General features: G+C 37.4%; 93 protein-coding genes, 1 tRNA gene and 2 pseudogenes. 44 read left to right on the forward strand and 52 right to left on the reverse strand.

All coding sequences use genetic code 11. The features are described from left to right. The 6 genes from B4G94_RS04550 to B4G94_RS04575 form a co-directional block, all read left to right on the forward strand. On the forward strand, nt 1-2,195 hold a 2,195-nt coding region (locus B4G94_RS04550; protein WP_286857397.1), incomplete at its 5' end, for a RelA/SpoT family protein. Nucleotides 2,196-2,272: 77 nt separating this feature from the next. Next, nucleotides 2,273-2,764, forward strand: a complete 492-nt coding sequence (locus B4G94_RS04555) for a Fur family transcriptional regulator (RefSeq protein ID WP_104381932.1) — start codon at nt 2,273-2,275, stop codon at nt 2,762-2,764. Nucleotides 2,765-2,894: 130 nt separating this feature from the next. Beyond that, complete coding sequence (locus B4G94_RS04560) at nt 2,895-4,172, forward strand: adenylosuccinate synthase (protein ID WP_104381933.1); 1,278 nt, start codon at nt 2,895-2,897, stop codon at nt 4,170-4,172. Between the two features lie 3 nt (nt 4,173-4,175). Continuing rightward, entirely contained in the window at nt 4,176-5,465 is a 1,290-nt protein-coding gene (locus B4G94_RS04565) for an anthranilate synthase component I family protein (RefSeq protein WP_286857398.1), read from the forward strand. A 108-nt stretch (nt 5,466-5,573) separates the two neighbouring features. Continuing rightward, on the forward strand, nt 5,574-6,191 hold the full coding sequence (locus B4G94_RS04570; protein ID WP_286857401.1) for a TatD family hydrolase: 618 nt from the start codon (nt 5,574-5,576) through the stop codon (nt 6,189-6,191). After that, complete coding sequence (locus B4G94_RS04575; protein ID WP_108634298.1) at nt 6,188-6,913, forward strand: tRNA threonylcarbamoyladenosine dehydratase; 726 nt, start codon at nt 6,188-6,190, stop codon at nt 6,911-6,913. The genes B4G94_RS04570 and B4G94_RS04575 overlap by 4 nt, the downstream gene beginning before the upstream one ends. Before the next feature lie 86 nt (nt 6,914-6,999). Here B4G94_RS04575 and B4G94_RS04580 read toward each other — a convergent pair whose 3' ends face one another. Both B4G94_RS04580 and B4G94_RS04585 read right to left on the reverse strand, forming a co-directional pair. Then, nucleotides 7,000-7,512 carry a BON domain-containing protein gene (locus tag B4G94_RS04580; RefSeq protein WP_108634299.1) on the reverse strand — a complete coding sequence of 171 codons (513 nt, stop codon included), beginning with the start codon at nt 7,510-7,512 and terminating at the stop codon, nt 7,000-7,002. A gap of 74 nt (nt 7,513-7,586) precedes the next feature. Further along, on the reverse strand, nt 7,587-8,057 hold the full coding sequence (locus B4G94_RS04585; protein WP_108634300.1) for a hypothetical protein: 471 nt from the start codon (nt 8,055-8,057) through the stop codon (nt 7,587-7,589). Nucleotides 8,058-8,201: 144 nt separating this feature from the next. On the opposite strand from B4G94_RS04585, the gene B4G94_RS04590 reads away from it, so the two are divergent. Then, nucleotides 8,202-8,289 (forward strand) — tRNA-Ser (locus B4G94_RS04590). A 231-nt stretch (nt 8,290-8,520) separates the two neighbouring features. On the opposite strand, the gene B4G94_RS04595 is transcribed toward B4G94_RS04590, so the two are convergent. Beyond that, nucleotides 8,521-8,760 (reverse strand): hypothetical protein, encoded by a 240-nt coding sequence (locus B4G94_RS04595; protein ID WP_286857404.1) that lies wholly within the window; start codon nt 8,758-8,760, stop codon nt 8,521-8,523. Between the two features lie 486 nt (nt 8,761-9,246). Between B4G94_RS04595 and B4G94_RS04600 the strand changes: the two genes are divergently transcribed. The 3 genes from B4G94_RS04600 to B4G94_RS04610 are packed head-to-tail and all read left to right on the forward strand — an operon-like array spanning nt 9,247 to nt 12,019. Continuing rightward, on the forward strand, nt 9,247-10,032 hold the full coding sequence (locus tag B4G94_RS04600; protein ID WP_286857405.1) for a DUF4145 domain-containing protein: 786 nt from the start codon (nt 9,247-9,249) through the stop codon (nt 10,030-10,032). Between the two features lie 24 nt (nt 10,033-10,056). Then, on the forward strand, nt 10,057-10,932 hold the full coding sequence (locus tag B4G94_RS04605; RefSeq protein ID WP_286857407.1) for a hypothetical protein: 876 nt from the start codon (nt 10,057-10,059) through the stop codon (nt 10,930-10,932). Between the two features lie 55 nt (nt 10,933-10,987). Beyond that, nucleotides 10,988-12,019, forward strand: a complete 1,032-nt coding sequence (locus tag B4G94_RS04610; RefSeq protein ID WP_286857409.1) for a restriction endonuclease — start codon at nt 10,988-10,990, stop codon at nt 12,017-12,019. A 115-nt stretch (nt 12,020-12,134) separates the two neighbouring features. Here the strand turns inward: B4G94_RS04610 and B4G94_RS04615 are convergent, their stop codons facing one another. From B4G94_RS04615 to B4G94_RS04650, 8 genes are all read right to left on the reverse strand, one after another. Then, nucleotides 12,135-12,725: a hypothetical protein gene (locus B4G94_RS04615; protein ID WP_286857411.1), complete on the reverse strand. Its 591-nt coding sequence runs from the start codon at nt 12,723-12,725 to the stop codon at nt 12,135-12,137. A gap of 9 nt (nt 12,726-12,734) precedes the next feature. Beyond that, nucleotides 12,735-13,205 carry a hypothetical protein gene (locus B4G94_RS04620; RefSeq protein WP_286857412.1) on the reverse strand — a complete coding sequence of 157 codons (471 nt, stop codon included), beginning with the start codon at nt 13,203-13,205 and terminating at the stop codon, nt 12,735-12,737. Nucleotides 13,206-13,582: 377 nt separating this feature from the next. Then, a complete protein-coding gene (locus B4G94_RS04625) occupies nt 13,583-13,783 on the reverse strand; it encodes a hypothetical protein (RefSeq protein WP_286857414.1) in 201 nt (66 codons plus the stop codon). 19 nt (nt 13,784-13,802) lie between these two features. After that, complete coding sequence (locus B4G94_RS04630; RefSeq protein ID WP_286857416.1) at nt 13,803-14,264, reverse strand: JAB domain-containing protein; 462 nt, start codon at nt 14,262-14,264, stop codon at nt 13,803-13,805. Nucleotides 14,265-14,880: 616 nt separating this feature from the next. Next, entirely contained in the window at nt 14,881-16,722 is a 1,842-nt protein-coding gene (locus B4G94_RS04635; protein WP_286857418.1) for a hypothetical protein, read from the reverse strand. Nucleotides 16,723-16,788: 66 nt separating this feature from the next. Next, nucleotides 16,789-17,298, reverse strand: a complete 510-nt coding sequence (locus B4G94_RS04640; RefSeq protein WP_286857420.1) for a hypothetical protein — start codon at nt 17,296-17,298, stop codon at nt 16,789-16,791. A gap of 149 nt (nt 17,299-17,447) precedes the next feature. Next, complete coding sequence (locus tag B4G94_RS04645; RefSeq protein WP_286857429.1) at nt 17,448-18,557, reverse strand: hypothetical protein; 1,110 nt, start codon at nt 18,555-18,557, stop codon at nt 17,448-17,450. Nucleotides 18,558-18,618: 61 nt separating this feature from the next. Beyond that, the gene (locus B4G94_RS04650) at nt 18,619-19,926 is read right to left on the reverse strand and encodes a tyrosine-type recombinase/integrase (RefSeq protein ID WP_286857431.1); all 1,308 of its coding nucleotides are present in this window, start codon (nt 19,924-19,926) and stop codon (nt 18,619-18,621) included. A 406-nt stretch (nt 19,927-20,332) separates the two neighbouring features. Here B4G94_RS04650 and B4G94_RS04655 point away from each other — a divergent pair, with 406 nt between their 5' ends. Then, nucleotides 20,333-20,953, forward strand: coding sequence for an Arm DNA-binding domain-containing protein (locus B4G94_RS04655; RefSeq protein ID WP_286857433.1), 621 nt, complete (start codon nt 20,333-20,335; stop codon nt 20,951-20,953). A 2-nt stretch (nt 20,954-20,955) separates the two neighbouring features. Here B4G94_RS04655 and B4G94_RS04660 read toward each other — a convergent pair whose 3' ends face one another. After that, nucleotides 20,956-21,660, reverse strand: a complete 705-nt coding sequence (locus B4G94_RS04660) for a hypothetical protein (RefSeq protein WP_286857436.1) — start codon at nt 21,658-21,660, stop codon at nt 20,956-20,958. Nucleotides 21,661-21,991: 331 nt separating this feature from the next. After that, complete coding sequence (locus B4G94_RS04665; protein ID WP_286857439.1) at nt 21,992-22,252, reverse strand: hypothetical protein; 261 nt, start codon at nt 22,250-22,252, stop codon at nt 21,992-21,994. A gap of 191 nt (nt 22,253-22,443) precedes the next feature. Between B4G94_RS04665 and B4G94_RS04670 the strand changes: the two are divergent. Beyond that, nucleotides 22,444-23,541 (forward strand): annotated as a pseudogene (locus tag B4G94_RS04670) (YWFCY domain-containing protein); the annotation flags it as partial. On the opposite strand, the gene B4G94_RS04675 reads toward B4G94_RS04670, so the two are convergent. After that, nucleotides 23,489-24,289, reverse strand: coding sequence for a DNA topoisomerase (locus B4G94_RS04675; RefSeq protein WP_286857441.1), 801 nt, complete (start codon nt 24,287-24,289; stop codon nt 23,489-23,491). The pseudogene B4G94_RS04670 and the gene B4G94_RS04675 overlap by 53 nt on opposite strands. Further along, complete coding sequence (locus B4G94_RS04680; protein WP_286857443.1) at nt 24,252-24,950, reverse strand: RteC domain-containing protein; 699 nt, start codon at nt 24,948-24,950, stop codon at nt 24,252-24,254. Before B4G94_RS04680 ends, B4G94_RS04675 begins: the two co-directional genes overlap by 38 nt. A 723-nt stretch (nt 24,951-25,673) precedes the next feature. On the opposite strand from B4G94_RS04680, the gene B4G94_RS04685 reads away from it, so the two are divergent. The 8 genes from B4G94_RS04685 (at nt 25,674) to B4G94_RS04720 (ending at nt 31,733) form a co-directional block, all read left to right on the forward strand. Beyond that, a complete protein-coding gene (locus B4G94_RS04685; RefSeq protein ID WP_286857446.1) occupies nt 25,674-25,802 on the forward strand; it encodes a hypothetical protein in 129 nt (42 codons plus the stop codon). 29 nt (nt 25,803-25,831) lie between these two features. Then, on the forward strand, nt 25,832-27,631 hold the full coding sequence (locus B4G94_RS04690) for a hypothetical protein (protein ID WP_286857447.1): 1,800 nt from the start codon (nt 25,832-25,834) through the stop codon (nt 27,629-27,631). A 414-nt stretch (nt 27,632-28,045) separates the two neighbouring features. After that, nucleotides 28,046-28,249, forward strand: coding sequence for a hypothetical protein (locus B4G94_RS04695; protein ID WP_286857450.1), 204 nt, complete (start codon nt 28,046-28,048; stop codon nt 28,247-28,249). 257 nt (nt 28,250-28,506) lie between these two features. Further along, nucleotides 28,507-29,016: an SMI1/KNR4 family protein gene (locus B4G94_RS04700; RefSeq protein WP_108634471.1), complete on the forward strand. Its 510-nt coding sequence runs from the start codon at nt 28,507-28,509 to the stop codon at nt 29,014-29,016. 204 nt (nt 29,017-29,220) lie between these two features. Continuing rightward, nucleotides 29,221-29,850 (forward strand): hypothetical protein, encoded by a 630-nt coding sequence (locus B4G94_RS04705; protein ID WP_286857451.1) that lies wholly within the window; start codon nt 29,221-29,223, stop codon nt 29,848-29,850. Nucleotides 29,851-30,065: 215 nt separating this feature from the next. After that, nucleotides 30,066-30,701 (forward strand): hypothetical protein, encoded by a 636-nt coding sequence (locus B4G94_RS04710; RefSeq protein WP_286857453.1) that lies wholly within the window; start codon nt 30,066-30,068, stop codon nt 30,699-30,701. 106 nt (nt 30,702-30,807) lie between these two features. Then, nucleotides 30,808-30,984, forward strand: coding sequence for a hypothetical protein (locus tag B4G94_RS04715; RefSeq protein ID WP_286857455.1), 177 nt, complete (start codon nt 30,808-30,810; stop codon nt 30,982-30,984). 116 nt (nt 30,985-31,100) lie between these two features. Then, nucleotides 31,101-31,733 carry a hypothetical protein gene (locus B4G94_RS04720; protein ID WP_286857456.1) on the forward strand — a complete coding sequence of 211 codons (633 nt, stop codon included), beginning with the start codon at nt 31,101-31,103 and terminating at the stop codon, nt 31,731-31,733. Nucleotides 31,734-31,850: 117 nt separating this feature from the next. Here B4G94_RS04720 and B4G94_RS04725 read toward each other — a convergent pair whose 3' ends face one another. Further along, nucleotides 31,851-32,141 carry a hypothetical protein gene (locus B4G94_RS04725; RefSeq protein WP_286857457.1) on the reverse strand — a complete coding sequence of 97 codons (291 nt, stop codon included), beginning with the start codon at nt 32,139-32,141 and terminating at the stop codon, nt 31,851-31,853. A gap of 129 nt (nt 32,142-32,270) precedes the next feature. Next, nucleotides 32,271-33,143, reverse strand: a complete 873-nt coding sequence (locus B4G94_RS04730; protein WP_286857459.1) for an MFS transporter — start codon at nt 33,141-33,143, stop codon at nt 32,271-32,273. A gap of 361 nt (nt 33,144-33,504) precedes the next feature. On the opposite strand from B4G94_RS04730, the gene B4G94_RS04735 reads away from it, so the two are divergent. Then, nucleotides 33,505-34,170 carry a CPBP family intramembrane glutamic endopeptidase gene (locus B4G94_RS04735; RefSeq protein WP_286857460.1) on the forward strand — a complete coding sequence of 222 codons (666 nt, stop codon included), beginning with the start codon at nt 33,505-33,507 and terminating at the stop codon, nt 34,168-34,170. An 84-nt stretch (nt 34,171-34,254) separates the two neighbouring features. Here the strand turns inward: B4G94_RS04735 and B4G94_RS04740 are convergent, their stop codons facing one another. From B4G94_RS04740 to B4G94_RS04750, 3 genes are all read right to left on the reverse strand, one after another. Continuing rightward, nucleotides 34,255-35,058 carry a helix-turn-helix domain-containing protein gene (locus B4G94_RS04740; RefSeq protein WP_286857462.1) on the reverse strand — a complete coding sequence of 268 codons (804 nt, stop codon included), beginning with the start codon at nt 35,056-35,058 and terminating at the stop codon, nt 34,255-34,257. Between the two features lie 19 nt (nt 35,059-35,077). Then, complete coding sequence (locus B4G94_RS04745) at nt 35,078-35,479, reverse strand: GlcG/HbpS family heme-binding protein (protein WP_286857463.1); 402 nt, start codon at nt 35,477-35,479, stop codon at nt 35,078-35,080. A 139-nt stretch (nt 35,480-35,618) separates the two neighbouring features. Then, on the reverse strand, nt 35,619-36,410 hold the full coding sequence (locus B4G94_RS04750) for an SDR family oxidoreductase (RefSeq protein ID WP_286857464.1): 792 nt from the start codon (nt 36,408-36,410) through the stop codon (nt 35,619-35,621). Nucleotides 36,411-37,245: 835 nt separating this feature from the next. Between B4G94_RS04750 and B4G94_RS04755 the strand changes: the two genes are divergently transcribed. Continuing rightward, the gene (locus B4G94_RS04755; protein WP_286857466.1) at nt 37,246-37,809 is read left to right on the forward strand and encodes an efflux RND transporter periplasmic adaptor subunit; all 564 of its coding nucleotides are present in this window, start codon (nt 37,246-37,248) and stop codon (nt 37,807-37,809) included. A 201-nt stretch (nt 37,810-38,010) separates the two neighbouring features. Here B4G94_RS04755 and B4G94_RS04760 read toward each other — a convergent pair whose 3' ends face one another. The 3 genes from B4G94_RS04760 to B4G94_RS04770 form a co-directional block, all read right to left on the reverse strand. Further along, a complete protein-coding gene (locus B4G94_RS04760; protein ID WP_286857467.1) occupies nt 38,011-39,003 on the reverse strand; it encodes a zinc-binding dehydrogenase in 993 nt (330 codons plus the stop codon). 272 nt (nt 39,004-39,275) lie between these two features. After that, nucleotides 39,276-40,058 carry an NADPH-dependent F420 reductase gene (locus tag B4G94_RS04765; protein WP_286857468.1) on the reverse strand — a complete coding sequence of 261 codons (783 nt, stop codon included), beginning with the start codon at nt 40,056-40,058 and terminating at the stop codon, nt 39,276-39,278. A gap of 75 nt (nt 40,059-40,133) precedes the next feature. Then, complete coding sequence (locus tag B4G94_RS04770; protein WP_286857469.1) at nt 40,134-41,114, reverse strand: NAD(P)H-dependent flavin oxidoreductase; 981 nt, start codon at nt 41,112-41,114, stop codon at nt 40,134-40,136. 214 nt (nt 41,115-41,328) lie between these two features. Here B4G94_RS04770 and B4G94_RS04775 point away from each other — a divergent pair, with 214 nt between their 5' ends. From B4G94_RS04775 to B4G94_RS04790, 4 genes are read left to right on the forward strand one after another with little or no spacing between them, the layout of a single operon-like run. Continuing rightward, nucleotides 41,329-42,333, forward strand: a complete 1,005-nt coding sequence (locus tag B4G94_RS04775) for an LLM class flavin-dependent oxidoreductase (RefSeq protein ID WP_286857470.1) — start codon at nt 41,329-41,331, stop codon at nt 42,331-42,333. Nucleotides 42,334-42,368: 35 nt separating this feature from the next. Next, complete coding sequence (locus B4G94_RS04780) at nt 42,369-42,716, forward strand: winged helix-turn-helix transcriptional regulator (RefSeq protein WP_286857471.1); 348 nt, start codon at nt 42,369-42,371, stop codon at nt 42,714-42,716. 20 nt (nt 42,717-42,736) lie between these two features. After that, a complete protein-coding gene (locus B4G94_RS04785; protein WP_286857473.1) occupies nt 42,737-42,961 on the forward strand; it encodes a T6SS immunity protein Tdi1 domain-containing protein in 225 nt (74 codons plus the stop codon). Between the two features lie 20 nt (nt 42,962-42,981). After that, a complete protein-coding gene (locus B4G94_RS04790; protein WP_286857475.1) occupies nt 42,982-43,320 on the forward strand; it encodes a T6SS immunity protein Tdi1 domain-containing protein in 339 nt (112 codons plus the stop codon). A gap of 10 nt (nt 43,321-43,330) precedes the next feature. Here the strand turns inward: B4G94_RS04790 and B4G94_RS04795 are convergent, their stop codons facing one another. The 16 genes from B4G94_RS04795 to B4G94_RS04870 all read right to left on the reverse strand — a co-directional run bounded on the left by B4G94_RS04795 (nt 43,331) and on the right by B4G94_RS04870 (nt 55,772). Next, the gene (locus B4G94_RS04795; RefSeq protein WP_286857477.1) at nt 43,331-44,242 is read right to left on the reverse strand and encodes a helix-turn-helix domain-containing protein; all 912 of its coding nucleotides are present in this window, start codon (nt 44,240-44,242) and stop codon (nt 43,331-43,333) included. A 51-nt stretch (nt 44,243-44,293) separates the two neighbouring features. Further along, nucleotides 44,294-45,217 (reverse strand): NAD-dependent epimerase/dehydratase family protein, encoded by a 924-nt coding sequence (locus B4G94_RS04800; RefSeq protein WP_286857478.1) that lies wholly within the window; start codon nt 45,215-45,217, stop codon nt 44,294-44,296. Nucleotides 45,218-45,527: 310 nt separating this feature from the next. Next, nucleotides 45,528-45,833, reverse strand: a complete 306-nt coding sequence (locus B4G94_RS04805; protein WP_286857479.1) for a hypothetical protein — start codon at nt 45,831-45,833, stop codon at nt 45,528-45,530. Between the two features lie 217 nt (nt 45,834-46,050). After that, the gene (locus B4G94_RS04810) at nt 46,051-46,638 is read right to left on the reverse strand and encodes a hypothetical protein (protein ID WP_286857480.1); all 588 of its coding nucleotides are present in this window, start codon (nt 46,636-46,638) and stop codon (nt 46,051-46,053) included. A 31-nt stretch (nt 46,639-46,669) separates the two neighbouring features. After that, nucleotides 46,670-47,230 carry an imm11 family protein gene (locus B4G94_RS04815; protein WP_286857481.1) on the reverse strand — a complete coding sequence of 187 codons (561 nt, stop codon included), beginning with the start codon at nt 47,228-47,230 and terminating at the stop codon, nt 46,670-46,672. A 17-nt stretch (nt 47,231-47,247) separates the two neighbouring features. Next, nucleotides 47,248-47,802 carry a hypothetical protein gene (locus B4G94_RS04820; RefSeq protein ID WP_286857482.1) on the reverse strand — a complete coding sequence of 185 codons (555 nt, stop codon included), beginning with the start codon at nt 47,800-47,802 and terminating at the stop codon, nt 47,248-47,250. A gap of 111 nt (nt 47,803-47,913) precedes the next feature. Then, nucleotides 47,914-48,933, reverse strand: coding sequence for a hypothetical protein (locus B4G94_RS04825; protein ID WP_286857484.1), 1,020 nt, complete (start codon nt 48,931-48,933; stop codon nt 47,914-47,916). A 115-nt stretch (nt 48,934-49,048) separates the two neighbouring features. After that, nucleotides 49,049-50,110 (reverse strand): ankyrin repeat domain-containing protein, encoded by a 1,062-nt coding sequence (locus B4G94_RS04830; RefSeq protein WP_286857486.1) that lies wholly within the window; start codon nt 50,108-50,110, stop codon nt 49,049-49,051. 187 nt (nt 50,111-50,297) lie between these two features. Then, complete coding sequence (locus B4G94_RS04835; protein ID WP_108634487.1) at nt 50,298-51,020, reverse strand: leucine-rich repeat domain-containing protein; 723 nt, start codon at nt 51,018-51,020, stop codon at nt 50,298-50,300. A gap of 505 nt (nt 51,021-51,525) precedes the next feature. Continuing rightward, on the reverse strand, nt 51,526-51,696 hold the full coding sequence (locus B4G94_RS04840; RefSeq protein ID WP_286857487.1) for a hypothetical protein: 171 nt from the start codon (nt 51,694-51,696) through the stop codon (nt 51,526-51,528). Then, on the reverse strand, nt 51,683-51,901 hold the full coding sequence (locus B4G94_RS04845) for a hypothetical protein (RefSeq protein ID WP_286857488.1): 219 nt from the start codon (nt 51,899-51,901) through the stop codon (nt 51,683-51,685). The genes B4G94_RS04840 and B4G94_RS04845 overlap by 14 nt, the downstream gene beginning before the upstream one ends. An 80-nt stretch (nt 51,902-51,981) precedes the next feature. Further along, on the reverse strand, nt 51,982-52,392 hold the full coding sequence (locus tag B4G94_RS04850) for a DUF5675 family protein (protein ID WP_286857490.1): 411 nt from the start codon (nt 52,390-52,392) through the stop codon (nt 51,982-51,984). Between the two features lie 13 nt (nt 52,393-52,405). After that, nucleotides 52,406-52,960, reverse strand: a complete 555-nt coding sequence (locus tag B4G94_RS04855; RefSeq protein WP_286857491.1) for a DUF6266 family protein — start codon at nt 52,958-52,960, stop codon at nt 52,406-52,408. Nucleotides 52,961-53,031: 71 nt separating this feature from the next. Continuing rightward, on the reverse strand, nt 53,032-53,676 hold the full coding sequence (locus B4G94_RS04860) for a DUF6266 family protein (RefSeq protein ID WP_286857492.1): 645 nt from the start codon (nt 53,674-53,676) through the stop codon (nt 53,032-53,034). A gap of 454 nt (nt 53,677-54,130) precedes the next feature. Next, on the reverse strand, nt 54,131-54,409 hold the full coding sequence (locus tag B4G94_RS04865) for a helix-turn-helix domain-containing protein (protein ID WP_286857493.1): 279 nt from the start codon (nt 54,407-54,409) through the stop codon (nt 54,131-54,133). Between the two features lie 217 nt (nt 54,410-54,626). After that, nucleotides 54,627-55,772, reverse strand: coding sequence for a hypothetical protein (locus B4G94_RS04870; RefSeq protein WP_286857494.1), 1,146 nt, complete (start codon nt 55,770-55,772; stop codon nt 54,627-54,629). Between the two features lie 289 nt (nt 55,773-56,061). On the opposite strand from B4G94_RS04870, the gene B4G94_RS04875 reads away from it, so the two are divergent. From B4G94_RS04875 to B4G94_RS04895, 5 genes are all read left to right on the forward strand, one after another. Then, a complete protein-coding gene (locus B4G94_RS04875; RefSeq protein WP_286857495.1) occupies nt 56,062-56,451 on the forward strand; it encodes a hypothetical protein in 390 nt (129 codons plus the stop codon). A 91-nt stretch (nt 56,452-56,542) separates the two neighbouring features. After that, nucleotides 56,543-57,538 (forward strand): helix-turn-helix domain-containing protein, encoded by a 996-nt coding sequence (locus B4G94_RS04880; protein WP_286857497.1) that lies wholly within the window; start codon nt 56,543-56,545, stop codon nt 57,536-57,538. A 95-nt stretch (nt 57,539-57,633) separates the two neighbouring features. Beyond that, nucleotides 57,634-58,272: a hypothetical protein gene (locus B4G94_RS04885; RefSeq protein WP_286857498.1), complete on the forward strand. Its 639-nt coding sequence runs from the start codon at nt 57,634-57,636 to the stop codon at nt 58,270-58,272. 195 nt (nt 58,273-58,467) lie between these two features. After that, complete coding sequence (locus tag B4G94_RS04890; protein WP_286857500.1) at nt 58,468-58,656, forward strand: hypothetical protein; 189 nt, start codon at nt 58,468-58,470, stop codon at nt 58,654-58,656. A 280-nt stretch (nt 58,657-58,936) separates the two neighbouring features. Then, the gene (locus B4G94_RS04895) at nt 58,937-59,272 is read left to right on the forward strand and encodes a hypothetical protein (RefSeq protein ID WP_286857502.1); all 336 of its coding nucleotides are present in this window, start codon (nt 58,937-58,939) and stop codon (nt 59,270-59,272) included. A 48-nt stretch (nt 59,273-59,320) separates the two neighbouring features. On the opposite strand, the gene B4G94_RS04900 is transcribed toward B4G94_RS04895, so the two are convergent. Genes B4G94_RS04900 through B4G94_RS04910 form a run of 3 tightly spaced genes read right to left on the reverse strand, consistent with a single transcriptional unit; the run spans nt 59,321 to nt 65,234 of the window. Continuing rightward, a complete protein-coding gene (locus B4G94_RS04900) occupies nt 59,321-60,676 on the reverse strand; it encodes a RagB/SusD family nutrient uptake outer membrane protein (protein WP_286857504.1) in 1,356 nt (451 codons plus the stop codon). 5 nt (nt 60,677-60,681) lie between these two features. Then, nucleotides 60,682-63,828, reverse strand: coding sequence for a SusC/RagA family TonB-linked outer membrane protein (locus B4G94_RS04905; RefSeq protein WP_286857506.1), 3,147 nt, complete (start codon nt 63,826-63,828; stop codon nt 60,682-60,684). Continuing rightward, on the reverse strand, nt 63,825-65,234 hold the full coding sequence (locus B4G94_RS04910; protein ID WP_286857508.1) for a peroxiredoxin family protein: 1,410 nt from the start codon (nt 65,232-65,234) through the stop codon (nt 63,825-63,827). The genes B4G94_RS04905 and B4G94_RS04910 overlap by 4 nt, the downstream gene beginning before the upstream one ends. Nucleotides 65,235-65,818: 584 nt before the next feature. On the opposite strand from B4G94_RS04910, the gene B4G94_RS04915 reads away from it, so the two are divergent. Then, nucleotides 65,819-66,337, forward strand: coding sequence for a hypothetical protein (locus tag B4G94_RS04915; protein ID WP_286857510.1), 519 nt, complete (start codon nt 65,819-65,821; stop codon nt 66,335-66,337). 393 nt (nt 66,338-66,730) lie between these two features. On the opposite strand, the gene B4G94_RS04920 is transcribed toward B4G94_RS04915, so the two are convergent. The 4 genes and pseudogenes from B4G94_RS04920 to B4G94_RS04935 form a co-directional block, all read right to left on the reverse strand. Further along, complete coding sequence (locus B4G94_RS04920; protein WP_376786630.1) at nt 66,731-67,219, reverse strand: hypothetical protein; 489 nt, start codon at nt 67,217-67,219, stop codon at nt 66,731-66,733. A 10-nt stretch (nt 67,220-67,229) separates the two neighbouring features. Beyond that, nucleotides 67,230-68,358: pseudogene (locus B4G94_RS04925) on the reverse strand (IS3 family transposase). A gap of 219 nt (nt 68,359-68,577) precedes the next feature. After that, nucleotides 68,578-69,423, reverse strand: a complete 846-nt coding sequence (locus B4G94_RS04930; protein WP_286857512.1) for a DUF3037 domain-containing protein — start codon at nt 69,421-69,423, stop codon at nt 68,578-68,580. Then, complete coding sequence (locus B4G94_RS04935) at nt 69,420-70,289, reverse strand: HipA family kinase (RefSeq protein WP_286857514.1); 870 nt, start codon at nt 70,287-70,289, stop codon at nt 69,420-69,422. Before B4G94_RS04935 ends, B4G94_RS04930 begins: the two co-directional genes overlap by 4 nt. Before the next feature lie 221 nt (nt 70,290-70,510). On the opposite strand from B4G94_RS04935, the gene B4G94_RS04940 reads away from it, so the two are divergent. Continuing rightward, nucleotides 70,511-73,066 carry an AAA domain-containing protein gene (locus tag B4G94_RS04940; protein WP_286857516.1) on the forward strand — a complete coding sequence of 852 codons (2,556 nt, stop codon included), beginning with the start codon at nt 70,511-70,513 and terminating at the stop codon, nt 73,064-73,066. A gap of 164 nt (nt 73,067-73,230) precedes the next feature. Here B4G94_RS04940 and B4G94_RS04945 read toward each other — a convergent pair whose 3' ends face one another. The 4 genes from B4G94_RS04945 to B4G94_RS04960 all read right to left on the reverse strand — a co-directional run bounded on the left by B4G94_RS04945 (nt 73,231) and on the right by B4G94_RS04960 (nt 76,225). Next, nucleotides 73,231-74,010, reverse strand: coding sequence for a DUF4476 domain-containing protein (locus tag B4G94_RS04945; protein WP_286857517.1), 780 nt, complete (start codon nt 74,008-74,010; stop codon nt 73,231-73,233). 124 nt (nt 74,011-74,134) lie between these two features. Beyond that, nucleotides 74,135-74,500, reverse strand: coding sequence for a hypothetical protein (locus tag B4G94_RS04950; RefSeq protein WP_286857518.1), 366 nt, complete (start codon nt 74,498-74,500; stop codon nt 74,135-74,137). Between the two features lie 412 nt (nt 74,501-74,912). Beyond that, nucleotides 74,913-75,059, reverse strand: a complete 147-nt coding sequence (locus B4G94_RS04955; RefSeq protein ID WP_286857520.1) for a hypothetical protein — start codon at nt 75,057-75,059, stop codon at nt 74,913-74,915. Between the two features lie 122 nt (nt 75,060-75,181). Continuing rightward, entirely contained in the window at nt 75,182-76,225 is a 1,044-nt protein-coding gene (locus B4G94_RS04960) for an SMI1/KNR4 family protein (RefSeq protein ID WP_286857522.1), read from the reverse strand. Nucleotides 76,226-76,614: 389 nt separating this feature from the next. On the opposite strand from B4G94_RS04960, the gene B4G94_RS04965 reads away from it, so the two are divergent. The 6 genes from B4G94_RS04965 (at nt 76,615) to B4G94_RS04990 (ending at nt 81,569) form a co-directional block, all read left to right on the forward strand. After that, nucleotides 76,615-77,493 (forward strand): helix-turn-helix domain-containing protein, encoded by an 879-nt coding sequence (locus B4G94_RS04965; RefSeq protein ID WP_286857524.1) that lies wholly within the window; start codon nt 76,615-76,617, stop codon nt 77,491-77,493. 88 nt (nt 77,494-77,581) lie between these two features. Further along, nucleotides 77,582-78,637: an alpha/beta hydrolase gene (locus B4G94_RS04970; protein WP_286857525.1), complete on the forward strand. Its 1,056-nt coding sequence runs from the start codon at nt 77,582-77,584 to the stop codon at nt 78,635-78,637. A 49-nt stretch (nt 78,638-78,686) separates the two neighbouring features. After that, nucleotides 78,687-79,265: a sugar O-acetyltransferase gene (locus B4G94_RS04975; RefSeq protein ID WP_286857526.1), complete on the forward strand. Its 579-nt coding sequence runs from the start codon at nt 78,687-78,689 to the stop codon at nt 79,263-79,265. 43 nt (nt 79,266-79,308) lie between these two features. Continuing rightward, on the forward strand, nt 79,309-79,782 hold the full coding sequence (locus tag B4G94_RS04980) for a (R)-mandelonitrile lyase (RefSeq protein WP_286857528.1): 474 nt from the start codon (nt 79,309-79,311) through the stop codon (nt 79,780-79,782). Nucleotides 79,783-79,950: 168 nt separating this feature from the next. Next, a complete protein-coding gene (locus B4G94_RS04985; RefSeq protein WP_286857529.1) occupies nt 79,951-80,280 on the forward strand; it encodes a YegP family protein in 330 nt (109 codons plus the stop codon). A 227-nt stretch (nt 80,281-80,507) separates the two neighbouring features. Further along, nucleotides 80,508-81,569 (forward strand): fatty acid desaturase family protein, encoded by a 1,062-nt coding sequence (locus B4G94_RS04990; protein ID WP_108631757.1) that lies wholly within the window; start codon nt 80,508-80,510, stop codon nt 81,567-81,569. 2 nt (nt 81,570-81,571) lie between these two features. Here B4G94_RS04990 and B4G94_RS04995 read toward each other — a convergent pair whose 3' ends face one another. After that, complete coding sequence (locus B4G94_RS04995; RefSeq protein ID WP_286857533.1) at nt 81,572-81,838, reverse strand: hypothetical protein; 267 nt, start codon at nt 81,836-81,838, stop codon at nt 81,572-81,574. Nucleotides 81,839-81,996: 158 nt separating this feature from the next. On the opposite strand from B4G94_RS04995, the gene B4G94_RS05000 reads away from it, so the two are divergent. From B4G94_RS05000 to B4G94_RS05010, 3 genes are all read left to right on the forward strand, one after another. After that, nucleotides 81,997-82,188: a cold-shock protein gene (locus B4G94_RS05000; RefSeq protein ID WP_104381945.1), complete on the forward strand. Its 192-nt coding sequence runs from the start codon at nt 81,997-81,999 to the stop codon at nt 82,186-82,188. Between the two features lie 197 nt (nt 82,189-82,385). Continuing rightward, complete coding sequence (locus B4G94_RS05005) at nt 82,386-83,210, forward strand: helix-turn-helix domain-containing protein (protein WP_286857534.1); 825 nt, start codon at nt 82,386-82,388, stop codon at nt 83,208-83,210. A gap of 79 nt (nt 83,211-83,289) precedes the next feature. Continuing rightward, entirely contained in the window at nt 83,290-83,880 is a 591-nt protein-coding gene (locus B4G94_RS05010) for an NAD(P)H-dependent oxidoreductase (protein WP_286857536.1), read from the forward strand. Between the two features lie 76 nt (nt 83,881-83,956). On the opposite strand, the gene B4G94_RS05015 is transcribed toward B4G94_RS05010, so the two are convergent. Beyond that, nucleotides 83,957-84,805 (reverse strand): AraC family transcriptional regulator, encoded by an 849-nt coding sequence (locus tag B4G94_RS05015; protein WP_286857537.1) that lies wholly within the window; start codon nt 84,803-84,805, stop codon nt 83,957-83,959. 88 nt (nt 84,806-84,893) lie between these two features. Here B4G94_RS05015 and B4G94_RS05020 point away from each other — a divergent pair, with 88 nt between their 5' ends. Both B4G94_RS05020 and B4G94_RS05025 read left to right on the forward strand, forming a co-directional pair. Next, nucleotides 84,894-86,081 (forward strand): MFS transporter, encoded by a 1,188-nt coding sequence (locus tag B4G94_RS05020; RefSeq protein WP_286857539.1) that lies wholly within the window; start codon nt 84,894-84,896, stop codon nt 86,079-86,081. A 225-nt stretch (nt 86,082-86,306) separates the two neighbouring features. Continuing rightward, nucleotides 86,307-86,659: hypothetical protein (locus B4G94_RS05025; protein ID WP_286857540.1), on the forward strand; the 353-nt coding region annotated here is incomplete at its 3' end.

The following is an 86,659-nucleotide window of genomic DNA, read 5'->3' on the forward strand; positions in this document are numbered from 1 at the left end:
AAGCAGAAAACAAAGAGATAAGAAAACGTTACCGTGCATTATTGCGTGCCTGTAAGCCTACTTTGCAGCGCGGGGACAAACAAGAGATTCGTAAAGCTTTTGATTTGGCCCTGGATAGCCACAAGGAGATGCGCCGCAAATCAGGAGAACCCTATATTTATCATCCGATTGCGGTAGCGCAGATTGCCGCCGAGGAAATTGGTTTAGGGACGACCTCCATTGTATGCGCTTTGCTCCATGATGTTGTTGAGGACACTAATGTAACCTTGGACGAAATCGAGGAAATGTTTGGAAAAAAAGTTCGTCGTATTATCGACGGATTGACAAAAATTTCCGGAATATTTGACCCCAATAGTTCGATGCAGGCCGAGAACTTTCGTAAAATGTTGCTCACGCTTGCCGATGACGTACGCGTTATCCTTATCAAATTGGCGGATAGGCTGCATAATATGCGGACGATGGAATTTATGGCAAGAGATAAGCAGTTGAAGATTGCCTCAGAGACCAGTTATCTTTATGCCCCCTTGGCGCATCGTTTGGGTTTGTATGCGATCAAATCCGAATTGGAAGACTTGTCCATGAAATTTACTGATCCGGATACCTATAAATTTATTGCGCGAAAACTGAACGAAAAGAAGGCAGAGCGGGAAAAATTCATAGGTGATTTTATCGGTCCTATTAAAGAAATTTTAGAAGAACAAGGAGTTAAAGCCGCCGTATTTGGAAGACCCAAGTCGATTCATTCGATTTGGAACAAAATGCGCAAAAAGTCAATTCCATTTGAAGAAGTATATGACCTATTTGCTATTCGTATCGTTATTGACGCGGTGGATGAAAAGGAAAAAACCGAATGTTGGAAAGTATATTCCATCGTAACGGATCTATATCGTCCCAACCCGGACCGTTTACGCGATTGGATCTCTTCGCCCAAAGGAAATGGCTACGAATCGTTGCATACAACGGTAATGGGCCCCAAGGGGCAATGGGTGGAAGTACAGATTCGGACCAGGCGGATGAATGAAATTGCGGAAAAAGGATTTGCGGCACACTGGAAATACAAAGAATCCAATTCCGATTCAGGATTAGATCAATGGATCAAAAAGGTACGTGATGTACTCAGCAGTCCTGATCAGAATGCCATGGATTTTGTGGATGATTTCAAGATGAATCTGTTCTCGGATGAAATTTTTATTTTCACACCCAAAGGCACCTTAATCCAATTACCCAACAATGCAACTGCATTGGATTTTGCTTTTGAGATCCACTCCGATATCGGCGCAAGTTGTATCGGGGCCAAAGTAAACCATAAATTAGTTCCACTTAGCCACGTTCTACAAAATGGTGATCAAGTCGAGATTATCACCTCCAGCAAACAGTCGCCAAAAGAAGACTGGCTCAATTTTGTGGTTACCGCAAAAGCGAAATCAAAAATCAGATCTTCCCTCAAAGAAGAAAAACGACGGGTCGCAGAGGATGGAAAAGAGATTCTCGAGCGTAAATTGAAGTCTTTGAAAGTCACCTATAATACCGATAATATCAACAAAATTGCTAATTATCTGAAGTATCCAAGTTCCCAGGATCTCTTTTATAACGTGGCCAAAGGCATCGTTGATATCAAGCAATTGCGGGAGTACGTCGCCCATGAAAAAGCGGTTGAAATCAATGCAGGATCTTCTTCGGGCAATCAGTTCAACAGTCATATTGGCGGTTTGGTTGAAAAAATCAATAAAAAGGAGTTTGACACTATCCTTATCGGTGATGATATGCAAAAAGTTGACTATACCCTAGCGCCTTGTTGCAATCCAATTCCCGGTGATGACATTTTCGGTTTTCTGACGGTCAATGATGGCATCAAGATTCATCGCACCAGCTGCCCCAATGCCTCCAAATTGATGGCGAATTACGGGTACCGTATTTTGAAGGCACGCTGGGCATCGACGAAAGACTCCGCGTTCCTGACCGGCCTGCATATTGTGGGTATCGATGACGTCGGATTGGTCAATAAGCTTACTACGGTAATTTCCCAAGAGTTTGCGGTCAATATACGCTCCCTATCCATATCGAGTAACGATGGTATTTTTGACGGGAATATTATGGTATATGTCAATGATACGCAACAATTGGAGAGCTTGATGAAAAACCTTAAACAAGTCCGGGGAATAACAGGAGTAAATCGGTATGAGTCCGAAAATTAATCAAATGAATATCACAATTTAGAAATACTATCAAATGTCAATCTAAATTGGTAAATTTGTACAAGAATATTTTTACTATGAATCAAGCTGAAAATTTTGCAACTGTAAAAAAAATCTTTGAAGCATACTTAGAAAATAAAAATCTAAGAAAAACTCCGGAGCGTTATGCTATCTTGGAAGAGATTTATTCACGTACTGATCACTTTGATGTTGAGTCTTTGTATATCCATATGAAGAACAAAAAATACCGTGTCAGCCGTGCTACAGTTTATAATACCCTCGAACTTTTGGTTTCTTGTGACTTGGTTACCAAACACCAGTTTGGCCGCAATATGGCTCAATTTGAAAAATCCTATGGCTTCAAGCAGCACGACCACGTGATTTGTATTGAATGCAATAAGGTTGTTGAATTTTGCGACCCACGTATCAACCAGATCCAAAGCCTCATGGGGGATTTATTGAAGTTTGACATCAAGCACCATTCTTTAAATTTATACGGTGTATGTCAAGATTGTCAAGAAAAAAATAAAAAAGAAGAAACCGTAGCTCAGGAAGCTATTTCAAATTAATCTTATATTTTTGTTAAATATAATAGTACATTTGTTCAGGAATGTTCAGGAGAAAAATTCCTGAACATTTTTATTTTTTTAATGAGTCTATTTTTATTAATAACATTTTAATTACTATACTTTAAAAGCTATGCAAGTTGATGTGCTTTTGGGCTTACAATGGGGTGACGAGGGTAAAGGTAAAATCGTAGACGTATTTTGTCCAAAATACGATTTAATCGCTCGTTTCCAAGGCGGCCCTAACGCCGGACACACGTTGGAATTTGATAACAAAAAATTCGTGCTCAACACAATTCCATCTGGTATCTTCAATGAAGGTACACTAAATCTTATTGGTAATGGTGTCGTTATCGATCCGATTATCCTAAAAAGAGAATTAGACAACCTTAAGACAGCTGGTTTTGATCCGGTGGGTAAAGGCAATTTGGTATTAGCACGCAAAGCACACCTTATTTTGCCGACACACCAATTATTGGATGCTGCTTCGGAATCGAAAATGGGCGCCGGCAAGATCGGATCTACATTGAAGGGTATCGGTCCGACCTATATGGACAAAACTGGTAGAAATGGTTTACGTGTAGGTGATACGACCCTTCCCGACTTTCAGGAGCGTTACCAAAAGTTGAAAGAAAAGCACTTGAACATTCTTTCTCACTATGGTGAAATTCCTGATTTCAGTGAAAAAGAGCAAGCCTTCTTGGCTGCGATTGAATTCATTAAAACCATTCCGCATGTCGATTCAGAGCATTTGGTCAATCAATATCTGAAAGAAGGCAAACGCGTATTGGCTGAAGGTGCCCAAGGTACTCTTTTGGATGTCGATTTCGGTTCTTATCCTTTTGTGACTTCATCCAACACGACAACTGCTGGAGCTTGTACAGGTCTTGGTATCGCACCGAACAAAATCGGTAAAGTATACGGCATTTTTAAAGCCTATGCAACACGTGTGGGTGGAGGCCCCTTCCCTACTGAACTTCATGATGAGACAGGAGAAAAACTACGTCAATTGGGTCATGAATTCGGTGCTACAACGGGACGTGCACGCCGTACAGGATGGATTGATATTCCTGCACTGAAATATGCGATCATGCTCAATGGTGTAACGGACCTTATCATGATGAAAGCTGATGTATTGGATACTTTTGACAAGATCTACGCATGTACACATTATAACTATAATGGTGAAGTGATTGATTATATGCCGTACGAGATTATCACACATCAGGCAGAGCCAATCTTGGAAGAAATCCAAGGGTGGAAACAAGATTTGACAGGTATCACATCTGAGGCTGAGATTCCTGAGGCATTAAGTAACTATATTTCTTATTTGGAGAAAGCGCTCGAAGTTCCGATCACGATTTTATCGGTAGGTCCGGATCGTAAACAAACATTGGCTTTATCAAAGTAAAATATGCGGATCGAAAGTTTTGATCTTCTCGATTCTAAAGATAAATTTCATCAGAAAGCCCTGCACTGGTCGGGGCAATTTGATGAAATTTCTTTCTTTAATAGCAATGGGTCGCCAGACCAATGGGGAAGATTTGAAAGCATGCTGGCGGTGAAGGCCTTACATTCTTTTTGTGCAGATGAAAATGTACTGGATCAATTACAGCAATTCTTATTGCAACATCCGTGCGATGTTATTCCGGGATTTCTATCCTATGACCTCAAGAATGAGATTGAAGAATTACAGACCAGCACAACGGATAAGCTTGGTTTTCCATCAGCCTATTTTTTTGTCCCGGCGATTACGATAAGCATCAGCGGTATGCAGGTGCGCATCCAAGCCGACGATCCAGTTGCCGTGTATCAATCCATCTGTGAGACGACAGCTCCGCAAGCTAAAGCTGCACTAGATCTGCACGTACGCTCACGGTGGACAAAAGGAGAATACTTTGATGCCTTTGATAAAGTGCAGCAACATATCCAACGTGGTGACATATACGAGGTAAATCTCTGTCAGGAGTTCTTCGCAGAAAATGCAGATATTTCTCCGATTGAGGTCTATCTAAAATTGAATGCAGTTTCACCTACCCCATTCAGTAATTTTTTTAAAGTTGGACCTCATTTTATTATGAGCGCTTCTCCAGAGCGTTTTTTGACCAAGAGAAAAGGCCGTTTAATCTCTCAACCCATCAAAGGCACAGCTAAAAGAGGCATCACTGAGCACGAAGACCGGGATATTATCAATCGTATGCTCCAGTCGCAGAAAGAGATCGCCGAAAATGTAATGATCGTAGATCTTGTTCGTAATGATTTAACACGGAGCGCGCTTCCCGGAACAGTTGAAGCCACACGTCTGTTTGAAATCCAGTCTTTTAAACAAGTACATCAGATGATATCTACAATCAGCTGCATACAGGATCCCAACGTGTCCAATATGTACGTCTTTAGACATACATTTCCTGCTGGCTCAATGACGGGTGCACCCAAAATTGCTGCCATGCGCATTTGTGATCAGATTGAAGGCTCCAAAAGAGGGATTTACGCAGGCTCGGTAGGCTATTTTGATACTATTCGTGATGAATTTGATTTTAACGTCGTCATCCGTTCCCTCCTGTACAATCAACGCGAAAAATACCTGTCCTTTCATACCGGCGGAGCCCTTACCAACCAAGCATTGGCGGAGCAAGAATATCAGGAATGTCTTTTAAAGGCTTCCGCAATCTTGCAGGCACTCAACAGCAAGTTGGAGCAATAAAACTATACTAAATTTATAGAGAATATTTTTTGCTTCAACTATTTTTTCGACCTTTGTCCTTTGACAATGCAGGTTCCCTATATCGACATACATACACATCGGCTTGATATGATACAGGACGGTTTCAACCGATCTGTTATAAATATAGCATTGAACCATAATGAGACTATCGTTGACGGAGACTGCTCTATCGGCTTACATCCATGGTACATCAACAGCAATACGGAAAAAGTGTTAGAATTGATGCAAACAATGATACAAAGAACGAATGTTGTGGCAATAGGCGAATGCGGCCTGGACAAAAATAGCGCTATTCCTTTCGAAAAACAGCAACAGGTTTTTGAGCAACAGATTCTCTTGGCCATTACTTTTCAGAAGCCGCTGATTATTCACTGTGTTCGTGCCTTTCAGGAAGTTTTGGCATCTTTGGTAAAAGCTAAATTTCATTTACCGGTTATCTTCCATGGCTATCGCAAGAATTGGACTTTGGCCAAACAGCTTATGGATAAAGGGTATTACCTTTCGATCGGTGTCCATTGTTTGGATGGCAGCCAGGACGAAGTCGTAAGAAATATCCCCTTTACACATTTATTTTTAGAAACAGATACCTATACAGCAACAGAAGTTGCCACCCTATATCAATATGTCGCCCAAGTCCGATCTATTCCAGTAGAGATGTTAAAGCAGGCATTATATCATAATTATAAGATTGTATTAAAAAAATGAAAGATTTAAGTTGGCTGTCACGCACCGAGGCACTGGTCGGTAGGACAGCTTTGGAAAAATTAGCGAATTCACACGTGATGGTTCTGGGCCTGGGCGGTGTGGGTTCCTTTGCGGCTGAATTTATCTGCCGTGCGGGGGTCGGTAAAATGACCATAATAGATGGTGATACTGTAGACCCCTCCAACAGAAATAGGCAGCTACCGGCTCTTGCAACGAACCATGGTGAAGCGAAAGCTGAAATCATGAGACAGCGCCTTTTAGCCATTAATCCAGAATTGGAATTGACCGTGATCCAAGACTTTATTATCCCTGAAAAAATTCCGGCTTTATTGGAAATGGCGCCCGACTATTGTGTGGAAGCCATCGATAGTATTACACCGAAGTTATTCTTCATCAGGCTGGCACTGGATGCAAAAATGCCATTTGTAAGTTCAATGGGTGCAGGTGGCAAAGTTGACCCGACAAAAATTGAGATCGCAGATATTAGCAAGTCTTATAATTGCAAACTGGCTCAACATATTCGTAAGAAGTTGCGTAAACATGGTATCCGTGAAGGTGTTAAAGTTGCCTTTTCAACTGAGCTTCCGGATAAAAGCTCCTTGCTATATACCGATGGGAGTAATTTTAAAAAGTCAGCCTATGGAACAATGTCCTATCTACCCGCAGCATTTGGAGGTGCCATTGCCTCAGTCGCTATTCGGGATTTGATGGAAAATGTTTAAATTAGGGGTAAATAAACATATGCACAATAGTAAAAGCTACCCATCTGTTGATGCGTAGCTTTTATATTTCCATTGAAATATGAAAACTAACGACTGGTAACTCCCTTCATATCAATACCTTTAGGCTTAATATGTTCCAATCTTTTCTTTAGGGAATCCATTCGTGTTTTTTCAATATTACCTGTTACAATAATAATTCCTTCCTTTACCTGTGCTGTAATAGTCGGAAAATCTTCCAGTACCCGATTGACATCTCTAGTGATCGTGGAATCGACCGCTCCCTCAACTATTTCATGATATTTTTCACGCGCATCTTCAGGTTCAGGAAGATTGACCATGATATTATTGTGGATGGATTTAACATCTTCACCTCCCGCGGCCTTTGTTTTCTCTTCAACCACTTGCTTTAATGAATCCGATCCTAATTGCCCGTTCAATGTAACATTACCCTCTTCTACATCCACTGCTATGCCCTGGTTATCTATTAAAGCTTCTTCAATTTTTGACTTTAGCTTATCATCGGATTCTGGTGACCGGCAAGAGTGAACAAAAGGTAAAACACCGAATGAAAATATCAAAAGTAATCTGTTTAATTTCATCGTATCGTTTTATTTTCGTTCATAGTGAAAACAATTATGAAGGCATATTGTTTAGCTTTCTTCTTTTTCGGCAATTAATAAAGCTCCAATATGGTCTGATTTAATCTGTTAAACAGAAAACTCTCTCCTATTTTTCTACCAAGGAGCAACTGCCCTATAGGTGATGCCGCTGAAATGACAAAAACATTATTATCGCCGATTTTTATTGCACCAATACTTGTGGCGATAAAATAAAGTCCCACATTTGTTTTGACAAGGCTTCCCAATTTAACAAAATCAGTTTTATCACCCACCGCTGACGTAATATTCGTGAGCTGTAATAAATCTTTATTCGCCTCAACAAGCTGCCCTTGATACCGATTGATATCTTGCTGGATCATTTCCCTTGAGGTTTCATACTTATCTCCGGCGCTACTTTTCGTATCATCATTACTCGAATCCCTGGCTGTTTCCAATGCCGATTCGATCATTGCGATCCGGTCATTTGTTCGCTCGAGGGCAACTTCCAAAATATTCTTTTTTATGTTTAAATAAGTATTTGTCATACTGAAAAATAAGAAATATGTTTTATTCAAAAAAATTTAAAAACAATGCGCTTATGATCAATAGCATAGGAAAAATCGTTCTTAAAAAAAGCTGCGTGGTATTGCAATAACGCAAAAAATTACTACATTTGTGCACTGAAACACGGAAAGGTGTCAGAGTGGTCGAATGAGCAGTCCTGGAAAGACTGTATACGGGATGACTGTATCGAGGGTTCGAATCCCTCCCTTTCCGCTGAACGAAGAGCAACTGTAAAAAGTTGCTCTTTTGCGTTTAAAGCCACTTTTCTCTTCTTCATATGATATAAATTTTTATTAAATATACGGTTTTTGGCAGAGTTTTGACAGATTTATTTACCGTATTTAACAGTGTAATAGATTGATAACTAGTCGATTGATTTTTTATTGAAAGTTCCTGTAAATAGAATGTGGCACTGAATGTCTTTTAAAACTATTGAATTGGCATTTATTTCTTTAAATTCTTCATTATAATCTTACCCATTCTGGCTTGTATTCTTTCTTCCCTAACAGTATCTTTCGATTTAATTGGATTATTGAACAAGGATTTATGTATCTCAGCGATCTGTTTGTTTTGAGTGGTAATAATTACCTGCATAACAGACATCATATTTTTCAAATCAGAAATCTCATCCCGCAATGCAGAGAGTTCTGATGATTGATCGATATGTTTGTTGTCCGTTCTCATTGTAATTATGATACAATGATACGGGTGTCAAAAACCGACAGCTATTACTATTAATTTTTTATATCGCTGGGATCGATCTGTATTCGCTCGCCGTCCTGCGAGTTGAGCGAAGGTCGCTGAAGAGAAATGCGCTAGCATGATTCAGCGATATATACGAAGTATACGGAAACTGTTGGCGGTATTTTTGACAGCGGTGGACTTAGCCACAGGCCATTTAAAAAATAGTGACAACATCGGAGCCTGAGCGATCAGCAGGCGAGCCAGACTCTAAAAGCGGTTGGATTTTGAATGTGCATGCAATGCTTATTCAAAAGACAAAGGAGTTTTTATGAAGTGGAGGGATTACTAAGGCATCAAGTATGACAAACTGCAACGCATTAAAAACGAATTTGGATGTAGTCAGATTTCGTTTTTAATTTAGTTTGGCATATCTTTATGCTAGTGATTCCGTAACGGAATGCCATATTACCGATCCTATTTTTATATATGAAATTATTAAATATACAAGAATTTGAAGAATACATAAAGACACATTACGAATGTGTGTATGAATCAAATAATAGCCTTATAAATAATCAATTGCCTGCTGTTTGTGACCATTGTAATAAAGATGTTTTTTTGCAAGTACAATCCGAATCTTATTATTCGCCTTATCCTAATTCCAACGAATTACCAAAGTTCATAGCAATTTATGTCGAGTGTCCGGCTTGCAGAAGAAGGAGTTTTATTAAAACAATTCAATTTCAAGAGCAGATTTCGCATAAATTAGAAACTTCAACAAAGTTCACATACGTTTATAGATTGTATAAGTTGTATAGACTTCCAATAGGTGAAGAAAGCAAAGTAAATAAAGATATACCTCAGTCATATACAGCACTTCACAAAACTTTAAATGAAGCTAATTATTGCCTTAATAACTCTCAGTATATAGCTTCTGCAATCCTATTTAGAAGAGCAATTCAAATCCTTGCAAAAGATGTGTTAGGTGCAAAGGGAAAAACACTGTACAATCAATTAGAATGGCTGAAAGAAAATAAAAATCTTCTGAGTATAGATTTAACAGATGTTTTTCATGATAACTCACGTATTATTAAGGATGTTGGTAATCAAGGAGCTCATCCAGATAATGATCCTGAATTACATGATTTCTCTAAAGAAGATGCAAATGGTCTCCATGATTTGTTTATTTCAATTGTTTATGAAGTATTTGTAAAACCAGAGCGCCTCAAATCCTTGCAAGAGGAATTGAAGAAACAAAGGAAACTGAAATAATAGGAATATTAACACAAGAATATTATGATTAAGGAACTGATTGAGGACTTAACGTTTGAAAAAATTAGTTTGACCTCGGCACTAACTAGGGCTAAAATTATTGCATTTAAGACTAGCAATACAAACTTTAAAGAATGGTTACAACAAGAGATAAATGGTTATACGGATGGACTACTACCTGATTATAGAATAATTAATTGTGAAATTTATTTAGAGGTATACGATTCGTATCGTGGATCTATGACTATTCCATGCGATGTGTCAAAGTTAGAAGAAGGTCTTAACTCAGAAATTTCCTTTTATAAATTGCGAATAAAACAAAGTATTAGCACTTTAGAGGTTAACGCAATGGATGCAGGTAGTAATGCTTTTGGATATGAGCTTGCGCCACAAAGTTTAGTGACAGCACTTGATGACCTTGCTGATATTGATTACCAAATTATAGCTGTTAAAAGACGTTTTCAAATAACTGACATGAAACGAATTCTTGAATTGACTAAACAGAAGCTGTTAGATACCTTATTAGAGTTGAATGATGCATTCCCTGATTTTGAGAACACATTCTCTAGAAACCAAAGAGATAATGAACAGAGAGTGCAGAACATCATTAATCAAAATATATATGGTAACAATGCAAATTCAAATATAGGGATTGGTGATACAATCGAACAAACACTTACTTCGAGTTACTCATTGGATCAGCTTTCAGATGAATTAAAGAGAATTGGTGTTGAAGAGACTGACATAGTCGAACTAAAGGAACTGATTAAGATTGAGCCTAAAGACAGTTTAGGTAAGAAAATATTAGGATGGGTTGGAAAAATAGCAGCAAAGGCAGTAGAAAAGGGTGTCGAGCTACAAGTACCTTTGTTAATAGAAACAGTTAAAAATTATATATAAATACCAACTTGTCAGTTGCTTATAATTAATATGGGTCGTTAAATTTTATATTTAAATGAGTAAAGGAAAGCAATATGAGCTGTTAGTTGAGAGGCTATTTAAACAGCTTGCACCAAATGCTGAAATCAAACAGGATGATTACATTCTTGGTAAAAATTCAAATACTAAGAGGCAGATTGATGTATCTATCAGATTTCAGAATATGGGCATATCATATTTAACAATTATTCAAGCTAAAGATTATTCACGACCAGCGGATATAAAAGTAGTAGATGAATTTAAATCTGTTATTGAAGATACGCTAGCTAATAAAGGAATATTAATTTGCAATAAAGGGTTTACAAAGAAAGCCAAGGAATATGGGAAAAAAGTAGGTATAGAACTACTGTCAATACATGAAGCTTCTGATAAGAATTGGCAGACTTTAGTATATATCAGAATTAAAAAGACCATTTATAAAATAAAACTTGATGCGGAGCTAGGGGTCGGCTGGTACAATAATACAGGTAAGACAGCGACATTACAACCTGATCATCCTCCGATCTTTTCCATTAACATGAAAGATCTATTTAGCACACCAGAATTATTCAGGCAAGAAGTGTTAAATAAGAATTTATGGGCTGAAATAATTAAAGGAGTAGACATCACTATTGATTTAAAGAAAATAAATGCATATGTATTTATGCATGATCGGTTTCTTGATCCAATAGTTGGAAAGCTCACCTATAAGTATCTGAGAACAGAATCTAAAAATCTATTGGTGGAACCAGACAATTACTTATATCAGGTAGACCACATTACAGGAGAAGGCAAGTTACATAATCTGATATTAACACCAACGAAGTTTGATGAAATAGTTAATCCACATTTCAAGTCTGAGGAATACTTTGACCAAACTGAGCCACACTTCGAGTTCATTACCATTGAAATCATTAATAATGGATACTTTAGCTTTTATTTAAGTAATGTTCAATTCGAAATTGATGGGCCAAATTTACCAGACGACAATCCAAATATGCAACGAATCAACAGGTATTCTGAAATAGGAAATATGATTAAACAAGGGGTACTACGGAGCAATACATAATATTTAATAAATACATGATCAATTGTAACTAAATCCCACTCACGAAACCCTCCAAATTTTCAGTGAGTGAGATGTTTAGATAGATGTAGGATGTGATTCTATTCTTGAAGCGAGGTCATTTTAATAGCTGTTGCACTGTTTTTCCTATAGGGTCATAAAGCTCTCCGTCGGTGAACTCGTAGTTTCCAGAGAATTTGTCGAGTGTCAATGATGCTTGATACATTTTATCGCCTGGTACATAAGAGTACCCATTATATACTCTTTTCTTGACACGGAAAACATATTCAACTTTGCACCCTAAATTATCTGATAAATGTCTAGAAATTCGTTCTATTATGTGAAATTGGTTTCTATCCAAGAACTCTATAGCTTTAAGTTCAGCTAGTTCAATATTACAATTGTCATGTTGCTTTTCAATCTGCTCTAGACGCTCTTTTTCTTCTTGCATTTGTATTAATCTTCGCTCATTGTTTGCTTTAGCAATTAATTGATTCCGAGATCGCTGATACCTAAAGTAAAAAAGTATACTAAGGATTACTAATCCCAATATTAGGTGCTGAAATCCATTAGTTTTCTGTTCGAAAATCAACACAACAATACCTCCAAAAGTCCATAGAAAACCAATGCACAAGGCAATTATTCCGATCCAATGTAATTCTTTGAGATCGATGTTTGAAACAATCTCCGAAAAGCCTATATTTTCCATTACTGCTTTTTATTTATAAAAGTTATCTAAAGCTGGCCCCCACACAATCTTAGAATTTGGGGTATAAAATAGTTGACCACTTCTTAATTCATACACGGGTTGACTAACTTCTGTATTTTCGTGATAGGTTTTGCCGTTATAATCGGAGATAGTGAACTTCACTTTAAATTCCTTTCTTTCTTTAGAAGATGTAGACATCGGATTCATATTATTCAAGTAAAAGGTGATAGCTACTGCATTTTTAGGTATGTCAAAATATTTAGATTCCCCTTGACCTAAACTAAGAGAGCTTTCTTTAAAATGATTTTGATTCTCGTCCATAAAGGAAAATTCTCCGAGCACTTTTATGTCAAGGTTTTCGACCTTAACTCTTAGCTGTTTTTTCTCTGGAATTTGTTGCTCCTGTTCCTTTTTACAGGAAACAATCGAAAGGCTAAGTACTATGGTTAACAATGGGGCTAACCAAATAAATCTTTTCATAAAATCTAATAGAGTTTTGGAACCGATCTGTCCCTATTCGGCTGGTTAATAATACAAAAGCGTGGGACGTAACCTAGAGCTGATTGCCGGAAGAGGCACCTGAGAAGGCCTTACACAAACAAACAGATAGGTACGCCCCACGCTAATATATAGCGCAGAACGTTACCCTTTCTGTCCTTGCTGTGTAATTCGAAAATTTCTCAGGTTTTCTTCTTTCACAAGAACTTTAAGCTAACGCTTTATTTCTTCAATATGTCTTTGTGCAAATATATTCAATAAACTGTTATCAATCCAGTAAAACGAAAAGAATCCATCACATCAAGCGGAAACCGTCAGTAGTTTCAAGCGAAGATGTTATGGATTCTCTGATATGTTTGTTACGATCGCCTTAATACTGAGTTTATCGTCAGCACAATAAAGCCAATTGTAAAAACTGCAAGCATCACAATAAAGATAAACGATAGTACTGCACTGACCACTTTTATAACAATTTGCATAGCAACAACAAATACTGTGATCGCTATTACCCATCCAATTATGGACATTAGCGGCGCTCCGAATGATTTTTTAGTTTTCATAATCTTATATTTTAAATGGTTAGAAGTCTCCGTTGTCTTTCATACTTAAGTATGAATGTGGAGTGAGGATAATATGATCACACACCTCGATATCCAAGACTTTGCCCGCTTCCAAAGTCTTATTGGTAACCAGACGGTCAGCCGAGCTTGGAATAAGTTTGCCTGATGGATGATTATGTGCTAAGATAATTTTGCTTGCAGATGCTGTAAGTGCAATTGAAAAAATTACCCGCATATCGACCATAACTGCGTCTTTCCCTCCCATTGCAATATTGACTATACCCAAAACATGGTTAGCGTTGTTCAGGAGTATGATTTTAAACTCTTCCAAAAATTGCATTATTCCTGTGTCCCATTGCGATAGCAACAATTTATAGGCATCTGATGATTTTGTAATAATTGGTCGTTCTGAGAGCTTAAAATCGGGTAAATATTGGATTTTAATCTCTGATACTTTAAAGATTTCAACTGGTTTTTCCATGACATAAAAAGTTTGTTAATAAAATGAATCTGCTCAGGATAGTTGGAGGGGGATCGTTGATGGATAGGCTGTGCGTACCCTAAAGTATAGACCTAGGGGGGTATCAGAAATTCATATTTTAAAAAATTATATAATTTATTAAAATCAAAAATTTTTGGATGGAAAAGTCATTATAATGTCACCGAAGGGTTTGAATTGAACTTATAAGATGTAGTGGCTTTGATAACGGCTTTAGAATTTTACCAATTCAATTAAGTGTCATAAAATTAGGTAGTTGTCGTTTAGGCCGATCTAACAAAATAGTCTTAAAGGGCTTCTGTATGAAGCACGTTGATCATTTATTAAACTTAGATGCGCGTGGTGCGGGAAAATTTGGGGGTTAGAAGGAATTTTCACAAATGTCTGGACTTTTGGGGTACGTCAATGCGTCCTAATATTTTTTAAATTTGCGTCAGGATGTTGCGGGAAATCTACCATTTAAAAGAACGTCTTAAAAGTGCATATGTGGTATTTGGCGTCAACTAATTTTTTAAATGGGTAAAATTTCGCAGATAATTGGGAACAACTTTTGAAGGTATTATATATACCCCCAAAAATTGTTCCTATAAAAAGTCGGTTATAAGATCTTTTCTGATATTTGATAACCTGTTTTCTTTGATTCGCCGACCTTCAGCTTTTTGGTCGTCCTTTTAAGTATATAGAACCGCTTCAAAAATTTTATATATTGAAGAGTCTTAGCTAAATCATACTTATTGATAAGATCTGATACAATACTTCTTAATTTTTCCTCTGGATAGAATTGCCCTACTGTCAATGTTAGCTCCAGTTCATTTAGAAAATCAAAGTTTTCATAGACTCCTCTTTCCTGTCTATGGAGAATGATCTCTTTTAGAATTCTCTTCTCCGACTTCTTGCATTTCAGGAGTCGTTCTTTGCCGAGAATTTTATAGCCTTCGCAAATTACGGGATAATTTTCCTCAAGATCGGAGAGCATTTCCAGCTTTTCGGCATCATTATCCATTTCATCCGCACTTAGTATCTGCTCGATTACTTTTTCTACTGTTGTGGAATGACGGTCTAAATTCAGGCTTCTTGGATAATGACTTAACTTATCCGCATTTGATATAAAGAACGTGACATCAAAAGTTTTTTTCAACTCGGCAGATTGAAACTCCCTGAACCAGTTATTCGATGTCGTATAATAGGATGTCACAAGGTTCTTCAATAGGTAATTGTCTATCATGAAGTAATTTTGTTTGTGTTCGTTTAGCATAAATGTCGCATACGGCGTACGTCTCAGTATATCATCTATCAGCTCTTTGCTTTCTTCAAATATTGAAGTGTTTTTCATGTCTCGTATCTGTTTGAAAGCAAATTTGTTTAGCCGTAAATATTCCCTAGCATCCTCTTCCGATCTGTAAAAATTTCTCTTGGTATGACTAGAAATAAAGGTAAATGATTTGAGGACAAAGTTTCTTATCCTTCCACCTATTTGCGCAACGTCTCTGTATAGATCGACCATAGTATGGGGAAACCAACGAGGATCAGAGAGAATAAATACATGTGGTGAACTGTCTGCAAATATATCGACTGCTGTATAGAATCTAGATGTCAGGAAGTTTATGCGCTTTAGAGATTTCTCATCAATATTATCATACATATTCAGTTGCAGTCCAGTCTTTGACTTTATTCGATCCGCATTAATTTTAGAGCAAAAAACAGCTGAATCGTCGGCAAGATTATTCTTTTCAATGAAAGTCAGGATACCATGTATAGTATTGAAGAACACAAAGATCTGTGCACAACTATCATCCGCAAAGATTTTTTCAATTTCTGCCTTTAAAACCTCGGGTGGATTGTTTGTTGCAATCAGTTTAAGAGGCTGTGAGTATTTGCATTTAGGGACAAGTTCGTAAAAAGTAAAGTCTCTAAAACGGGGGTCACTTGGTTGTAACGCTGTTGCAGAAACAAATGCTTTGTTCTTGAATTTAAAGAATTCGTTCATTGGGTTGACTATTGAGGATCTGAAATCGACATCTGTGGTTATTCTATCACATTCGTCGAACATGAGAAAATAATCATTGTAGACATCTATCCCGAGTAAATCCATTGCATCGATTATCTTGTAAAATGACTCTGGTGTCGTCATTAGTTTCTTGGGATAAATGTTTTCGTTTTTTAAGTAGTTGACGATCATTTTGACATCAACTTTATCCGTCACTCCCCGAATTTTTTGGGATTGTTTATGAAATTTTACTTTACCATTTATAACAGGTACATATGGTACTATTATTATAGAGTTCCGAAGCCTGTTCATGATCTCAAGATAGGTTGCGCCGATACCTGCAATATTCTTGTTAAATATACAGTCCGATGGAATTTGTGATATGAGGTCAGATAGCTTTATATCCTTAATGGATTTTATTTCTTTTGGTATGTATAGCGGATGATAACGCATAGTGATATTTTTTAGTTAAATCTTGGAAAATTGGCGCCTTATTCCCCAAGATTTAAGTTAATTCAATTAGTGATTTGAGCTGGTACCTGAATCTTTTGATTTAGACGAATCTGTGTCGGAGCTTTTAATTTTTGCTGGTCGTTTGCGTTTTGGTCTTTCTGCTTCCTTACATATTTTCACCAATTTCTCCAATTCGATGTTAAACCCACCATTGCTAGGGCTGTAAACGTGATCGACCAATCGCTTTACAAGTTCAATAGATGGAATTTTATAACCTCTTGGCATTGCTCCACGTTGGCTTGGATAGACCTTCAAATCAATGGATTCGTTCCCATTATCATCAGTTTCAGAGACTTCGTTTAATTGGATTCTAGCACTGATATTTAATTTATTAATCAATAAACCTATCCTTTCACGTTTGTACCCCGCTAGTGCTTCAAAGTCTCTAATAAAAGTACGTTTTTCGTCCACCGTGCGGAATACATTTTCATGTGTTAGGACGGTCTTTTGATCTGCTGGGTTTTCATTACTTCGAATAGCTGACGCCAATTTGCTAGCATTTTTTTTATATGCCATAAGATTTACAATTATGACAGGGCATATCTAAATTAAATGCCCCTGTCTGTTTTATCAAACAAGGGCATTAACGCTCATGGTTAAACAACTTCCCTTGTTTGTTGAGACAAAGAAAGCCAAATTGTGCACCAGCACTTTTTGCTATTTTTTTATTGAATCACTGGGAACTGATTAAGAGTGAGTAAAATTTTTAAGGGGAACTCCTCTTTAGAAATAAGATTCATCCTATTGGGCAGAATTGGGACATCAATCCATTCGGGAAGCGAGTCCATATATTTAATTCGGCTATCCCTGTCCTTATGGCTATTAACGAGATCGATGGAAATAAATCCAAACCAGCTCAATAGCATATAGGCAAGCAATTGGCTTTCCCGCTCGTCCAGTTCTTTTTCATTGAATGTTAATTTTTCGTCCTTGACGTATTGTCTCACGAGCTTGCTGATCAAACCCTTAAAAACAGCTTTCTTACTCGGCTGTTTCCCCTTGGTTGCTTTTTCCACTGACGGACGGATTTTTTCGAACTCTTGATTTACAAATCCATAGCTGATGGATTCAGTAGTAAACGATGTAAATTTCAACGAGTCTATGTAGGCATTGGGGATATGTAAGATATCATCGAACAGCTCATCTATAAGTATATCCGATATCTTTCTCATTATATAAGGATCTTGAATCTCCACTTGATTTTCCTTTACTAAATAGCTTTTCATTTTCCCTTGTCCAATATCACGCTGTTCAGTTTTGTCGATCGTGATTTTGTTGTTGTTAAATCCCTCCTCTCTAAATAGTAACAGGTTTTTCAGATCCTTTAATAAGTCGTAAGCTCTTCTTAGAAAAATTTCATCATGATCATTTGCGCCTTTGTCCGACATATTTTCTCCTACGTGGCGTGCAAAGTAGTATTGGTAGTCATGGATACAATACTGATAGACGATAACGGCCAAAGTTTGAACTGCAATTCGCTCGGTGCTGTTTAGGTTGTCAAGATTAATAATTTCCAACACCTGTGTAGAATTATTGTCGCCGTCAAATTTGACAAATTGGTTCGTGACGACGTCCCTAAGAATACTTATCTGCGCATCGTCGTCCTCGCTTATCCGCTCGACTTCTTCCATAAAGGTTGGGTAACTGTCTGGCGGTTTCTGCGAATTAAGGGTTTCTGATATTTTGTGGTATTTGTAAAGGATATTTTTAATGTACCCTAGATTCATTTTGAATTGAGTAGGTGAATATCCTTGCAGTTGTTTATTATCTTTCATAATTACAAGAGGGTGAGTCGTAATAGTCTAGAAATCCTCTAAAACTGACTCACCCTATATTTTAAATGGTTGGTATTGGTTTCTTTGTTATATCAACAAATTCCAGTAAGTCTTTTAGATAAGTCTCAGTTTCCTCAATGGAAGCATGTCTATTTGCTTTCATTATTTCTGCAACTGTCCATCCTGATAAAAATTTCTTTACGTTACTAAAGTGTTTAAAGCTATAGAGAGTATAGCCTTTTTTATCTAAACCAAGCTTCTTTAAAATAGCTATGAGTCTTTTATAAGGTCTATTTGGATGAAATGGAATGGTACCGTAAAGATGTTCGTCATTACAGAAAAGATGGTATTCACCATCAATGTCACGAAATTGCTCTAAAAGCGCTTTGTAGTCGTCTGTTATATGGACAAATCCATCCTTCTTATTCTTGCTTATATATGACGGCACAAGAATTTGATTCTTATCTAAGTCAAAATGCTTGCGTTTCAACTGCATCAGCTCGCCTGGGCGTATACAGGTGTAATAAACCGATCTAGTGAATAGAGCAAGCATTTTGTTTTTGTTTACAGCTTCCATTATTATTTTAAAGTCCTCATCTGTAAACACTTTATGGCTTTCAGTCTTGGGGACAAACTTAGTTTTAATTGATGCGAAAAGATTCTCACTTACATACTTTTCCAATTTCAAAAACTCATACAGCCCATAATATATACCTTTGGCATTATTGAATGTTTTTGGAGCCCACTTGTTTGAACTAGAAACTTCGTTCATAAACTTAACTATTTCATTATCCTGTATATCGCACACCTTCTTTTCATTGAAATAATTTGCGATGAAAGCGAGTTTAGAGGCATAAGATTGAATTGTCTTTTTTCGACTTCCTTTAGTTTGATGATGCTCAATAAAAGCATTTACCGCTTCATTCATAGATAGGTTTACCACGCTCTTGCGGAGCTTTTCGTTCCCAGTTTCATCAAAAGGATTCCATCCTCCTTCTAAAAGACGTTTATAAGTTTCGCAAAGTTCTTGGGCGGCCTCTTCTTTATCATCAGGATCTTTTATTCTGTTGATATCTCCAGATAAGCGCTTTCTTTCCATTGAATTGGAAGACGGATTAAAAGCCTGAAAACTAATATACCATACTTTCTTCGCTTGCTCCTTTTTCTTGGTACTGCCTTTAGGTACTTTTGTGACATCCCCTCCTCTTTTAATCTCGGGAGTAGTATATTTGAATTCCATATTCTCAAATATACCATCATTTTTTAAAAGTGGCAGAGTTTTGTCAGAGTTTGTCTTGTCTCTATTTTCAAACAACTGATTTGCAGTATGTTTTTTGTTTGAGGTTACGAATCCCTCCCTTTCCGCCAAGACATAAAAAATGCAGTTTGGAGCCTGTAAACGAAGATTGTGGCAGAATCGTGGCAAAACGTTTCATTGGCAATCGGAAAAATACCTCTAAAAGGGCTAAAATCGAATAAAATTCGAATCCCTTCCTCTCTGCTAACAAGAAAGCATAAAGCTTTCAAAATCGTCAAAAAAGCTTTAAAGCCTGTAATTTTTAAGAATTACAGGCTTTTTTTGTGGGTTTTGGAATCGCAAAATTTTCAAAAAAAAACTCCTAATTTTTGTGGAAGATTTGTGGCAGTTTTACAAGTCAAAAAAAAGAACTGCCACAAAAAGTGATTTAAAGTACTGTAAATCAATACGTAAACCACATTAACGACTTGACCAAAGAGCAACATATTTCGAACTTTAACTTAATAAAATTTGGATTATGCTTGAAAACAGTTTTGGTGTAATGTTCTTCTTGAAAACACCTGAAAAAAAAGAAAGTTTAAGAGTAGTGTATTTAAGGATTACCGTTGATGGTATCCCAAAAGAGGTGTCAACAAAACGTAAATGGGACGTTGCCCGTTGGAATCAAAAATCAGAACGGGCTTCCGGCAGTAAGGAAGATGCCAAATCACTGAATTACTTTTTGGATTCTTTATCCAATCGTATTTCTAACTACCGGACCGACGTCATCAATAATGACCAGACCATTACGGCTCAGAAACTCATTGATTTTGTAAGAGGCAGGAATGTATCAAAAGTAAAGGTACTTGAAGAGTTCCAATTGCACAATGATGAAATGCTGGCCCTTGTGAAGAAGGAAGAGTATTCATATGGTACTTATGAGCGCTATACTACCGCCCGCTCCCATGTTGCAGAATTTATAAAGTACAAATATGACCGGGAAGATCTTGAATTTAGGGAGCTGAATAAAACTTGTCGGAAGATTTATTCTTCCGACATTTTTATTTCATATCTTGAAAGATTGAACGGGAGTTCAAAATTAAAGACTTCTCTTACAGTTAAAGAAAGTGAAACGATGTCTCTGAGTTCCACATCATAGTATTATTCTTTATATCCCCAAGACGACAAACCGTCTAAATATTCTTTGTACTTAGAGGAGTTTCTATGCAACATAAGAATTCTTAATTTTTTTTCATTCTTAGTAACGTTATTTTCGTCAATAATAAAATAAGTTACTGTATTTGATTTGTTTTTCAAGACTTGAACTGTTTTTTCAATATGATCTGTTTCTGGCTCTCCATTTTCATTAATTGTTATAGGGTGTTCTGGAGTATTTATGGTTTTATTATAAAAACTAGGTTTTGAATTCAGTTTGTTTGTTATATCAGCAATAACTTTAGTATTATTAGCTTGATTAAATAGCTCAATATCACACAACCAAACTTTTTTACTCTCTTTGAAATAAAAAATTTTGGCATCAGATTTATTAAAGTCTATTATATTTCCAGCTATTAGAACATTTATTTTCTTGTTTTTCGGAAAAAAATATTCTTCATAATCCATGTTTGTAGACCACTCATTCACTATTGGTAATAAGCCCGTTCCAATTAAAAAATCTTCGATGTTTTTTCCAAATTGAAGATCGATTAAATCTAAATCTTTTTTAGTAATCAAAGAATTTTTATTTTCATGATTTGGATGTTGGCTGTTTGCTTTGTTTAAAACTTTACTGTTATTATCATTTTTGTTTTGACAACTAATTAAGGTGAAGTTTAATACAATTAGACTTAAAATTACTATTTTCATTTGATAAATTGTTATTTTCTTTTATTTCTACACGAAACAAATAATTCACTCCAGCTTTTAACTCAACAATGATATTAGAAGCCAGATAAAAGTTCATTTCTTTACCATCCTTAACTATATTATAATTTACTTCTGCCTTACCCTCAACCTAGCTTTACTTGTAAATGCACTTTTAGATGGGTGCGTTATTCTGTAAATGTAGCAAATTATCATAATTTCCATAACCTTTAAAAAAGAGAAGGTGAGCCAGTCATATTATCTTATTCAGCATTTGGCTCCAAACCTATCCCAACTTTACGAAAATTTAAAAACTTTGAAAGCATCGTATTTCTTAAGTAAAAATTCGATAACGAAGTGAAATTGCTCTCCAAATGTCATTTGCAAGTTCCTCATCCTTACCGTGATCAAAGCACCACTTATTATTTTTTTTGATCATTTTCTGCACAGAACCATCAAGCAGAACGCTAATTTCCGTTTGATTCTTTTTAAGATCTGTTTTTAATAAAACAACCTGGTAATCCTTCGATTTGAAAGTAATTCGAAAAGTTTGTTTATCAAAAGGACTTTCCGATTTCCCTATTATGTCATCCATACCTGTTCTGGGCCCCTACTATTTTTACTCAATACCTCCTCACAAAATAGAAATATTTTTGAAACTATTCAATCAATTTTTCAAAATATCAGTACGTCAGATTAAGATATAATAGGTAAAACTATTCACGTAATAACCCTAAAACAAAAAAATGGCGCTTCGCTCAATATCTATGCTGAAAATTCTCAGCTATGCAAGAAGATGATTTGAGAGGACTCGCAAAAATAATGGCCTTTATGAGAGCCGTGAGCATCCTTTTGGTTTTGATGAATTTCTATTGGTTCTGCTATTCTATTTTTTATGGACTGGGATGGACACTTGAAGTTTTGGAAAGGATTTTAAAGAATTTTCAGAGAACATCCGGTCTTTTTAGTAACTCTTTATACAGTAAGCTGTTTGCATTGATCTTATTGGCGTTAAGTTGTCTTTGTACAAAGGGTGTTAAGAACGAGAAAATCAAATGGAAAAACATTAATACCTGCCTTGTATCAGGTTCATTACTTTACTTTCTAAATTTCCCTATTCTTAAAATTTCCAATTTACTATACATACTCACAACTTCTGTAGGCTTTATCCTGCTTATGGTTGCCGGTTTATGGATGAGCAGACTGCTTAAGAACAGATTAATGGATGATCCTTTCAATAATGAAAACGAAAGTTTTATGCAGGAAACCAGGCTTATCGAAAATGAGTTTTCGGTCAACCTTCCAACAAAATTTTACTATGATGAAAAATGGAATGATGGCTGGATTTCGGTAGTGAATGTATTTCGTGCATCCATGGTTTTGGGAACTCCAGGAAGTGGTAAAAGCTACGCCATTGTCAATAATTATATCAAGCAGCACATCGAGAAAGGGTTCTCCATGTATATCTATGATTTCAAGTTCGATGATCTTTTGCTGATCGCTTATAATCACCTCCTGCGGCACAGTGACAATTACAAGATTAAACCTAAATTTTATGTCATTAACTTTGATAATCCCCGTAAAAGCCACCGTTGTAACCCACTGAATCCGAAATTCATGACCGACATTTCTGATGCCTATGAAGCATCATACACCATAATGCTCAATCTCAACAAAACATGGATCCAGAAGCAGGGCGACTTTTTTGTTGAGTCCCCAATTATCTTATTGGCAGCAATCATATGGTTCTTAAAGATCTATGAAAACGGTAAATACTGCACTTTTCCACATGCAATTGAATTGCTGAACAAAAAGTATGCGGACATATTCACTATACCAACCAGCTATCAGGAGCTCGAAAATTACCTAAGTCCATTCCTGGAAGGTCATTAACCAGATCATCTCCCTCCTGCTCAAAATCTCCATTGATTAGTTTCCAGCCTCCGGAGGTTATTTTAACAGCTTTCAGGGTAAAGTCATAATCCGAAACCGATAACGTAATATCTGTGATCTCACGGTGGCAGGCCGAAGATACAGCTTCAAGCAACCGCTTTGCAATCATATTGTACAGGGCATTTTCCTGGCCATCCAACACTGTTGGAACATTCTCTGTAATCAAAATACCGTGATGGTCGGTTACTTTTAAACTATTCAAAATATGTTTATTATACCGTTCCCACTTCACTTTTTCTACAGCTTCTTTACAGGACTGACGAGAGTTTAGGGCCAATATTAAACCCGGTATTTCAGGCCAGACATCCTCGGGAATGTACTTTGATCCTGTCCTTGGATAGGTGATAAACTTCTTTTCGTACAGTTTCTGAGCGAGTTCCAGTGTTCTTTCCGCAGAATAGCCAAATTTTTTATTCGCTTCCTTCTGCAGACCTGTAAGATCAAAAAGTAGCGGGGCCTGAATAATACTTGGTTTGGTTTCAACTTGTTTTACGACAGCATTTCCTGATCGTTCCACCAATCGTATAATGGCTTCAGCTTTCTTTCTATCTTCCCACTTATCAGTCGACAAAGTTTTAAAAACGGTTCCTTCCCGGAAATGCTCCAACTGAATCTGGAAATAGCTTTTAATATCAAAGGATTTATGATTTTTTGATCCCTGCTCTACCGTGTGAAACACTGCCTGAGATATGCAGTGCGTAAATCAATTCGATCAATGCATTTTTGGAATCGGTCCACGAAAATTCTGAGTTTTCTATAGAAGCAACTGTATCCTTTCCGAATTCGTCTCTCTTACTTAGCTTAGAGCATACATAATTATGCAAAAGATCAAAGGAGATTATTTTAGCGATCTTATAGTCATAGTGCGTAGAAAACTCTGCATCTATCTCAAAAAAGAAACTGTTCAACCCCTCGTAAAAGTTAATATTACCGAGCCTGTAATAGGTTTCATCCTTATCGATACGTCCGGAACGGTAATATTTATAAAAATCAGAGGCGCCAATATCCTTTTTAAACTCTTTGTTGAGAAGCTTAAGCTGGGCAGCATAATACAGCTGTTTAAGCTCTTCAGTTTGAGAAGCATGTGACTCCAAAATGATAAACTTATTGTAATAAATAAGTTTACCCAAAACCTGAGGCTTAACACATTTAAAAAAGACGATTTCGTCCTGAGCATTGACAAATCCTTTTGCCAAAACCTCAGCTTTAATTTCTGTCAGTAATTCCCGTAGAAAAGATAACATATGATATGCTTCGCAAATAACACTTTTCCTATTTCTGGAAGCAGTCTTTTCTTCTTTGTCAATAGATAATAAAAGGTTTTTATACAATTGTTTCATGATGTAACTTTTAAAGTGAACAAACCCCACACAGTCGCTTTACTTTAAAATATCTCACTATTATGAGATAAACAAAATTAAATATAAAGTATAATTTTTTTCCTGTGTAGATTTAACGTTCAAGTTTTATTATTCGCAGAATAACAATTCGAATTCGCAAGGCAATCAGCAATATTCGAATTAATCAACAGTTTAAATATTAGAAAAACTACCCTACTCCCGTCCTATAAAAAAAATAAAATACTATTTAGAAAAAAAACGCTTAATTAAAATTAGAAATAAGAGTAATTTATTTCGAGGAAAGCTTACTGTAGCCAAACACTGCTTATGGACCAATAATATTTGAGATATTTATGTGATACACATGTGATATAGTCTGGTTGTAAATGTATTTGTGTTCTTCTTTATTTTTGCTTTAACATTCTACAATTAGATATATTAAAATGTATCCGGAATGAATAATTGATCTAATGGATAACTATCTATCCTAGATCAGGCCATATATTAAGCGAAAGACAAACCTAGAAAACATCATTGATGGAAAGCAAAAAATCTCACTCGTCAACAGGATCACTCTGGCAAGATACTGTGTTATCAATTTCTTCATTTTGCGGGATCTAGTGAACAAACGGTCTATATTATTTATCAGATAAAGTAAACATGAAAAAAGAAAAGCAAAAAAAAATTTACATCTCACCCGCAATCGAACGATTGCATCTGAAGATGGAGCAAAGTGTGGCTGCAGGCTCTGCAGGCTCAGCCCAGCCTGGTGGGGGTAGTGGCGTCCAAGAGGAAGAATGGTTAAATGGCGGATCGGAGACCAAGGATCCGTCAGGTGAATGGTGGAATTAGTAACAATATGTAATCTTATACAACAAATTATGAAAAACTTCTATCAGCTTGCAAAGCTGAAAATAACCGTCATCGTTCTATTCCTAACGGTCATCTCATGTACTAAGGATAAAAGTGAAAACACTGTTGACACCTCCCAAAAAGGTATAAAATTAACCTTAATTGAATCAGAATTTGGGGGCGATAACATCTCCACGGCAAAGGCATCCACAAAAAATGGCACTTTGGAATCCAACACCCCATTATCCGTAACCAAAGAAATTAAATCCGGTCCCTTCACACTTACAGCAGAGCTCACTGAAGATATTCCTTCGAGTACAAGACTTAAAGCTTCTACAGGCAGTAAGGCTGACACCAAGCTCTTATCTTTACGGGGTGCGGTAAAATATAGGGTAGTTGCTTTTAACACCGATGGTACTTACGTTGACCAGGCTGTTGGTGATGCTTCTGATCCAAATCAGGTTTTTTTTGGTGATAAATTAATTGTTGGAAAAAAATATAACTTCTTTATTTTCTCGCTGGGATCAACGGTGAATGATCCGCCTGAAGTCGATCATTTACTAAACATGTACCCGACCAGTGACCCTGAATCCGGGTTCACATTGAATTATCCTTTGGCTACAGAAAGTGAAGGGGACTATATGTATGCCGTGGAAAAGGACGTGACCATTCTAGGCAACAATATACCAACTCCTTTGACTACTCCCCTAAAACATATGTTTACAAAAGTGAATATTCTTGTTGATGATAGCGATGAGACAGGTGTATTCGGTCAGGCTGGCTACCAAAAGGGAGGTTATGTTTCCGAAGTACCAGTAAATGGTTCTATGGATTATACTCCTGGTACAGTCTATGCCCCAATTATCAATATGAGTACAGGAGAGGTAATCCCAGGGACAGGGGTTGCTGTGCCATCATATTATTTCCCATTGCAAAATTTAACAACAACCGGAAAAACCGTAATGGTAAACCAACAGGGACGCACAAATTATCAAGTTAGTCTTTTGATCAATCCTGGAAGTATAAAGATTGGTCATGATGTAAATGCCTATGAAGTCTATTTTAACTTCACAAATAGCGGCTTAGGGATGAAGCCCGGCTATTCGTACACATTAAAATTACGTTTTAACAGTGACCGATATGTCAATGCTGACGGCGAAACCCGTACTGCAAACCAGCCTGATGCACTGTACGCTGTAATAGGAGGTTATCGCTGGGATCGTTATAATCTTGGAGCTACGATGATGAACCCTGCCTCTGGCAATTTAGCGAACACAGCAACACAAGCATTACATGGCGATTATTACCAATGGGGGCAGCAGGCTATTGTAGCTAATGCCAGTACCAGCGGAGATGGAGTGATTGCAGGATGGAATAACAATCTTTATCTTCCTGCCAATTCATGGAACAGCGGAACGGAAACCGCACCTGTAAAAGTTACAGCAAATGATCCTTGTTCTGCAGGATCAAGAATTCCTACTATTACAGAATTCAATAGACTTAAGAGCCGAACTGTAGCGACACAAAAAGGCACTTGGGGCGATGGCTCCTCACTTGACAATCTCCCTGGCTATGATGCCGCCATGCTACTCACGAGTAAAAAGAGCGGTGATATTAATTTATTATTTCCGGGGGCAGGAAGACGGGAACAAATAGAAGGCGGCTTATCACTTCGCGGAAAAGAAGGTGTTTACTGGGCATCCAGTCAATCCAGTACTAATGCAACTTTTGGTGATTTTTTTGTGTTTAGAAATCTGGTTGACGGAATGGGAGCCAGTACTTTGCAAAAGCCGGTTGGAGCAAACATCCGTTGTATTCAGAATAAATAAATTTTAATGGTTGAGAAATAGTTGAAAATGCAGATCAGCAGTTACAAGCTATCTGGATTTTCAACTATTTCCTTTCACAGAAAGCAGTATTGACCAATTTATAGACTTCATTAGTATCTGCCGCAAACTTTCTCATATCATGTCTTGGATATGCAAATCGCTGTTTTTGTTCCGTTCTTAGAGGATTCTAACCAAACAAAATCAAGACATAAAGTACTAAAATTCAAACCTATATACTCAAAATCCAATTGAGATCAATTAGTAGAGAGTTCGAAGATAATCCTTTCCGCCGAACGAAGAGCAACTGTAAAAAGCTGCTCTTTTGCGTTTAAAGGCACTTTTCTCTTCTTCATATGATATAAATTTTGGATTAAGCATAATTCTTGGGGGGGAATTGAAAAAATACTTAGTTTAGTGTTTTTAAAAACTAGAGAACACTTGCAAGCTGCCGAACGTAAATTATTATCCTTGTTAATGCCCGAAGGGCTATTAGAATATTTTCAGATTTTAGAAGTAGATCAGGTAGAAGATCAATTTCATATCTATTTAGATGAGCTTAATATTGCTCCAGCGGGTTATGAAAATAGTAACCTAGAATCAAAAGGTTTTATGCCTTAATAATGGAATGACCAATTTAACGGCACATAACAAGGGTTTGGCGTAATGGCGAGTTGAAGTGCAAAAAACTCTTTTTTTACGAAACGTAATCGAAACTCAGCGAATTGTAAATCGTTTGCCATTGAAACATAAAATACCTTAATTTTAAAATGGCAACAAACGGCAGTAAATAATTAAAAACGACAAAGTTGCGCCAATCTGCAAGTTGTGCGTCACTTTACCGACACCGCCTAGACCAAAATAACTAATTAGAAATTATGAATATAACAGAACTTATAAACTTAATCAAGCAGGACGAGAACTGCGAGGTCAGACCAGCGAACAAGGAAATTGCTTTACCGACAAATATTCCTGACGACTTAAAAGAATTTTACGAATTGACAGACGGAATTAAATTGTTTGAAAGCAAACCATACGGAATAACGATTGTAGGAAGAGAGGAGTTTATTCCGACAAATAAATACTTATACCCAAAAGATGATGTTATTTGGGAAGAGCTTGAAGGCGAAGTTTGTAATGAATGGTATTTGATAGCAAAAGTTGATGAAATGAGCCAATATATCAGCATCGACTTGACAAACGAACGAAATGGACAATGTTATGACAGCTTCTACGAAACTCATTCATTACAAGGCGACTCTGCAATTGTTGCGAAAAATTTCACTGAACTATTGAAAAATTTATACGCAAATAAAGGAAAGCATTGGTATTGGCTACAAGAAGACTTCGAAAAATTAGGAGATGCTTATGACGAACCAATTATATAAAACCAAATTTCGGTGGACAAAAAAGCGAACGGCTAACAAGGGTTTTGCAATAGTGGGGCGAAACTGCAAAGTTCAACGGCAGTTTTTCAATTAAGCTTTATTAATAAATTCAGTTTTTGTGCTTCGACTACTCCACCATCGCAAAGCCCCGAAACGTTAGCGGTAATGCTTGACCGACCGCAACCTGACTAACAATAACACAAAATGAAAACAGAAATTTTAGAAAAAATAAGACAACTTGGAGGAAATATTGACAACGTTAAAGGAAACTCATTAGCGGAAGATATTCTTTCCATAACTTTTAACACTGTACTTTATCAAAAACCAGAAGACACGCCTTGGCAAACAGCCGAACAAGCAGAACCAATTTATGGAATTGGGGCGTTTATCAATGAGAACGAAGAACTATTTAACAGAGACAAACAAGCACTTTATGACAAAATTATAGAAAAATATTTTTGTTTGACAAAAGAAGGCTACGGACAAATATTTTGGCAACCGAGACTTTTTACACCTTTTAAAGAAGGAACAGACGACTTTGAAGAATGGAATATTGATTTCACCGACGAAGAAGAAGCTGATTTAAGTGAAATAATAAAAGTAACTAACGACAAAACACCAGACTTTATTGAACTATTTTATAGTTATGGTTTTCCAGACAATTATTACATCTGTTTAACAGACCCAAACCCACAAAACCCAACTCTGTTTGGAACTGACCACGAAGTATTTTTTAGAGAAGTAACTAACGAAGGAAATCTGGAAGATTTTATAAATACATTTATGACAAAAGACGAACTTTTAGAAATTGTGAAAAAACGAATTGAAAAATAGCACTACCGCCAACAAGGGTTTTGCATCAGGCGGGCTGAAGTGCAAAAAACGCTTTTTTTACGAAACGTAAACGAAACCCAGCGTTTGCCATTGAAACATAAAATACCTTAATTTTAAAACGGTAGCAAACGACAGTGAATAAATAAAAACGACAAAGTTGCGCCAATCTGCAAGTTACCCGTAACTTTATTGACCAACAACATTGAGTAACCAATATGACAACAAAAAAATACGCAGACGAATTTTATAAGAAAACTAAAAGTATTCGCAACATAATGGTTGAGAAAATGTTTAGTGACTATGTTTTATATAGAAATGGGAAAAGAATTGGAGTTCTTTTTGACAATAAACTATTATTAATTTCAACAGAAAATTTAAAAAAAATATTTCCAAATGCAATTGAAGAGAAAACTTTCGATTGGGGCTATTACAAACTAATACAAATTGAATATAATGACAATTTTGAATTGTTAGAGAAAGCCATTATTACTACTTATGATGACTTATACTTTCAAAAAGACTTTGTAACTGACATTTCTTATCTTTTTAAAGTTAATAGTAGTTATCAAGACAGCATTACAAAAATATATAATTTACACATCACGTTTTTACGGTTTTGTTATGACAAAGGACTTCTGAAAATAAACCCACTTGATAAACAAGACAGAATATTGCATATGAACTTTTTAAATAACGACCTGACAGAAAGTGGAACAAAAATATTCTACGAATTATACAATAAATGGCTTGTTTACACAGACAAAAATGATGATAAAACAGACGAACGGATTATTAATACAAAAATGCTTGAAAAATATTATTTGGGTTTAAATGACAAAATGAAAATCTAACTAATAACAAAAAGCTGCAGGTAACAAGGGTTTTGCAATAGTGGGGCGAAACTGCAAAGCGCCGAACCGTTAGCTGCCATTATTGACAGACCAAATAAATTCAAGTATGGATAGACTTATAATTGAAGAACTTTTAGACGATGGAACAGACCTAATTCTTGAAATTCTTAAATGGACTGGTTTTGTGCCAGACATTAATTACTATGACTTTGACAAATCAATGGAACGGAAATTCACATTTACCTTGACCACAAAATGCACCTTGATATATAACGGCAGCTAACAAGAGCCTTGCGTTAGATGGACTGATGTTTAAGCGTGAGTATCCTGCGGAGTCCCACCCTAACGCCAAGCCAGAAATACAATCAGTACATTAAGCACAAAACACTCAAAAATATAATGACAGCGTTTAAAGAAATAAAACAACTTTTTGATATCACTGAAAATAACGGTTTTTCGGAAGATGAAATTTCTGTATTTAAAAATATTTGTACCAGCATTCCCAAAATGCTGTTTGATTATTACCTACAATTGGGGAAAATAAGAGAACTTAATCAAACCCAAGACAGACTTATTGAACCCGAAAAATTAAGGTTTTCTAAAAATAATGATTATCTGATTTTTTACGTCGAAAACCAATGGGCTTGTGTTTGGGGAATTGACAAAAATGACTTGCATCTCGACAATCCGCCAGTTTATATGAGCTACGAAGAACAGGAATGGAGTAAGGAAACCAATTCTTTAACTGATTTTTTAAAAGCAATGGCAAATCTGCAAGCAGTTTTTGCGCTTCAATTTAGCTCAGAAGAATTTACAAACATAAATAACGAAGAGCTTAAAATTATAGAAGAGAATTTTAAGAAAAGAGATTTTTCATTCTCAAAATGGATTGGTATCGACTTTTTCGGAAATCTCGAAAACGATGTAATTGCAATTCAGAAAAATGACAATTATTACGACTTAATTTATGCTTCAAACAACGAACAGCAATTTAAAGAAATGAACAATATATTGAGCAAACTTGGAAGGTAAAAAGCCTTACGGCGGACAAGTATTTTACGTCAGGCGGGTGAAACTGCAAAATTCAACAATAACTTGAAAATGTTAGGATGTGATACTTGTTACAGACTAAGTTCTTTTTCTTGTTTGTTACTGATTAAAGTATTTTGGTTGCAGCTTGCACTCTTTTGGCTTGGAAAAGAGTAAATATCCGCCGTAACCTAAGTTCATCAAGAATAATAAACCAATTGGAATAAGCACTCGAGGTTTCCATATATTGTAAACTTTTATGTAAATCGAAGATTGTGTTTCAACTACGCCACCATCGCAAAACGCCGAAAATTTAGCCGCCCCAAGTTTTATACTTGATCCATAAAATACTAATACTTTCTCGGCCTTCCATAAAGGTAATTTTTTCCCGTTTCCTAAAATTGCTAGCATCTGATAAAAATTCAATCCAATAAAAAAACCGTCCCAAATTTTAGTATTGAGACAGCTTCTTTTTTTAATATATAGAAATCTTGGAATTGCAACAAAAAACTGGAGATTATTATTGCATTTTTTTAATCTTTAGCTTTTTTTTTCACTTTTTTGTCGAAAAGCAAAATATATAATAATTATACTAATAAACATTAAAATGGATGCTAGAAAAAATGGTGCTCCTGAAAATTGAAATGGTGCTTTATCATGAGTGAAATAATAGAATAAGTTTGTCATAATTGGAGGCCCCAAAATAGAAGTAGCGCTCACTAAACTTGACAATGCTCCCTGCAGTTCACCCTGTTCATTGGCAGGAACATTTTTACTGATTATTGATTGAAGTGCGGGCCCGCAGATTCCACCTAAGGAATAGGGAACGAGAAAAACAAACATCATCCATCCTTGATTAGTAAATGCAAAGAGCATTAAACCTAATGCATAAAATAGCAACCCAAAATATACACTTTTATGTTCTCCTAATTTTGGAGTTGTCCATCTAATTAGAATTCCCTGTACTAGGCCAAGCAATAAACCAAGAAAACCAAGCGATAGACCTACAGTTCTTTCCGTCCAATTAAATTTATACATAGTAAAAAAATGCCAATTGCTTTGTACAGCGTGGAGGGCAACATAGACCAAAATTAAAGCAATGACGAAATTCGATATTTTTGACTGTTTTATCAAAAAATTAATTGCTCCAATAGGGTTTGCACGTTTCCAGTTAAATGACCGACGTTTATCTTTTTCTAAACTTTTTGGTAGTATAAGCAGGCCGTAAAGAAAATTCACCATGCATAATATAGCAGCGAAATAAAAGGGAACTCTTGCTCCATAATGTCCAAGTAAACCACCTACTACCGGACCTATAATAAACCCCAATCCAAAAGCTGCGCCGATTAAGCCAAAATTTCTAGTTCTATCATCATCGGTAGATATGTCAGCTATAGTTATAAATAGAGCCATATGCAAATATCTAAAAAATGAAATCATATAATAAGTTAATAAGATGCTAAATCAGCAGTATAAGTAAAATCACCTCATTATCAGCAACATAAATCCAAAACACTTTCCATATCAGTAAAAAAAAGAGTTCGAATAACATCCTGTCAAATTCACTAGACGGAATCCGGCGATTTGATTCAACGTTAGAAAAAGACTAAAAGCTGATAGTTGGCAAAAATTTTAGACCTACCCATGGTTTGCCCAGCACATCGAAACATAAAAAAACAGTAGCTTTTCAACTTAAGATGAACTAATAAATATATATCCAGTAAAGAAATTCTTATTTTTATTGCATACAAGAAATTGATCTACAATGATTTCTATGGATAAAATGAAAAATAACGCTCTTAACAAGCTTACCGATGCGGGTGGTATAGTATTTCTTGTACTATTCCCCCACCTGGTCCCCCTACCGCTTTATTCTTATTCTATTGTTTGTCTGCTGATGATCTGGTTTCTTCTTCGGAAAAAAGGCAGGACGTTTCGCGATATAGGTCTTGCCAAGAGATCTTTTACAAGAAAAGCAATTCTGATCGGTATAATTTCAGCTGTGGTATGGGTGGGTTTTATGCAGTTTGTTTACATTCCATTGATAAAAAATCTCTTCGTTGTTCCAGACTATACAGAATATAATTTTATAAGGGGCAGCATACAAAGATTAATAATGTACATTAGCATGGCATGGCTTGTAGGCGGGTTTTACGAAGAGATTGTATTTCGTGGCTTTATCCAATCCATATTCGAAAAAACGTTTTTCAAAAATTCAAGTATAGCCCTCAGTATTACTGCAACCAGTCTATTATTTGGCCTTTACCATTGGCAACAGGATATTTATGGGATAGTAGCAGCGACATTAGGAGGATTTTTCTGGGGATTTCTATTTAAGAATTTTGATAATAACCTTTGGATAGTTATTTTATCGCATGCAGTATTCGATTCCATTACGTTAGTGCTTATATATACCGAGACTTTGGGGAACCTTCTGTAGGTGGAAAACAAGTCAAAATAAAGCCGCAAGCTTTGATGTTGATAAGCATTCGAGGTTTCCATATATTGTATAAAATCCATTCTTTTAAATTTGCGAGGTAGTTAAATCAAATTTTTCTTTGAACGAAGTATAAAAATGAGACAGGTTTTCAAAGCCTAAATCCAGATAAAAATCGGCCGGTTTTTGCTTTTTATGTTTGATTAAATAATGAGCTTCATCCAGACGTTTTGCCAGCAACCATTGTTTTGGTGTTGTGTTAAATGTTTTGGAGAAGTCTCGCTTAAAGCCCGAAAGACTTCTACCGGTGAGCTTAGCAAAGGATTCCACCGAAACATTGAACATATAATTTTGGTTCATGAATTCTTCCAAATCCATTTTGTATGGCTCAGAAAAATCGAATAATATTTGTTTAAAATCAGGGTTGCTCTGTAGTAACAATTCTATCGCTTCCCTGATTTTTAAATCTGCTAATCTTGGTGTTGCTTCTTTTGTCTTATTGATATAAGGCACTAATGAAATGAAATAATTTTGTAGAAAATCATCCGGTTCAAAAAACAATTTCTGTTTACCTGAATATTTTTTATCTACCACAACCTTATTTTCCAGAGCATATTGTTGCAGCGTTTCCTTGTCCAAGGTAATCGATAAAAACTGATATTTCCCCGATTTTGCAGGATACTTAATTGTCCTTATCAATTGGTTTTTCCGAACCAATGCAATTGTATTTTCTGGAATTATCGTATTTCCATCAGCGTGGAAAGCATGCGTTTCTCCCGATAGTTGAAACCCTAAAAAATGCTCGGGAATAAATTCTTCATTTCCTCTGTGTTTTTCAAAAACACAGGAATAAACCAACTTATCAAAAATGATTTCACGCTTTGCTTCCATACTACAAATATCTTAAATTTTAATTGATAACAACTGCCCCTGCATTTGCAATTTCTTTGTCTTGTTGCGGCGAACCACCCGAGGATGCGATGGCTCCGATAATATTGCCTTCCCTATTTTTGATGACAACACCACCTGCAATGGTCAATAATCCGTCATTTGAATTCAGCATTCCGTACCCGTGAATGTCTGCACCGGAAACGATTGTTCCCATTATTTCGCTGTCGACGCCAAACATTGCGGCTGTTCTTGCTTTTTTCACCGCAAAATCAATTACACCGTAAACACTATCTAATCTTGCAAAAGAAATCAAATGTCCGCCTGCATCAACCACGGCAATACTTACTGGAATGTTTAATGTTTTTGCTTTTTCTATCGCAACGTTCAATGCTTTTGTTGCTTCCTTATAAGTGATGTTCATTTTATTTCTGTCTAATGATTACTGTTCTTTTTATCGTCAAATAGAGTTGACGGCAACCCGATATTCACAACCCGATTTGAGCGGAGCTCTTTTGTGTAGCAAAGCACAGATCTTTCGTCCGTGCTTTCCGGAATTTCATTTAGCTTTTTGCTGTCCAGGCCTCTGCCTGCAGTTGTTTTACAAAATCTTCGGTTTCTTTTGGATGTACATTTCTGAAGTTAGAATTCTCATCCAAAGCCACATCTACGATACATTCGGCCATTGATTGAGGATCTAACTGGTTTGCCAAAGCTTCGGCTGTCCCGTCAAAAGCTGATGGAGGTGTGAAATTGGTTGATGGATTGTACCAACGTGAAATAGTGTCCACGCCACGGTCGTTGAAACCAGTTCCAAAAATACCGGGATTACAAGTTGCAATTTTGATGTTGAATGCTGCTAATTCTGTTTTCAAACCTTCGGCGATGGAACCCATAGCGTGTTTTGAAGCACAATATGCGGCAACGTAAGGAACCGTCCATAATTCGCCCATTGACGTTGTGAAAACAATTTTGCCGGGCCTTTTTTCGTCAATGAATTTCTTGATGAAACCTTGCGCCAATTGCAATCCGCCGAAAACATTGACGTCAAACATCGAACGGATCAAATCTATGGGTTGCTCTGCAATTGGTCCACCTTCCATAATTCCGGCGTTGCTGATTAAAATATCGATGTCGTATTTTTGGCTGACGTAAGCGATGTCTGCTGCATTGGTTACATCTAATTTATCCACGGTCAATTCTATTCCTTGCTCTTTGGCTTCTCTTATCAGGTCGCTCATTTGCGGGTAAACCTGTGCTGTTGCTATTACTTTGTGTCCTTTTTTTGCTAAATCAAATGCAGCAATTTTTCCAAATCCACTTGCAGCTCCTGTAATTAAAATTCTTTTGCTCATATTTTTATATTTAAAAGTTATAGAGCAAAGTTGAGCTAATTAGCTCTAAAATTAATTGGTGAAAGGTCCAAATTTATATTGGCAGGAAGTTCAAGAAAATAAATACAGCGAACGGGCGTCAATTACAGCTAATTTAAAAGTACACATAATTTTGTTTCAACTCAATAATTTTTTGGATATGTCTTTACATACCAATTAGTTCGAATTTCCAATGGATAACCTTGCGATGTAAAAAAGTATATGTACAAAGCTTTCGAAATGGTCTTGTGAAATGAATTCTTAAGCATATCTAAACCGATAAATATAGTAGAGGAGAGCTTCTGTTTTTTACTTGATAATGCGTTATCGACAATATTCATCTTGAGTTCAGAATTTACCATAATGAATGCATCAAACTCATTTGATTTTATATATTAAGCTATAAAAGTGCATCCGTTGGGAAATTTTTCAGACATATTTTTTCGTGTTCAAAACCGTTCTTTTCCTGATAGGGAATTTGAGTTCCCATTTGCTTTAGCTTATTCGTACAATTGCACATCAAAATGTATTACTGCATATGCAGGAGCTATAAATTAAATATAATCTCTTTATCTATGTTACGTTTAACTCGTAGTCTAAGCTGCTTCGATCTAAGCTTTAAATTTGGAACTCTAATTTTGATCATATGTAGCTGTTCTGATTCAAAGGAGCAATCGAAAACCATTGTCCCATCCTACCCTGTTCTCTCGGCCCAAGCATCAGAAGCAACCACCTATCAGGAATTTCCTGCCTCGCTTGAAGGTAAGGAAAATATACAGATTCGTTCACAAGTTGATGGCTATCTAAAAAAATATTTGTGGAAGAGGGAGCATTAGTGAAGGCTGGACAACCTCTTTTTAGTATTGAATCTGATATTTATAAGGAAGAATTTAATAATTCTTCAGCTGCACTATCAATTGCGACGGCTAATATGCGAAAAGCACAAGTGGAAATGGAACGACTTATACCCCTAGTCGCAACAAAGGTGATTGCACCTGTTCAGTTAGCTACTGCTAAAGAAGAGTTCGAAGCAACAAAGGCAGCTGTTAATCAAGCTATTGCAGCAAATGAAAAATCTAGTATAAGGATGGGTTTTACCATAATCAAAGCTCCGGTAGACGGATATATTGGCAAATTACCGTTTAAAAAAGGAAGCTTAGTTACCATCAATGATACGCAACCATTGACAACAGTCTCAAATGTTAAATTGATATACGCATATTTCGCCTTATCAGAACCTGATTTCGCAAGTTTTAGAAGTAGGTATGTTGGTGCTACAATAGAGGAAAAAATCAAAAATATGCCGGAAGTTGAGCTTATTACTGCAGGGAATGCTGTTCATTCTGAAAAGGGCCGTATTGACTTGGTCCAGGATAAATAAACTACTGATCAGGCTTATGACCAGCAGTTTCGTGGACGTGATGTTCTTTATTATATTCATAATCTATATTGATTATTTTATACTATTCGTAATAATCTCATTTCTAATCTCGAAAAATAGATCATTAAATACATCTGGCAAATAGTTCTGTCGTAAAAGCGAAAAAATCGTACTTAAAAGCGAATATATAATGACAAATCACTAAATTTCCCTGTTTACCTGTATAGCAATTCCACCGCTTGAGTTCCCTATTTCAGACATTGCGCTTATGGTGTCAGTAAAATCAAAAAGTTTTGCTTTTGGAGGCTGTATGTAACCATTCCTAATAAATTCAGAGAAATTGTTTATGGCATTCTGCTTTTCTTCATCTGTTCGCACGGTATTTAACGCACCCATAACAGCATATCCTTTGAACATAATATGTTGAGGATTGATCTCCGGCCAACTTCCGCCAGCAAAGCCTACTAAAATGACTCTTCCTTTGTAGGCAATGGCATTTATTACGGATTTATGTGCTTCTCCACCTACGGTATCATAAATTACGTCGGCTCCCTTGTCATTCGTCAGTTCCATTACTTTTTCAATAAGGTTTTCGTCAGTGCTATTCAGTACGTAATCTGCGCCTTGAGTGAAACAGTATTCTTTTTGCTCATCTTTTCTTACAATAGCGATGACCTTCGCCCCAAATGCCTTTCCAAGCTGCACAGCCGCGGACCCGGTACGTCCGGCGGCTCCCAAAACCAATAATGATTCGCCCTGCTTAATGGAAGCCCGATCTACCAAGCCTACATATGCAACTTGATAGGTACCTGGAAACGCCACTGCCTGCTCATCAGGGAAAGGCAGTGCAGTGGTTTTCGAACAAATCGTATAATCTGCCGCGGCCCCATATCCTTTACCATAGTATTCGCTCGATCCCAGAATTTTTGTTCCTTCAGCATAGGGAAAATCTAATCCTGCCTTTTCCACAATCCCAACGAATTCCTGTCCAGGAGTGACGGGTGGGTTAGGCACGTATGGGTAATCACCTTCCACTGCGAGCTTGTCCGGAAGTCCGAGACTTGATATCATTACCTTAACAAGTGCTTCACCCTTGCCCGGATCAGGTACAGGTAACTCTCTTAATTGTAAAACTTTACTGACTTCACCAAATTCGTCAGTTTGCCAACTGTGCATTAATCGATGTTTTTCCATTTATCTGATTTTTTCTATTAATGATTTTTTCTATTAATGATTTCTTCTAAAGAATACTGTTGACTTTCCCAAAGTCTGTCCCCCGTCCACAATGAGTTCTGTTCCTGTAATATAATTGCTTGCATCACTTTGCCAAAAAAAGCGCCTATTCCTTGTGCAGTACCCGTTATTTAGCTATTTTATTGTCTAATTTTTTCATAATTGAAATTATATTTTTAAAAAATATTGTTGGAACAGCAATATTAGAGCACCAAGCTACAAGTACTTTAAATCTACTTTAATGGAATACCGTTGACCGACCTGTAGATATTGATCGCTTTATCATCAAAATTTTCAGGATAGTTTGTCGTCACTACGATGTGCATATACTCTTCACCAAGCTCAGCAATTTTCTCATTGGACACATCACGGTTGATTATCGTCTGTTTTTTATCGGATCTTAGGATAGCCCCAGCCATTTCATCAGCAGTTAGATCAGTACAGTAAGGCGGGCTTCCCGGCTGTTGACGCCAAGAATTGGCTAAAGAACCTGCATCAAAGCTGTCAAATCCTGTTTCATCAATGAGTTGAAAAGCTACTTTCTTCCAATTTTCGTTGTCTGACGATACAGTCAGGGCTATTCTTCCCGGGGTTCCGCTCGGTTGTCCGTATTTTCTAAAGCTATGGGTTACTATATTATTGAACGCCTTTACCACCGGTCGTCCGATCTGCTCAGAAACCCAAACGCTGTGCGGTTTTCCATTCTCGATTTCTTCGATTATGCCATCACGATGCGGAAAATAGTTCATTGTTTCAATCACAGGGACGTCTTCATCCAATTCACTGAATAAATCTTTTGACAATTCCGCAACCCTTCCAAACGGAATGGAAATAATAACTACATCTACATCCTTCACAGCAGCTTTTAAGTCGACAGCTTTGATGGCGTCATTATCTGCAAAGCTAATTGTATGAGGACCTCTTGAATTTGCAATAAAAATCTGATGACCTTTCTTACTTAATTTTTCCGCCAGTGTTTCGCCGATTGATCCGGCTCCTATAATACCTATTTTCATAATAACCTATTTTTTGTTTTTTCTGAATAACAGCTTTAAATATGTCTTATTTTAATATTAAATTAAAAAATTACTCTACCTAAAATCATGCATTAAGTCTTTTATCACCTCTTCTACAGGACGAATTTTCTTTATATAAGAAATGCCATTTCCTACGGTAATATACCCTTTGGTGATATCACCATCTAGCATTCCTACTTTCAAACCCTGTTCTCCATACATTTTATTGGCAATTTCATCACGGGACCTACCTTGTTCATCCATTTCTAAAAGGTCGTTGCTGTATGGTGTTGGTATCGATCTGTAATAGGCGGGATTGGTTCTGAAAATCAAAAGATCGCTTGCTGTATGATCAACAATAAGTTGCTTGATATTTTCCGCAGCAGGGTTTTCAATGGTGGCAATGAAAACTGTTCCAGCAAATACTCCCTCCGCCCCTAGCGCTAATGCAGCGCGGACGCTTCGGATATCTGCAATACCACCGGCAGCCATGACTGGGATATTGACAGCATCAGCAATCATCGGAACAATTGAGAATGTACCAATTATTTTATTAGGAACTGTCCCACCCTCATCGAATCCGGTTGCTACTAGAATATCTACCCCAATACTTTCAGCGTATTTAGCATTCTCAATGCTTGGATTTAATGCACGGTAAACTGTTTTGATATTATTGTCTTTGAACTTTTTAACCACAGGCTCAAAATCATAGTTTTCGATACCGTTCACCAAAACCACTTTAACATCTTCATCAATTAGTAAATCTGCTATTTTATCAATGTTGCTTAAATCGTTAGAAATTACAACTGGCACTGCAAAAGGTCTATCAGTCAAAAGTTTCACTTTTTGTATTTCCTTTCTTAGCCTGTCTGTGATTTCCTTAAATGAAGTTGGGTTTGTTTTTTGCCCTGCATGAGGGCCTAACATTCCTAATCCTCCAGCATTGCTTACTGCTGCAACAAATTCGGCATTGGTTACCCACGACATTGCTCCTTGAATGATTGGATATTTGATTCCTAAGATTTCTGTTATCCTATTTTTTCTATTTATTTCCATATTTCAGCTGTCAACTTGAATTCATTTTACGATACAAAGCTACGTCAAAATCACTTTCTTTTTCATAGTGCTTTCCTAAAGGAAAGCATAATTTTAATTCAGCTACATTCTTTAATTTGGCTATCCCAATGCCAATCACTTTCTTTTGTAAAGTAATTTAGTAACTTTGCATCGCATTTTGTTTTATAATGAAAATGCCACCAGAAAGTGTATTATGAGGAAAAGGACATTATATTCAATTTTAGAACTTGCCGTAGTGTCGGAAGGGAGCAGTTTTAAACAAACGTTAAACTACTCACTTGCACTAGCAAAGGTGGCGGAAGAAAATAATTATACAAGGTATTGGTTTGCAGAGCATCACAATTCGGAATCGGTAGGTAGCAGTGCAACATCCATCTTAATAGGTTATGTAGCCGAGAATACTGAAAGAATTAGAGTCGGTTCGGGCGGGATTATGCTTCCCAACCATTCTCCACTCGTCATTGCTGAGCAGTTTGGAACTTTAGCCCAGCTCTATCCAAATAGAATAGATTTAGGGCTGGGAAGAGCTCCTGGAACCGATATGACTACCGCACAGGCCATCCGGTCAGATTTTATGAAAGCGGCACATTCGTTTCCTGCAGAGGTAGAGAAAATTGAGCACTACTTTTCGGTCGAAAATAAAACTTCGAAAGTCAGGGTTCCGATCGCAGAAGGTGTAGATGTCCCTATTTACATTTTAGGTTCGAGCACAGACAGCGCCCATTTGGCTGCTGCAAAAGGTCTGCCTTATGCTTTTGCGAGCCATTTTGCTTCCACTCATCTATATTCAGCCTTAGAAATTTATAGGAAAGAGTTTCAGCCTTCCGAAGTTTTGGATACACCTTACACGATTGCCGGAGTTAATATCATCGTTGCCGATACTGATGAAGAAGCAGAGCGATCATTTACCTCACTAATCAGAATGTTTTTTGGAGTCCTGACTGGAAATTCAAGACCACTCCAGCCTCCGACAGAAATGACAGAAGATTTAGTAGAGGTTTTAGAACATCCAAGTTTAAATCAAATGCTGAAATATTCTTTTGTAGGAAGCAAAGAAACCGTAAAAAGGCAGGTTGATGATTTTATTCAAAAAACTCAGGTTGATGAATTAATAATGGTTTCCAATATCTTTGCACTGGAAGACAGAATAAAGTCAACGCAGCTTTTTGCTGAACTAATGGATGAACTGAATGACTAAAATACTTCCATAGTTTAATTAAAGTCAACTTGAATATGGCAAAAAAGAAAGCTTACAACGAGTGTCTTAATACCGTGAAACCTGTTAAAGATGCACTGGAGGTGATTAATGGCAAATGGAAACTGGCAATTATCATTTCTGTTGGTGTGGGGAATGAGCGTTTTACGGATATCCAGGAAAGTATTGAAGGGATTACGCCGAAAGTTTTAGCGAAAGAGCTAAAGGATTTGGAACAGCATAAACTCATTAAAAGAATCATTATGGTTGAGTATCCCGTTAAGATTATTTATAAACTGGAGCCTTATGCAGATACACTTACTCCCATCATCTATGCATTAAAAGAATGGGGAATTAATCATAAAAAATTTATATTCCAAAAATAGTTGGAAGAAAAGTCAATGTTTTGTTTAATTCTATAATGACAGATTGGGAATACTTCTCGGAAGAATTATCATTAGGCAATTACCAACCTGCGAAAGAAAAACTTGGACAAGTTGAAGCAGATGAATGTTATGCTAATGTACCTCTTTTAGGGATTAGGGGAGCGGAGAATGTAGAAAATCTGCAAAGGGTTAAATTAAGAGAACATATATCCATCGTTGCACAAGCTTTAGGCAAGATCGAATAAAAAGACAAAATAACCCATAAATGTTTATTATTGATATAATTGATGCGTTTTTTGACGAATATTTTATTTCCCATAAAAACCCTTTTTATTCTAAGGATTCTTTGGAAATAAAAGAAAAGTTGCCAAAACTCGAATATGGTCAATGTTACGGATATGTTCCTACCTTAGCTTTGGGTGGCAAAACAGCCAGTAAAAACTTACAGGTTGTCGATGTAAAAGCTTATATTGAGGTTATTGGTCAAACAGCAGGCAAGATTATTGATCTATCGTACTACAGTAAAATTCGCAATATGAGACAATTTAACAGTAGCTTAATTACGGGAATTAGTAATCGAATCTCGGTATTTAAAATCTTTTAAATACAGCAACTTAATTTAATGACGATCTGAATTCCAGTGGAGAAAATGATGTTCGACTTTTAAACAGCCGGTGAAATGATTGCGGATGTTCAAATCCAAGCTGATACGCAATTTCAGAGACCGACATCGAGGTCGTAGAAAGTAACTCTTTTGCTTTTTCGATCAATCGGTTCTGGATATGCTGCTGCGTGGTTTGCCCTGTTTGCACCCTTAACATATCACTCAGATAATTCGCACTCAGGTGTAGTTGATCAGCAATGAAGTGAACGGAGGGTATCCCGTTAATGGTCAATTTATCATTTTTGAAGTAATCATCCAACAACTGCTCCAGCTTGGAAAGAAGGTCACTGTTCACTTTTTTTCTGGTCAAAAACTGGCGGTTATAATAACGGTCACAATATTTTAATAATAGATCAAGATTTGAGACCAGCAGGCCTTGTGAAAATGTGTCCATATTTCCTTCAATTTCACCTCCTACGTTACCTATTATCTCAAAAATTGTTTTCTCTTCCTTTTCGGAAAGATGTAATGCCTCATTGGTGGTATAGGAAAAATAACCGTATTCTTTAATATCGGATGCCAATCCATATCCATGTAGGAAATCCGGATGTACCACCAAAACAAAGCCTCTTACTCCATTTAGGAGTATATCATCAAACTGAAGGACCTGATGTGGCGCGATAAAATACATAATACCTTCATTAAAATCATAATATTGCTGTCCATACCTGCATTTTCCACCAGCACAGTCTTTTTTTAAAGCAATAACATAAAAATCAGTGGTTATGGCACTAAGGATAGTCTCCGGTTCCAGTTTTACATCATCAAAATTAAATACACTGATCAAAGGGTTCGCAGGTCTTTTTAGCCCTAAAAACTGATGAAGCGTACTTATGGATGATACTTTCTCCGGGGTTTTCATATGCTGATTTTCAGATTTGTAATGACTAATTTACTTAATTATTTTGTTTCCCTAAAGCTGCTCTTTTATTATACGGATACCTTGCTTATAGGATGTGACCTGAAAATCCGGAAATTTCTTTCTGAATTTTGAATCGTCAAATATATTGTCGTGCTCATACCTGGGAAGAAGCTCCAGTAATTCCTTTACACTTTTGTTAAAAAATGAGCCTATTTTGAACATCAATTTTGGGACAACAGAATATTTCAGGTCTCTGCTGTAAATTCCCGATGCCATTCGGATAAACTCTTTGTAGGTTGGATGGCTTTTATCCACCGGGAGATGCCATGTCTGACCAAATGCCTCGGGAGTATTCCCAATTAAAGCAGTCGCTCGGCTCGCATCAGGGGTCCAAATCAGGCTTCTTTTCTTATTTACGTTCAAAGGCACTTTCAACTTTTTACCTTCTTTGATATTGGTAAATATCAGGGTATTTGTAATACTCTGTGTTTTGCCGGGACCATAAAATTCTGGAGCACGACAGATAACGGCTTCAAGTTCACCGGACTCAATTTCCCTTAACACCATTTCAGCCATTTTTCTTCTGACTATTCCTTTTCTTCCCACAGGAGCAAAAGCTGTTTTTTCTGTCAATACCCGATCATCCTGGGGATACATATAGGTATTATCAAAGAAGACCAGTTTTGTATTGTTAATCTTACAGGCATCAATCACATTACCGAGGATGAGCAGAAACTGCTTTTCCCAAAGATCTGAACTGATCGGAAGTCCTAATGTAAAATAGGCAATTTCACAGTCTCTTACCGCTTCTATCGCTTTCTCACAAATCGATAGATCCGCAGAAAAAACTTCGTCCGTGTCATTTACTTTTTTCGCATTCCTGCTGACAATTCGTATTGATGAAGTAAAATTTCTTTTAAGTTCTCTTGCGAGCTCTTCGCCAATCTGACCATTAGCCCCTAATATCGCTTGCATATCTTTTGCTGTTTAAATTATTATACAAAGTTCAGTAATCAGCCTAAAAGCAGAGTAGCTGAATTAACGAAAGTTGTAACATAATCTCTGTTATCACCTTTGTCAGCCAGTGGATTTTTTTATCCCCCGCCGAAAGGAGTCAATTTCAAAAGCTAACTGATGCCCCTTTTTTTTAAGAAATGAACTCCGTGACTGTAAATTGCAGGCCCAAATTGTGGCAGATGTGCTGGAAAATAAAAGAATTGAAAAACAAAAGAAAAAAGATAACCGCTAATCTTTCTTCAAATGCCAAAAAATATGGTAAAAAAAGCTAAATATCCATTCTGCACAGCGCTTCCTTTAACCTTTTTATAGTTGCTGGCGTTTCCAGGCACTCTATGGGACTCAGGCCATCAAGAGCAGGAACTCTGCGATATACCCAATCCAAACTTTCTTCTCCCAAAAGTGCATATAACACTTTTGCAATATCGGTATGGTTATTCAATTTTTGTTCCAAAAGTTTTTGACTTTCAGAATACGTCCAGGAGGTCTCCGTTGCCAATTTCACAAGAGTATCCCAGCCCCTGCTTGCGCTACTGTCAAAATATTGTTCAAGTCTGTTCATTTTCTTGTTCATAATCTTTTTCTTTATTTTACATCTGCTTACCATTCTGATTCATGATACCAAGGGTAAACACGGCATATACGATAGATATCTATTCCATTAAATTCAATTTCTACACTCCCCAGTCTATTTTCATGATTTTCATTAGGGTGTTTTTTGTTTTTTTACTTTGGTCAGGGCATGCTGTGGAACATCCCAAAAATAGGGGATGTTAGTTTTTACGCTATAACTAAAGTGCGAGAATAGGAACAAAGACTAAATGCGAATCAGTTATATGCTCTACAGCAATTTTGAAATTTTCGGTACAAAAAATATGTCCTAATTGTGGTGTTCTAAATACATCATTTCCATTCCAGCCTGTCAAATCTAAACTGATATGATTATATTCATTTGGGATTTTTTTACTTTTATCGATTAGTCCTCTCGCTGTTTCAACAGGAGTAATAACCCAAATTTGCCCCAAATTTTTAGCAAGGATTTCATCATGTTTTCCTTTCAAAATAAAATCTTCAGGTTCTCCAGATTTAGGTTTATAAGGGATTTTTTCTTCAAAAGACCAGTCTTTCCAATCCAAGTTAACTATTTTCTTTTTCTGTGCTAGTGAGTAATCTACTCCTTTCAAGTCAAAAGTTTCTAATATATGTTTTGCCGAATCATCAACTACAATGTGACCAAATATAAAATATGCAGATGGCAAAAATGGTCCAATTCGTTCGATAACTATCTGATCTGATATATCAGATAAAAAGCCATAAAACAGTATATTTCCGTAATCTCCCCATGGAGCTTTTCTATTCCTTATTAAATAAAAATTCATAGTCAATGATGTTTTGGATGTAAACTTTTTCTTATCCTTTCTTAAAACCGATGCTGTTTATTTTATTATCCTCCAATATTTTTTTGAGCTGCCCGGACACAACAATTTTATTATTTTCTGCCGAACGGACGATATGATATTGGTAGCCATATTCCTCCAACGGACCTGTTTTTAGAACTGTTTTGGAGAATTTATAAGAGCCATCAACAGGGTGTTTGCTGTAAACAGATTGATCAAGGTCGTAACAATCTACTTTATTGAATACGTTGAGTGCAAAATAACTGGTGTTTTTCTGCTCCTTATAGATAAATGCTGTTTCAAAAAGTTGCACATCGGTTTTACAATGCGCTTCAATAAGTTTTTTAAAACGTTCGCTGATCAAAATGCCGCCGCCCACGGTAGTCAGCACATCTAGTGTGATCAGGCTTTCATATGCGACTTCACTGTTTTCAGCATCTTCATAAATGAGACTTGTCCCTTCTGCCTCTGCGATAAATTTACCGACCGCTAAATAAGAGCCGTTGATCTGGTTCGTTAAACTGTACTTAAACGGTAAATTTGGCTTGCTCTTTACCTCTAAAAAATAATTCATTGGTTATATTTTTTTATTTATATTGCCGCACCCACTTGTTCAAATTCCAACCCTTTTATACCATTTACTTCAATCAGGGTCTTGAAGCCCTCAGTACAATAATATAAAGTGATGAGCTTCTTATCACTGAAAATCTGTAATTCTCCTATATGTGCTTTGATAAATTTGATATTGTTGCTTTTCAACATTTCCATTGATTGTTGATAATCCAGATTTGAAAAATCTATTGCTTCTACGATATCCAGTACATTAAAAAAGGAAAAGCCGGGTTCTCCCGATTCTATTATGATCGGCAATAACTCTATATTCATCTGGTTAAAGAGACTATCAAATTCATTCTTTATAAAAAGCATGTTCCCGTAGCTTCGAGCATCAAAATCTCTTTTCTTTGTTTGCTCACTGTTTTTTTCACTTTTTACGTCCGTAACATCTTCTAGCAGTTGAAACTCTGGAACCTTCCACATTCCGGCCAGGGTCTGACCTTTGAAATCCTTAAATTGATTGATGGTCACTTCATCCTTTGCAGAAATATTCTTATACGAATAGTCAGTATGGATTTTATAGATATTCATTTCAATTGGTTCTTCTTTATTTATTTTTTTGTTTCTGTTTTTCTATTTATTGGGCATATCTGTTTTTCTATTTTTGGTTGAAGGACATTTCTGAAATTTATTTTGAATGATTTAAGATATTTCAAAAAAATTGATATCATCCGAAAGTAAGTCGCTTTTTCCAGCATTTTCTAATTGCTTTTTTATTGTCGTATAACGTTTATCATGCCTGTCCATTAATCGCATTTGGGCTTTTTTTAGTGTTTTGATTTTCGTTAGAACTTCGAAAAAAATTTTTGCAGGCACTTTATCTGCGCTTAGCAAGACAAATAAATATTCGATATTTGAGGTAATAAGTGTTTCGATTTCGTTCAGTTTGTGCATTGCGTTGATTTGTAATACCCTTAATTTTTTATTTTTACTAAAATCAGGTAACGCCGTTAATGCGAATTCATCTAAATATAGTTTTTTTAATCCTGTCGCATTTGAAATAAAATCAATGTTTTGAACTTTTTTTATTCCAGAAAGTTGCAAATACTCCACACTGTTAGATAATAACACCGGAAAATTTTCGCCCGCCTGACAATCACTAACAACTAATGTTTTTAATGAAATGCCATGTAAGACCGAAAAATCAATTTGTTGAAAATCGGATATGCTCAGTCCTTTTAAATTTTTTAGCCCACATAATGAAACTATTTCGGTGAATTTCCCTTGCAAATGGAGGTAATTTATATTGGGAAACTTTTCCAATAAACGCAGATCAGATTTTACATCCACATAAACGTACAACTCTGTTACCAACTCAATCATAGAAAATTCGGTGAAACTTTGTTGAGCTGCAATGGAGACACCTAGTTTCCTCACATTTTTCAGTTGCGATAATGTTTCAAAATCTTGTTTGGTATATGCATGATATTTATTGGATTTCTCAGGGTCTTGAAAAGGTAAGATAATGAGCTTTATATCGGGGCGTTTTGCGAACAATATTTTGTCTAAACTTTGTAAAAGATTATCGCTGTTATCATTTAATCGAAAATAAAAAATTCCGTCTTTGTCAATTGCGTTGCGGGCGTGTGTTTCTGAATAGGATTTGCATAATTTTTCCCATTCCGAATAATTAATTATAGAAAGATATTTAGTTGCTTCCATTCTTTTTTGCATAAAAGTTCAATTGAAAAATTACCGTCCCAAATTTTGCAAATCATCTCGCCTGACACAAACGGCGAAGCCCTCACCGAAGTACCCTCTGTTGGCGGTATTTTTTTTATCTTTTATAATTCGGTTCTTCAAGTAAAATCGGTATCGGGTTAAGGAGTACCCACTTTGTTGCAAGTTGGCATAAATAATTAAGTTCGTCCGTTTCTGCATCTCCAGTTTTGCGAATGTCTTGTACAAGTGAAGTTAGTTTTTCAAGTTCATTAACTGGCAGAGCGTTACTCGAAGCTAAATGCACAAGAAATGCGTCCAACATTTTTTTGAAATCAACATTCCAGTTCCCGCCCCCGTTTCTGTATATTTCATCTCTTACTTTTCCTGCAATTCGCACAACTTCTCCTTGCACTGTTTTTGCAGATCCTTTTGATGGAATTAAAAGTTCCCACAATTCTTCAAATTGTTTTTGCCAAGTAGTTCCACTTATAACAATTGGCGATACACCATCGTGCATAATGCGTTTTTTTACTGGCGGAACATTATATATTTCGTAAAGTTTGCTTAGCGCTTCGTCAGTTTCTTGCAGATAATCTTTGTTGAAATTTTCACGATGAAATTCAAAATTTTCTCCGATACGGGTAATGTTATCTTGCATTTTTTGAGTTATCGCGGCGTTTTTCAATAGGATATTCGATATTTCTACTAAATTTACGATGTCGATATTACTTGCACGGTTCAGCGCTCTTTCAAGAGGTGTCTCCCTATTTGCATTCAAAGCATTTGTATCAGCTCCGTATTCAATCAATTTTTTTACCGAAGTAACATTAAAACTACTTCCTGCTGCAAAATGCAAAGGTGTATCTCCATATTTATCAACTGCATTTATATTTGCCCCAAGTTCTAAAAGTATCGTGATCTTGCCACTTCGGGTCATTGTGTGTCGATGCAGTGCCGTACGTTCGTAATCATCTACAGCCTCAATGTCTGCTCCGTTTTCTACCAGCCAACGAACTAGCTCGTCAGGAACATTGAAGAAACTAAGGGCAGTTGCTTTTCCATAACCGCCTCGTGCATCTAATTCACAGGTATCAAATACCTTTTTGAGATTGTCTATATTATTTTCGTTAATTAATTCGTCAAAATTTTTAGGAAGTGTTTTTTTCTTTTTTGCCATTTTGTTTCTCTTGGTTTTGGGGTTCAGTAAAATTGCTTACAACGTTGCAGGGTTTCTGCTCCGGCTCAAAATCGAGGCACACAAGCTGATATTATTACTAAAGTTCAATAGAAAAACTACTGTCGAACGTTGAAGTTTCACCCCCTATTGCAAAACCTTCGTTATCAGCAGTAGATTTCTCACTTTTTTATAATGCTGTTAATAACGGTAGTTCATTTAAAAGTTTTTCTTTATTTCCATTTTCCAAATATCTTGGTAGAATATACAGTTTTTGCAATTTTTTAAGTGAACATAAAGCTGTGATGTCGTAATTCTTCTTTTCTACATTAAGTATAAAAGCAAGATATTTCAGGTTGGTCAGTTTTGATATTGGCTCCATACTTCTGACAGCTTGTCCCGTTCCGCTCATTTTTCCGTGGTCTAAATAAAGTTCTTCTAAATTCACGAGAGAAGATAATGGTTCTAAATCAGACATATTATTTATCTCGTGGATATACAACGTTTTAAGGTTCGTTAAACCTCTAAGAAAATTGATATTATCTACTTTCTTGATACTGGAAAGAATTAGCACCTCAAGATTTTTCAAAGGTGTTAAGTCTGGAATTTCATTTTGTTTGTTTATGCTTATATGAAGATATTTTAAATTTGGCAATGTTGAAAATACACCCACTCGCTCATCGTCAATTTCTCCTAATATTATTGCTTCAATATTTTTATTTCCGTTTAACGAAGAAAGGTTTGTATACGTCAATTTGAACTTTTTCAAAGGCGTTGACATTTCCAAAATCTTTGTGTCAGGAGGAATTGTAGATAAGTCAAAAATTCCACTTACAGCTCCTTTGAAAACGCCAAGATGTGCATAGTCGGCAACTGGGCTTTTCTTTTCTAATAAATAATTATTCCAATTCATATGTTTTAGCGGTTTTTCAAAGTTGCAGTTACTCAAAGATTGGGCAACTTTGTTGTTTTTAATTATTTACTGTTGCTTGTTACGTCTTAAAATTAAGATATTTTATGGTTCAATGGCAAATCATTTACAATTCACCGGGTTTCGTTTATGATTCGTAAAAAACGTATTTTGTACTTCAGCCCACCTGATGCAGAATCCTATTGGCAGTAGTTTCTTATCTTTTATAATTCTGTTTTTCAGGCAACTTACCAGAACAGATGTATATCACATTTGCATTATTTTTTTGGCAGCTCATTTATTTTACTTTATTTCATAAAAAATAATCCACAATTGAACGATCAAAGACGGAAGATGAGAGTCGTTATCACGGTAGACGGATCAATTTCAATATTAGTGGTCGATCTTTTTTCAAAGGGATGGCATTTTAACTCAACACGCCGCTGGGAGTAAAATTGACAGACATTTAAAACAAATCCAGAAAAAGCACCCGAAGGTGCTCTCTCACTTACTTTTTCCGTCTGGTCCATCTTCCGAGTAACTGGCTTGTGGCAAAGCTTACAAGCGTACCAAGTGCAGCGGTAAGGACAGTTTGCAATACATCACCCAGCGATATACTGGCCCAGATAGAACATACCGTACCTCCCAGCGCCGAGATGCGGATATCATTCAGTTTCATCGGCACCACTCCTTTCCACCTTGTCCATTTTTTTGGAGCTGTCCGATACTTCTGGCGGCGGCTCGTCCTCATCCAATACTGTCTCCAATATTCCCAATCCAATAGCCACATACTTTAATACATTCCCCACCTTACTCGGTAGTTTAACAGGCGCCGTCAGCACCAGCTGCAGCACCTGTCCTATTTTGTTAAAGATTTTTTTCATTTTGTTTCTTTAATACCTGTTTGTAATAATTCCAGTATAAGCTATCGTCATTGGACGTCCACTTCGACCAAACCCTGCAACTAGAGTGCGGCTACTGTACTATAGAAATGTTTGTAGGCTACGCCCGAAGCTAAGAGGCGATAATCGCCATCTTCCAATACATATTGTGCGCCTACCAGTATACAGCCGGCAGTCTGCTTATAGCTATTCCCTTTATGGAAGTAGACATAGCTAAAGTTTGGTATATCAAGTATTTCAAGCATGCCACGATGTAATTTTGGGTAGTCGTCGTAGTAACGGCCATTCATTCCGCCATCACGGTTAAAGCCTAGCGGATATTTTCCCTTTGGAATGGCTGTCTCACCCCTTATTTTTACCGGACGTGGAATATTTTCGAGACCATAACAGACAAATTGATTGTTAACATATATCTCCGATAACGTGCTGTGTTTACCCTGTTTGGTACGCATTACTTTTATTGCTGATTTCATGCTAATTTTTTTATTATAAAAGACCGAGGTATTGACTCCTGGAATACAGCTTTTCTTCACGATCGTGCAGGAACAGGTATAGGTGCACTGGTTTTCCATGCAGTATGGATGGCAGATCGATCACCATTTGGGTATCCTGCCGTAGCACCGGCTGCTCATTAATGGCTGCTTGCGCGCTGGCGATATCATAAGCACAGAGGATGACCTGATCGTCCCATTGGCTATAATCCTTGATATTTGATTCGGAGGCATCCCATCTCAATTGGATTTTATTGACTGTCCGCACGCAGCTATTCACCGACAAAGGAGACAGCATGCCATTGCTGATTTTGGCAAGCGAGGGCTCTATCTTAAAGTCCGGGTATTCACCTTTGATCACATTGGTCAGGGTATGCGACATGGCGCGACCAAAAGCCGCCTGCACCGAACACTTACTATTGCCGTAACCTTTCAATATCAGTGGGTACAATGGATTTAAAAATCTGCGCGCCAACCTAAAACGCTCCTGTACCGCCTGTCGACGTGTCGGATCTTTATCCTGCTTTTTAAACTCAGAAATCACTCGCATATCTTTTATCGTTATATATTCAAATATTAGGAGGAGCGCGTAGCCCCTCCCATTCTATTAATCCCTAGCGGTTAGGCCAGGTCCAGTTCGCCCAGATAGCTACTTTTGGATACTTTGGTCGCTTTGCGGTCCGTGAAGAAAATCCAGACATGACCTTTGCCTCCCAGCAGATGTGACGGAATCTCGATATCGATCGTACCGTCAGCACGTGTGGGCGGTGTTGGCGCCGTCATAAACTCATCCTTTTCAGGTTGGTAGATCAGGATGATGACCTGATCATCAGCCTTGGTCTTGTAAAGGCTGTTGAGCGTCGTATCCCAATCGACGGATAGTATTCCTCCCGCTACAGTTGCAGCCATGGCGCCACCGTTAAGATATGATCCTGTACTGATGTCGATCTTACTATAATCCAAAGTGAAATTTGGATAAACACCAGTTATTGCTTGTGCGATATTGAGCTGCATCGCTACATTGGTCGGTGCCATTGTTTCCGTTTTGGAGAGTCCAAATCCGACCTTTAAGATTGGGGTGATCGGCATCAGGAATTTGGAGATTGTCAGGAAACGCTCCTGTTGGATCAGCTGCTCTTCAGACAGCCCTTTCGTGCGCTTTTTAGGCAGAGCTTTGAGGTAATTGATAGATTTCCAGGAAGAGGCTACGACCGCGCCCACTTTACCGCTTGCTTTGCCGATTACACCATTTTTGATTGTTGCCATTTTGTTTTGTTTAAGTAAATTGAATAATCATAAAGCACTCATTTATACCGGTATTTATCGCTTTATATTAACAAACATACTATATCCAATCCCCCCTTGTCAAGAGCCGAAAGCATGTCGGCGGAGACTTGTCGGAGGGCTCCCAACTGTTGTCGGAGGGCTGTCGGAGACCAGATGGCAACAGGTACAAAATAGGTCTTTGCCAGCGCCCGTATTCCAGCGCAAATACCAGTCTTTGCCGTAGCTAAAAAATACGAGGATAGGTGGTCGGATTAACCTTTACTTCGAAACAGGTCCTTACCTGCTTCGGATGAGCAATAGATCATAGACAGACCCCGACCAAACCTTGACCAGTCGCTGACCAAGGAAAGCTTAGTCAGCGACTGGTCGGCATAGGCCCAATCATCGGCCAGCCCCGCAGGTGTTCCGAAGTAGGTCCGCTTACAATCCGAAGCTAAGGCATCTGCCTAGGCCACTTTTTATATTCAATGATGTAGAGCTCCACCACGTCTTTTTTTAGAAATAGATCCGCATTGCCTTCCTTGTAGGCAGCTTTGAGAAATCCTTTCGCGATACGCCGTTCGATGGTACGCACACTTTTGCTGAGATACGATGCTACTTCGTTGATAGTCATCGTACCCATGATCTTGTTGAGTTCGGAATAATGCTGATCCTGCAGGAGATCGAGTATACGGTCAAGCTTTTGATGATATAGATCAGTGTCAACCAGCACTGTTGCACACTTTTTATACGAATAAACAAATCGAGTATTTGGGAAATTAGCTGTCGTAGTGGCAAAGGGGTAGCTAGATCCTTGGCATGAAGGATGGCCATTAGAAAAAAACATACATTGGTCTTTAGGAGACGACATACCGCCGAAATCCCAAATGGGCATGCTATATTTTAGCATCGCCCATTTCAGTAAGTCTGGTTTATAATCGGGACATCTGTCAGTCTATTACCACATAAGTATCCCAAACCTCATGTGGCAAGTGTTCCTTGTTTTTCCAAAAATCACCTACATAATCTTTTATCCGGGGACCTATGCTCCCGATTTTTACAATTTCATTATCTTTCATATTTGCGTACATGGCCTGTTTTGTCTGCGCTTGCAGCTCTACCAATTGTCCGTTTTTTGGGTAGGAAAGGTTGACGTGCAGTAGATTGACCGAAATGGTCTTACTGATCTTGGGAAAGTAATGCCGCAAATTATGCTTTTTAAGGTATTCAATAATACCATTGGCCTGTACCTCCGATCCATCAGTCAATAAGACAAAAGCCTCGCCTTTGGCATGCGAGCAGATAAATACGATGGCGTGCAGCTTAAAGTGTCCATTTTCATTGCGTTTTGCGGCTACTGTAATCGACCGCTTATGATAAAATAAAAAGTAAGCCAATTCCAGTGGTGCGATAGCCGTGTCGACAATGACAAATCGCTCACTGTCGGCCGAAGGCTGCTGCATATTTTGTTCGAGTCGCATGAATATACTGGCCAGCTCTGCCTTTACAAAATCCTTGGTGTCACGTGCATAGAAATCAATGACTGTATTGATGCCTTGCATCCAGTGTAATTGTGGGTCTGCTTGATCCGTGTACAGCACAAGTGCCTTAGCACTATCTGCTCTTCTCCTGCGCTTGTCTGCAAGGCGTTCAAACCAAAATGCATATACGATAGACATAAAGATAAAAAACATATAATGCCTCGATAAATGCAGGGAAAACACCTTCTTGTGGTCAAATTCAAAATAAAGCCCTATCGTGAAGGCAATAAAAATGGTTAGACCAAAAGATAAGGGGCCAAAGAAATAAAGAATTTTCCACCAGCTACGTTTCCATATATATTGTGCGTCTCGGCCACGGTAACGGCCATTCTTTTCGATCTTGTAGAAAAGTATGGCCAAAAAGACCATCAATGCGACTGTGAGGAAATAACGTATCCCAAATTTTTCATCAAAGATGGATCCATTTATCCAAAAGTATTCCTTGATCGAAATCCTATTGTACAAAAAAGGAAAAATGAATATAAAGACATAGATGAGCCAATAAAGGCTTAGATGCGAAATGAATAGCGCAATTTTCTCTTTCAATAACTTCATAAATATTACTTTTCGTCAAATTCTAATCGGTTAAGCAAGCTAAATCTAATTAATTTGTAATTATTTTCCATAATTTCTATATTTTTTTACAATTTTCTTAATTATTAATCCGTTTTTATTGTTTTAATGACAATCAATAAAGCTATGCCAACGTATCTATTGTTTCACCTTAGCCCAAAAACCGCGTTCTAAGCGTATCAATATCCTTCCTTAGCGCTTTTGAGATAAAACAATGCTGTTTAAACATAATTAATTAGTCAATTTTGAGTTGTCAAAACGAAAAATAATTATGATTAAACAACCCTTTACCCAAACTGGCGTCGATAATGCGCAGGCAGAATTCAGGACGCTAACAGCCTTAGAACAATCTGCCGTGCTCAGTCTGATCCGAACAGATTTTGGTGCCTGGATGAATCAATGGTTTGCCTTGACAATAAGACAACAACAACAGATCCAGACGATGGACCCAGATTTCAAGCAGAAAATTGCTATCGCAATAGCCAACACCTATCAAGCGGGGTATATCGTCAACTTTACGAAGGAAAGTCCAGGAGAAGATATTCCTGATCGCAAGGAAACACAAGTATTTGGTCTTGAAGACTGGCAGGACTTGAACGATAGCGCTAATCTGAAAACTTTACGGGTACCGCTTATGATTAGGATCAGTTACGGTACATAGTCATAGATAACTCAAGGTATGGAGTAGTTCCGATAGCCCCTACTCCTTCCTTTACCTTCCAAAATCGCCAATATTACTTAATCACTTTATTATGAAAAAAAATACGTTTTTTAAGCTAAGTCAGCGCTTCCAGAAAGTCGATGAAATACCCATGGATTTTACTCCACATTTAAAACTTGCGGCTGCACCTCCAATAGCCTATGGCAGTAACATCGGCCATGTACTTCACCAGCAGTTTGATGGTCTTGTGGGTTTCATCAACTGCCTGGATTTTGACCTTAAGGCTACGGAGAGAATCCCTATCGAAATCAAAGGAAACGATCTGCATATGCTCTATCTCCCAGAGGGCGAACAAGGTATTATCCTTTCGGATAAGAAAACGCATGTCAGTCAAGCCATAGCGCCACAACGGGGACGATTTTTTTATCTGCCCGAAGGAGAATATGAGCTATGGGTACCACCCGGTTGCCACTTCATATTTAACTTTTACTTTCGTGGGTCAATATTTCGGGATGGTAATGAGAAGCCATTCCCTTATTTATATGACTTGATTGATGATTTTAGGAATGGATCAGATCAAAGTAGCAGCAGTATAGACTTTAAAGTTGGCAAACGCACCTCCTTATTGATCAAAACCATTTTGAGCAATCTCAAGAAAGGAGACCTGGAGAGTGAAGATAATATTCTCTGGGGTATCAAGAAACTGATCAAGCTCTCCAAGGAGAAGGTCTTTGAGGAATATCATAAGATTTCGGAGGCCCAACTAAAGGCTAAAGAAGCACATGATCACATGCGGCACTTCGTTTCATTACACGGCCATGATTTTAAAGTTGATGCTATAGCCGAGTTGCTCGGCATCAGTATGGACTATCTGCATCGTCTTATCCATAGCTATTATGGGCAGAGCCCCAAGGGGATGAAGATTACATTTGTACTGGATCTGGCCCAAAAATATGTTTTAGATGGTATGCCTACCGACCAGATCGCCTATGAATTGGGCTACGCTTCACCCAGCAGCTTTGCCCGCTTTTTTAAAAACAAAACGGGCATGACGACAACGGAATTTTTTGAGCGTAATAACCTATGATTATTTTTAATCTTTATTATTAAATTAGTGACTATATACCTAAAGTTATGTACGTATTTTTTAAGCGGGCCTGGGAATTCCTTAATACGATATTCATGAACATCTTTGAAACAAAGCCGTGTAAATCAGAATTACAGCTTATTGAAGATGCACAAAGAAGGTACGAAGCCGAAAATATAATGGACAAAAAAAAATTAGTTGCATTTGTCGTCTCACACTTTCCTGATAATTATACCATAGATCAAAGCTTACTTGATGAAATCTACAGTATGGATGGCCATTTCTTACAATTACATGATGTTTATCAAGTCTTATCAAAATCCAAAAAAGTGCTATGTCCCCGCAAACCTTTAGTAGCAAAAAACAAGTATAGTTATTATATGTGGAGGGTTACACAAGACACCGCACTGGACATACCATTGATGTTCTCAACGCATCAACGCCTTGAGGAAGTCGAAGAAGAAACAGAAGAATTATCTTTAGCCAACGCAGATATTCTGATCTTTGGAAGTGGTGGAAGTGAATTTTTCTTCAACGAGCTTCTATCTACAATAGATTTGACTCACAAATATGTGATTATCTGTTCTTCATTTAGCAAAAAGCTGCTCGCCGAAATAGTCCTCTATCGCGTAGATAAGGATATTTATCCCGATGAGCTTTGGAACGAAAAGATTTGTCATAAATTCATCGATGAGATTATCCGAGAAGCAACAACAATTCCTTTGAAAATTTAACTTACCATCCCCTCCCCAAGGGGATTTTTTATTCCTATTTCCTTTCATTATTCCAATCCTGTACATACCCGACTCCAGATTCGGTCAAGTCCACCTGCTTTTTACTACCGAACTTTGGTATAAGTTAACGACGAAAAAGTTAGCGAGATAAAAACGAAAAAATAATAAGAGCCCGTTGGGCAGGCCGCGCCAAGGATGTGCCGCAGAGAACAGACAAAAGGATCAGGTAAAACAAAGTTGTATGAACAGAATGCACCATATATTGAACATTATGACAGCCCTATTCCGTTGGATCGGAAAGCAATACTCGTCCCTCAGGATGCAGGTGCATCTGCTGTTTATGCCCAAGGGGTTGGTCTACAGGTCGGTCCAAGACGCGCTTGAGCTAGACGCTTTACCGCATCGGATTGCCTTCGCCCAGAAGAGAGTTGTACAGCGAAGGTCGCACAACCGTAAAGGAGCACTGTTCACGGAGATCCCAGATGGCCCTCAGGGGTTATCTGGGAACAGGCCGGTAGCGTATCGGGATGCAAAGCCAGCCAGCGAGGTCTGCTAAAAGACACCAATAACACTGTAATTAACAAAGTTTTTTGAGGCAACCTTTTTTTGCAATTATAAAAAAGACCCATATATGATTTCAAAAAAAATCATCAAAAAAAGTCTAATGGCCGTCGGATCGGCGTTGACATTAACACTAGGAATTGCATTCGCGGTGAATGCAATGGAAAAGAAGATTAGTATTAGCGATGAGCAACCTGCTACTCAAACGTACTATTATCAACTAAATAGTACAACTCCTGCGGATGTTAATAACCGCAATAATTATGCATTAACCAAACCTGGTAATGGACAGGTGGAATGCGGTGAAGGGATATATATCTGTGAAATTCAAGATACTCCACACCCATCCGACGCTACAAAACCAGCCATGTCATTGGGTAATGTGACCGATAATCCTGATGACTACGAAGCTGCCGAAAGACCGGCATTTTCAAATTAATGGGATAGTTTTTAAGGAGGGGCAGCTCAGCTGCCCCTCCTTTTAGTTTTATCTTGGGTTTTGGGGCATGCTTGTCAGTTCAATGATTTCAGCAGGTAATGGTAACGCATATCTGTTATCATTTCTCTTAAGCGAAAACTCGTTGTCACCTAACTTGCGAGCAGGAATAATCAACCCATCATCAATCTTATTTAACCGTTTGATATCTCCCCATCGGGAATCCCGCATGATGAATTCCTTTCGTCTCTCATCCAAAACTAGTTTTAAGGCGCTCTTTTGCGACATTGACTCAAGCGGCGGGCTATAAGTCTCATCATAACGATGACGTTGGAAAATTTCAAGAAATCGCAGTCCTTCTTCTGTTTTATTCAGCCGTATTAATCCTTCCGACAGATTGAGGTAGGCATCCGCTACTGTAAGTCCCATAAAAAGCCCTCGAGAACCGAGGTAAGACCCCTTGAAATTATAAGATCCATCTTTATTTTTTTCAAAAAAAAGCTTCTTTCTAAGATCATGGGTGTCATATGAAGAATATAATAGTGTATCAATTTTACAATAGGACTTTCCAAGTAGGTTATAGATTCCTCCTCCGGCCACTATATAAACGATTTCATCATCAAAACCAAAAAACGGATATCTGGCCTCCTGCGAATACTCTTTATAATCTTTAAGCTTGCTATCGATTTCAAGTGCTTTCTGTGCATACAGAATTGATTGATCAAATTCAGCTCGTGCCTGATAAATCCATGAAAGTAGCACATAAGCTGATATCCTTGACGGTAAGTGAATATTATCTGATTTCAATGGTAATAAACTTTCTGCTTCGTGAAGATCCTTTAGTATCTGTTGATAACATGCCTCAACTGTTCCTCTTTCGGAAGGTATGTTAAAATCATCGCTCAGCCTTAAAGGGATGCCAAGATCAGTTTTAGAAGCATCTATATCATACGCTTTAGAAAAGAGGGAAAGCAGCTTATAGTGGCTAAATGCCCTAAAGAACAATGCCTTTCCCCTAAGGTCCTTTGCATGCACCTCTATTTTCTTCTCAGAATCGATCTTATCCAATTTGGCTAATACGTGATTGCTGTAATATATGCTCTTATAATAATCCAACCAAGGATTGAGGTAAAACTGGTAGAAGATTTCTTCTCCCCATGTATATAACTGTCTTTCGTGCTGATCAAATGCTTCCCAGCTAGATTTGTCGACGTAATAATTATCAGCAGAAGCCTCGCCAAGTCCCATGCTATAATAATTCATGACCTTGGTATTGTTCAATAGCGCATCAAGGTCTTCGAGGCTATTGGCTTCTTTTAGACTAGCATCCGGTTTTTCATCCAAGAAATTTTTACATGAAATCTGAAGAATGATCAATAGATATAAAAAATAGTTGAACGTTTTCATTTTTTCTAATTATAAGTCAAATTAATGCCTAGAGAAATCTGTTTCTTAGGCCTGAATTGTGAAAGGTAATCGGGATCAATTCCTTTATTGTTCTTTCTCCAAATAATTCCCAGATTAGTTGCATTGCAGAATAGCCTTCCAGAAACAGTTTTATTGATCCTGAATTTATATCCTACAGAAAGATTCTGTAAACGTATATGGCTTGCATCTTCCACTAAAACGGACGAACTTTGATAGAAAGAGCTTCGCTCAGTATCAACAGGGTAAATAAAAGAAGGTATATCTGTTTTGTTTTCGTCACCGCTCGCTTTCCATCTCCGGTCAAAATCTCCGCTACCATCGCCTAATCCACCCATGGCAACCAATTCATTATATCCTACTGGAGTCCGCCTAAATACGTATCCAAATTTATATAGGAAACTGGCGGAGACATCAACGTTGCCTAGAGACGTACCGGGATTAAAATAACCCGAATAGCGCGGAACTACAGTACCTTTGTATTCGAGTACAGATTTATCCTGCAATTTGATGTTTGGATAATCGATCGAATGCTGACCATCCAATTCCCCGACAGGATTTCCGTTAGCGTCTAGACCATTCCATTTATATGCGAGAATAGAATATACCGGATAGCCTACCTGTCCCGTTACTGAAGTACCATAACTTAAAAACTCATAAGCATAATTGCCCTCATAGTAATAATCGGTGACTTTATTGTTATTGAAATTGATCATAAGCTGGGGTGTAAAGAAAATACGATTTCCAAGCGGGATATTTCCATTGAGTTTCAGGTCAAAACCATTGCCTTTCATTGCGGCAATATTCCGAAGTACACCCTTGTTTGGTATTGCCGTATAATCCACGGGATATCTGCCAAAAAGGTCAGTTCCCCATTTTTTGTAATAGTCCAGAGAACCATTAATCTTACCCGAAATAAACGAAAAATCAATTCCAGTATTCCATATTGTATTTTTTTCCCACCTTAGATCAGGGTTGCTGTACTGGGAAATAATAGCCTGTGGTAAATTGGTATAGCGGTCCGGATTTGTATAACGGATAGTTGTAATGGCCGAGCGCGATTGATCCACATTTCCACTGATGCCATATGATCCGCGTAGGCTCAGCGCATCTATCCATGCTATTTTAAAGAAACGCTCTTCCGAAAGATTCCATTTGTAGCCGATAGACCATAGCGGTTGCCACCTTTCATTCGTTTTTACACCAAATAGATTTGAAGCGTCCCGCCTAACACTTCCTGTCAGTACATATCTTCCGTTATAAGAGACCGATGCATTTGCATATTGAGATCTTGAACGGTTTATTGTAAGGCGCTTATCATCTAAATATGGAACATAAATGGTCGATTTATCAATAAAGTGAGTGTATGGGTTCCGGTAATCTACTTTTGAAACAGTATAAGTGTCGGGATCAAATCCATAGAACCTGTATTGAGCACTCTCGGCATTTGTCTGTCTCCACTCTGTTCCTAGTAAAGTTGTAAACAACAAACCCCGCCACCTCTTTTCATAGTTTACACCAAATCTAACATTGTGCGTCGTTTGTATCTGATCAGACTGATCCAGAATACCTCCATTAGGAATTGCCGATGTTACGGTTCGGTTGGTATAGTCTACCATAGCATAGGAATTGATCAGATTTCTGACCATATAACTATCCTCATCATAACGTTGCTTATCCCGGGTGGATACAAACTGAAAACTATAGTTCCCCTGCAGATTCAGCCCCTTCAACAGTTTGATATCAGCTGTCAGATTTGCCAATACCATATTTGATGCGAGTATAGAATACTTTCTTTTGTATTCTATCAGCGGGTATTCGAACCAGTCATTTAACAGCCCTTGCCCTACAGTGTCAAGATATCCTACCCTATTTTTAGCATGTCTAATTGGATTGTCATCTTTGTCTGCAAGCATTAGGTATGGTCTACCATTGGTTGGACTATAGGCAGTTCTTCCTTCTTGAAATTTATTGTCTACATATTGAAGGTCAGTTGAAAGCCTGATTTTTGGATGTAATTCAATTTCAACATAACTTCTCAATAGACTCTTTCTGAGCTTTTCGTCCAGTGTCCCAGTGTTGTTGTCCATCCGCGCAGAAAATTGGTAACGCAAGTTCCTACTACCACCTTCAATACTTAAGTTCTGATATTGGTTGACAGCCGTTCGGTACATATACTTACTATAATCGTCCCTGACATCAAGCTTTCTGTAGTTCGCAATAGCCTGCTCATGATCCTTTCGATCTCCTATTCCATCTCTAATAGCTATTAAATGCTCTACTACAGGCGAAAGATAAGGCATGTTGAAGGAATTTTGATTATCATAACGGCCTTTTTCAAACAGGAAGTTTTCGAGATCTACAACACCCGAAGAAGAAATCCGATTTAAGGAATAGAGGTCTGGTTTTTCCTGTATCTGCACGCCGCTTGCTATTGTGACCCGATTCGGAGAATTGTATTTCCCTTTTTTCGTGGTGATTACTATAACCCCATTGCCTGCACGAGTACCCCAAATAGCCGATGCAGCAGCATCTTTTAATATGGTGATATCTTCGATATCTTCCGGATTGATCCAGTTCGGATCACCTTCGTATGGGAAATTATCGAGCACGATGAGGGGAAGATTTGTATTATTGATACTGCTCAATCCACGGATAGTCATCGACCGTTTGCTGTCGCCAGTCTTATCGAATAGGATCGGTGAATTGCCTTCTAACTTCTGAAATATATTGTTAGCGTATACATCTCTGCTTCGTTGAAGGTCAATTTTATCGATTGCGCCTGAGGATATACGCTGATTTATTTTCTGATATCCTGTATTAATTGTAACTGTTTCGAGCATATTATCTTTGCTGCCCAAACTGACGGACCTGTCTTTAAGCAGCTGACTCAATGCAATCGTAACAGTTTTGTATCTGACATGCGTAAAGGTCAAGCTGTCCATATCAAACTTGTTCAAAAGAAAAGATCCTTCATGGTCAGTTTTTGCGACAAAATCTCGTCCTTTGACATTTACCTCTTCCAGCGGATTAAAGCTATCCACGTCGGTGATCTTTATCTTTATTACCTGAGCCTGACCGTTCACCATCTTGATAAAAATGAAAAGCAAGAATATTAAGTAAGTCGTTTTCATAAGCTTCTCCTTTCTGTTACCTCTATAATTGATTGTTTAGAGCGCTGATTTTTGATTTTCAGCCCATATCTAGACAATATGTTCTGTAAATATTCCTCATCCCTTATTCTATGGAGATCTATAGAAATCCTGTCCTGTTTATCGATTAAATCACTGGACAAATAGATTGGAACCCTTCGCATATCCTTTTGCTGGTAGTTCAGCGATTTCAGTAGTTCCTCAATCGTTACACTATCGGCTGGCGCGTGTAACTTTTTATTTCCTGTTGGATATATCAGTTTGGTTTCAACTTCTTTCTCAACGACTGAAAGGTCATATCCATTTGTATTGAGCAGTGCGATCAATGCATTCCACTTTAATTCCTTTTTTGGGATGTTCAATGGGGCGATAGTTTCTAAGCCAGCGCCATATTTGGTTAACCATACAGTGTAAGGAAATTTCTGTTGATCTTCGAAGCCGAAGTAGTCGAATTGATCTTCATTACCTATCTTTAAAAAGATCCGGTTATGCCAATAAACATCAAGAAGCTTGTACATTGCAAACAACAGACTATGATTTGTTAGGTAGAGCCTTTGTGTGCTATCATTCTTTCTATAGGATCCAAACGCTGAAAGTCCACTGATAGGCCCCATTATAACCGTCCTGAATTTTATAGCATCCTTAATTCTACTGCTTTTTTGGTCTAGGATGACTTTGGTTTTATCAAAATCAAGGATATCGCTTTTTGCAAGATATTCTTCATATTTACCCCCTTTCAATTTTTGGATATTTTCAGGTAACAATATTTCAGAGTGGGCAATAGTCAAAACTTTTCCCTGTTGGATGACTACGATATGCGGAATTATCCTATAGGGAAAATATGCTCTGAGCACTGTATCGCCGATTATTGTTGGAAAGTTAAGCTTAAACCTTTCGTTGAACTTGGCGACTTCTTCATTGTCCTGATAAGTGACACCGAGGAATGCTATATCTGCATCCGTATACGCATCCGTTTTAACATACTTTTGTATTGATCCAATACAGGCACCACACCAGGTAGCCCAGAAGTCCAGAATGATCAGTTTTCTATTTTTGAGCTCCTTAAGAGTTATTGCATTCTTATTAGAACTGTTGTACATAGCGTTTAAGGATGCAGTCCAAAAATCATCCGGAATTGTATCTCCTATTTTTAATGGTTTGATTATTTTCAGCCCTTCCGCCCCACTGTCCTTGTGGGGCGTCTGAGCCGATAAACTAAACATATGAAATACAGTAGCAATTACTAAAAGAGTCCTTAGGATTAGTAGTTCTCTTAAGCTATATGCTTTACTTTCAATACACGTAGGTTGTGCATTTACTAAATTTACATACTGGGCTGCCTGTCTTGAACAGGCAATACTTTTCCCAGTCCTTATAAAATTGTTCATTTTAAGGTTTTAAAAATGGTCATAATCTTCCCCTTTCCTTGCGTAGCCGCTGGATTAGGTCATTAGAATAACTCGTAAAAATGTTCCGATATAGTAGTCTCTAATTGGTTACACAAAGCAGATGATATATTTACAATGACACTTTTTTCGGATGGTCATACAGACCTCTAGCCCTATAAAACTAAGGCGGATTGGGATTTTTGGGATGTTTGTTTTTAATAATCATAACTCGTTATTGGTTAAACGAGTCTTGTATCAGGAGGTAGCTTGATAAATATAGGGCTACATGCTGTGGCTACAAATTAAGTTTCTGACGCCTAACGTAACACAGACTAACAGTAGCCCCATATCTATCTTATCAAGCAAATATAATAAAAGCTTTTATATAAGAATAGACATGGGTATTCATAACTACTGCCTTGCGTTACGGCGTCAGAAAATGTAGCCGCAAGACTCTTTGTTTTAAATACCTAAGTTCTTTCCGAAAGCATGTGCTCTCTTCCTAAACCAAAGATAAGAAACAAATTACAAAAAAAGAATTAAATGTCACTTTTTGTAATTCGATAGTAAGCCATATTTGGCTTATGACCAGTATAAATAGAAAAGTAATTACTGAAAATATCCTTAAACTAATTGATAGTAATGGTATTGAAGATAATGATTTTGCACATCTTATTGAGAAATCAACTCGAACTTTATCTAGGATAAGGAAAGGACAGTCATTATTTAATATAGATGCAATTAATGTGGCAAGCTCATTTTTTGACAAATCGTTAATAGAGCTTAATAAACAAAACATCGTGATTGAAGCTGATTCTCGTAGTACGCTAAAACGCATCCATAAGAATAATGTTGCGTATTCTAGCTTGTTAGAAAAACGACCAAGCATCACCTATGCGATAACCTATCACCTATTGAATAACAAAGAGTTTTGTTCAACAGGTATGATAGTCGATAAAATCAAAAAGCTTTTTGAATCTTTGGGATGGAATTATTCTAGCTCATATATATCTAGCTCCATGAGGAGGAATAGTAAATACATTGCTGTCGCAGGCACAATGATGGTTGATGGTAATGAAGTAAATGTCTATAAATCTAAATAATTTTAGTCTTTTTGAAATATCTAAGTACATGACAAAATTTTTATTAGTTTAATATTCAATTGGTTGCATCCTGAAAGGAGATATTCGGATAGGTATTGTAGATAAGTGGAAGTTAACAAATTTGGAAGTAGTAAAACAATCCCTCAATTTTGAAGGCTTTTCTCATTTAATATCGAAAGTCTTAACCAATTCGAAGAATGAATTCCAAAGTGGAGAATTTTCAAAATCACGAGACTTCTTTCTCATTATTCTAGCGGCAAATAAAAACTCTCGGCTTCAATCTAACCAAAACTGCTCTTCCGACTGATCTTTTGACCATTCTCACCGATGTAGTAAGTAAATGTTTTGTAGGATGAAAACTTTGCAGAAAGAAAAAAAACCTCGGGTGGAGGTCTATTTTATACTATCAACTTTTAATCTCAATTCTTTTATTTCCAATTCGGTTTTTACTTTATCCATTTTATAAGTTTGGCACTGGATAAATAAACTTCCTAATGTACCCAACGCAAGAATTGCAGTGATAATAAATTGTATCGTGTTTAATTTATAACTTTGGTTAGTCTGTTGGAGTATTTTTAGTTCTAGTTGTTCTTTAGCTTCAATATCTTGGAAGAACTTTTCTATACCGTCAATAATAACGACTTGTCTACCTTTTGCAGTAAGGAAAAACTTTCTGTACATCAAATCTACATGCGAATCACTTTCAAGCAAGCCATAGTTCTTCATATCCAATAAAATGCTCGAAATAGGTACTCCTTTATCTCTATTTCCACCAATTCTACTGGAAAGTGAAACAGGTGTTTGGTAAATTCCTAAATCATTTGTTTTGTCAATAAATGAATCTAATACTGTTTTAATCTTTTTAATATATGATTTTTCCATAAATAGTGAGCTATTCTCTAATATACAAAAATCCCCAAACATCACACGATGCTGGGGATTTAAAGTGAGCGCACCAGACTTGAACCAGGCGAGTAGATCTCCCAAGACCTTCATGGGGTCTGTTGTTATTATATTCATCCATCCACGCCTGGGTATGTTCTCTTACTTCTGACAAGTTGAAAAATAAATAAGCATCCAAAATTTCTTTGCGTTAACTTCGGTTGAACCGTTCGATGTAACCGTTCTGCATAGGCTTACCGGGCTGGATAAATTGAATAGCGATGCCCTGGTCTTTACACCAGAGCTCAAAATGAGACTGGTGAATTCGGGGCCATTATCTACACGTAGAGAGAGCGGTTTGCCCTACAAGTCTATAATTTGTTCAAGTGTCCGAGTTACCCGCAAAGAAGAAATTGAAGTAGCTATTTCGATACACAATATCTCACGGGAACAGTCATCCATCACATTAAAAGTTCTAAACCTGTTTCCAATAGTCAAACTATCGCTCATAAAGTCCATGCTCCATTTTTGATTAATGCTGATCTGTTGTTCCAAAGGTTGCTTCTCCCGAGTAGGTAACCGACGTTTGCCACGTCGCTTCTTGTTCATGTTAAGCAGCTTATATACTCTGTATACTTTTTTATGGTTCCATGGCTTACCTTCTCTACGCAAGTAGGAATATAGTTTTCGAAATCCATATACAGGATGTTTGGAAGACAGCTGATCTAATGCTGCTATAACAGCACTATCGTCTTTCTTACTAACATAGTAATATTGTGAACGGCACATACCTGTCAATTTACAGGCTCCGGTTACACTCAAACCGTGATCTAGGACAATCTCCTGAGTTAACTATTTTTGTTGCCGGAGCCCCAACCTTTTTTTGTGATGACTTCTTTTAGGATATCATGGTTCATACTCAATTCGGCAAACATCTTTTTTAAGCGTGCATTTTCTTCTTCAAGTTCCTTCAGGCGCTTGACATCTGATGCTTCCATGCCACCGTAACGGCTTTTCCAGTTATAAAAGGTGGCTTTGCTGATCTCAAGCTCTCGGCAGATATCTTCGGTCTTTCGACCTTCTTCTCCCTCTTTGAGTGCTCGCACAATCTGGCTTTCTGTAAAACGTGTCTTTTTCATCTTATTACTTAAATCTAAACATTTATGTCCAGTTTTAAGCTGTCGGATTTTTTGGGACACTTACAATATCATCAGAAGGAATGGAATATAATTGGCCGATGCCAAAATATTTGAAAGACTGAAATAATAGAAAATTCTATATTGTCAGGATGGGAAGAAATATCATACAAGGTATATGAAAAGCGTAATTCTTAATTACGCTTTTCATATTTATAAATATCAAGCTGGGTGGTTGATTATTTCTTCTTTGAGATCATTTACAAACTTATCAGCTTCATTTAATGTGACAATATCTACACGAACGTCTTTTGTAGATTTGTCTGAAAGGAAAGAAGAAATATATTCACTCATCTGATCGTTAGCATCTGGCATATTGGCAAGAATATACAGATGTAGTTCCTCGCCTACAGTCTTAAGTTCCTCAATCTGACCAGCCCAACGACGTACTTTATTTTTAATTGTATCTTCTTTTTGAAGATCAAAATTTACCGATTCGAAGAAGTTAATATGGCCATTTTTCCAGGTATGTTCAAATGATATCTCATCATACTTGGTCTTAACAGTGCGAGGACTTAATAATGGAGAAATCTCCCGATCATCAAAATAACGTTTGAACATTTTGGTCCATACTTCTTTATCAGATTTGATGTCCTGATCAATTTCAATCTTACCTACCGTTAACATTCGCTCCCCCAAATAATCAACTAAATGATCAATCGATATGTCTAGTGAATGTCGAATATCGGAGAATAACAATGCACTGTCATCCCTGACAAATGCTTTTCTTGTTACCTCATCAACTGATTTAAAAACATTAATACCAAGCTTATCACGTTCGATAGTACTTTTTATTTTATTCAAACTGGTATGAATGGTGTTTAATTGTTTAATTAGATAGCGCGTATTAGCCTGTTCAAACAATTGCCCAATAGACCCTACTTTATGCAAAATCCGGTAGGTTAAATTCTGATTAGTTGGATCAAAAACAACAATACCAACATTCAGAAATTCCCCCGTGACCTTGTCCGGGCAAAATTGTAATACTTGATATTGAAACTTTTTCATGATAATAATAATTTGATATTTTGGATAAATGCAGCTCTATTTTTTACCATCAAGTCAACATGAGTTTTGATAATATTAAAGCTGTCTTCAGAGAACCATTCGTTCGGTATAATAGATTTAGCACGTTCCCAAAAATCGTCATCAAATCTAGTCATTTTTTCAGAGAATCCATCAAGCTGTCCTATATTCCCTTTGACTCTACTAAATAGGCAATGTTTAAACAGTACGCCTTTATCTAACTCATTAAAATTCCACGGTTCAATATTTCTGTCCCATGGCAATGCTCTAACAAATGCAAAAGCAGCTTCATGATCTAATAGCAATAATTTATGGCCATCAGTAATCATATTTGGCTTCTCTGCATTTCTATCTACATTACCTATAAGCATATCGAATGCCAAAATTTCCTGAGCAACATCTTTTTGTTTATCTGTCAGAGCAATATGGTTATCTAAGATCAATAAACCTTTAACAAATCCTGATCCATAATTATATCCCAGACTTTTACTACAACGCAGAAAATAATCTTTACCTTTCTGAAGCTCTACAAAATCTTCACTCACCTCAACTATTACAGGCACTACAACTAACAGATTCAACTCAATTGCCATAAATGCCCCAATGAGCTCAAACATCCTACCATACGGTACCATGCGTTCGGATGCATTTAATTTGACTACATATTCGGCTCGCTCATGTGTAGTCTTATCTATCGCTCCTACCACAAACGGTAAATTGGCACTGCCAGTAAGTTCGTGTATTACCTCTACAGCATAAACTTGAGCAAGCGTAAATTGTTTGGATTTAATCGACAAAACAAATGATATTTTAAGATTATATAAATGGTTGGGTTTCCCCTCACGCAAATTTAAATATTTTTTTATTCATATACATCGTTAAAACAAATAATATACACAGAATCAGATGATAATGTTTAGTAAATTTATAACTCACTTATTATTGAATTTTATATGGACTGCAATATTGAAGTTTACTTTCCCATAGTTCCAGATTTAAATGGTGGGAGCTACCCTTTTGAGCAAAGAGAAATTGAAGCCTTTTTACCATCATTATAATTACCTGCTAAATGCAAAATACAAATAAATTCCTACCGAAAGAAGCCATCTATATCGATGGAAGGGACAAGACCAGCGATATCCAGTCCTATTCTTTTGTGGGCGAGAAATGTATTGTGGCATTTAAAAGCAGTCATAAAAAATACACCTACAACAAGGATAGAGTTCAGATTATCAAGTCTGCTTTGCAAAGTAAAAAAGCGGAGACCATATTCAATTACCTCAAAGAGATTGCAGATACCGTTGGACTTAAATCCGAAGATGGAAAAAACATTCTTGCGGATAGCTACGATAGAATATCATTTATCCCAGAGTGTGCTATCCTATCCAATTATCTAAATGAAACACAGCCACAGGATTGTATTCCCTTCTCTCCTATTGAAATCTTTCCCTTTGGATTCAACCTCAGCCAAAAAGATGGTGTAAACAATGCTTTTGCTAATCCCCTGAGCCTTATCGAAGGCCCTCCAGGTACAGGTAAAACACAAACTATTCTTAATATTATTGCCAACGCTGTTATGAATGGACAAAGTGTAGCGGTAGTTTCGAGTAATAATTCAGCAACTAAAAACGTCTATGAAAAGCTGGAAAAGAATGGCCTCTCCTTTGTCGCAGCTTTGCTGGGTAATAGTCAAAATAAAAAAGAATTTATAGAATCGCAATCTGACATTCCTGATTTATCGAAGTTTCGGCTAATGGACAAGGAACTCACTCAAATCAAACAGAAAAATAGCGAACTCCTGATACAGCTTACTGAAAAACTGGCTCAGAAGAATGAACTGGCGACGCTGAAACTTTTGCTCGAAAACATTAAAACAGAACGGCAGCATTTCTTGCATACATTACAAACGTCGGTAGACTTCAAAATGAATGGTAGCCTCTCATCAGATCGGCTACTAGCGCTCTGGAATTCGGTCTCCGATCAGGAACGCACAGGCAATCAGTTTAGTTGGTGGAAGAAACTGGTCTATCGCTTTAGGTACCGAATCAAAGATAAGGGCTTTTATACCTTACCGCATTGGGACATGATCAGGATCGCTCAATCGGCTTATTACCGAACTAAGATCGCAGAATTAGCGTATCGTATAAAAAGCCTGGAAAAAGCATTGCACAACTTTGCCTTCGAGGCAAAAATGAGGGAATATAGTGCGATTTCGATGCGTCTGTTTAAAAACGAGCTGCATAGAAGATATCATCACACAAAGCGCCCAATTTATCAAGAGGCCGATCTGCGGACGAAATCAATGAATTTCATTGAAGACTATCCTGTTATCATGAGTACCACCTATTCGCTGCGGAGATGCCTGGCTGAGCATACGGTCTATGACTATGTGATTATTGATGAATCGTCGCAGGTGGATCTAGTAACCGGTGCTTTAGCCCTCTCCTGCGCCAAACGTGCTGTCATTGTCGGTGATCTAAAGCAGCTTCCGAATGTGGTAGATGCTACAATGGCCCAAAAGACGGATGCGATCTTCCATGCATTCAAGTTAGCAGAACCGTATCGTTATGCTAAAAATAGTTTGCTGGCTTCTATCACACAGCTGTTTCCTGACGTACACAAAACACTGCTGAAAGAACATTATCGCTGCCACCCCAAGATTATTGAATTCTGCAACCGTAAATTCTACAACGATCAGCTCATTATCCTCTCTGAGCCAACTACCGAGCGCGAACCGCTCCTGGTGTACCGGACAGTGGCGGGTAATCATGCGCGTGCGCGAATGAACCAACGGCAGATAGATGTCATCCTACAGGAGATTATTCCACAGCAGCAGCTGGCTTCGGCTGACCTGGGTATTGTGACGCCTTATCGCAACCAGACAAATGCATTGCAGAATACATTTGCGGGTACTGAAATCATGGCCGACACGGTCGATAAGTTTCAGGGCAGGGAAAATGATGTGATTATCCTTTCAACCGTGGATAATGAGATTTCCGAATTTACGGATAACCCCAACAGGCTAAATGTCGCGATCTCCCGTGCCAAAGATCAGTTGATCTTATTGGTGCATGGCAACGATTCCGAAAACGAAAGTAATATCACCGACCTGATTCGCTATATTGAATACAATAATTTCACGATCATACAGAGTAAGCTGCATTCTATATTCGACTATCTGTACAAAGGCTATGAGGAAAAACGGCGCAGGATCTTGTCCCAGAAGCGTATCAAATCGGTATTTGATAGTGAAAATCTGATGTATACGCTAGTTCGTTCTGTATTATCTGATGATAGGTTTTCAAAATATGATGTGCTGCTACATTTTCCGTTAAGAAGTCTGATCCATGATTATTCACTGCTGTCACCTGAGGAAGAGAAATATGCGCGCCATCATCTGACTCATTTAGATTTTTTGATCTACAATAAGCTCGGGAAAAATCCGGTGTTGGCCATTGAGGTGGATGGTTATGCTTATCATGCTGTCGTAGGAAGACAATCGAAACGTGACGCGATGAAAGATGCTATCCTAGAAAAGTATGATCTTCCCCTACTCCGCTTTTCGACTACAGGTAGCGGTGAACGGGAAAAGTTGGTGAGGAGGTTGGAGGAGATAATGAATTAGAAATATGATATATATATATAAATCTGTAAAATAGGTTATTATGTTAATTCTAAGCAATTTTGAAGGAGTATAACCTGAAATGTTTTTTTGATCTTAGATATTCATCTAGTTTAAAAAAAAGCCCGACAATTTATGCCGGGCTCCCTATATACCTTGAGGACTTTTTACCGCATTCTTTGCTGCTTTTCTATAAAATCAAGCAGCTCATTTTTATTACCGAGAAACGTAAAGTTTCCGCTCAATGTTGAATAATTTCTTTTGTCCGAACAATTTCCGTACGCCGCCTTGGCGACTTTCAGCTTTCCATCATCCCATTGAAAACGTTTCATGATTTCACTGATCTGTTCAACACGGAGCGTTGTCTCCGAAAAGATAGGATTAATTATTTTGAATTTCGCATCGTCAAAAGGTTCGCGGTTCATGAGACTGAATAAACGGTCCAATTCCGCTCTTGTGATCGGTGTTATGGAATTTATCGGTGGGATACCCGTATCCGGAGCATCGTCCAGGTGAATAGGCCTGCCCGGTGCACCATAGGCATAAGCCAACCCATTACCATTGTCTATGGAAGACATATCTAGCGGAATCTGAGCAAAAAGATTAATGTGCTGGCCACGGCCCCGCATAGAGCGCTGGTTGCCCAGCTTAAAGATCATCTCCACATAATCACCATTTTCATTGCGTACAGCAATCTGCCTACGCTCCATTTCCGCCTGTCCCCTTCCGCTTATACGGGTACTTATCGTATACAATTGATCAGAAAGTCCGTCAATGGTCACCTGTAGCTCCGGCCGATCGTTGTAGACCACCCCATTCAGCGAGAGTATAAAAGGCTGACTGTCGGAGACAACAGTAATCCTCCCTGCGTTGGAGGAACGATATTGCGCATGTAGATTGATTCCGATCAACTGAACCAGAAAAAAAACGATGATATATTTCAACATAAAAAACAGATTATTTAATACTATGACTCATTCGCTCGCCCAAAGATTAATTCACTCTACAATTTTTTAATAAATTTATTTAATCAGTCATATGCTACATCACGTATCCCACGAGCATCACTATTTAAAGCTTTGAATCCCTGCCCCGATCAGTACCCTCCAAAGGTGTATAAATATTTATATTATTCCCATTTCTCCTTTTTAGATAATATTGAATTTTGGTCGTATCAATACTGTCGACATCTGAAGCTGTCCAGATCTTTTGCCGACCGGTCTCATCTATTGTCACGATCGTATCAATCCCATGTGCAACGATTTTCTGTAAGCCCATTGCAGTGCGCTCACCCTCACGCGTCAATAGATGAATATAACCATCTTTGTCAACGAAATGGATCTTTGGCTTTTCGCTACAGCTAGCAAATAGAAAAGAAGCCAATACCAAAAGGGAGAAATTCTTCCAATTCATAATTCCTGTATCACTAAATGACATAAATCAGTTCATTTTTTTATTCGCACAAAATATTCTTTTCGACTACTAAGTATTTATAAGCCATTGCGACCAATGTAATAAATAAAACAATATTTCCAGTTGATTGGAGTCAACCCTCTGGCATTCATTCAGCAGTTTAAAATCTACTGAAATTGCTTCGTCAAAAAGCGATCTTTCCTGAATTTCAAGATCTCTGGAAATATTAAATCGCAGTCTCTAGCTTCGCCGAGCTATTTACATCTATGCGATGCTAAATCATCAGCTACGGTTATTCTTTTTTGAAAATACAGTTTATAATAGTAACAAATATAAAAGTTTAATAGGAATGTTTTGATTAAAATAAAATTTGTGTATCAAAAATATTGGAAGGATGAATTAACAGAACGCTTGAGTAGAAACTAAAATAGGCGCTTTATTCTTCCCGCCATTCAATCCCGGGATACATTTCTCCTGTTAATAAGTAATATTGTAGTATTTCTAAACCATCTTTATTATCAACAAGCAATGCCTTGGGGGTAATAATATCCATCTTCGCATTCAAAAATGAAAAATAACCCATCAGAGCCCGAAATCTTATCGCCGATTTCCCCTGCTTGAAGAAAAGCCTATCTGGATTTTATAATTTTATCCTTAAGTTCATCAGGTAAATGGTTGAATTCTGTTGTATCCACAATGTCATTATTATTTTTTCGCAATTTCTTTTAAAAAGGTTAGGAAGTTGTCTGCATATAATTCAAATTCCCACTCACCGCTCCCGTGTATACTTGTATAAATTGGTGCATCATTTTCTGTTATTTCATTAATGTCTATGCAATACGGGTCAGCTCCTGCATCAGCAATTACAACAAAATTCTTTGGCCAATCGGCAATTGATTCGTTGGTTACCGGATTAAATGAATAGCCTTCCTGTCTTTTTATCAGGTCAGAAGCTCCATACAAATGCAAACCTTGAAAGTATTTTTTGTTGTCAATGAATACGTTTAAAGGCGAGTAGTTTTTGAGGAACAACAAATAATTTTCCGGTAATTTCCATTTTTTCTCTATGTTTAAAATGTCGGTTTCGTCTGCAATAACGAGCCAGTTTGTCGGGTTTGATAAGTCTCGGTTTTTAGCTCTTTGTGCTTCGAGTTTTTTGTTAAGTTTTGAAGCAATTTTTTCAAGTTCTGTTTTTGGGTTTTCTAGCGAAATATGCGTTTTCGGTTCTGGATAGCCTCCACCGTCTTGAAAACCATTTTTCTGCCAGATCTCTATTTCTTCAATTCTTAAATCTGCTTCTTTCCAATATCCTGGATCTTTAGGTAGTTCTCGGTCAAAAGGTTGTTTGCTAAATAATGAGATACTTTTAATTGCTTTTGCACGGATTGAAGTATTAAAACTTTGGTTTTTTAGAATTTCAATTAGTGCCGGAAATGATTTTTTGCCGCTGGTTTTTAATAATCCGTCAATGCCCCAATACGTTAATTCAGGCTGAGTGATGCACCATTCGAAAAAGTCAGCGTAGTTAGCTTCATCTTCGTTTACAAGTTCTATAATATCAGTCAGTAGAAAATTTCGCCAATGCAAAATTTGTCCACTCCTTGCGTAATCTGTTAAGATATTCAGAACATATTCTCTGTCAGTTGATGAATATTTTTTCAATAATTTTTCGATCAGTTTGGAAAATTTACCCCCATCTGTTTCATCAACTATTTGTTGTCTTAATTTTTGTAAACTTTTGTCTGTCATAAAATTACTATCAAAGTTTGCGAAGTTTTTTATAAGTTGTAAATTATATCCGTCTCGTCGTCTTTAAAGATAATTTGTATAGGATTTTTTATTCAATCAAGTATATACAAAATAAAAATGATAATGTTATTATATTTACAATCCGCTGGGTTTCTTTTCAGATCCGTGTGTATTCAAATATTAAGCGTTATCGAGAAAATGCTTAAGAATCTATCCACACTGAAAAAGCTCCCAAGGATAATGGACTCTGAAGTATTCCAGCGATTTTTCAAGATTGCACGTTATACGGGACTAAAAAAACAATTTCAGATATTTTTTTTTCTATTTCTTAAACCAAACTCCCATCATAGTAAAGAAGGACCTAAATTTGAATTTCTTAACTTTGTTAAATGGAGACAAAAATTGTACGCAGTGTATCGGAGTTCAACAATGAACTTAAATTGCAAGGTTTTAAAGCTTTTCAGATAGAAGACGACAGTAATGCTACACGGATATATAGCCGCAAGGATTTCTTTAAGATCTGTCTTACAACCGGAATTAGCAAAATCCACTACGCGGATAAAAGCTTTGAACAGGAAGGTACAATCTTATTCTTTGGAAATCCGCATATCCCCTATTCATGGGAAACTATTTCTACTACATACATCGGATATACTTGCTTATTTTCCGAAGAGTTTTTAAAACAGTCTGACCGCTTAGAAAGCTTACAACAGTCTCCTTTTTTCAAAATTGGAGGCACTCCCGTGCTAAAAATCACTGAGGATCAAAGGTTATTTCTCAACACTCTGTTCCAAAAAATGATCGAAGAACAGGAAAGTGACTATGCTTTTAAGGATGAACTGATTCGTAATTACATCAACCTAATTATTCATGAAGCACTTAAACTGCAGCCTTCTGAAATCTATAGCCCTAATAAGAATGGTACTGCCCGTATAGCGTCGGTGTTTCTTGAACTGCTGGAACGACAATTCCCCATTGAAACACCTTCAAGTCCATTAAAAATGAGAACGGCACAGGATTACGCTCAAAACTTGAACATCCATGTCAACTATCTGAATCGTGCTGTAAAAGAGGTAACCGGTAAATCAACAACAACCCTGATCACTGAAAGAATTATAACAGAGGCCAAAGCCCTGTTACAGCATACGGACTGGAATATTTCAGAGATAGCCAGTGCACTGGGGTTTGAATACCCCACCTATTTCAATAACTTCTTTAAAAAACTTACCGGAACAAATCCAAAATCCTTACGGGAATCTGAAGTTTGAAATTCTTAATTTTTGGTTTGATAATCGTTAACATCCACTCGCTATACTGATCTACCTTTGTATCTGTAGTAATAAATGTAATACAGATATGAAAATAGCAGCAGCATTGATGGTTATGTCTTTCCTGTTTTCAGGGAATATTTTCGCACAAAATGTACAATCAAACCAAAATTCAAAGAAAATGGATACATCAACAGATCATTACACATTTCAACTAAGTGATAAAGTAACGCGTCAAAAAGTAAGTTTTAAAAACCGTTACGGTATAACGCTTTCAGGCGACTTATATATTCCCAAAAATAGTGGCGGCAAAGTTTTTTCGGCCCTCGCAATCAGTGGTCCGTTTGGTGCAGTTAAAGAGCAGTCCTCCGGATTGTATGCAAGCCAAATGGCTGAAAGGGGATTCATTGCCCTGGCATTTGACCCTTCTTATACAGGTGAAAGCAGTGGTGAACCTCGTCATGTAGCCTCTCCTGACATTAACACCGAAGATTTCAGTGCTGCTGTTGACTTTTTAGGGCTGCAGAAAAATATTGACCGAAACAAAATCGGAATCATTGGAATCTGTGGATTTGCGGGCTTTGCCTTAAATGCAAGCGCGGTGGATAAGCGTATTAAGGCTGTTGCCACAACCAGTATGTACGATATGACCCGCGTCATGTCGAAAGGTTACAATGACGTAGTTACATCTGATCAACGAACAAAAACTCTTGAACAACTGAGCCAGCAGCGCTGGAAAGATGCTGAAAATGGGTCATATGCTTCATCGTCAAACAATTTGCCCGAAAAACTTACCGGCAATGAACCGCAATTTGTAAAAGATTATTTTGATTATTACAAAACACCACGCGGGTTTCATAAACGCTCTATCAATTCAAACGCTTCATGGACCGCAACTTCACCGCTATCATTTATGAATATGCCGATTCTTGCTTATATCAGGGAAATTGCACCACGACCAATACTGATCATTGCAGGAGAAAATGCTCATTCAAGATATTTCAGCGAAGATGCTTACACGGTAGCTTCAGAGCCCAAGGAACTAGTGATTATTCCTGATGCCGTTCACGTTGATCTGTATGATCGATCGGATAAAATTCCTTTTGATAAACTAACAGCATTTTTTAAATACAATCTAAAATAGCCCCTTCAATTTCACTAATTTAGGTATATATAACTTAACAGAATATTCAATGGAAAAATCAGAAAGCACATTTCAGGAAGATATTTTTGAACGGTTAAAAAAAGAAAAAAGCATTTCTTCCGGCGATCCTGACGCCTACCGTTTGCGCGAAGCATCGTTTGCCACCAAAGCGTTATTGGTAAAGATGAATAATTCAGCTGACCCGAAGGAAATAAGGAATTTATTAGCACAAATTACAGGTTCAACCATTGACGAGAGCACAACTGTGTTTACACCCTTGCATATTAACTATGGAAAGAATACATCAATAGGTAAAAATGTTTTCATCAACTTCGATTGTGTCTTTTTGGATCTGGGTGGGATTGTCATCGAAGATAACGTATTAATAGCTCCTAAAGTAAGCTTACTAACCGAAGGTCACCCTATTGAACCGGAAAACAGGCAATCACTAACTGTTGCTCCTATTCATATTAAAAAGAATGCCTGGATCGGGGCAAATGCGACAATCCTACCCGGAGTTACCATTGGCAATAATGCCATAGTGGCTGCCGGCGCTGTAGTTGGCAAAGATGTCCCGGATAATACGATAGTAGGTGGAGTACCAGCAAAAGTTATAAAAAATGTTTAATATGTACCCTGATCATATATTCAACCTCAAAATGACAAACTATATGAAAAGATTAATCGTTATCCTAATTATGGCGGCAAGTTTATCCGCCTGTAACACTAAAATAGATCATACAATGAGCACAACAAAAATATTTCCACAGGGAGAACAGCTGCCTAAGGAATGGTTTACCGGAAATGCATTCTTACAGCCTTTGGTCGCAAAAGATAAGAACAATGATTTTTCGGCAGGAAGCGTAACTTTTACACCGGGTGCAAGAACAAATTGGCACACCCATCCGAAAGGTCAGGTTTTGCTGGTGATTGAAGGAAACGGGCTTTATCAGGAAAAAGGAAAGCCTGCACAATCAATAAAGAAAGGCGATGTTATCAATATTCCCGAAAATGTAAAACATTGGCATGGCGCTACCGCTGACAGTCAGATGGTGCATGTTGCCATAACAAATTTTAAAGAGGATACCCAGGTTACCTGGCTCGAACCTGTAACTGAAGAAGAGTTTATCCTCGCTAATAAGTAATCAGGTAAATTGATCAGATGATGTAAACTTTTGTCTACCATTTCAATATGTTAATAACTTTATGCCCATTATTTAATCATTGTTTCACAATAAAAATAATTTTATACGTTATCTTTAATGGTATAATAAAGAATCGCATTTATCACATAAAATTTATAATAGAAAAAAATGGGAAAATTTGTAGTGAAAACAAGAAAAGATGGTGAGTTTCAGTTCAATTTAAAAGCAGGAAATGGTCAGATAATTCTGAGTAGTGAGGGCTATAAAACCAAGGCAAATTGCTTAAACGGCGTTGAATCGGTAAAAAGAAATGCTCAGGACGATGATAAATTTGACAGAAAGACTTCGACAAATGGTAAACATTACTTCAATCTGAAAGCGACCAATGGTCAAGTTATCGGAACAAGTGAAATGTACGAAAGTGCAAGTGGAATGGAAAACGGAATTGAATCCGTAAAATCAAATGCACCCAATGCTACCATCGAAGATCTTGATTAAGATGTAAAACTTGATTTGCATAAGCAAATAATAAAAAGCCCGAAATTTACGCTCGGGCTTTTTTGTTTTAATTGGCAATGCCCTAAGTTTATTGAAAAATCAATATTTTAACATGCATTTAACGTTGTGGGATAGTGTTGATTCAAATATAAAACGTAACTTCACATCAGCCAATCACTTTAGATTGCAAATTAAATACGAGAAATATCTCCACCGTCAGAAATCACATGTCCCAGTCTGTTAAATTCGACAATGTTAATACATTGTTCTCCAAAGCGTTAAAGCAAAAAATCAATCATTATTTTAATAACTCGTTAAAGCAAAAAACCGGCAACCGAAGGATATTTTTGAAAGCCGCTATTCTTTTGACCACTTTTATCCTTTTATATATTCTCTTGGTCTTCGTTCCGCTTCATTGGAGCATCGCTGTCGTGCTATGCCTTATTTTCGGGGCCAACTTGGCTGCGATCGGCTTCAATATCATGCACGATGCCGGACATAATTCGTTTTCGGATAACAAACGTCTGAATACGGTATTGTCCTATACACTCAATCTCTTGGGCGGCAATATCTATTTTTGGAAACTCAAGCATAATATCGCCCACCATACGTATACCAATATCGATGGTGAGGACCACGATATTGAAATTAAATTTATGCGTATCCACCATGATCAGAAATTGAAAAAACACCACCGCTATCAACGGTTTTACTTTCCGCTGTTATATGGTATCTCCTATTTGGCCTGGATTTTTTATCAGGATTATGAGAAATATTTCCGCGGCCGCATGGGAAATCAAACCGAGCGTTTTCATTTTCCGGTCAGGGAACGTGTCATTTTTTGGCTCAGTAAGATTGTGCATTTCACGCTATTTGTGGTTCTTCCCATTATCTTTGTCGGTTGGCTTCCTACCCTCTTTGGCTTGTTGATCGCTGGCGTTGTCTGCGGAATGAGTCTGGCGACGGTATTTCAACTGGCTCACGTTGTTTCCGGAACTGAATTTAAGACAATCGAAGGGGCGCGTGTGGAAGAAGAATGGATGATTCATCAGATCCAGTCCACGGCCAATTTCGCTACAAGGAGTAAGATATTGACATGGCTGCTCGGTGGACTTAACTTTCAGGTAGAGCATCATCTGTTTCCCAAAATAAGCCATGTGCATTATCCCGCGCTCAACCGTATCGTAAAACAAACTTGCAAGGAATATAAATTGCAATACAACGAATTCAGGACTTTTTGGGCAGCGTTTAGGTCGCATATCGGGGTTATTCATGCCATGTCAAAATAAACTTAGTCGAGTGATCCAATATTGTCCTGCATAGCAAAATTAAAAGCTCCTTCTTCTTCACTCGTAATTTGTACGGGAAGAAGGAGCTTTAATGCGATATAAAGGCAGTAAATGAATTTAATCTGAAAATAAATCACAAAATATACTATATACCAATAATTTATACCTATACTTGTATCATAATCAGGTTCCGCCTTTGCTTTTCTGAAATCGTCAAGTATCCCTTTCCGCTCAGTTTTTGCATTTCCAGAAGCTAATTTTGTTTTCAAAATAATAGTGAAGTACCTTTTTGAACTTGCATAAACCCCAAGCCCATTAAATACAAAACATCATTTCTTGCAAACAAATGGATTATTTCTCGTTGTTGGGGCAGCATCCTTTATACAGCGTGTGTAAACAGAATAATTTAATACTAATATATAATACAATGCAAGAAGGAACAGTAAAATTCTTTAACCAGACAAAAGGTTTCGGTTTTATTACACCAGCTGATGGTGGTGAAGACATTTTCGTACATGTTACCGGTCTGATCAATGAAGTACGCGAAAATGATAGCGTAACATTTGATTTGGAAAACGGAAAAAAAGGCATTAATGCCACAAACGTACGTATCGCTTAATTAAGTAGAATAGTCAATCTGGGAGTTGCATGGCGCATCTTCTAAGGACGTGTAGCAGATATCTGCTACACGTTTTTTTTGTCCATCGATTGCCTCCTATCTACGCCAGGTGTTTCAGATTCAGGCAATTTTTCTAAATGCCTATCGGATGTCAGATTTTAGCGTATATTTTTTATTAAATTGGCATTAGAAAACTGATGAGCACGGACCAAGAAACATATCAAAGCTATAGGATACCCGTTCCGGAGGAATTTGAAACGGTATTTTCCCATTTTTACTTTGCAGCGAATACATCAAAAAACACTATTACAAAAACACTGTTACCATCATTTCAGACTATGATGGTGTTTAATTTCGGGACACCGGCCTTACTTATCTCCAAAGAAAAAGCTAAAATCAGCATTGGTAACTGCATTGTACTCGGCCCGGTTAAACAGGCCTTTTCTTACACTTTACTCCCCGGGACACAGCTATTGATCGCCAATTTCAAAGCTGATGCTTTTTATCGTTTTTTTGGTAGACCACACCTTTCCGGGCATCAGACCATGGATCCTGACGAGCTCCTGTTGGACAATTGCTTTCACTATTTATGGCAGCAGCTAAATGAAATCGACGATGTGGCAGAAAAAGTAAAGTTTATCTTAAATTTTTGTAAGCCTTACTTGAGGTCGCAGGATGATGTTGCTGCTCTACTTTTCCATTTTCAATCCGGACCACTGAATCCTGTTAAATCTGTTGCTGAGCAAATCGGACACAGCGAAAGAAATATCCAGCTTATCCATAAAAAACATTTTGGATTCAGCGCCAAAGAATTGAGTCGATATGAGCGTTTTATCAAGGCGATTGGATTCATCCAACAGCTAGCCTCGTCAACAGAAAAGGTAAATTGGTTTGAAATAATCGAGGAATGTGGCTATTATGATCAAAGCCAATTGATTCACGACTTCAAACATTTTATCAATACTTCACCTAAAAAATTTTTAAAATTTCAGCGGGATGTCTGCAGGGCATCTGATGGATAGACCTTTTCGTTTTCTTACAATTTTCCCGATTGTATTCCTGATAGATTTGTTCCATTCAATCAATTAAAAATAAAAAAAAATGAAACATCTCATCATCTATGCGCACCCAATTGACGGCAGCTTAAACAATCACTTTAAGCAAATTGTTAAAGACACCTTGCTACAAAATGGACAGGAAGTCATCGTAAGAGATCTCTATCAATTAAATTTTAATCCGGTATTGTCCCATGATGATATCAACGGCCAGCGCCGAGGAATTGTGGATCTGGACGTAAAAAGAGAGCAGGACTATATTATCTTGGCCGATGCCATTACTTTTATATATCCCATCTGGTGGACAGGTATGCCTGCCATTATGAAAGGATATATAGACCGTGTATTCAGTTATGGATTTGCCTACAGATATGATGCCGGTGTTCAAAAAGGCCTGCTGACCGGAAAATCCGCATACATTATCAATTCTCACGGTAAATCAATGATGGAATACCAAGAAACCGGGATGGACAAAGCCCTACAATTGACCTCTGATAACGGTATATATAGTTATTGTGGTCTTGAAATCAAGCGGCACTTTTTCTTTGATCGGGCTGACCGTGCAGACGATCATACGGTCAAAGCATGGGGATCACAGCTCAGACAGGTCTATTTAGAAAATGAACTAGCTGTTTAAAATAAAAAATACTGTGCTGACTGGCAATAGACAAAAAATCCGGGAAACAGTTTTGTTTCCCGGATTTTCCGGATTCTTAAGCTTGCATTGCTACACGTCCTTTCGTTTTTCTGAATTCTGTCAGGCTCATCACGTGTGTCTTTTTAAAGAATTTATTCAGATGGCTCTCATCTGAAAAACCAAATTCGGACACAATTTCATTGATCCGCATATCACTAAAAAGAAGTCTATGCTCGATCAATCTCATTTTATAATTTAATATATAATGCTGGATGGTTTCACCACATTGCTTTTTAAAGTAGCTGCCAAGATAACTTTCAGAGAAGCCAAATTTATGAGCGATTGAAGATACTTTTAACAATGCCGGATCATGGATATTTCCCTGAATATAATTAATAATGTCTAACACCCGCTTATCTGTATTGGATGCCACATGGGCTACTCTCATCTTTGAAATGTTCCTTGCCGCAATGACAATCAATGCATTCACATAATGTAAGGTCAGCTCTTCCTGAAAGAGGTCTGGATGATTGATACCATGGAGAAGCGAGGAAACAATCGAATCAACCAGAACAACATCGGGTTTATTCTGTAAAATGCACCCGGACAAATAGGATGCCCCATATAATAGACATTCCATCGAATTTATGCTATTCCACTTGTAGTCTTTTACGTATCGCTCGCTGAACTTAACGAGCAAAAGTTCGGTATGTTCGATTACTTCCAAATTATGCTGATCATTTGGCGTAAGGAGGATGAGACTACCTTTGCTGTATGAAGCGGTATTGTTGTTAATCTTAAGAAATCCTTCTCCACAAATGACATATATGATTTGAAAAAAGGAAAACTGGTTATCTTTTAAAGGACAGTTTACCACCTGATGGTATTCTACTTTGACCAATTGATCTATGTTCTCTCTTCCCATAACGCAAAAATACCTATTTATCATTAAAAAGTACTGATTTTTCACAATATTTCTGTTCAAATTTGCTACATCAAAACTTTAGATAGCAATGAAAAAATCAATCTACGTCCTGGCACTGGGTGCATTTGGCATAATTACAACTGAATTTGGAATAGTTGGAATTCTTCCGACAATTAGCCGCGAGTTCGGTGTATCATTAGATACTGCCGGATGGTTACTCAGCGCATTTGCGATAACGGTGGCGGTTTCGTCACCTTTTATCACTTCCTTCACGACCAAAATAAATCGGAAACTTCTCCTATGTCTGGTTATGAGTATATTTGTCCTTTCAAACTTAATCTCCGCATTTTCTTCAAATTTCACTATGCTGATGGTGGCCCGCATCCTACCAGCCATATTACATCCGCTATTTTGGAATATCTCTATCGCTATTGCTTTTAAAAATAGCGGAGCAAAGGGTGTTTCTACAGTCATGTTGGGTCTCAGCTTAGCGACTGTCCTTGGAATCCCGTTGACAACCTATGCGGTAGACCTATTTAATAATTGGCAGGCTTCATTTTTCCTTAGCAGCGCGATCAGTCTAATTGCTTTTATAGGTCTGTTGGTTTTTATACCTTCTATTCCTGCAGACAATACAAAATCCACGCAAAATCAGATCGCGGTACTGAAAAGTCCTCTTTTGTGGCTCAACCTGATTTCAACCATTTGTACACTGGCGGCGATGTTTTCCAGTTATACCTATCTTACCGCCTATCTTGAACAAATTACTAAGATGGATGGTGCACAGATCAGCGTTATGTTGCTGCTCTTCGGTGGCATGGGAACGCTAGGAAATTGGCTGATGGGCCTGGCGTTAAACAGAAATGTGCTATTAACAGCGAGATTCTTTTTGGCTTCTTTAATCGCGGTACAGGTACTCGCTTACTACTTAGGCGGAATATTTGCCCCAATGGTCATTATAGTCTCCATCTGGGGAATGATTCATACGGGTGGATTTCTGGTTTCAAATATTCGGACAACTCAGTCGATTCCCCATCACGCTCTTGAATTTGTGAATAGCTTACTTACCTCATCCTTTAATATCGGCATTTCCCTGGGTGCTTTTCTCGGTGGGATAATAAGCGTCTACTATGGTGTACATTATGTTTTATGGGTAAGTATCTTGCTATTAGCGGTAACATTTGCGATGAGTTTTGTCACTTTCCCAAAAACGCAAACGGATGATGAGGAAAATATAGCAACAAAGCTTACTCCATCGGTCTGTAAACAAGCTTAGGAAATCAGCTCGCATAATAAGCTTAAATAAAAATATCCCTTTTGCTGGGAAGGGATATTTTTATTTAAGTACCACTAGCTTCTTGATGTATCACTTCAAAGTTATTCTGAGCAACCGGCAAAAAGTGGCTGTGAAACTTTAACGCTGTAAGTTTTGTTCGTATTTAGTGTATTTATAATCAAATTAATGTTATATTTATGTTAATTCTCAAAACAACAATAAATTATGGCTAAGTCTGCAAAAATTCAATCTCCTAAAAAAGAATTAAAAAATAAAGTCATCACTCATTTACAAGATACTATTTCTTATTTACGTGATCATTTCAGCGAAAAGGAATTTAGCAACAGAATTGAAAAGGCTGCCAAATTATTGATTGAGGGTCTTAAAAATAAGACTTTGGCTAAAAATAACAGTACTGCAGCTAAGACGCAGCCTGAAGCTACGCCAAAGAAAACAGCAGCGGCACCGGCTGCTAAAACAACTATAGCTGAAAACACTGTAATCAAAGCGGCTCCGACAGCAGCCAAAGATACCAGCACGCCAGCTAAGCCACAGGCTAAAGCTACGCCAAAGAAAAC

The sequence above is a fragment of the Sphingobacterium sp. UBA7625 genome, from assembly GCF_002484085.1.
GTDB lineage: Bacteria > Bacteroidota > Bacteroidia > Sphingobacteriales > Sphingobacteriaceae > Sphingobacterium > Sphingobacterium athyrii.

Coding starts and splice junctions, on each gene's coding strand:
- B4G94_RS04555 (WP_104381932.1), top strand. CDS start 2,273: ATGAATCAAGCTGAAAATTTTGCAACTGTAAAAAAAATCTTTGAAGCA.
- B4G94_RS04560 (WP_104381933.1), top strand. CDS start 2,895: ATGCAAGTTGATGTGCTTTTGGGCTTACAATGGGGTGACGAGGGTAAA.
- B4G94_RS04565 (WP_286857398.1), top strand. CDS start 4,176: ATGCGGATCGAAAGTTTTGATCTTCTCGATTCTAAAGATAAATTTCAT.
- B4G94_RS04570 (WP_286857401.1), top strand. CDS start 5,574: ATGATACAGGACGGTTTCAACCGATCTGTTATAAATATAGCATTGAAC.
- B4G94_RS04575 (WP_108634298.1), top strand. CDS start 6,188: ATGAAAGATTTAAGTTGGCTGTCACGCACCGAGGCACTGGTCGGTAGG.
- B4G94_RS04580 (WP_108634299.1), bottom strand. CDS start 7,512: ATGAAATTAAACAGATTACTTTTGATATTTTCATTCGGTGTTTTACCT.
- B4G94_RS04585 (WP_108634300.1), bottom strand. CDS start 8,057: ATGACAAATACTTATTTAAACATAAAAAAGAATATTTTGGAAGTTGCC.
- B4G94_RS04595 (WP_286857404.1), bottom strand. CDS start 8,760: ATGAGAACGGACAACAAACATATCGATCAATCATCAGAACTCTCTGCA.
- B4G94_RS04600 (WP_286857405.1), top strand. CDS start 9,247: ATGAAATTATTAAATATACAAGAATTTGAAGAATACATAAAGACACAT.
- B4G94_RS04605 (WP_286857407.1), top strand. CDS start 10,057: ATGATTAAGGAACTGATTGAGGACTTAACGTTTGAAAAAATTAGTTTG.
- B4G94_RS04610 (WP_286857409.1), top strand. CDS start 10,988: ATGAGTAAAGGAAAGCAATATGAGCTGTTAGTTGAGAGGCTATTTAAA.
- B4G94_RS04615 (WP_286857411.1), bottom strand. CDS start 12,725: ATGGAAAATATAGGCTTTTCGGAGATTGTTTCAAACATCGATCTCAAA.
- B4G94_RS04620 (WP_286857412.1), bottom strand. CDS start 13,205: ATGAAAAGATTTATTTGGTTAGCCCCATTGTTAACCATAGTACTTAGC.
- B4G94_RS04625 (WP_286857414.1), bottom strand. CDS start 13,783: ATGAAAACTAAAAAATCATTCGGAGCGCCGCTAATGTCCATAATTGGA.
- B4G94_RS04630 (WP_286857416.1), bottom strand. CDS start 14,264: ATGGAAAAACCAGTTGAAATCTTTAAAGTATCAGAGATTAAAATCCAA.
- B4G94_RS04635 (WP_286857418.1), bottom strand. CDS start 16,722: ATGCGTTATCATCCGCTATACATACCAAAAGAAATAAAATCCATTAAG.
- B4G94_RS04640 (WP_286857420.1), bottom strand. CDS start 17,298: ATGGCATATAAAAAAAATGCTAGCAAATTGGCGTCAGCTATTCGAAGT.
- B4G94_RS04645 (WP_286857429.1), bottom strand. CDS start 18,557: ATGAAAGATAATAAACAACTGCAAGGATATTCACCTACTCAATTCAAA.
- B4G94_RS04655 (WP_286857433.1), top strand. CDS start 20,333: ATGCTTGAAAACAGTTTTGGTGTAATGTTCTTCTTGAAAACACCTGAA.
- B4G94_RS04660 (WP_286857436.1), bottom strand. CDS start 21,660: ATGAAAATAGTAATTTTAAGTCTAATTGTATTAAACTTCACCTTAATT.
- B4G94_RS04665 (WP_286857439.1), bottom strand. CDS start 22,252: ATGGATGACATAATAGGGAAATCGGAAAGTCCTTTTGATAAACAAACT.
- B4G94_RS04680 (WP_286857443.1), bottom strand. CDS start 24,950: ATGAAACAATTGTATAAAAACCTTTTATTATCTATTGACAAAGAAGAA.
- B4G94_RS04685 (WP_286857446.1), top strand. CDS start 25,674: ATGGAGCAAAGTGTGGCTGCAGGCTCTGCAGGCTCAGCCCAGCCTGGT.
- B4G94_RS04690 (WP_286857447.1), top strand. CDS start 25,832: ATGAAAAACTTCTATCAGCTTGCAAAGCTGAAAATAACCGTCATCGTT.
- B4G94_RS04700 (WP_108634471.1), top strand. CDS start 28,507: ATGAATATAACAGAACTTATAAACTTAATCAAGCAGGACGAGAACTGC.
- B4G94_RS04705 (WP_286857451.1), top strand. CDS start 29,221: ATGAAAACAGAAATTTTAGAAAAAATAAGACAACTTGGAGGAAATATT.
- B4G94_RS04710 (WP_286857453.1), top strand. CDS start 30,066: ATGACAACAAAAAAATACGCAGACGAATTTTATAAGAAAACTAAAAGT.
- B4G94_RS04715 (WP_286857455.1), top strand. CDS start 30,808: ATGGATAGACTTATAATTGAAGAACTTTTAGACGATGGAACAGACCTA.
- B4G94_RS04720 (WP_286857456.1), top strand. CDS start 31,101: ATGACAGCGTTTAAAGAAATAAAACAACTTTTTGATATCACTGAAAAT.
- B4G94_RS04725 (WP_286857457.1), bottom strand. CDS start 32,141: ATGCTAGCAATTTTAGGAAACGGGAAAAAATTACCTTTATGGAAGGCC.
- B4G94_RS04730 (WP_286857459.1), bottom strand. CDS start 33,143: ATGGCTCTATTTATAACTATAGCTGACATATCTACCGATGATGATAGA.
- B4G94_RS04735 (WP_286857460.1), top strand. CDS start 33,505: ATGGATAAAATGAAAAATAACGCTCTTAACAAGCTTACCGATGCGGGT.
- B4G94_RS04740 (WP_286857462.1), bottom strand. CDS start 35,058: ATGGAAGCAAAGCGTGAAATCATTTTTGATAAGTTGGTTTATTCCTGT.
- B4G94_RS04745 (WP_286857463.1), bottom strand. CDS start 35,479: ATGAACATCACTTATAAGGAAGCAACAAAAGCATTGAACGTTGCGATA.
- B4G94_RS04750 (WP_286857464.1), bottom strand. CDS start 36,410: ATGAGCAAAAGAATTTTAATTACAGGAGCTGCAAGTGGATTTGGAAAA.
- B4G94_RS04760 (WP_286857467.1), bottom strand. CDS start 39,003: ATGGAAAAACATCGATTAATGCACAGTTGGCAAACTGACGAATTTGGT.
- B4G94_RS04765 (WP_286857468.1), bottom strand. CDS start 40,058: ATGAAAATAGGTATTATAGGAGCCGGATCAATCGGCGAAACACTGGCG.
- B4G94_RS04770 (WP_286857469.1), bottom strand. CDS start 41,114: ATGGAAATAAATAGAAAAAATAGGATAACAGAAATCTTAGGAATCAAA.
- B4G94_RS04775 (WP_286857470.1), top strand. CDS start 41,329: ATGAGGAAAAGGACATTATATTCAATTTTAGAACTTGCCGTAGTGTCG.
- B4G94_RS04780 (WP_286857471.1), top strand. CDS start 42,369: ATGGCAAAAAAGAAAGCTTACAACGAGTGTCTTAATACCGTGAAACCT.
- B4G94_RS04790 (WP_286857475.1), top strand. CDS start 42,982: ATGTTTATTATTGATATAATTGATGCGTTTTTTGACGAATATTTTATT.
- B4G94_RS04795 (WP_286857477.1), bottom strand. CDS start 44,242: ATGAAAACCCCGGAGAAAGTATCATCCATAAGTACGCTTCATCAGTTT.
- B4G94_RS04800 (WP_286857478.1), bottom strand. CDS start 45,217: ATGCAAGCGATATTAGGGGCTAATGGTCAGATTGGCGAAGAGCTCGCA.
- B4G94_RS04805 (WP_286857479.1), bottom strand. CDS start 45,833: ATGAACAAGAAAATGAACAGACTTGAACAATATTTTGACAGTAGCGCA.
- B4G94_RS04810 (WP_286857480.1), bottom strand. CDS start 46,638: ATGAATTTTTATTTAATAAGGAATAGAAAAGCTCCATGGGGAGATTAC.
- B4G94_RS04815 (WP_286857481.1), bottom strand. CDS start 47,230: ATGAATTATTTTTTAGAGGTAAAGAGCAAGCCAAATTTACCGTTTAAG.
- B4G94_RS04820 (WP_286857482.1), bottom strand. CDS start 47,802: ATGAATATCTATAAAATCCATACTGACTATTCGTATAAGAATATTTCT.
- B4G94_RS04825 (WP_286857484.1), bottom strand. CDS start 48,933: ATGGAAGCAACTAAATATCTTTCTATAATTAATTATTCGGAATGGGAA.
- B4G94_RS04830 (WP_286857486.1), bottom strand. CDS start 50,110: ATGGCAAAAAAGAAAAAAACACTTCCTAAAAATTTTGACGAATTAATT.
- B4G94_RS04835 (WP_108634487.1), bottom strand. CDS start 51,020: ATGAATTGGAATAATTATTTATTAGAAAAGAAAAGCCCAGTTGCCGAC.
- B4G94_RS04840 (WP_286857487.1), bottom strand. CDS start 51,696: ATGAAACTGAATGATATCCGCATCTCGGCGCTGGGAGGTACGGTATGT.
- B4G94_RS04845 (WP_286857488.1), bottom strand. CDS start 51,901: ATGAAAAAAATCTTTAACAAAATAGGACAGGTGCTGCAGCTGGTGCTG.
- B4G94_RS04850 (WP_286857490.1), bottom strand. CDS start 52,392: ATGAAATCAGCAATAAAAGTAATGCGTACCAAACAGGGTAAACACAGC.
- B4G94_RS04855 (WP_286857491.1), bottom strand. CDS start 52,960: ATGCGAGTGATTTCTGAGTTTAAAAAGCAGGATAAAGATCCGACACGT.
- B4G94_RS04860 (WP_286857492.1), bottom strand. CDS start 53,676: ATGGCAACAATCAAAAATGGTGTAATCGGCAAAGCAAGCGGTAAAGTG.
- B4G94_RS04870 (WP_286857494.1), bottom strand. CDS start 55,772: ATGAAGTTATTGAAAGAGAAAATTGCGCTATTCATTTCGCATCTAAGC.
- B4G94_RS04875 (WP_286857495.1), top strand. CDS start 56,062: ATGATTAAACAACCCTTTACCCAAACTGGCGTCGATAATGCGCAGGCA.
- B4G94_RS04880 (WP_286857497.1), top strand. CDS start 56,543: ATGAAAAAAAATACGTTTTTTAAGCTAAGTCAGCGCTTCCAGAAAGTC.
- B4G94_RS04885 (WP_286857498.1), top strand. CDS start 57,634: ATGAACATCTTTGAAACAAAGCCGTGTAAATCAGAATTACAGCTTATT.
- B4G94_RS04890 (WP_286857500.1), top strand. CDS start 58,468: ATGTGCCGCAGAGAACAGACAAAAGGATCAGGTAAAACAAAGTTGTAT.
- B4G94_RS04895 (WP_286857502.1), top strand. CDS start 58,937: ATGGCCGTCGGATCGGCGTTGACATTAACACTAGGAATTGCATTCGCG.
- B4G94_RS04900 (WP_286857504.1), bottom strand. CDS start 60,676: ATGAAAACGTTCAACTATTTTTTATATCTATTGATCATTCTTCAGATT.
- B4G94_RS04905 (WP_286857506.1), bottom strand. CDS start 63,828: ATGAAAACGACTTACTTAATATTCTTGCTTTTCATTTTTATCAAGATG.
- B4G94_RS04910 (WP_286857508.1), bottom strand. CDS start 65,234: ATGAACAATTTTATAAGGACTGGGAAAAGTATTGCCTGTTCAAGACAG.
- B4G94_RS04915 (WP_286857510.1), top strand. CDS start 65,819: ATGACCAGTATAAATAGAAAAGTAATTACTGAAAATATCCTTAAACTA.
- B4G94_RS04920 (WP_376786630.1), bottom strand. CDS start 67,219: ATGGAAAAATCATATATTAAAAAGATTAAAACAGTATTAGATTCATTT.
- B4G94_RS04930 (WP_286857512.1), bottom strand. CDS start 69,423: ATGAAAAAGTTTCAATATCAAGTATTACAATTTTGCCCGGACAAGGTC.
- B4G94_RS04940 (WP_286857516.1), top strand. CDS start 70,511: ATGCAAAATACAAATAAATTCCTACCGAAAGAAGCCATCTATATCGAT.
- B4G94_RS04945 (WP_286857517.1), bottom strand. CDS start 74,010: ATGTTGAAATATATCATCGTTTTTTTTCTGGTTCAGTTGATCGGAATC.
- B4G94_RS04950 (WP_286857518.1), bottom strand. CDS start 74,500: ATGTCATTTAGTGATACAGGAATTATGAATTGGAAGAATTTCTCCCTT.
- B4G94_RS04955 (WP_286857520.1), bottom strand. CDS start 75,059: ATGGGTTATTTTTCATTTTTGAATGCGAAGATGGATATTATTACCCCC.
- B4G94_RS04960 (WP_286857522.1), bottom strand. CDS start 76,225: ATGACAGACAAAAGTTTACAAAAATTAAGACAACAAATAGTTGATGAA.
- B4G94_RS04965 (WP_286857524.1), top strand. CDS start 76,615: ATGGAGACAAAAATTGTACGCAGTGTATCGGAGTTCAACAATGAACTT.
- B4G94_RS04970 (WP_286857525.1), top strand. CDS start 77,582: ATGAAAATAGCAGCAGCATTGATGGTTATGTCTTTCCTGTTTTCAGGG.
- B4G94_RS04975 (WP_286857526.1), top strand. CDS start 78,687: ATGGAAAAATCAGAAAGCACATTTCAGGAAGATATTTTTGAACGGTTA.
- B4G94_RS04980 (WP_286857528.1), top strand. CDS start 79,309: ATGAAAAGATTAATCGTTATCCTAATTATGGCGGCAAGTTTATCCGCC.
- B4G94_RS04985 (WP_286857529.1), top strand. CDS start 79,951: ATGGGAAAATTTGTAGTGAAAACAAGAAAAGATGGTGAGTTTCAGTTC.
- B4G94_RS04990 (WP_108631757.1), top strand. CDS start 80,508: ATGTCCCAGTCTGTTAAATTCGACAATGTTAATACATTGTTCTCCAAA.
- B4G94_RS05000 (WP_104381945.1), top strand. CDS start 81,997: ATGCAAGAAGGAACAGTAAAATTCTTTAACCAGACAAAAGGTTTCGGT.
- B4G94_RS05005 (WP_286857534.1), top strand. CDS start 82,386: ATGAGCACGGACCAAGAAACATATCAAAGCTATAGGATACCCGTTCCG.
- B4G94_RS05010 (WP_286857536.1), top strand. CDS start 83,290: ATGAAACATCTCATCATCTATGCGCACCCAATTGACGGCAGCTTAAAC.
- B4G94_RS05015 (WP_286857537.1), bottom strand. CDS start 84,805: ATGGGAAGAGAGAACATAGATCAATTGGTCAAAGTAGAATACCATCAG.
- B4G94_RS05020 (WP_286857539.1), top strand. CDS start 84,894: ATGAAAAAATCAATCTACGTCCTGGCACTGGGTGCATTTGGCATAATT.